The following is a 115,343-nucleotide window of genomic DNA, read 5'->3' on the forward strand; positions in this document are numbered from 1 at the left end:
TATTTTTCGGAAAAAAACAAACGGAGTTCAAGGTATCTTCGAACGGTCTTCTCTATTTGGGAGCCGGAATGGCAAACGATTATTCTTGCTTGATGTATAAGAATGGAAATGGCGATTATTATAACAGAGCCTTTTCCGACCTTGCCGACGTCTCGGACTTCGCCAACCCGAACATTGTCGCTCCCTTTTGGGACGACTTGGAATTAACCGAATCCTCCTTTGTCTACTATCAGGTAGTCGGCGAGAAGCCGAACCGGAGATTGATCGTTCAATGGACAGATATCAAGCCGCTCGGGGCTGACGCCCTCTTGGGCACGTTCCAAGCGATTCTGCAGGAAGGCACGAATCAAATCCAGTTCCAGTACCCGAATCTTGCAGACGGCGAGCTTGCTTCCGGCAGCGAAGCGACGATCGGCATCATGAGCTCGAACATCGGCTTCACCCAGTATGGCTACAATGAGGTCAAATTAAGTGCCGGCAAAGCGATCCGCTTTACCCCGAAAGACGCAAATAACGACTATGCATTAGACGATACGGTTCCGTTGGACAACGTACTCGTGATCCCTTCGGAGGAGGGGCCCCAAAAACCCGGCGGACTTCTTGCGACACCGGATTCCTACAAGAGCCTAACCTTAAGTTGGGCTGCATCCCCCGATGCGAATTACTATAAGGTCATGCTAAAGCCCCGCAATGAAAACTCGGGCTGGGACAGCATTCGAATTACGAAAGGTGAAGAAGACGCAGACGTTCCGACTTCCATTCAGCTGACCATGGATGACCTGGATTACGGAGCGACCTATGATTGGAAGGTCGTAGCCTTCAATGAATTGGGATACACCTCTTCCGAAATCGGGCAGTTCACCACCGCCCCAGGGCCGGCTTGGCTAAGCCGACTGGACTTGACGGGAGCGCAGCTGCACCACGCGTTCGACCCGAAATTGACGGAATTGGAAGGCGTTTCCGACCTGAACGCTGACTCCTTTTCCATTTCCTTGACGCCCGCTTATCCGGATGCTCAGGTGTCTATCGAACGATGGAACGAAGAGGATGAAAACTTCGAGACAGTTCATACGGACAAACCGATTTCGCTGGTCGATGGCTTCAATGCTTTTAGGATTGTCGTCCAACTGGAATCCGATGACGAAGAATCTTACTACCAGGAATATAGACTTCGCATCTTGAAGCCCACATTGGATGAGGAGCCGCGGCTCGGGAACCTGCATGTCAGCCTGGGAACGCTGACGCCCGTCTTTCATCCAAATCAGGACACCTATTACGCCAACTTGGATTTCTCGGAGCACGATATCGAAATCAAGTCGGTCGCGGCGAATGTGTATCAGACAATCAGCGTGACAGGTGCAACGTATGACGAGCAAACGCAGTCGTATTGGGCGCGAGATCTGCCCGTCGGCCGTACGGAAGTCACGTTGAATGTCCGGTCCAAAGACCAAGATCACAATTCTTCCTACACGATCTACGTGAACCGCGGGCCCGTGAGCACCGATGCCGATCTGTCCGGCTTGACGCTGTCTCAAGGGTCCTTAAGCCCGTCCTTTGCCGTGGGAACTCATGACTACACCTCGACAGTGGACTACGACGTCGCTCGCTTGACCGTTACGCCGACGGCGGCGAACGGCTATGCAACCATCGCGGTCAACGGCCAGCGCGTGGGCAACAGTCAGGCCGGCCAGGAGATCGCTCTCCATGTAGGTACTAACGAGATTACGATCGTCGTGACGGCGCAGGATGGCCAGACGACGCAAACCTACAATGTGCTCGTCAATCGTAAAAATCAGGAGTCTCAGCCGGGTGGCGGCGATACCGGCGGCGGAGATAAACCAGGCGGTGGCGGTAACGGCGGCGGCTCGGATAAAACCTCGCCCAAGCCGGTCTCGACCACCGACGGCAAGCTGACCCTGGCAGCGGGTGCCGCAGGCGACACGCGCCTATCCGATGAGATCGTCGTCTCCATCCCGGAGGGCGCGACAGGACAAGAACTGAAGCTCACCGTCCAAAAGCTGCAGGACGCCTCGAATCTGCTGAATCACGGCGAGGTACTGGCAAGTCCGGTATTCGAGCTGCTCAAGAACTTTACGGAAAACTTCAAGAAGCCGGTAACGTTGACCTTCAAATTCGACGCTTCCAAAATTCAAAAGGGTCAACATGCGGCGATCTTCTACTACGACGAATCGAAACAAGTGTGGGTCGAAGTCGGCGGTCAAGTTAGCGGCAGCACGATTACGGCGCAAGTCGACCATTTCACCAAGTTCGCCGTCCTGGCGACAGGACAAGCATCGGAAGCCGGCACGGACGAGCCTTCCTACGCCGACATTGCCGGACATTGGGCGCAGGAGCAGATTAAGCAAGCGGTGAAGAACGGGATCGTCAAAGGCTATACGGACGGAACGTTCAAACCGAATGCGACGATCACCCGCGCCGAATTCGCCGTCATGCTGGCGAATGCCTTGAAGCTGGACGGAGAAGACACCTCGCTGTCGAGCTTCAAGGATGAGTCGAAGATCGCCGCATGGGCGAAGACAGCCGTCGCCCGGTCCGTGAAAGCCGGGATCATCACCGGCTACGACGACAAGAGCTTCCGGCCGGCGGCGAACATCTCTCGTGCCGAACTGGCGGTCATGATCGCCAGAGCCAACGGATCGGCCGGCACGTCTGCAACCGAAACAAGCTTCGCGGACGACGCCAAGATTCCGGCATGGGCCAAGGGCGCGGTAGCCGCGGTTCATGCGGCCGGCATCGTGAAGGGTCGGGAAGGGAATAAGTTTGACCCGACTGCCACGGCGACAAGAGCGGAAGCGGTCGTGATGATCATGAACATGCTGCAATCGAAGAAATAAGCGATTAGGCGGCAGGCGGTCTTCGGTCCGCCAAACAAAGGGGCGGCGCCAGGGAGTTCATCCCTGCGCCGCCCTTTTTCATGCGCAAATAAAGAGGCCGTCTCGCCGATCCGTCGTGCAACCTTGGCGAGACAGCCCCTTCGTGGCGTGGAGTTGCGCCGGACCGTCGAGCTGCGCTGCCGCTTTATGTACGTTCTCGATAGATCCCCATGAGCAGCAGATCCGTCACGTTAAGTCTACAAACTCAAAAAATTTGGTGTCCTATTGCCATTAAAATAAACCTCTGCGAATCAAGTTCGCGGTGATGGGCGCCTTACCCAGTTCCCGTGACCAAACCGACAATTGGCCTTCATGGTGGATTTCATGGGCAATCAGATGGCGCATGATTTCACCGTATTTGAAGCTTTCCGGTTCTCCATCCGTGATCGTGGTCAAGACTCTCGACTCCAAATGGCTGTTCCATGAGGAGATGAAGGATTTCACTTCATCATGGAATCGGTCGGAGAGTGCCTGTACGTTTTGCAAAGCGGCGTATTCCTCAAAAGGATAGTGATACTCCGGTTTCTCTTCCATTTCGCATATCCAGTTGTACTCGACCGTAACCACATGAAAAAGGGTATACAAAATACCGCCGATCCCGCCCGTGTGTTTTTTCAACACTCTTCCTCGGGGACTGCTTGGCACCACGCGAACCAATCACTCCGAACTTGCCAGTTGTACTCGAACAACTTCAGCATCTTCTCCTGCCTCCTTTAACTTAACGAGCTCATCTCGCTACGCTTGACCTTAACATGATGTGATGGAGTAGAATTTTGTTACTAGACCATGAAGGGGCGGTTTTTTATTCATATCAGTGAATTGTCCCACAAGACGGGAGTAAGTCTTCGTTCCCTGCGATATTATGAAGAAAAAGAACTATTGAACCCTGCTCGTTTGGAAAACGGCTATCGGGAATATGGTGAATCCGATATTGAAAAAGTCAGAATCATCCAACTCTATTTTAGTCTTGGTCTCACGGTTAATGAAATAAACGATTTCTTTCACTGTACGTTTAGTCAGAAAATTCAACGTCAATGCTTGCCGATGGCTATAGATGTCGGCGAAAGGAAGCTTGACGAGATCAAAAAACAAATCGAGAGCTTAAGAAAAGCCGAATCTCTCTTGGAAGATAATCTATCAAGCTGGAGAGAGATCTTGCGCAAAGGAGACGGACAAAATGAACAATAAAACGAAACAAGTATCCTCCCGAATCGCTTTAGTCACAGGAGCCAACCGTGGTATTGGAAGGGAAATCGCCTATCAGTTGGCTTTGAAAGGGCTGCACGTATTAATCGGTTGCCGGGATGAAGATAAAGGGCGAAATACGGTTGAAGAATTGCGTCGAGAAGGCCTAGCAGTCGAGCTGCAAATCGTCGACGTGAATGATATTGAAAGTGTCAGAATGATGGCAGAGACATTAAATCGACAATACGGTCGTCTGGATGTATTGGTCAATAATGCCGGAATTCTGCGCGATCACGGAGTTTCTGTGTTGGATGTGGAAGAGTCTGTGATCAAAGAGACATTGGAGACGAATTATTTTGGGGCGTTAAGAATGATTCAAGCCGCCATTCCTTTGATGAAAGAACACAAATACGGGCGTATCGTCAATCTCTCATCCGGATTGGGTGCTTTTGAGGTTATGCAGCGACAGGGATTCTTAGGTCTTAACGGCTCAACCTCATCTTATCGCATCTCTAAAACCATGCTCAATGCCTTGACGTGTTTAGTCGCGCAAGATGTGGCTGAAATGGGCATCAAAGTGAACGCCGCTTGTCCTGGCAGAGTTCAAACGGAAATGGGAAGATCAACCGCGACTGCTTCCCAAACCATGGCGGAAGGCCTGCCTGCTCCGGTGACGGTTGCGGAAGGCGCAGATACGGCTGTCTGGTTGGCAACGCTGGATGATGAAGGTCCCAACGGCAGATTCTTTCGGGAACGCAGGCTTGCCGCATGGTAAAGACTACGCCTGTTCACAATCGCTTCCCAAGATGTCGTGCAACACCCATGAAATAGATGTAGGTGACTCAAAAGGAAGCATCTATCTTCGAACAGTAGGATAAGTTCGTTTTGGTTTTTAATTTCACAAATATTTATATATTTTAGAATTTTATTTTACAACCAATCACCTCCTCTCTTATAATGAAAGGACAAGAGAAAGCGGGTGGAATGCATGGCATACTATATCGGGATCGACGGCGGCGGCACGAAGACCGAGGCGGCAATCTACGGCGCGAACGCCGAATGGCTTCTGCCTCCGCTCGTTGGCGGCCCGACCAACCCTTATGCGAACGGACGCGAGAACGCGTTGAGCGAATTGATCGGCCTCTTGGATCGTATCCATGGACATCCCGGCCTTGCAGGAGCGGATTGCGCAGGCGTGTGTCTCGGCATCGCAGGCATCGCTACGCCCGAAGAGCGGTCTTGGCTGACCGCGAGCCTTCAGCAATATCAGCAGCAGCGCGGGCGGGCGTTCCCGGCGGCCATCCGCAGCGAGATGGAGATCTCGCTCATGGCGGCGCTGGATCGGCCCGTCGGGATCGTCGCGATCTCGGGCACAGGGTCGATCACGGCAGGCTATACCGAGGACGGCCGCACGTTCCGCGCCGGCGGATGGGGGCACCTGCTGGGAGACGAGGGCAGCGGCTACCGCATCGGCCTGCTGACGCTTCAGGCCGCCATGCGCAGCCATGACCGCGTCTATCCGCCGACCGCGATCACGGAGGCGGTGAAGCGGAAGCTGAGCCTGAGCGAGATCACCGGGCTCAAGTCCTACATCTATCAAGCCGATATCTCGAAGCGCGATATCGCCGCCTTCGCGGAGCTCTGCATCGAGGCCTGCGCGGCGGGGGACGCGATCGCCTCCGAGATCCTCCGCGGCCAAGCGACCGAGCTCGCCGATACGACGGCCGCCCTGATGCGGCAGGAGCCGGCGTTCGGCAGCGCGGACGTCGTCACCATCGGCTCCATCTTCCGGCACGGACGGCTGTTCAGAGCCCAATACCTCCGGAGACTGTCAGGCCTATTCCCCCATCTGCGGTTCCACGAGCCGACCCGCAGTCCGGCGGAAGGCGCGGCGCTGCTGGCGCGGGACATGTTTTCGCCGCACCCTCCGATCGTGTGAGGATCGGCTGGTGCGGCGAGCGTTCGCTTGCGCGCGTATAGATTGGAATGGCTGCAGAGCTGCGAATCGTACGAGCGCGCGTGCCGTAACGATAAAAAGTATCGTTACAGCTGCCCCGAGGGCGCCATCCTGTGCTGTAACGATAAAAAGTATCGTTACAGCTGCCCCCAGGGCGCCATCCTGTGCTGTAACGATAAAAAGTATCGTTACAGCTGGCCCGAGGGCGCCATCCTGTGCTGTAACGATAAAAAGTATCGTTACAGCTGCCCCGAGGGCGCCATCCTGTGCCGTAACGATAAAAAGTATCGTTACGGCTGCCCCGAGGGCGCCTTCCTGTGCCGTAACGATAAAAAGTATCGTTACGGTAGCCCCCGGTTCCACCTCGATCCTCCGTTATCGTGACGCGATCAGCTTTTCCCCTTCAACACTTGAACCGCCTCGCGGCTCATCTCCAGATACTTGACGGACTGCTCGTAATCCTTGCTGGCCATGCCCAGATAAAGAATATCGATCACGTTCAGCTGCGTGATCCGGGAAGACGTGGCGCCGACGCGGATCTCGTTCTCCGTGGACGTCATATACAGCGGAATATCCGCCAGCGCGCTGACCGGGGTATGGCCGTACTTGGTGATGCTGATCGTCGCGGTCCCCTTCTCTCGGGCCAGCTTGAGGCTGGAGACGACGTTCTGCGTCTCGCCCGAATAAGAGATCCCGACCGCCACGTCGCGCGGGGTCAGCGTCGCAGCCGAGCTCATCTGGAGGTGGGTATCCGTGAAGGCGAAGCTCGTCTTGTTGATCCGCATGAACTTGTGCTGCGCGTCCTGCGCGACGAGGTTCGAAGCCCCTACGCCGTAGAAGAAGATCCGCTCCGCCCGATAGAGCGCATCGATCGCCTTCGTGATCATGGCTACGTCCAGAATCTTGAGCGTGTCCCGAATCGACTGAATATTGTTATTCGAGACGTGCTGCACGATCGAAGCGATCGAATCCTGCGGCTGAATCTCTTGATAGCCGTAGCCGACCCCTTCCTGCAGGTCGCCCGCCACCTTCAGCATCAGCTCCTGGTAACCCTTGAACCCCATCGACTTGCACAGCCGGATGACCGCAGCCTGGCTGCCGCCGCTCTGATCGGCCAATTGGGCGACGGACAGTCCGATCATGCTCTGCGGGTGTTCCAGAATGAATTTGGCCACCTTCCGTTCCGAAGGGGTTAATTGGTCCAGCACTTCTCTCAGCCTGACAAGGCCACCGTTCATCACTTCGAACCTCCACACCGATTCCGTATCCGTTATAAGTTCTATTCCGTTCCGTCTGTCACGATCTAAATGAATGTCAACCCTATTATACTTTAAATAGACAAATCTTCCAGACTCGCCGCTATCGCATTATGAAGGCAGGCCCGGAGCCGGACGACCGACTTGTCCCGCCCGAGATGCACGCGGTTCGTCAGCAGCACGACGGTGAGTCCCGCAGCCGGGTCGACGTACAGACTCGTGCCGGTAAAGCCGGTATGTCCATAGCTCCGTTCGGACAGCAGATCGCCGGACGCGTCCCATCGGTCCCCCTTGAGCACCCACCCGAGTCCCCGGTTCCCGCCCGCGGCGGGGGCCGTCTGATTCCGCACGGCCAGCCGGACGGACGAGCGCGACAGCAGCCGCTTCCCTTCCCATTCGCCCTCGTTCAGCCACATCGTCGCATACCGGGTCAGGTCCCGGGCCGTGGAGAACAAGCCCGCGTGTCCGCTGACGCCGCCCATCGCCCCCGCGTTCTCGTCATGCACGACGCCCCACCGCGGACCGGGCTCGTACGGATAATGTTCGGTAGGCGCGATCCGCGGACGGTCTTCCGGCGGCGGGCAGAACCGGGTGTCCGTCATCCCGAGCGGTTCGAAGATCCGCTTCGCGGCCGCCTCGTCGAGCGGCAGGCCGAGCACGTTGGAGATTAACCGGCCGAGCAGGATGAAGCCAAAGTCGCTATAAACCACCTGCGTGCCCGGTTCGTACGCCAGCGATTGGCCCGTGACGAAGTCCATGATCTCCTCGAGCGACCAGCCGTGGGAGTGCATATCGGCGAACGGCGCCAATCCCGCCGTATGCGTCAGCAGCTGCCGGACCGTGACGGAGGACTTGCCGTTCGCGGCAAATTCGGGAATGAATCGCTCGACCGGATCATCGAGGCGCATGCGTCCTTCGTCCAACAGCTGGAGCGCAAGCGGCAGCGTCACAACGATCTTCGTCAAGGAAGCGCAATCGTACAGCGTATCCGTCCGGACCGGGAAGCACGCCGCGCCGCCGCGGACGGCCGTGTCCCCTGCGGCATATTCCAGCCGCTGCCCGTTGCGGCCGATGGCGATGACGCCGCCCGGCGTCTCGCCGTCCGCGATCGCCTGATCCAGCGTCGCCAGCGCGTTTCCCGTGAGCCGGGCGCCCAAGCCCATCGGTCCGGCTTGCCGGGTCCATTCCTCTCGCACAGCATCGTTCCCCCTCTCTGAAAATGGGATGCCGAGCGGCGCATGCCGCCGCCCGGCCAAGATGGATAAAAAGACGGCCAGCCGAATCCGAACGGCCGGCGCCGCAATGCTCCCCAGAGGAACATCGCGGATCGGAACCGAATCGGGATCGGCTGCCGCGATGATCAGGCTGCTGAACCGATAAATCTGCTTACATGAAGGTCTGCAGGCGCTGATGCACGCCGCCGGGGCCGACCGCATAAGCCTGCGCGCGCTTGAAGCCGTTGACCGCGCCGCGTACGACCGTCAGCGCTTTGTAGTAATCGATGTACGGGAAGCCGTACGTCTCGCCCCGCGCGAACGCGTAGCAGTTCAGACCCTTGACCCACTTCTCGTACGCTTCTTCCGGGATGTCGAGGAACACTTCGGGGTTGTAGTCGTACATATCCTCCCAGTTCTCCGAGAAGTAGACCCGCTTCACGCCATGATACGGCAATTCGCGCTCAAAGCCCGGGATCGCGGCGTAGAATCGGGCGTCCTTCACGATGAAGTGCGTGTTCTCATGGTCTTTGTGCATGCTCTTCGACCAGTGGGTGATGAGGATGTCGGGCTTCAGCTCGCGGATCACGTCGGCGACCTGGAACTTGACCTCTTCGTTCAGCGGCAACTCGCCGTCCTTGTAGTCGAAGAAGCGAACGTCCGCTCCGATGATATGGGCGAATTGATGCGCTTCGTCGATCTTCTGCTTGGCGTATTCCGTCGGCGACAGGCGGGGATGGCCCTTCTCGCCCGGCGTCAGATGGAGCATCGTAACTTTGTGGCCTTCCATGACGTACTTGGCGAGCGTGGCGCCCGCCGTCAGGTCCTGATCTCCCGCATGCGCGCTGATGGCCAAGATGTGTTGTTTTTGATTGTCGCTCATTTGAATATCGCTCCCTTTATATGGATGTATGTGGTATTGCGCGAGTTACCGCAAGTTGCCTTACTTCAGTCCGGCGTTCATCATGCCGCGTACGTAGTACTTCTGCAAGAAAATGAAGAGCAGCAGGATCGGGATCGTCGCGATGACGAGCCCGGCCATGACCAGCGGCTGGGTCAGCGTCGGATCGAGCGCGGACTTCAGCATCTGGATGCCGACGGGCAGCGTCGCCAGCTCCGAATTGACTGAGTTCATGAGCAGCGCCCAGATGAATTCGTTCCAGGAGTTGATGAACTCGAAGATCGCGAGCGTCGCGAGCGCCGGCGCGGTCATCGGCAGCACGATCTGGAAGAAGATGCGCAGCTCCTTGGCGCCGTCGATCCGGGCCGCCTCCAGATAAGCGTCTTCGATCGAGATCATGAACTGGCGCATCAGGAAGATGCCGAAGCCGCTGACCGAGAACGGCACGATCAGCCCGAGCACGCTGGCCGCGAGCCCGCCCTCTCCGCCCTGGCCGAGAATGTCGTTGCCGCCGACGAGCGGAAAGTGGACGGTGATGAAGTAGTTCGGAATGAAGAACAGAAACGCCGGGAACATCATCGTCGACAGGATGAAGCGGAATACGACCTGCTTGCCCGGGAAGCGGAGCTTCGCCAGCACGTAGCCGGCCAGCGAGCTCGTGAACAGCACGAGCAGCGTGATGGAGATCGAGCGGATCAGGCTGTTCTTGAACAGGAGCAGCAGCTGCAGCTGCTCGACCGCCATCCGGTAGTTGTCGAAGATGAATTGCTTGGGCAGCAGCGTATAGTTCAACAGCGCGTACTCGGATGCGCTCTTGAAGGAGGAGAAGATCATGTCCAGGAATGGAAAGACCATCATGACGCTGCCGACGATAATGATAACGTAGAAGTACCAGGGAGCGCGATTGGATCTCATCAGTAGCTCTCCACCCCTCCCTTGCGGAAAATCAGCAGCTGAGCCATCGTGATGATGAAGATCACGACGAACAAGACGAAGGCCATGGCGCTCGCGACGCCCCAGTTGCCGAAGCTGAACGCCTGGTTGTACATCTCCAGCGCGCCGACGTTGGTCGAGTTGCCCGGCCCGCCGCTCTTGGCCATGACCATCGTCAGCGTGAACGACTGCAGGCCGCCGATGAAGGACGTGATCAGCACGAACAGGATCGTCGGCTTCAGCAGCGGGAACGTGATCCGCGTATACTGGCTGAAGTGACCGGCGCCTTCGAGCTCCGCCGCTTCGTAATAGTCGTGCGGGATGCCCTTCAGTCCCGCGCTCAGGAGCAGCACCGCGCTGCCGATGCCCATCCAGCCGCTGACCGCGGTGATGGACAGAAGCGCATGGTTCGGATCGTCCAGGAAATTCACGGACTTGAAGCCCAGGGACGTGATGATGCCGTTGATCAACCCGTTGGTCGGGTTGTACATGTAGTACCAGACATTCCCGATCGCGACGACGGTCGTGACGGCCGGCATGAAGAACAGCGTCCGCCACAGGCCCTCATACCGCATCCGCGAGATGAGGTACGAGATAATCAGCGCCGCGATGAACGAGATCGCCACCCCGCCGAACGCGAAGACGAACGTATTCGTCAGGATCGGGTGCAGGAAGCTCGACTGCGGCGAGAAGATGGCGCGGTAGTTCTTCAATCCGACCCACTTCATCGAAGCAAAGTCGAAGCCGCCCCAGTCGGTAAAGCTGATCGCCACGGAGAAGACGACCGGAATCATCAGAAAGATCATGTAGAACAGCAGTACCGGCGACAGAAAAGAGTAGGCTAGCAGCGTCTCCCTCTTGAATTTGAATCGTCTCATGGCCCACCTCCTTGCAACTTCGAATCAGGGGAGCAGCCGGGGCAGCCTGAAGGCCGCCCGGCCGCCTCATCCCTTATTTCTCGCCCAGCTTGGCGTTAATCTGGGTATGCGCATTGTTCAGCGCGGCGTCCGCTTGGATCTGATCGGTCCACATGCTCTCGATCTGCTTGTACAGAATGTCCTGCACTTCCGTACCCGCTGCCGGGCTCTGCTCGTCCAGCGCGTTGTTCAGCGCGTCGGCGAACAGCTTCGCGCTCGGATTCGATTGCAGCTTCTCCTGAACCTTGGCGGACGAGAGGTCCGTCTTGCGGGACGGGATGACGTTGAACGTATCCAGCAGGAACTGCCCTTCCGGCGTCATGCCGCTGTCGTCGGCTTGGGCGTTCATCCATTGCAGGAACTTCCAAGCTTCTTCCTGGTGCTTGGACTTGCTGTTGACGCCATAAGCCCACGTGTAAGCCATCGTGCCGCCCGCGCCGCCGTCCGGCGTCGGCATCGGCGCCTCGCCCACATCGGCGTAAGCATCCTTCATCAGCGTCTTCAGCGAGCCGTCCCACCAGCCGGCGCCGATCGTCATGCCGACTTGGCCCGCGCCGAAGCCTTTGGTCGTGTTGAAGGCGATATCCGTGATGCCGTTCTTGCCGTACACTTTGCTGTAGAAGTCCATCGTCTTGCGGCCCGCGTCGCTGTCCAGGTTGGACTTGGACAGGTCATCGCTGAGCAATCCGCTGCCCGCGGCGGCCATCATCGCCATGAACGGCTGATCGACGAGACCCGCGTAGCCGCGCTGGAAGCCGAAGCCTTGGACGAGCACCTTGCCGCTGGAATCCTTCTTCTCGATCTTCTTGCTCATCTCGAGCAGCTCGTCCCACGTCTTCGGCGGCGCGTCGTAGCCGGCTTCCTTCAGCAGCTTCTTGTTGTAGAACAGGCCGTAGGCTTGCACCTCGGTCGGATAGCCGAACACTTTGCCGTTCAGGGACGCGCCCTTGACCGCCGCTTCGGGATAGTTCTGCGCGACGTCGTCCGCGACGCTCTGCGGCGCTTCGGCGAGCACGTTGTTCTTGGCCAGCTGGCCGCCCCACAGCGTGTAGACGTGCATGATGTCCGCGACTTGACCCGCCGACTGCTTGGTCATGATCGTCTTCAGCAGCTCGCCGAAGTCGACCGGCGTCATCTTGACCTGGATGTTGGGGTTCTCGCTGTTCCACTTGTCGATATAAGGCTTCAGCGCGGCTTCGTTGGTGCCGTTGTAGTGCGACAGGAGCGTCAGCGTCACCTTCTTGCCCGACGATCCTCCATCCTTGCTCCCGCTGCATGCGGCCGTAGCGGTCGCGGCCAGCGCCACCATCAGCGATCCGCTCAGTACCTTTTGCCATCTCTTCATCTTTCGAGCCCTCCCCAAACGCATGGTTTATATGGATCTGCACACGATGTCGAAGCTTCGTGTGATCGTGAAGCCTGTCTTCAGATACAGCTGACCTGCCGGACTCTGTTCTCCGGTCCATAGAAACCATGCGCCATGCATGCCCTGCGCGCGCATGAGCTGGAGGCATTCGTACAAAAGGATCTTCCCGATTCCCTTGCCCCGCTGATTCGGATCGACGCCGAACGGGCCGAACCGCTCCCGCACGCCCTCATATCCGCCATGAAGGCAGAAGCCGACGAGCGTCCCCTGGTGCCTCGCGACCAGAATCTGCGACAGCTTGAGCTGCTGCGTCAATCCTTCCCGGATGGCGCGGCCCCAATCGGGGTTGAACGCATCCGTCGCGAACCGGATCACCTCGTACAGATCGCTGTCCGTCGCTTGCCTGAACGTGTAGCCTTCGCCGATCCGCTGCGCGGTCAGCTGGCGGACCGCCTCCGGAATCTCGAAGTCGACCAGCGAATAATCCATCGCCACGGACGTATATTGGCGGGCGAAGCCGGCTTTGTCGAGCCAGGCGGCCGCTTCCGGATAAGCCTGCTTGTCGATGCCGGGGACGACGTAGTTCGGGGCGTAAGCGGAGAAGAACATCTTCTCCCGCTTATTCGCCCGCAAAAAAGCGGTCGCATCCTCCAGCAATCGCGTGGCGACGCCTTGTCTCCGGAAGCCCGGATCGACGAAGAAGAACGGCACCCAGCCCCGATCCGATTCCAGCTCCGTGCCGTGCATCGGCAGCAGACGCCGGATCGCGTAGAAGCAGCCGATCACCGCCCCGTCCGCGCAGGCGATGCGCATCCCTTGCGGATCGAAGTTCGCGTCGAGCAGCACGAGGTTGCGGAAGCGCAGCTCGGTGATCGGGTCCTTGGTCAAGCAGCGGTTCCAGAGCTTCACGATGGCCGCCTCGTCGCCCGGCAGGTAGTGACGGTATTGAACGGTTGTCATGGGATCACCTCATGATTGGCATTTTTAATCGTAGAGCAGGCTTGATTGTCGGATCGTCTCCCAATCCCGGCTGTCGGCTTGCCAATCGGCCAGGATCGCTTCGAGCGCGCCTTCCAGATGCAGCGTCTTGCGCACCCGGTCGCTGCCGCTCAACACGTCGATGAACCAGCCGGACTCGGCATCGTCGGGCTTCACCCATCGGAAGTCCTCCGGGTGCAGCGTCATGATGCGGTGGATCAGGCGGAGGCCGGTCGCGGCCGCTTCATACGCGCGTTTATCCGTCACGAACGTCATGACGCCGTTGCACAGCTCGCCCCGATGCTTGGAGATGACCGGGGTGAAAGTGATCGGATGGAATACGACGCCGGGGAGCTTCAGGGCGTTCATCTCGGCGCACAATTCGCGGTGCCGCAGCCAGGGCGCCCCGAACATCTCGAACGGCTTCGTCGTACCGCGTCCTTCGGATAGATTCGTTCCTTCGAATAGACAATTGCCCGTGTAGATTCTGACGGTATCGATCGTCGGCATGTTGGGCGAAGGCAGAATCCAAGGGAGGCCCGTATCGGGATACTCCATATCCCGTCTCCAGCCTTCGAGCCGGACGACTTGGAGCTCGCACGGCTTCTCCATCCGACGCTGGACGAATGTCGCGAATTCGCCGATCGTCAGCCCCGTACTGAAGGGAATGCGCCAGGCTCCGACCATGGAGTAGAAGCCTTCCTGCAGATAGCCGCCTTCCGCGCCATGGCCGCCCAGCGGGTTGGGCCGGTCGAGCACGATCACCTCGACGCCGTGCTCCGCGCAAGCTTGCATGACGTAGACCAGCGTGGAGAGGTACGTATAGAAGCGGACGCCCAGATCTTGAATGTCGAATACGATCGCATCCAGCCCTTCGAGCATCTCGGCCGTCGGCGCCCGATGCTTGCCGTACAGGCTGTGCACCGTAAGACCGGTCTCGGGGTCCGTCTCCTCTTCGAACTTGACGCCCGCCTGACGGTCGCCTCGGATGCCGTGCTCGCATCCGAACAGCGCCTTGAGCTCGGCCTGCTCCAGCGATGCGCAGATCTCGATCGTGGACCGATAGCGGGAATCGATGCCCGTAGGATTCGTTAACAGCCCAAACGTTTTGCCTTTTAAGTACTGATCCGCCACCTCTGTCAGCTTATCTGCCCCAGAACGAACATTTATCGACATTTGAATCTCCCTCCCTCGTATCAAGGTGACTTCCGCGTTACATTTTCTCTTATATTATGTCAGAAATTTTATTTCATCAACCTATTTTTTTATGAAATATAGATTCATCCCCTCGGAAAGCTAACAACCTTAACGGCCTACTTGATCCCCTCCATCCGCCTTGCCGCCCATTGAAAGCGCTGCCTTAACCCCATTATAGAGACTTAAAATAATTTTTCAACACATAATCAAAAATATAATATTTTATTTTACAAACAGACATTTCCTGTATATACTTGCTCTGAAAGATCACATCCGCCGCCTATCGGAGCGGAAGTCGACTGCCAAGTAAAAACGGCTTCGTCCTCTTTGGAAGAAGACGATACGTTTTTAGCGAAGGTCATACCGGCATGAATAGGCATGACACGGATTCATGAAGGGCGATCGGCGAATACACCTAGCAACGGAGGCTTCCTATGAACGAAAACATGAGCGCCCTTACGACGGAACAGCAAAATGCCAGGACGCGGCATATCGAGCGCCATTCCGTCGAGGAGCTGCTGCGCTTGATCAACGAAGAAGACCGCAGCGTCGCCGATACCGTCGGAGCCGCCATCCCGGCGATCTCCGAAGCCGTCGCCTTGATCGTCGAGGCGTTCCGCAAGCAGGGCCGTCTCTTCTACTTCGGGGCCGGCACGAGCGGCAGGCTCGGGATTCTGGACGCCTCCGAATGCCCGCCCACCTACGGGACGGACCCTTCGATGGTACAAGGCATCATCGCCGGCGGCGACACGGCCATCCGCGAAGCGGTGGAGGGCGCGGAAGACAGCTACGAGCTGGGCGTCCATGACGTCACGACGAACGGCGTGCAGCCGAACGATATTGTCGTGGGCATCGCCGCGAGCGGCAGAACGCCCTATGTTCTCGGCGCGATGGCGCGGGCGCGCGAGATCGGCGCGACGGTCATCGGGATCAGCAACAACGAAAGCAGCCCGATGAGCGACGTCGCCCACTTGATGATCGAGGCGGTAGTCGGCCCCGAAGTCATCATGGGCTCGACCCGCATGAAGGCCGGAACGGCGCAGAAGCTGATCCTGAACATGCTGACGACCGCCTCGATGATCAAGGTCGGCAAGGTATACGACAACCTAATGGTCGATCTGCAGCCTTCGAACGACAAGCTGGTCGACCGGGCCAAGCGGATCATTCAATTGGCGACGCAGGCGCCCGATTCCGAAGTAGAGGCCGCGTACGCCGCGGCCGACGGCCATGTGAAGACGGCCATCGTCATGATCCGCGCGAGCGTGGGCAGGCAAGAAGCCCGCCAATTGCTGGAGCGGGCGGACGACTTCGTGAGCAGCGCGATCGACATCGCGAAGTCAAGCGGCGGTTCGGCCGTCTAAAGGGGGCGCAATCGCGTGAACGTGCACGAGAAGTACGGCCTGCGGCCCGTCATTAACGCGGCGGGCACCATGACGTATCTAGGCTCGTCCCGCGTCAGCGCGCGGGTGACGGAAGCGATGAACGCCGTGCTGCCCGCGTTCGTCGAGATGCGGGAGCTGCAGCGCGCCGCCAGCCGCGCCATCTCCGCAGCGACCGGCGCGGAGGCGGGATGCGTGACCGCCAGCGCGGCCGCCGGCATCGCAGTCGCCGTCGCGGCCTGCATGACGGGGACGGACCTGAACCGGCTCGAGCGTCTGCCCGATACCTCCGGCCTGCGGAATGAGGTCGTCATCCAGAAGGGACACAGCGTCTCCTTCGGCGCCGGCTTGGCGCAGACGATCCGCCTCACGGGCGCTGCGTGCATCGAAGCCGGCGCCGCGACCGCCTGCGCCGGCTATCAGCTGCGGGGCGCGATCGGGCCGAACACCGCCGCGCTGGTCTACGTCGTCTCGCACCATGCCGTGCAGACCGGGATGGTCGGTCTCCGCGAATGCTGCGAGATCGCCGCCGAGTACGGCGTCCCGGTCATCGTGGACGCGGCTTCGGAATACGATCTGACCGGCTTTCTGGCGGCGGGCGCGCAGCTGGCCGTCTACAGCGGACACAAGTTCCTCGGCGGGCCCACCTCCGGCATCATCGCGGGCGACCTCCCGCTCGTCCGGGCCTGCTATATGCAGGAGAAAGGTATCGGCCGCTGCATGAAGGTCGGTAAGGAGAGCGTCGTCGGCGTCATCGAAGCGCTGGCGCAGTGGCGCGACCGCGATGCCGCCGGCATCAAGGCCGACGAGGACGCGCGGATCGACTTTGCGCTGGCGGCGTTGAACCGGTTGGACGGCCTCGCCGCCGATCGGGTCGCCGATCCGACCGGCAACCCGATCACCCGCCTCGGCGTGACGGTGGACGAGGACCGGTGCGGCCTGTCCGCCTTCGATCTCTGTCACGCCCTGGCGGCGGGGACGCCGTCGATACAGCTGCGCACGCACGAGACCGGGCACGGCCGCTTTCAATTGGATCCTTGCCAGCTCCGCGACGGAGAGATCGAACGCGTGTGCGAACGGATCGCCGATCTGCTGCGACATCCGGTCCGGCCGGAGCTGGCGACGAGGAACGGCGGCGATCTGAGCTATCTCTCGCTGCTCCGTTGGCCCGACTGACAAGCTCCGTCATCGCGCAGTCCAGACTACACCATCCAGAAAGGAGGCGATTCGATGTCCGGATTGCTCCTTCGAAACGCGACCTTCATCGGATTCGGCCCCGACTACGACAAGGCCATGTTGGACGTTCTGATCGATGAGCAAGGATTCGTCGCCGCCGTCGGCCGCGCCTTAGAGGCGCCCGACGCCGAAGCGATCGATCTGCGGGGCCAGTTGCTATCTCCGGGATGGATCGATCTGCACACCCACGTCTATTACGGGGTGTCGAATATCGGACTGCCCCCCGACGCCATCGGCCCCCGGGCCGGCGTCACCGCGCTCGTGGACGCGGGCAGCGCGGGCGAGGCCAACTTCGTCGGCTTCCGCGAGTACATCGTGAAGAGCCGTCCCTACCCGATCTATTCTTTCTTAAACTTGGGCTCGATCGGTCTGACCTACGCCAGCCAATTGAGCGAACTGGATAGCTTGGAGAAGCTGAACGTGGACCGCATGATGGCCTGCATCGCGGACAATCGCGAGACGATCAAGGGCGTGAAGCTGCGGGCGAGCGGCGTTATTCTGCGGGGGCTCGGCATCGAGATCGTGAAGGTGGCTAAACGCGCGGCCGCCGAAGCGGAGCTCCCGCTCATGATCCACATCGGCGAGCCGCTGCCGCTGCTGGAGGACATCCTCCCCGTCCTGGACGAAGGGGATATCGTGACGCACTGCTACCACGGCAAAAGGTGGGGACTGTTCGACAACAAGGGGCTGATCCCCCAAGCGGCCGACGCTTGGGAGCGGGGCGTACGCTTCGACGTCGGCCACGGCGCGGCCAGCTTCGACTACGAGGTGGCAGAGCGCGCCATCGCGCTAGGGCGCAAGCCGTTCTCCATTAGCACCGACCTGCATGCCCGCAACGTCAGCGGACCGGTCCGCAGCCTCGCGCTGACGATGTCCAAGCTGCTGGCCGTCGGCTTAAGTCTGGACGAGGTCGTCCATAGCGTGACCTCCCGGCCGGCGCAAGTCGTGGAGCTCGATCCGCTGACCATCGTGGAGCTCGATCCGCTGACCGTCGGCCTGATCGGCAAGCAAGCGCGGTTCACGGCCTTCTCCGTCGCGTCGGAGCCGACGCCGGCGGTCGACTCCGCCGGTAGGACGCGCATGCTGGACGCGATCATCCGACCGGAACGGGTGGTGCTGGGGCGAACGGTCGTGCGGTGCGAGTGAGACGGGCGACGATGATTAAGCTCATGCAAAAGGACCGTATTCTCTCAGGCGAGAGATTACGGTCCTTTTTCGTTACGTGGCCCGAACAACGGGAATAAGATGCCTTATGGGATTAGATCCGTTTGACCCAGATCCATTTCAGGATACCGAACGACACCATGGATCCGATAAAAATCGCCAGAAACCAAAACAGAATAGCCAAATAGGGGGAATTCTCCAAAATGCCGCGATAAACAACGGTATACGTGTCACGATAGGAGAAGTCCTCTTCTTGCCGAATCCCCGCCATCTGGAGGAGAAGACGGTAATTCAACGCACCCAACGCCATCTCCGCAACCGCAGCGAATAACATGCCTTGCCAGATGGTCCTACGCATTAGACGGCCTTGCCTCATCGCGATTCCCCTCAACTCCAAAATCAGCCTGAAGCGTTCTATATTCTCCGCGGGAAGCAGTTTCTCCTTGCCGATGAAGCCTATTATCTTAGCGCTCCGAGAGGACGGAGGCCTCCCAAGCGAGCATTCCCCGTACCTTGTTCGCCCCTGAAACGCTACTTCCGCTGCAGCGACCGCCACACCGTCTTGTTGCTGTATGCCTTCTCCGCGCTGATGTCCCGCCCGAACCAGTCCGGCGCGACGAAGGCATGCGCCGCGTCTTCCGAATCGAATTCGACCTCGAGCACGGTCAGGTCCAATTGATCGTAGCGGTCGATCTCCACGACCAGCCCCTCCCACTCGGCCGTCGTACGGATCTTCGTCAGCGCCACGGCGCCGAACGCTTCGGCCACCTGCCCGTAGAGGCTCTCCGAGATGGCGTATTCGATCTCTTCGCGCGCCAGGCCTTTCCCGTTTTTGAACGTATGCGTATACGTGCGCGCCCCCGTCGCGAGGTCGGTAATCCGGCGGATCCGCAGCTCCTGCGTGTCGTCGATCGCCAGGTAAGTCTGCTCGATCCGTTGCTCCGACCGGACGACGAACCGTTCGCGGATCGCTTCGGGCAGCGCGGGCAGCAGGAATTTGCGTTCAATCTCCATGGACATCTCTTAGGGTCTCCTCTGACAAGCAGTCTCTGCAACGACCCTATTATACTACTTGCGTTGACCGGCGTGACAGCCGGCCCAGCCCTGCCGCGCCAACTTCAGCGCACATGCTTGCGAATGATGGAATCGTTCTCCTCCATGAACGGCCAGCCCGGGCACTCGAGCGGCAGTTGGCTTGCGGCGTACAGGCGGGCCAGTTCGTCTTCGCGCAAGACGACGCCGCTGGCCAGATTATCCTGCAGCTGATGAACGCGGGAAGGGAACGCGCATGTCATCGATAGGCGAGAGGATTCGCCGCCCACTGCCGCCGGTTGTCGCTATGGGTCGGCGAATCGTTCGGCGGCATCTCGGACGGCAAGAGCCACGGACACGATCTGACGGAGCGTTAGCGGAAGGTGATGGAAGCCCCGCTAGTAGCAAGTTCGTTAATCAAGTACGTATTCGGATCGAAAAGACTGCAGCGCCAGCCTCAACCCCTGCGGATCGCCTAGCATTGGCAGATGGCCTGTGTCCAGGCTGCGGACGGCGTCCGGGGAGAGGTTCGCCCGCATGCGATCCTGCAGCGCGGAACCGAACTCCTTGTCCTTCGCCAACTTCACGTACAGCTTCGGCGCCTCAGGCATAGGCGCCTCCGTGCGATCGGTATAGACGCGGACGGATTCCGGCACGAAGTCCCGGACGATGATGTCCGCCTGCGCCGCCGGCAGATCGTTGCAGAGCCCGGCGCGGATCGCGGAGGCCGGAGGCCGGGTTCCCGCTCTCCGCAGGATGACGGAGAGCAGCAGCCGCTTCGGCCAGGGCAGCGCCGAGAGGAACGATCCGCCCCCTCGCGGGATTGCAGCGCCGACGGCCGCGAAGCCTGCGACGCGGTCCGGCATCTCCGCCGCGAGCCGCAGCGCCAGCGCGCCGCCCAGCGAATGCGCCACGAGGATGAAGCGCTCCACTTCCCACCTCTCCAACTGCCGCTTCAACTCGGCGACGTAGTCTTCCAGGGACAACGATCGTCTCTCCTCCGCCTCGGCGTCGCGGGCAGGATACTCGAGCGCCAGACAGGGCTCGTCGAACCCCTCTACGACCTCGTTCCAAATCCCGCCCCGCAGCCCCGCTCCGCTCACGAATGCGTATCCTACCTGTTCCTGCGCGCCGCTTGAGCCTGTCTTCTCTTGTCCGTTTGCCATCCTATCCGATTCCTCCTTCGATTCGATCGCTTCTCGATCAGCTCTAACCCGAGGATACGCTTTAAATAGGACAGATTTCGTCTTATTTGTATGATAAGCTAAGAAAAAATAGAGGAACGGAGCGAACCGCCATGCCGAAGTCCCAGCGGCTCATCCAATTAATCATGATAATTAACGCCAGGAAGACCTTCACCGTCCAGGAGCTTGCAGACGAGCTCGGCCTATCCACCCGCACGATCTCGCGGGATCTGCAGGAGCTGGGCGCGCTGGGCGTCCCGATCTATTCGGTCCAAGGGCGCGGCGGCGGCTACCGCCTCCTCCGGGAACGGCTGCTGCCGCCGATCGCCTTCTCGGAAGGCGAAGCCGTCGCGATCTTCTTCGCGTGCCAGTCGTTGGGCTTCTTCGGCTCGCTCCCCTTCGACGAAGGCGCCGCCACCGCGCTGCACAAGTTCTACCACTACCTCCCCGCCGACATGAAGGAACAGATCGACCGGCTCAAAGATCGGGTAGCGATCTGGAGTCCCGAACGGATCATGTCCCCGGCTCCTCTGCGCACGCTCCTGCAGGCGCTGATGAGCGGCAGCGTCGTGACGATCGCCTACAGCTCCGGCCAAGGCGAGACGCGTCGCGACATTCAGCCCATCGGCCTCTACGCCAGCTCCGGCTATTGGTATTGTCCGGCTTACTGCTACCTGCGCCAAGAAGTCCGGCAATTCCGCGCGGACCGCATCCGCTCGGCCGCGCTCAACCCCACGCATCCCGGCCTGCCGGAGGTCGGGGAGATGACGCTGTGGAATTCGCTCCCCGAGCTGGACGGCGCGGCGGAGACGGTCGAATTCACGATCGAATTGACGCCTCGCGGGGTCTGGACGCTGGCGTCCAATAATCGGTTCGGGCCGGCGATCGTACGCGGAGCGGATGGCGGCGGCACGGCAACCGTCCGGATCGGGGCGAAGGACCTGACGTTCTACGCGGACTTGGCGTGGCGGATGGGCGAGGACGCCAGAATCACGGCGCCGGCGGAGGCGGTCGCCTACGTGCGCGGTAAGATCGAAGCGATGCGGGCGAGATATACGTAAGGCATGCGTTATGCGTATAGCTGGAGGTATAAGTATGGCCGGAGGTATAAGTATGGCTGGAGGTATAAGTATGGCTGGAGGTATAAGTATGGCTGGAGGTATAAGTATGGCTGGAGGTATAAGTATGGCTGGGGGTGTAAGGGGGTGTAAGTATGGCTGGAGGCGCGCGAGCCGAAGGATTCGATATCGGATCGCGGCAGAGGAATGCTCCCCCTCCGCATCGAATACATTGCCTATCGAAAAAAACGGAGGGACACGGTTATGGGGACGGCGTTTTCCTTTTTACAAGCTGCGGCATACGTCAGCGCGATTCTATTGGTCGGAATCGCTGGATTTCAGGTGATGCTGCTTCTGGGCCTGCCGCTCGGGGCGTACAGCTGGGGAGGCAAGCATCCGGGCGTATTGCCGAAGCGGCTGCGTCTATTAAGCTTGCCGGCCGCCTGCGTGCTTCTGTTGATCGGCTTTATTTTTCTCGTTCATACGGATGCGGTCGCGATCGACATGCCTTCGGCGTTCACGCGAATCCTGGTCTGGATCTTCACGATCTTTCTCGGTCTGAACACGCTGGGGAATCTGGCTTCGAAGAGCAGGCAAGAAAAGCGGGCGATGGCGCCTCTGTCGGGGATATTATTCGTATGCGGACTGTACATCGCCCTCTACGGCGGATAGGCGACCAAGGCGAACGCAAAAAACACGCATGACCTTACCAGGTCACAGGCTATTATGAAAATTGCGACAGGCTAAAAGGATCGCACAGCGGCGAATCCGGCCTTTACGAGCTGCAACGATAAAATGTATATGGCCTATCTGATACTTATTTGGCGGTTAGCGGAAATTCGGAAATTCTAAGCACCTATTGTTCCGTCATCATAGATTTGTCAGACCTCCGGAACTCCGACCTCCTGATCTCCAAACCTTCGCACCTCCAAACCTCCGGACCGCCAGACCTCCGGACCGCCAGACCTCCAGACCTCCNNTACAATTTATTGGGGAGCAGGCACCACGAGAAAGCGCCACGAGAAAGCGCCACGAGAAAGTACCACCATCAAGGCACCACCATCAAGGCACCACCATCAAGGCACCACCATCAAGGCACCACCATCAAGCACCATCAGCGAGCACCACGGCGCACCACGGCGAGCACCACCGACAAGCACCACCATCAAGCACCACCATCAAGCACCACCGAACATGTCCCAGCCCATGAGGCCCGGGCGACCTTTGCCCAACCGAAGACGAATATTCCGTACGATTATGAGGTGTGTAACCCTGAAAGCGATAATGGCAAATAGCTTCGTTGTTTTCAGATTGTCTCGGCTCCCCAACTCTACAAAAAGCAGGGCTGCACGCCCTGCTCCTGCATCTCTCACGGGTCTCCGAACCGCGGTTCAGTCCGACCCGATTTCCTTTTCCATGATCCAATCGTCCATCACGAATCCATTCCCTATATCCGCTACTTGCGTCCGTACCTTCCTAAATCCTTTTTTCTCATAAATGGCAATGGTGTCGTGATTGTACCGATTTACCGTGAGCCATATGCTGCCCAATCCCCGGTTTTTGCAGAGATCCGCCAGGAACGCCACAGCCTGGCTGGCATAACCCTTTCCTCTGTTCTCTTGTTGTATATAGAATTTGCTCAGAAACAGCTTGCCCTCTTCTTGTCTAACGCCGAGATAGCCGATGTTTTTGCCGTCCGCGTTCATCAAGTAATATTCGTAGCCCTGCCCGTTCACTTGGTCGGTAATCGCCTGAACGGACTGAAATTTCTCGATCATATAGTCGATTTGTTCATGGGATATGATGCTCACAAAATACTCATGCCAAATCGCCGACGCCAATTGCGCGACGATCGCGATTTCTTCCTTCGTCTCTACTTTCGGAAAACGCATTTCCATGAAATTCACCGCTCCTTCTACATAGCCCGGTCGATAGTGCCGAACCCTCTTGCCTCGTCGAACGTTGACGCTGGACGAGAAACCCGTTTAGAAACCTAAAAAGACAGCCCTTCGCAGCTGCGCTCACAGCGATGGCGCGAATCTGTGCCGCGTCGCCTGCTCGTAACCGTATGCAAGCTTGATCAGCGTCGGCTCGCTGTACGCAGCGCCCACGAAGGTGATACCCTGCGGCCCGCGCGTCTCGTAGCCTCCGGGTGCGACCACGCCGTTCTCCGTGTATCCGCCGGGTACCGTCAGGCTCGGATAGCCCGCCCGCGCGGCCAGATCCGAACCGTCCTCCGCGCCCAGGAACAGCAGCGCGTCCAGGCGATGCTCCGCCAGCGCATGATCGATGCCCCGTTCCCGCGACATCTCGCGGCTGCGCTTCAAGCTGTCCAGATACTCCTGCTCGGCAAGCGTGCCGCTTGTCGTCTCTTCCGCGTGTCGCATCGTATCTTGACCGTACTTCAGCGCCCGGTCCGCATTCGCTTCGTTGAAGGCGATCACGTCCCGCAGCGTGCGGACGGCGGTACCTGAGCCAAGCCGCGACAGATAGTCGTTGATGCCCCACTTGAACTCGTAGCGGAGGACATGCCAATCCCACTGCGTCTCTTCGCACGGCAGCGCGACCGGATCGATCACCGTTGCCCCCTGACGGCGCAGCGCGGCGATAGCCGCTTCGAGGATGGCCAACCGGGGTTCGTCCAATTCCTTGTAATAGAACCGGGGAATCCCGATCCTCGCCTGCCGCAATCCGTCCGCGTCCAGGAACGGCGTATAGTCGCGCAGAGCGCGGTCCGGGTGCGCGAGCGTCGCGGGGTCCCGCGCGTCCGCGCCCGTCAGCGCGCCGAGCAGGATCGCGGCGTCCGTCACCGTCCGGGCGATCGGGCCGGCGGTGTCCTGGCTGTGCGCGATCGGGATGATGCCGGACCGGCTGACCAGGCCGAGCGTCGGCTTGATCCCGACGAGGTTGTTCTGGCTGGCCGGGCTGATGATGGAGCCCGACGTCTCGGTGCCGATAGAGGCGGCGCACAGATTGGCGGCGACCGCGGCCGCCGAGCCCGAGCTCGAACCGCCCACGAACAGCTCGCCCGGTCCGTAGGGATTCAAGGTCTGCCCTCCGCGGGCGCTGTAGCCCGACCACATCGTCGACGACATGTAGTTGGCCATCTCCGTCATATTGGCCTTCCCGATCAGCACCGCTCCGGCGGCTCGCAGCCTGGAGGCCACGAAGGCATCCTCTGGGGCGATGGAGTCCGCGAGCGCCAACGATCCGGCGCTCGTATGCATGCGGTCGTGCGTGTCGATGTTGTCCTTCAGGAGGATCGGGATGCCGTGCAGCATCCCCCGGCTCCCCCGTTCGTTGCGCTCTAGGTCCAGTGCGGCGGCGATCTCCAATGCATCCGGATTCAGCTCCAGAATCGACCGGAGGAGCGGATCGTACTTGCGGATGCGCGCCAGATAGCCGCCGACGATAGCGACCGAAGTCGTTGTCCCTTGCTCCATCGCGGCCTGCAGCCGCGGGATGTCCATTTCGATCAGCCATTCCGATTGCTGTATGTCTATCACGAGTTTAACTCCTTTGCTTCAGATATCTCCTTGGCTGGCGAACGGGATTCGCCGCTCTCGTATTCCTGCTCCAGAATCGAATATAAGAACGAGTCGTGCCAGCTTCCCTTGTGCCGCATATGCTCGCGCAGCCGCCCTTCGTATTGCATCCCGACATGCTGCATCACCTTGGCGGAGCCGATGTTGCCCGGACGGCACGTCGCGTAGATGCGATGCAGGCCCAGCGTGCCGAAGCCGAATCGCAGCAGCGCTTCCGCCGCTTCGGACGCGTAGCCTTGGCGCCAATAGGCGGGATTCAGGCAATAGCCGATCTCGCCCTGGGCCGGCTCCGAGACATGGAGGCCGCAGCCGCCGATGAGCGCGCCGCCGTCCCGCAGCGTCATCGCCCACTCGTAACCCCGGCGCGGCTGCTGCTCCCGCATCTCCATCATCAGCTTCATGTATGCGCGGGTCTCCTCTTCGGTATTCGGTCCCCAGATCGTGTACTGCGTCACGATCGGGTCGGACGCGTAGCGGTGGACGGCTTCCGCGTCGTCCATCGTGAACTCTCGAATCAGCAGCCGTTCGGTCTCCAACACGCTGTGCCGCACCTCCGCGCCTGCGAAGCCGGAGCCTCGCGGCAATTTACCAGATTATAGGGCAAGGCGGCCCAGGCTGGCAATCCTTTTCTGAACTTCGGCTTCACTCCGCAGGCGATGCATAGGCCAGACAGGCGACCGCTGGCCGGAAATTCCGGCGCGATCGCCTGCTGCATGCCATGCTATATCGTTACGAAGATCGCTCGGTCAACCCGTTCGCGCGCGCTGCGCTTCCGTCACCGGCCCTGTTCCTGCGTCATAAACGCGCAAAGAACGAATGACCGGCTCCCCTTCGCTGGCGAGCACGCGCAGGCGGACGGCGTCCGCCTTCACCGGCGGGAAGGCGTCGATCTTCTTGCGGCCGATCGCGCTCCCCCGCGCCAGCTCCATCCATGCGCCGCCCTGCCGCGCTTCGGCGACGTACGAGCGGATCCGCTCGCCCAGCCGGATATCCTCCATGAGCACGAGATGATCGATCGTCGTCGCCGTACCCAGTTCCAGCGTGAGCTCGCTGCCAGCCCCCCGGGTCTGCCCCGCCGGATCGCCGAAGCGGCGCCGCACTTCTGCGCCCAGTTCGAGCACGCGACGCACGTCGGCCTCCGGCAGCAAGCCCCGGTCGTCGGGCGCGACGTTGAGCAGCAGATTGCAGCCGTGGCCGACCGACCGATAGTAGACGTCGACGAGATGCGCCAGCGTATGCAGGCGGTCTTCGGCGTCCGGGTGCCAGAACCATTGGTGCGCGCGGATCGGCACGTCGCATTCCGCCGGCACCCACTTGGGCGTGCCGTCCAGCCACCCGGCGCTCGCGTCGGTGAACATGCTGAGGCGTGCCGCTTCGGCCGTATTCCAGCATGGATAGGGCGCGACGCCGTCCTCGTTGCCCACCCATCGGATCGTCGGAGCGCCCATGTTGAACACCATCGCCTCCGGCTGATAGGCCCGGACGATCGCCATGATGCGCTCCCAGTCGTACTCGCGCCCTTCGGATCCGGCTCCGTCGAACCAGACCTCCATGAGCGGACCGTAGCCGGTCAGCAGCTCCGTGAGCTGTTCGGCATAGAAGTCGTCATACGCGGCCTTGTCCGCATACTTCGGCTCATGCCGGTCCCACGGGGACAGGTAGAGGCCGAACCCGAGCCCTTCCTCCCGGCAGGCGTCCGCGCACTCCCGCACGACGTCGCCTTGGCCGTCCTTCCAGGGACTCGAAGCGACGGAGTAATCCGTCGTCGCCGTCGGCCACAGACAGAAGCCGTCATGATGCTTCGCCGTGAGGATAAAGTACTTCATCCCGGCCTGCTTGGCCGCGCGTACCCATTGGCGCGCATCGAGCGAGGCCGGATGGAACCGTTCCGGCGCGTCCTGCCCCTCCCCCCATTCCTGGTCGCAGAACGTATTCATGCCGAAGTGGCAGAACATCCCCATCTCCAGCTCCTGCCATCTCAGCTGCGCTGCGGAAGGGAGCGCTCCCCGATATTCGTTCATCCGTCCATTCCTCCTACGATGTTCGATCGCCTGTCTCGCGTCGCGAAATGTAAACGGTTGGATAAAAAGAAAATTGTTGTTGACTTTCCGTGAACGGAAATGGTATTTTTTTGGTGAAGTTACAGTTCCGTACACGGAAGTATTTCACAGTAAGAAGGTGGGCGACTTGGAACCGTTCAAGCACATCTACAGCACCAAGAAGATCGCGGCCATCCTCAACAAGACGGATCGTCAGATCCGCAATATGTGCCGCGCCGGCTCCTTGAACGCCCGTCAGTTAGACCCGGATGATCCCAAATCACCCTGGATGGTATATTATCCTCCGACAGCGTACAAAAAAGGGGAACATCAAGATGAATAACATTCTTTTTGTCGTATTCTCCACCCTTGAAGCCGTATCGATGTTCACCATCATGCTTCATCTGTTTCGCTTCAACGTCCTCCACTACTACAAGCAATTGCTCGCCATGTCAGTCCTCATGTCCCTGTTCAGCCTGTCCGTCTGGAACGAACTTCACTTATCCGAATACGCGCCGGTTATCTTAATCGCAGTCTTTATTCTCTTTCTATTCTTCACCCTTCGAATCTCGATCATAGGCTCGACCTTAGTCGTCCTTTTTGGCTACAGCGCCTATGCGCTGATACAGACGCTGGTCCTCTTGGCGATGGAGTCGTTCGAACCCTATTCGACCTTCAATCCCGCGGAAGACGAAGCGGAGGGCTACGTGCTTCAGGCGGTATCCTCCATCATTACGCTGTTGCTCAGTCATGCCTTATATAAGAGGGGTTACGGCTTCACCTTTTCGCTCGATCGCTTCAAATGGAAAGGCGAGTGGGAGAACCGAATCATGTTCGTGCTCCTGTGTCTCGGCATCTTGTTCGTCGCAATGATTCCGATGTTCAAGAATTCGCTGCTTTGGGTCGTGCTAGTCTTCATTTTCATTCTTGCTTTCCAAATCTATCTTTATATCAAGAAGGAGCAACGATGATCGAGAACCTTTCCGAGAAGCTTGCCGTATCCCTGAAGAACGCCGTTCCGGATTATCCCGGCTCCGTCGCCAGACTGAAATTCGGCATTCATATCATTCTGAATACGATCCTGACCATCGCCGTCGCCGTCATTCTCGGGATCGTCATCCATGACTTGGCGAGCGTCATGGTCATTCTGTTCTCCTTCGCTCTGCTTCGCGCCTTCTCGGGCGGCATTCACGTCAAGATCGCCCTGCTGTGCATCCTCGTGTCGGCTGTGGCCGCCGCCTTGCTCGCCATGACGAAGGAATTGGCCATGCCCGGAGAGGTATTCACCGCGCTCAACGTCATCAGCATGCTGCTGGTGCTCGTCTATGCGCCATCCAGAATCGCGGGTCAGACGAGAATCCCTAGACGCTTCTATCCGCTCCTAAAGGTGATCTCGCTGCTCATCGTCGGCTCGAACTTCCTTCTTCATTCCGATCTCCTGGCCGTCACGTGGTTCGTGCAATCGCTGACGCTCATTCGACGTTTGAAAGGAGGTGAATCGAGATGAGCAAAAGACTGCTTAAGGTAGCGGCAACACTGATCGGTGCCGTGGCGTTCCTGGCTGTAGCGCCTGCTAGCTTCGTATGGGTCAACCAACCGGAAGTGCCGGCTGAATTGCTCGAATAGGCGGCGATATCCATGGCCTGGTGTTGGGCTGTTACCAGGGATGGAGAGGGCGGACTCCTCAATCTCGACGGTATGGACATTCTCAAATTCAGCTGCGAGGGCACTACATACAAGATCCATACCCGGGATGAGGAGTTCCACCTCCTCGTCTCCTTGGACAAAATCGAATCGGCGCTCAAGGCGGCGGGCCTGCCGTTCGAGCGATCCGATAGAGGCAATCTGATCCAACTGACCGAAGTCGTCGCGTTGGACGAGAAGTACGCGAAGGCGCTATTCAAAGGCGGCAAGTCGGCCACGATCTCCAGCTCCAAATTCAAGCAAATCAAAGCGCAGGTCGCTAGAAACGCATTCGGCAGCAAGGATCGCTGCGCCACCCCTCTGATGTGGCCGGTCTCCAGGAGAGAGCGCGGGGACTCCGGCGTCATTTTCCTAGAAGTGCGCCAGATCATCAAGTTCAGCGCATTCGGCAACGCCATCCAAGTGCATACGCAGGACGAGGTTTTTCATCTGTTGGCGACGCTCGATAGGATCGAATCGGCTCTTCAGGCGGTCGGACTGCCGTTCGAAAGGGCGGATCGAGGCAACCTGATCCATATGACGAAAATGGTAGAACTCGACGAGAAGTTTTCGAAGGCGATCTTCGCCGGCGGGAAAACGGCCACCATCTCCAGTTCGAAATACAAAAAGATTAAAGCGCTATTCATCGCCATGGTAAGAATCATGCGCATGGATTAAGGGCCTGGAGCGCCAACGGCTCCCGGCCCTATCGGCGTCTTCCCGCGGGCTTTCCCGTCTCGGCCCCCCGTTCCGACGCTCCGCCGGACGCCGGTCTATCCGCCCGAGATGCCCGACAGCTTTCGAAGCTGCTGGGGGTTGGCTTGGTGAACCTTCCGGAACATCTTGGAGAAGTAGGAGAAGTTGCTGTAGCCGAGCGTGCGCGCGATCTCTGAGATCGGGATCGTAGAGTGGGCGATCAGCTCCTTGGCGATCCGCATCCGCTCGTTCAGCAGGTAATCGGTGATGCTCATGCCTACTTCCTTCTTGAACAGGCGCGACAGATAGGCGGGATTCAAGTAGGCATATTCGGCCAGCATCTCGCGCGTAATGTTCTCTCCGAGGCGATCGGCGATGTAGGCGCGCAGACGGCGAATGACCGATTCGTCCTGGTCCAGATAGCGATGCACGGCGCGGATGAGCCTCACGCCCCGCTCTTCCATCTGCTCGACCGTGCGCGGAGGCGCCTTGACTTGGGGGACGCCTGCGTCGTGAAGCAATTGATGCGCCGAGAGCCCCTTCTTCTGCAGAAGGTAGTGAATCATCTGCAGGAACCCCAGGTAATAAGCATCCAGGACGCTCGCGCCGAAACGCCGGTCCGCCGCGAGCTCCCGCAGACTGCTCCGGAGCTGCCGAACCAGCTCCTCTTCCTTGCCGTGCTCCAGCAGCAGCGCCCAAGCCGCATAGTCGGGCAGGCGCGGGTCCGGCACAGGGTCCCCGGTCTGGTTGCGCAGCCAGCTCAGCCTGTTCGACTCGCTGAGATTGTTGTACTCCATAGCCAGCAGCGCTTTGTACATCGCGGTCAGCTCGGGCAGCGCCACGGGCTCGCCGATGTAGCAGGATACGGTGCAGTTCAAATACCGCGTGCAGGCGTCGATATACCGGTCGCAACGGCCGCCGATGCGATTCCGCAGCGCGGCTGCTTCCTCCGGCGACGCGAAGAGGAGCGCCATCGCGACGCCGTGCTTCGTATGGATGACCTCCCCGCGCGAATCCGCGATGACGAGCTCGGACGCCGACTGGCGGATCGCGTACTCCATCACCTCTTCGTCCCGGGTGCTGAGCTCCCGCTTCCAATCCTCCACGCTGATCAGCACCGGCAGCAGCCGGTCCTCCGGCTGGAGGGCGATGCCGTATTCGGCGGGGAGACGGACGCCGGCCTCCTCGCTTGCGACGATCCGCTCCGCCAGCAGGTCGTACCAGAAGCGCTCGCTGAGGAGCGTCTTCTTCTTGGTCCACAGCTCGTAGTACGGCTTGTACCGCTCGGTCTGCGCCCGCTCGCTGCGCTTGTCCGCCACGGTGCGGATCGCCCGGCGGAGCGTCTCCTCCATGACGTCGAACTCGACCGGCTTCATGATGTAGTCGAAGCTGCTGAGCTGGATCGCCCGCTGCATGAAGCGGAAGTCGCCGTGGGCCGTCAGGAAGATCGTCTCCGTGTGCGGCGAGTGTCCGTTGACCCACTCCAGCAGCTCGATCCCCGTGCCCTTCGGCATCTCGATATCGCAGATCATGACGTCGATCTCCTGCCGCTCGTAGATCCTCACCGCTTCTCTCATATTGTAGGCTTCATAGACGGCCGTGACGCCGAGGCCCTCCCAATCGATCGCATCCTTCATCCCCATGACGGCGTACATCTCATCGTCGACAATCAAGACCTGCAAGCGGCCCACCTCCGGCAAGTAAGGATCTTAACCCATCTTCTCCTGCGGCATCTCCGACTGCGGAAGCGCCTGCAAAGGAATCTCCAGCTCGACCAGCGCGCCGCCCTCCGCGTCGTTGCCGAACGTCAGGCGCGCCTCGCGTCCGTACAGGAATTGCAAGCGGTGATAGCTGTTCCAGATACCCAGATGCCGGTCGTCGGTGCGCCGGAAGTAGCTGCCGTCCCGAAGCGCTCCCAAGACGTCCGGCGGGAATCCGCTGCCGTTGTCGGCGATCCGGATGCGGCAGCTCCCCCGGTCCGGGTCCCGCACCGCTTGAATCTCGATATGGAACGGTTCCTCCATGAAGTCGAAGCCGTATTTGACGGCGTTCTCGATAAAGGGCTGCACGAGCAGCGGAGGCACCGGGACCTGCCGGACGTCCTCCTCGACCGCGATCCGGAACGTGATCCGTTCGGGGAAGCGAACCTGCTGAATGCGCAGGTAGCTGTCCATATGCTCCATCTCTTCGGCGAGCATCACGAAGGATTGGCTCGTCTTGGTCGTGAAGCGGAAGTACTTCACCAGGTTCAGGCACATCGCCTGAATGACCGAGAAGTTCTTGATCTGCGCCAGGTTGTATACGACATTAATGCTGTTCAGCAGAAAGTGCGGGTTGATCTGCAGCTGCAGATGCTTCAACTCCGCCTGCTGAGCGCGGATTTGCTCCTCGTAGACGTTGATCTTCAGCTTCTGGATCTGATGCGCCATGTCGTTGAACGTCTCGTTGACCGAGAAAAATTCGCGCGACGGCGAGCGGCTCAGCCTGAACTTCCAGTCGCCCCGCTTCAGCGTGCGCATGGCCTTCACCAGCTCGTTCATCGGCCGGATGATGACGCCGTTGAGATAGATCAGGTACAGCAAGAGCAGCGCGAAGGCGAAGAGCGGCACCCAGACGAGGAACGCGCGGAAGCGGGACAGGTTCTGCAGCATGCCCTGCTCGGGAATGAAGGCGGCCAGCGTGACGTCCGTCGAGGCGATCGGATTGCTGACGACGACGTACGTGTCCTTCTCGCCCTTCAGCCGCTCGTAATTCGCCCGCAGATCGATGACGGGCGGCTCCTTGAAGCTGCCCGTGTCGATGCTGCCCGAGATCACCTTCCCGCTCCAATCCGCGAAGGCGGCGAAGCCCGCCCTGCCGAGCTGAATGAGCTCCAGCGGCACCATCAAGTGATCGAGCCGCACCCAGGCGCCCAGGTAGTCGCCGAAGCCCGATTTGACGATGCGGATCAGCCCCGGCTTGCCGGCGCACTTCGCGATCTTCCACTCCGTGAACAGAGGACTGTCCGGCTGCACCTCGTCCAGCAGGTCCGTGAGGCATTGCTGAATGCCCATCGTCTCGTCGTAGGTGTCGGCCTGGATCTGGGTATGGATCAGATCCCGGTGCGCCGTGACGTAGACGAACTGAATATCGGAGCTGCTATTGAACCGGTGATTGCGGGTCAGGCCGTTCAGGATGCGCAGCTTGGTCAGCGCGTACTCGGTAGAGTCGTAGTCCATCTTGTTGAGAGAGAGAATATCCGCGTCGTCGGAGGCGAGCGTGTACAGGAAGTTGCTCTCCCGCCCGAGCGCGGTCTGGATCTGATTCGAGTAGAGCGTGATCATGCTCTTGTTCGACTCCGCCGCCTGTTCGCGGACGGAGTTGGACGCCGTATAATTGCTATAGAGCAGGAGGCAGACGAGCGGCAGCGCGATCGTAACGAAGCCTACGATTAATTTGAATCGGAGCGAGCGTTTCGGATTCATCGTCGTTGTCCCCGCCTATTCATCCCGATCGGTAGATTGACAGCCTTCTACTCGACATTATGGCATATCCCCTCGCGCCAAGTAAGCGCTGAACGACTCACAAATCTTGGATGAAGGCCGACAGAAGGCGGAGGCTGGACACCCTGCCCCCAGCCTCCGCCTCCGTTCTACTTCTTGCTATTCTTCGCCCACTCGTCCAGTTGGCGCTGCGTCTCTTCCAGAATCTTCTGATAGCCCGCGGCGTCGCGCTTGGCCTTGTACTTGGCGATCGTGGAGTCTACGTCGACCGCGCCGGCGTTCAGGACCGCCTGGAACTCCTTGTCGACGTTGCCCACCGCGGCGAGCTCCGCCTTGACCGGCGTCTCGTCGAAGGTGAAGCCGAGCGCGATGGAGCGCTCCGCGCTCGCGTTGAACTTCTCGAATTGCTGCCACTTGTCCGGATCTTCGTTCGCCCACAGATAGGAGTTGAACTGGTTGCCGAACATCCATCCGCCCGGGCTCGGGTAGCCTTGGGTCTCGGCCGTGACGCCTTCCGGGTAGTCGATGACGTTGTCCGACTTCTTCACGTAGTGTTTGCCCTCGATGCCCCAATCCAGCATGTTGAGCAGCTTCGGATCGGTGTAGAGCAGATTCAGGAACATCATCGCGCGCTCCGGGTCCTTCGAGGTTCGCGAGATGGCGAGCATCGCCCCTTGGGCTTCGCCCGTCGTCGTGTACGGCTTGGCCGTCTCGACCTGCACGAGCGGAACGCCGGTCGTGACGGACATCTCCTTGTCCTTGCCGGGCTTCAGCGATTGGCCGATGGCGAACGCTTTGCGGGCCTTGATCATGTTCATCGCCTGGTCGCTGTCGTCCGACGTCACGACGTCCTTGTCGAACCAGCCGTTCAGATTCCACTGGCGCATGCGCTTGCGGAATTCGATGAACTTCGGATCCGTCAGGTCGTCGATGACCTTGAGCTCCTTGCTGTCGCGGGAGATCTTGCCGTCGTAGTTGGCGGCGCCCCACGTGTTCGCGAAGCGGTTGCTGACGACCGGCACGACGCCCGGCTCTTTTTCCTTGATCGTCTTGAACATGGCTTCCATGTCTTCGAGCGACTTGATGCCCGTGATATCGAATTTATATTTGTCGACGAGGTCTTTGTTCAACAGGAAGCCGAAGCCCTGCGCGAATTCCTTCTTGGTCGGCACGGCATACAGCTTGCCGTTGATCTTCGCGCCGGCGAGGAAGTCGTCGCCCAGTATCCCGGGAATATCCTGCCCGTACTTGGACATGAGATCCGACAGCTCCAGGAACTGTCCCTTGGACACGTCCTGGCCGTAGGAGAACCAGCCGGCGGTGAAGATGAGGTCGAACGCCTCGCCGGAGATCTTCATCAGGTTCGTCTTGTCGGTCCAGGAGCCCCAGTCGATCGGCTTCAGCTCGATCGTCGCGTTGATCTTCTCCGTCAGATACTTGCTCATCTCGTCCTGAACCAGCGCCATATCCTTCGGAATGGAGCCCGGATAGATCAACGTGAGCTTGTAAGGCTTGAGGTTCGCGGCTCCTCCCGCTTGGCTCGCGGATGCGCTTGGCGAAGCGCCTGCCGAAGCGGACGGACTGCCGGATGCGTTCTTGTTCCCGCCGTCGTTGCTTCCGCAGGCGGATAGGACCATTGCGGTTCCCATCAGGAGGGCCGTCATTTTTTGGGCCTTCTTTTGCATGTGTGCCATTCCCTTCTTCTCCATGTTATTAGCTTGTATGATATCGAGCAGCGACGCAAGCTTAACCTTTGACCGCGCCGCTGGTAATGCCGCTAATGTAGTACTTCTGGAAGAACGGATACGCGACGAGGAGCGGCGCGATCCCGATGATGGCGAGCGCCATGCGGACGGTCTCGGTCGGCATCTGGGCGATCAATTCTCCGGCCTGGCTGGACGTATCCGCCTTCATGATCAGGAACTGCACGTTGTTCAGCGTCTTGGTCATCAGGTACTGGATGTTCATCAGTCCCGGCGTATCGACGAAAAGCATGCAATTGTACCAGTCGTTCCAGTAGGCGAGGAGATTGAACAGCCCGATCGTGGCCATGATGGGCGCCGACAGCGGAATGACGAGCCGCAGGAATACCGTCAACTCGCTCGCGCCGTCGATGGTGCCGGACTCGATGACCGATTCCGGGATCGTGTTGGCGAAGAAACTCCGCATCAAGAGGACGTTGAACGCGCTCAGCAGCAGGTTCGGAATGACCATGGCGAGCAGCGTGTTCTTGAGGCCGATCATCGTCACGTAGGTGATGTACCAAGGGACCATGCCTCCGCTGAACAGCATCGTGAAGAACAGCAGGAACGACAGCGTGCGTCGCATCGGCAGATCCCGGCGCGACAGCGGGTAAGCGAACAGCGCCGTGATAAGCACGCTGACGACCGTCCCGATGGAGGTGACGAGGATCGTCACGCCGTACGAGCGGGCGATCTGCCCGAAGTCGTTGAACAGGAACTGATACGCGGCGAAGTTGAGCTTGCTCGGTATCAGGGCGTAGCCGTGCTGGAGGATCGAGCTCTCGTCCGTGATGGAGACCATGAAGACGAGCAGGAACGGGAGCAAGGAAGCGACGGTGAACAGCCAGAAGAACAGATGGATGAGCGGCGTTCGTATACGGGTGGCGAGCGGCATCGTCGGAGCCTCCTTCTGTTAGAATAGCGCGTCTTCCTTGCTGATCCGGCGAACGGCGAAGTTGGCCCCCAGGATCAGGAAGAAGCAGACGGCGGATTGGTAGAAGCCGGCGGCGGCGGACATGCCGATGTCTCCCCGCATGATCATCGCCCGATAGACGTAAGTATCGATCGTATTGGTCGTCGACAGCAGCGGGCCGGAGTTCATCGGCACCTGATAGAACAAGCCGAAGTCCGAGCGCATGATCGAGCTGATCGCGAGCAGCGTCATGACGGTAATGACCGGCGCGATGAGCGGCAGCGTGATGCGCGTCATCTGCCGCCACTTGCTGGCGCCGTCGATCGTGGCCGCCTCGTAGTATTCCTTGTCGATGCCGATGATCGCCGCGAAGTAGATGATGGCGAGATAGCCGACGTTTTTCCAAGCGTTCACGACGACGAGGATATACGGCCAGTAGGCCGATTCGTTGTACCAGGAGATGGCGTCCGCGCCGAACCACTTCACGATCTGCCGGTTGACGAGACCGCTCTCGACGTTCAGGAAGCTGTAGACGAGATAGGCGACGACGACCATCGAGATGATATGGGGCAGCAGGAAGGTGCTCTGGTAGAACCGGGTGATGACTTTATCCTTAATCTCGTTCACGAGCAGCGCGGTCAGCAGCGCCAACGCCAAGTTCACGACGATGAAGGCGGCGTTGTACAGAATCGTATTGCGCGTGATCAGATAGGCGTCGGGCGAGTTGAACAGGAATTTGAAGTTGCCCGTCCCTGCCCAGGGACTGCCCCAGATGCCTTGTACGTAGTTCAGATCCTTGAAGGCCAGAATGACGCCGTACATCGGAATGTAGTTGTTCACGATCAAGTACGCCAGTCCGGGGATGGTCATCAGCAGCAGGGCCTTGTACTTTTTGACTTTTCTCCAAAAAGTCCGGGATCGGCTCGGAGCGGCTGTGGCGGTCGGGGCCTGAGAAAGCGCTGCCATCGGGTTCATCCTTTCTTGTGCTGTCCTCTTGCGATCATTATAGTAAAGCGCTAAACCCCGGCACTACTAGGATGATGACCTATCGATAGAACGCTGGTGACTACTTGGCGCGGAGGGGGGATCGGCGTATTGACGGGTTCGGAGGGCGTTCGTATGCTAAGGGCGAGACCAAGCTCGCCGGGGCGACGGATGCCGGAATGGCGGATGCTGCAGAGGCGACCGATCGCACGGCGAGTCATAGAATTTCCAAAGAGGAGCGATACATGATGAAGCAAAGCCAGACGATCCGGCGCGTATTCATCCTCGGCATGGACGGCGCGGGGAACTTCGTACGGGAGGCGGCTACGCCGGACCTGGACGCGTGGCTCGGCCGAGGCGCCTACACTTACTTCGCGCAGGCGGAGCTCCCGACGATCAGCGCCGAATGCTGGGGCTCGGTGCTCCACGGCGTGAAGCCCGAACGGCACGGGTTGAACAATGAGAAGGCGGCCGAATCCGCCTATCCTTCCGACTCCCCCTACCCTTCGCTCTTCCGGCTCGTCCGGGAACGGGAGCCGGACGCCAAGCTGGCTTCCTTCACGGGATGGAGCCCCATCAATTCCGGCATTATTGAAGAGACCCTGGACGTTCACAAAGTGTCGCTGCCGGATGCGGAGCTCGTCCCGGCGCTGCTGGACTATATCGACGGCAATCCCGACGTGCGTCTGTTGTTCCTGCAGCTCGACGAGCCGGACGGCTCCGGCCACGGCCACGGCTACGGCGCGGACTCTCCCGAGTATCTGGCCGCGATCGCGAAGAGCAGCGAGCGGATCGGCCGCGTGCTGGCGCGGATCGAGGCGCGGGGTCTTGCCGAGGACAGCCTGATCGTCCTGCTGACCGACCACGGCGGCGGCGGCGCGGACAAGTACAACCACGGCAGCGACCATCCGATGGACCGCGACGTCTTCTGGGGCGTCATCGGCCCCGGCGTGAAGCGGGGCGCGCTCGCCGGCCCCGTATCCATCACCGATACGGCGGCGGTAGCCGCGCTCGCGCTAGGGCTGCCGGTGCCGGAGGATTGGGACGCCGGGCTGCCGGACGGACTGCTGGACGATGGCGCTTGGGGTGGTGCGGGCGGTGGTGTAGCGGGCGATGGTGTGCGGGCGGTGGCGTAGCGGGCGGTGGCGTAGTGGGTGATGGCGTAGCGGGCGATGGTGTAGCGGGCGATGGTGTAGCGGGCGGTGGCGTAGTGGGTGATGGTGTAGCGGGCGGTGGCGTAGTGGGTGAATTTGCTGAGGGCGGTGGTGCTGGGGGTGAAGGTGCTGCGGGTAAAGGCGTAGCGGGTGGTGGCGCTGCGGGTGTCGATAGCGATGGCCCTAGCGCCGGCCTAGACGACATCTTACCTGCGGAGGTCCGCCGTGGCTAAGGATCTGCGCTTCCGGGCGGACGGGACGCTCAAGATCGTACAGTTCACCGACCCCGAGTTCGCGGCGGAGGATGAAGCGGAAGCGCAGATGGTCGAGATGATGCAGCGCATCCTCGCAGCAGAGCAGCCGGACCTCGTCGTCTACACCGGCGACGTCATCTGCTCGGCCGGCCATCCGGACCCGGCGGGCGCGTTCCGCCGCGCCTGCGACGTGCCGGAGCGGGCGCAGATCCCGTGGGCGGCCGTCTTCGGCAACCACGACGCCGAAGGGACGATCACGCGGGAGCAGCTGCATACGCTGCAGTTGACGTATCCGTACAATTATGCGATGCAGGACCCGCCGGGCGTTCGCGGCTCGGGCAATTACTTGCGGACCGTGACGGGGAGGGACGGGCACGCTGCGGCTGCGCTCTATTTCCTGGACTCCGGAAGCTACTCGCCGCTAGAGTACGGACGAATGGGCTTCTATGATTGGATCCGGCGCGATCAGATCGATTGGTACGCCCGCGAATCCTATCGGCTGACGGCCGCGAATCACGGTACGCCGCTGCCCGCTCTCGCCTTCTTCCACATCCCGCTCCCGGAGTATAACGACGTCTGGGACTTCAACGTCTGCTATGGCGAGCGCAGCGGCCCCTTCAGCTGCGCGCCCTGGGTGAATTCGGGGATGTTCGCGGCGATGGTCGAGCAGGGCGACGTCATGGGCACCTTCGCGGGCCACGACCACGGACACGACTACTGGGGAGACTGGTACGGCATTCGGCTCTGCTTCGGGCGGACGACGCGCAACGCCTACCTGGACCGCCCCTTCCTCCCCGGCGCGCGAGTTATCGTCCTGCATGAAGGAGAGCGGTGCTTCGATACGTGGGTGCATCTGGCGGACGGCACCGTGCAGCGCGAGCAGGCGCGGCACGAGCCGGAGGGTCGAACACCCGAGATTGGCGCCTGGGGCATCCACGACCAAGCGCGGAAGAACCTCACGAAAGGTTAACGGTTAACGCCGTTAGCGAATAGTAGCCCTTGGCGTACCCTTTGGAGGGAGTGCCGAGGGTTACTTTTTAGGAGGCGGTTAGCCGTTGCGCATATCCGCCTTAGGGCGAATCCGCGTTAGCCGTTTTGGGCGGTCATCGCACTGCCAACTGGCCACTATCAGGCCGCGTTAACCGTTTTGGGCGGTTATCGCACCGTCAGCTGGCCGTTATCAGGCCGCGTTAGCCGTTTTGGGCGGTCATCGCACTGCCAACTGGCCGTTATCAGGCTGCGTTAACCGTTTTGGGCGGTTATCGCACCGCCAACCGGCCGTTATCAGGCTGCGTTAACCGTTATAGGCGGTTATCGCACCGCCAACTGGCCGCTAACCAGCCGCGTTAACCGTTTTGCCCGGCTATCGTTCAGTCATGCGGCCGTCATCAAGGCGCGTAAACTGCATTGTACGGTTATCCCCCGCCTACTTGCCGCTATCCAGCAGCCGCAATGGGGTAAAGATAGAATAATACGTCTAGCCGATAAGGCTCCCCTGATGGAATCGAAAGGAGATTGATCTCGATGCCCGTTATCCGCTGCGAAGAAAATCCCGTCGTCCGCACGCAGGACGTTCCGCCCTCCCGTCCCGGCTTCCGCGTCCTCGGCGCCTTCAACGCGGGCGTCGCCGTCTGCGGCGACGAGACGATCCTCTTGCTCCGCGTCGCCGAAGCGCCGGTCCCCGATCGGGAGGAAGACGTCCTGATCCCCCTGCTGAGCGAGTCGGGGGGCGACGTCTCCGTCATCCGCCTCATGGCCGCCGATGCCCGCTATGACTTCTCCGATGCGCGGGTCGTCTCGGAGAACGGACGGATCGCGATGCTGACCTCGCTCTCCCATCTGCGGGTCGCCCGCAGCCGGGACGGCGTCCGCTTCGCCGTCGACCGCGAGCCCGCGCTGTTCCCGCAGCTTCCCTCGGAAGCCTGGGGGATCGAAGATCCCCGCATTACGCAGATTGGCGATCGGTATTACGTCACGTATAGCTCGGTCTCTCCGCGCGGCGTGGCGGTCGGTTTGGCCGAGACGACGGACTTTCGGACGTTCACGCGCCTCGGCCTCATGCTTCCGCCGGAGAACAAAGACGTCATGCTGTTCCCCGAGCGGATCGATGGCAAGTACTACGCGCTGCACCGCCCGGTGCCGAAGTCGTTCGGCGCTCCCGAGATGTGGATCGCGGAGTCGCCCGATCTGGCGCATTGGGGCAACCACCGCTTCTTGATGGGGCTCAGCGAGCAGGCTTGGGACTCCGCCCGGATGGGCGGCGGCGCCGTTCCGATCCGCACGGAGCGCGGCTGGCTCGTGCTGTATCACGGCGCGGACGCGAGCCATCGGTACTGCATGGGCGCCGCCCTGCTGGACCTGGCGGAACCGAGCCGCGTGATTGCCCGCTCGGCGCGCCCTTTCCTTGAGCCCGAGGCCGACTACGAGCGCAACGGCTTCTTCGGCGGCGTCGTGTTCTCGTGCGGCGCCATCCGGATCGGGGACACGATCCGGATGTACTACGGCGCGGCCGACGAAGTCATGGCGATGGCCGACATCCCGCTTCAGGACATCTACGATACGTTGGCGGATGAGACTTAGACATAGGAATGGAGAATGCGCGAAGATGCCCTGGCCGCAGATGGCATATAAAGTGCCAAACGGACTCGCAAGTGAGGTAAATGCTTCCTCACATTCTCGAGTCCGAGGAGTTTGGGTCGCAAGTGAGGTAAATACTTCCTCACATTCTCGAATCCGAGGAGCATGGGTCGCAAGTGAGGAAATTTCTACCTCACTTTCTCGAGTCCGAGGAACCTGAGTCGCAAGTGAGGTAAATACTTCCTCACATTCTCGAGTCCGAGGAACTTGGGTCGCAAGTGAGGAAATTTCTACTTCACTTTCTCGAGTCCGAGGAACTCTGGCTGCAAGAGGAATTAATCTTCGTCGCTTCCTCTTCGTCGCTTCCCTAGTACCACGAAATTACGCCCCCCAAGTCAGCCGCACGCACGTCCCGCGCCCGACGGCGGTCTCCACTTCGATCGAACCGCCCAGCGCCTCGACCAGCGCTTGGGTCACCGCAAGCCCGAGCCCCGTCCCCTCGGACGAGCTCTCCGTATTCGTCCCCCGGTAGTACCGGTCGAACAGCCGCGCGGCGGTCTGTTCGTCCATTCCGCTGCCGTCATCGCGGAACGTCAGCGTGAAGCCGGCCGGATCGCCGGCAGCGAGCGTCACGGCGAGCGTCGTGCCCTTGGGGTTGTGAAGCAGCGCGTTGGCGACGAGATTGTCTACGATCCGCTGGAACCAGGGCGCGTAGATCTCGGCCTCGACCGGTTCGGCGGAAGGAACGAACTTCACGCGGCTAGGATCGTCCCCCGGATGGCTGACCGCCTCCAGCAAGCCTTCCTTCAAGTAAGCGTTCATGTCGGTTCGCTCCGTGAGGGGGGGCTGGCTGCCGGCCCGCAGCCGGTACGCGAGCGTCAGGTCGTTGATTAGATTGTCCATGTACGAGGACTTGTCGAGCATCACCTTGGCGAAGGAACGCACCTCCTCCTGCGACCACTCGTACGCCGGCGACTCCAGCATATGGGCGTATCCCTTGATGGAGGAGAGCGGCGTCTTCAGGTCGTGCGACACGCCCGCGATCCACTCGTCCCGCAGCTGCTCCGTCTCCTGGCGCAATCTGTCGTTGCGATGCAGAGTCGCCGACAGGGCGTCCAGCGATTGCATGACATCTCCGTAGACGCGGTAATTGCGCTTCCGGCGTCCCCTGCCGTTCCGGCTGATCGGACGTCCCTTGCGGTCGACGGGCTCCGCATACCGGCCCTGGCCGAGCTCCCGAAGCCATTGCAGGAGATGCAGCAGCGGCGAACCGAAGCGGTGGCCGAACCAGAAGGCGACGATCGCGAACACGATCAAGGCCGCCACGAGCAGCGACCCGATGCTGACGATCAGCACCCGCTGCTCCGGCTCGATGGCCGGCGACTTCCCCGGCTCCACCCCGGGCAGCGGGGTGCTCACCATCCAGGTGAGACGGCTCGCCGGATCGTACTTCGATGCGATTTTCCAGCCATAACGGTCCGAGTAGATGGAACGAAGCGCCAGCTCCTGAAGGGGGAACCGGTCGATGACGCCCGCCGGCTTGTTGAAGGATGCCAGCTCCGCCCCTTCGGCATCCAGCACCTGGACCCACGAGCGGCCGTTCTTCAAGTCCTTTTGCAACGCTTCGGGGAGCGCGATCCCCTCTCCGACCCGCTTCCCCTCCCGCATCGCCCGCTGCAGCAGCAGGTTCTCCTGGCTCTTGAAGCCGTACAGCAGCGTATGGACGACGCCGTCTTTCTCCTGAATCCATAGATACAGCTGGTAAGGAAAAGGCACCTTGCCCAGCCAATAAGAGACCAACTCGCCGGGCCCATAGGAAGTCGGTACGTCGGGCGGCGTGAAGAAGGCGTTCGTGACCCGGCCGCTCTCGTCGATCCGCTGCAGCCACCCGCCCGCGCGGCGGACCTGCTCCAGCAGCGCTGCATCGAAACGAAGGTCGTCGCCGCCGGCCTCGACCGTCTGGACGAGCCTGTACAATCCCGCGTTCTCGAAGTCCCGCGCGGACTCGATGCGGGTCAGCTCGTTCAAGCTCCAATACAGCGTACGTCCGGCCAGCACCAGCAAGATGGCGAGAACGAGGACGAGCATGACGATCAGCCGCAGCGACAGCCGCCATTTAATATTCATGAGGGCTCTCTCTTCGGACCAGCTTGTAGCCGAGTCCCCGGACGTTCACCAGATATTCCGGCCGGCCCGGATCGGCCTCGATCCGCTCCCGGATCCGATGAATGTGCACCATAACCGTATTGTCGTCCCCGAAACTGCTGTCGCCCCACACCCGCTCGTACAGCTCGCTCTTCGTGAAGATCCGGTTCGGATGCTTGCACAGGAACAAGAGAAGTTGGAACACGAGCGAAGGGCAGGCCAGCAGCTTCCCCTCCACCCATAGCTCGCCTGCCTCCTCATGGACCTGGAACCGACCGAAGTCGTGAACCGTGCCGGCCGGAACCGCTTCGACGGCCGCCGTTCTGCGGCTGCGGCGTAGCAGCGCTTTGATCCGGGCGACCACCTCCAGCGGATTGAACGGCTTGGTGACGTAGTCGTCGCCGCCGACGGCGAAGCCGGTCAGCTTGTCGAAGTCGCTCGCCCTGGCGCTCAGGAACAGGATCGGCGCATCCGTCAGCCGCCGCAGGAACGGGCACGCCTCCACGCCGCTCATATTCGGCAGCGTCACGTCCAGCACGATCAGATCGTACGGCTGCCGTTCGCAGGCGGCCAGCGCCTCTTCCGCCGACAGCGCGCGTCCGATGGCGGAGAAGCCCTCCTTGCGCAGAATGGTATCGATCATATGCAGAATGGCCGGCTCGTCGTCGACCAGCAGGATCGCAGCATCTTTCATCAGGGTCCCTCCGCTCTCTTCACCTTTCTCCTATTTTACCATGGCTTGTTGAATCGGGCGGCAACGGCAGCTTAACGGAACCTTAATTCGCGGCCGTTCAGAATTAAGCTGGCGTTAAAGGTCCGTTTCGCGGGATATAAGAGAGCATCGTTATGATGAAGGCGTAGACAGACAAGAGAGAAGGAGTGGAGAAAGAATGAGAAGAACCGCCATGCTCGTTGCCCTCGTCATGCTGCTGTCCGGTTGCGCCGCCGGAGGCGGATCGAAGCCGTCGGCGTCGTCCGCGTCGGGGACGGCCCCTTCGGGGACGACCGCCCCGGAGACGGCCTCGCCGGAGACGTCCGCACCCCCGCAAACCTCGGATCGCATAGAAGGGTCCGCCATCGGACAGGCGCTGCTGGACGGCGAGACCGACCGACTCTACGATCAGATGAGCGGCGAGATGCAGAAGGCGATTACGCGCGAAGACTTCAAGAAGACCGTGCCGGACTTTGTACAAGGGATCAAGAAGCTGGAGCTTCAAACAAAGCTCCCTCTGAACGAATCGGAGTACTACGGTTGGGTAGAGGCAGGCGGCGAGAGAGCCGTCATCGCCATCCTCGACCGGGCTGGCACGATCACCTCGCTGCAGCTGACCGAGAGCAAACTCCATCCGGAGACGGATAACGTCTTCACCAAGCTGGCCTACCGCCTGCCGTTCGAAGGCGAATGGTACCCGTTCTGGGCGGGAGAGGATGTCTTGTCCAACTACCATTACGCGGTCGACTCCCAGCGCTACGCGAGCGATCTGATCGTCGTCAAGGACGGCTACTCCTATCGCGGAGATGCGAAGAAGAACGAGAGCTACTACGCGTACGGGCAGAAAATCAAAGCGGCCGCGGACGGCACCGTCGTTCACGTCGTGAACGACATCGTGGACAACGAACCCGTCGGCGCCGTGACCACGGATCAGCCGGCCGGCAACGTCGTCGTGATCGACCACGGGAACGGGGAATTCAGCTACCTCGCGCATTTGCGGAAAGGCTCCGTCCAAGTGAAAGTCGGCGATAAGGTGAAGGCGGGGGATTGGATCGGCCTCTGCGGCAACTCGGGCAACTCCAGCGAGCCGCACCTGCACTTCCAGGTATCGGACAAAGCCGACCTGTTCGAAGGCAAGTCGATCCGCGTCAAGTGGGAAGGCGATCTGAAGCTGCATCAGGGGACGCCGGTGAAGAGCGGTGGCTGATGCCCCTCCCTCCAATGCTTCCATCTTCAGCGGATCACAACTCTCCCGCCCGCTCGTTGAGAAAACAAAAACGGCTGCTGAAGCAGCCGTTTTTACACTATCGTTTCCCGTTAGGAGTTGAACGAGGCGCATTATTTTTTGTGCACTTTATAATAAACGCAGGAGGAATTAATGATGCCTTTTTATGCGTGTACCACACTGCAGGATCTCCCGATGTTATTTCCTCTTGGATGACAACATCTTCAACTACCTTTTCAATTTGAAAGCCCGCTTGAATTAGCTCATTAATATACGTGCTCAGTTTCAGTTGATTCATTATAGCCGGACTATCCCATGGTTCACACTGTTGAAGACCTTCCTCATGATAAGACTTACCGATCACCAGTTGTTCACCGTTCTGTCTAATTCGACTATGTAGCGGGTGCTCCCAGCTAAAGATAAATTTCCCATCGGGTTTCAAGTAACTGTACAGATTCTGTAGTGTCCTTTGCAAATCAACGGTCCAACCAATCGCATAGATCGAATAAACGATATCAAAATACTCGATTGGAATGCCAGGGTTATTTTCCATCGCTCCTTGAAAAAGGTTTAATTTTGTTTTGTAGTCCGAAAGCAGATTTCGCGCGGTCTCGATTTGAGTATCGGATAAATCGATTCCCCAAAGCTCTGAGGCTCCGTGCAAGGCCATATATTTAAGAGAGTGACCACTACCGCAACCAATTTCCAAGACTTTCTTATCCGATAAATCACCAAATAGGTTTAGTTCGTTTTCTGTGGGCAGAAATGGACCGTATATAGGAAGCGCAGTCCTTCCAAAAAAACGTGGAGCTGCTTCGTCCCAACTTTTTTTATTGGATAATAAATAATCTTCTTTTATGGATTCCAACATGTAATGCTTCCTCCCGGCTAAATGTAATCCAATCTATTCCACGTACTCATTGAGTTATCCTACCGTTCAACGAACACAGGAGCAGCTGCCGCGGCAAACTGCTCCTTTTTCGTTCAACTATTGTTCTCCGTTCCTTAGCATCTGGCTATGTATTGTGATGGTCTTTGTGAAGATGATCCATATATTCATCCTTGGTTAAACCGTACAAGATGGAATCATGATATCTTCCATTTGTATAAAACACTTGGCGTCGAACCCCTTCTTGAACACATCCTACCTTTCTGAGCATAGCTGCCGATGCCTCGTTCCCTTCAAGAACATTATCATTGAACTTATTAAGTCTACGCTCGAAGAAAGCATATTTTAAGAGCATGTGTACTGCCCTGGTACCATACCCCTTACCACGGTATGGATTATCAATCACTATGCCTATGCTAAATGTGCCGTTCCTCTCGTCAATGCTATTTAAATTAATACCGCCTACAATATCACCGCTCAAATTTTGAACAGTAAACATTATCCTTCTATTCGTTGAAGAAAAGTCTGCATTTTCCTCTGCAAATTTTTTCGCTCCTGAAATTGTTGGCGGTAATTCTATAGCACACTCTAAAAAACGACGTGCAGGAGTGTCATATGCGCTTACGTAACAACTTTCCCAATCTTCCGGTGCAATCGCGCGCAATCTTATAGCTTCATCTTGCCAAAAGTAAGTGCTGTAATCTATCTCCAGCATAATATCCCTCCAACACACGAATAATAACTATTTTAACCTAGAACATTAGGATGTAGATGGTAGTCTTTTGTTATAAGTAACCTGCCCGTTAATTCAATGCCTTGCATCGTTCATCTTGTGAGAAACTAGAATGAAAAAAAATGACTGCCGATCATTCCCTGGCAGTCATCTTTGTTTCGATTAGCAGTCAAACCAATGCTACCCTAAACCGCCCTCCCGCGAAGCTCCGCCGCCTCCGCCGCCTCCTGCCTGCGAATGCCGGGCAGGATCGAAGCGAGGATGGCCCATCCGATCATCCCCGTCGCCAGGATGAACGCCGCCATGGCGCCTGCCGAGAGAAAGCCGCCGATCACCACGTTCAAGCCGCTCACCAACTGGGAGATTCGGTTGGTCATGCTGTTCACGGCCATGTAGGAACTGCGCGCGTGGTCGGGGACCAGTTGAACCATCAACGCCTGCCGCAGCGGCACATAGACGAGCTCCCCTATCGTAGCGATCATCATAGCGACGACCAGCAGGGAAGGCAGATTGCCGACGACAATATAGACGTAGCCGACGATATTGAACGCCATCGCCGCCATCATCGTCCGATGATCGGACTTGCCCCTCAGCCAGCGGCCGACGAACAGAGACAGGACGACGACCGCGATCGTGTTCTCCGTGCGGAGCAGCCCCAGCATCGACAAGCCGTCGATCGTCCATGGCTGGCCGGGCAGCCATAGCGCGTGATGCATCTCCTGCTCCAGCCGGATGCCGATGTAGCCGGTCAGGTTCATCTCCACCGAGACCGTGAGTATGCCGGCCAGGACGAACAACATGAACCTGCGATCGCCGAATACCTCTTTGTACCGTTGGAAGAAGGACACCCGCGGCGCCTGATCCGTCGGCCGCGCAACACGTTCCCTGGCGACCGGCCGGGCCCCCTCAACGACAGGTTGGACTGCCGCGCTTGATCCTTCCGCAGCCGCGGGCATCGTCTCGGTGAGGAACAACCCGATGATCCCGAAGGCGATCAGCGAGATCAGCCCCGCCCCCAGCAGCAGTTCGAACAGGTACGCGCTGAACAGGTACGCGCCAATTATGCCCGCGATCGAGATGGCCAGGTTGTTCGACCAGTAATTGATGCGGTAAATCGCCTTGCGCGTCTCCGTCGTGGACACGTCGATCAGCATCGCCTCGACCGCCGGCTTGCCGATCCAGGAGGCGCTGATCAGCATCGTCATGATCATCGTAACTACGCCGGAGTGCAGCCATGGCGAGTTGAACAGCGCCATCACCCCGAAGGCGGCCACATTCATCGCCTCGGACAGCAGGATCAACCGTTTGCGGCCGATGCGATCCGCCAAGTACCCGCCATAGGCAGCGCAGACGACCCCGATGACGATGCTCGCCATCGCCGCCACGCCCGCCATCGTCGTGCCTACCGATTTAGCCAGATAGACCGCCATGAACGGCGTCACCATGTTCCCGAGCACGTTGATGAAGAAGCTGAGTACGATCCGCAGCTTCACGTTCGGATGAAACGACATGAACCCCATATCCGCACCTTCTCTCTCTTCTGTATGCTTCATCCTATCAGATCGCGCGGGATTAAAAAGTGCTGGCGTCCGGGTGCTTATTTCACCTTTTATGCGGTATACTGATCAGCGAATGAGAGCGGTGCGGCCCGAGCGGGACGCATCGGCGTGAAAAAACGCAGGCATCTGCCAAAGGGAAGGACGGAGCAGTCGTGCTACTATCGCAGCAATACGCGCGTCTGAGAATTTCGCTGCTCCGGGATCGTCAATCCGAAGAAGCGCTGCCGGTCACGGTCGACGAGATCGCCGGCTTGCTGCACTGTACGGAGCGCAATGCCAAGCTCGTGCTGCACCGCATGTCGGAGCTGGGCTGGATCGTCTGGCTGCCGGGACGCGGCCGCGGCCATCGCTCGCAGATTCGGTTCGAGGCGTCGGCTGAAGAGCTTCTGATGCAGGATGCGCGCGCCGCTGTGGAGCAAGGCAACTTGAACGGCGCGATGAGCGTCTTTCGGATGGAGGGGATCGACCCATGGATCGCGGAGCGCTTCCTCGCTTGGCTCGGCGGCTTCTTCGGGTACAAGGAAGCGGGGGACCGGGGCGAGGATACGCTGCGGCTGCCGATGCGGGTGCCGGTCCATACGCTGGACCCGGCGCGGCTCTTGTATTCGCGGGATTTGCACTTCGCCAAGCAGGTGTTCGATACACTCGTCCGCTTCGATCCCGAGCAGCGGCGCATCCTGCCCCAACTGGCCCATAGCTGGGAATGCGACGATCAGGCCAAAGTATGGACATTTTATCTCCGCAAAGGGGTCAGGTTCCATCACGGACGCGAGCTGGCCGCGTCGGACGTCGTCTACTCGCTGTTGCGGCTGCGCGCGTACGTCCACGCCCCCGCGTCCGACGGATGGCTGGCCGAATGCATCGCGGACGTGCGCGCGACAGGCCGCCGGACCGTGGAGGTGGAGCTCTCCGCTCCCAACTACATGTTCCTGCACTACGTGAGCGCCTATCCGACCGCGATCGTCCCCGAGGAGATCTATCGGAACGGGGGCGCCGGCGGGATGGATCTGGATCGCCTGCCGGTCGGGACGGGACCGTTCCGCGTGGCGAGGCATGAGGCAGGCGTCCTGACGCTGGCGGCCTTCCCGGAGTATTGGCGGGAGCGGGCCCTTCTCGACCGGATCGAGATGCTGGTCGTGCCGAAGGAGCTGCAGCAGCGGCCGGACCCCCTGTTCCATATGGGCAAATTGCATCACGTCGAGCATATCCGCTTCGAGGTGCCCGCCAACTGGGAGAAGATGCAGGTCCTCACGCTCGGCTGCAGCCTGCTCACGATCAACCTTCGCAAGCTTGGACCGCTGCAAGACGCACGGCTGCGCGAAGCGATCGACGTGGCGCTGGACCGCACAGGACTTGCGCGCGAGCTCGGCAAGGACGGGCCTGCGCGGGGATTCCTCCCGCCGACGGACGGCGGTTCGGTCGCGGCGCCGCCGGAAGACTGCCAGTACGCTTACGCGAGACGGCTCATCGCCGACGCCGGATACGCGGGCGAGGTCGTCCGGTTCTTCTCCTTGCCCTACCATCTGGCGCAGACCGAATGGGTGCGGCGCCAGTGCGAAGCCGTCGGCATCCGGATGGAGATCGTCCAGATCAGCTACGAAGAGGCGTCCGATCCGGCGCGGATGGCGGAAGCGGATCTGGCCATCGGGGGCGTGGTGGCCGACGACGACGAGGACCGCTGCCTGCTGGAGATGTACAAGATGGACGGGATGCCCGTCCGCGCCTACGCCACCGACGCGCAGCGCGAGGCGTTCGACGCGGAGATCGAATCGATCGTCGCGGAGCCGGACGAGGAGACGCGGCGCCGCCGTATTCGCGGCTTGGAGCGCCTGCTCACGGACGCGCGGTCCGTCCTGTTCCTGCTGCATACGACGCAGGAGACTGTGTTCAACCCCGACGTACGGGGGATCGCGCTCAACACGCTGGGCTAGGTGGACTTCAAAGATTTGTGGTTTAAGGGGACGGGCGGCGCCTAGGCGTCGGGCCACCGCGTTAATCCGATTCTGCGGTAATTTTGGCCTGTTGGCGGTCTGCGGGCAGCGCGTTAACCCGATTCTACGGTTATCTCGGGCCGTTGGAGGCCTGCGGGCAGCGTGTTAACCCGATTCTGCGGTTATCTCGGCCTGTTGGCGGTCCGAGGGTGCCGCGTTAACCCGATTCTGCGGTTATCTCGGGCCGTTGGAGGCCTGCGGGCAGCGTGTTAACCCGATTCTGCGGTTATCTCGGGCCGTTGGAGGCCTGCGGGCAGCGCGTTAACCCGATTCTGCGGTTATCTCGGGCCGTTGGAGGCCCGCAGGCGCCGAGTTAACCCGATTCTGCGGCTATCTCGGGCCGTTGGTGGTCTGCGGGCACCGCGTTAACCCGATTCTGCGGTTATCTCGGCCTGTTGGTGGTCTGCGGGCAGCGCAGCCATAGACGGAAAATCAAACAACCTTGCTCCGATGACGGTTCGTCGGGACAAGGTTGTTTTCGTCATGCCTATTCTAAATAATCTATGATGCGTTAGCTGGAGCCCCGTGGACAACAGCTAAAGCCAACGCGCATGCCGCTTCCCGCTAGACGGTCGAGGTCAAACGGAACCGCGCTTCGGCCGTATCGCGGCTGTTCGGACCGACGTAGACGATGAACTCGCCCGGATCGCTGGCGAACGTCAAGTCCGCGTGATAGTAGCGAAGCTGCGGCTCGGTGATCGTGAAGGACACCTCGGCGGACTCGCCCGGCGCCAAGACGAGCTTGCGGTAATCCTTCAGCTCCTTGACCGGCCGGACGACGTCTCCGGCGACGTCGCGCACGTAGAGCTGGACGGTCTCCTCGCCGGTCCGCCGCCCCGCGTTCGTCACCCGGACGGAGACGGTCAGCTCGCCGTCCGCGCGCAGCTCGGCGGCCGACAGCCGCGGCGCCTCGTAGGCGAACGTGGTATAGCCGAGCCCGTACCCGAACGGATAGCGCGGCTCGTTCGGGATATCCAGATACTTCGAGACGTAGTGGTCCGGCGCGGTCGGGACGTTCGGGCGGCCGGTATTGTAGGCGTTGTAGTACACCGGCACCTGTCCGACCGCGTGCGGGAAGGACATCGCCAGCCGGCCGGAAGGCGACGCCTTCCCGAGCAGCAGGTCCGCGACGGCCGCACCGCCCGCGCTGCCCGGGAACCAGGCTTCCAAGACGGCGTCAACCTGATCCGCGACGCCGTGCAGGTCGAGCGGCCGGCCGTTGAACAGGACGGCGACCGTCGGCTTGCCGAGCGGCTTCAGCGCCGCGATGAGCGCGAGCTGCGCTTCGGGGAGCCGGATGTCGGCGCGGCAGCTCGCCTCTCCGCTCATCCAGGCATGCTCGCCCAATGCCAGCACGACCGCGTCGGCTTCGCCGGCCGCCTCTATCGCAGCCGCAAGCTGCGCCTCCGTCGCGGGCGCATCGACGCCGCAGCCCTCCGCCACGATCAAGCGGGACGCGTCCAGACCGGCGGCCGCCAGTCCGTCGCGCAACGTGACGGCATCCTCCTTCGCCCCTTGCCAGGACCAAGCGCCGAGAATGTCGCCGCTCTGCGCGAACGGGCCGATCAGCGCGATCTTGCCCGTACCGGCGAGCGGCAGCACTTCGTTGTCGTTCTGGAGCAGCACGCACGACTTGACGGCCAGCTCGCGAGCGGACGAGCGATGCGCCTCGCAAAACACGATCTCCCGCTCCCGTTCGGGATCCGCCCCGCGCAGCGGGCGCTCGAACAAGCCGAGCTTGCTCTTGAGCTGCAGGATGCGCAGCACGGCTTCGTCTACGAGCCGTTCGTCCACCCTGCCGCTTCGGACGAGCTCCGCCAGATGGTGTACGTAGCACGGCGTCATCATCTCGATGTCCACGCCGGCACGGATCGCTTTGTACGCGGCTTCCGCTTCGTCCTCCGCGACGCCGTGCGGGATGAGCTCTTTCACCGCGCCCCAGTCGGAGATCAGGATGCCGTCAAAGCCCCACTCCTCGCGCAGCAGCTTCCGCATCAGCCAGGCGTTGCCGCTCGCGGGGATGCCGTCGATCGTATTGAACGAAGTCATCACCATCTCGCAGCCTTCGTCGAGCGCGGCCTTGTACGCCGGCAGGTAGAACTCCCGCAGCAGGCGCTCGGACAGGTCCACCGTGTTGTAGTCCCGGCCGGCTTCGGCCGCGCCGTACGCGGCGAAGTGTTTGACGCAGGCGGCGACGCGGTCCGTGTCGCCCGCGAGATCCTGGCCTTGGAAGCCGCGGACGAACGCGCGGGCGAATAGGTTGTTCAGATACGGATCTTCGCCCGTCGACTCCATGACCCGGCCCCAGCGCGGATCCCGGACGAGGTCGACCATCGGCGCGTAGGTCACGTGAACGCCGGAGACGGCGGCCTCCCGGGCCGCGATCTCCGCGCTCCGCTCCGCGAGCGCCATGTCCCAAGAGCATCCGATCGCGAGCGGGATCGGGAAGATCGTCTTGAAGCCGTGCACGATGTCGGACATCACGAGCAGCGGGATGCCAAGCCTGTTGTGCTTCAAATGATTCGTCTGAATGTCGATAACCTGCTGCGCGCCGGACAATCCCAGCACGGAGCCCGCGTTGCGCACTTCCCGCTCCGTCACGCCCAGCGACGCCATCGGTCCGGTGATCATGCCCGCGTCGTCCGCGCCTTTGAAGAACGGAGTGGCCAACTGCAGCAGCTGCGCGACTTTCTCATCCAAGGTCATCTGCCGAAGCAGGGATAACAGTTGTTGATGGTCCATGTTCCGCTCCTCTTTCTCTTTCTCTTTCTCTTTCTCTTTCTCTATATCATCTCTATCCCATCTCTATCTATTTCGCGATCTGCATCTCGATCCGTTTCAAAGTCTATTTCGCGATCTATTCCTCTATGCAATCTCCCTATCTATTGCCCGCTGTCTGCCGCCGGCCGCCGATCCCGTTCTTCCTGCCCGCCCAAGCACAAGGCCATGCCTTCCCGCGCGGGAGCCGTGTTCATCATGTGGCGCCAGACGAATCCGGTGCGGTAGTTCTCGATCATGAGCAGCGTGATGCCCTTGTCGATGCCGATGACGTCCTCCGCGTACCATTCCGGGAACGCGTCGAGATTGTAGGCATCCTGGAAGCCATAGGGTCCCCACAGCTTCGGATAGTTCTCGTAGTAGTGGCGAAGCGCCGCGATCGACAGCTCCGGCGTGAAGACGATGGAGCCTGCAGCCCCGCAAGGCGGGATCGTCCCGTCCACGTAGTCCCGCTTGGTCGTATTCGGGTCTGCCCCATACCCGCCGTGATATCCGCGCGGCCCGTCGCAAGCGGTCAACCCCCAGGACGACGGCCCGAACGTCTTCGACCGGTCGGCATGGTCGATGCAGAACTGGCGGTTCGCCAGCGTCGCCTGGACGGAATTCTCGAACCAGTCCACCCCGCGCCGGTCTTGCCGGCCGCGAAAGTCGAACCAGGCATGCGAGAACTGGTAGACGAACAGCGCGCCCCCCGTGCTGTGAATGACCGGTCCATACTCGCCGTAGTATCCGACGTACCGGACAAAATCGTCGAACATATCCGCCGGCACCGGATGCGTCGGGGAGGCCGCGCCGAGGAAATACATCATGAATTGCTCGGCATAGTGGTCCCAAGTACCGAAGTGCTTGCCGCTGGCGTCGTCGTACCCCATGTAGAACTGGTTCGTCTCCGGATTCCGGTACCAGTCCCATTCCACGCGCTCGTAGATCGCCTTCGCGAGCTCCCGCGCCTCCCCGCCGAAATATTCGCCCGCCGTCAGCACGCCGCAGATGCAGATCGCCGTGTCGATGACGGACACCTCGCACCCGCCGTAAGGCTCAGCCGTATCGATATCGAGAAAGTGGAAAAAGAAACCGTGACGCTGCGCCGCATGATGCAGGCAAGTATGCAGCGTGCCGCGGGCGCGCTCGTAAGCCTCCTCGCGCGTCACCCACCCCCGCTCGGCCCCGATCGCCAGCGCCGTCAATCCGTAGCCGACTGAGGCGATGCTCGCCATGCTCGGCAGGCCGGGCGCCCGGTCGCGGATAAGCCCGTAGCCGGGACTGGACGGATCGGCATTCGCTTCCTTCCAGAAAAACCGGAAGCTCCTCCTGCTCTCCAGATCCAGCAATTGTTCGTCGGTCAATCTCTCCATCTCGTTCCCCCTAGTTGCGTCGTAGTACCGATGTCCTTACTCCCGTGCCTCCCTCGGCTTAGGACGCACCGGTCTTGGCTAACCCTCGAACCGCACCGTCAACCGATCGTCGACCTTGGCATGCTTGTTGGACCAGACGCGGTAGAACGCATCCGCCCGTTCCACCCGGTAATCGTCGCTCTCCGCGATGACGCGGGCGGTCTCGAGCTCGATCCAGTCGCGCGCCTGCGTCAGGCGGAAGGCGATCGCGTTCGGCTCGACGCTCGTGATCTCGGCGGACGAGCAGCGAATGTTCACGCCGTTAAAAGTCACATTCACAGGCAGCATGACGCCGTCCCGGCTGCCGAGCGTCAGCTCGCGGCCGCCGAACAGCGGCGTTCCGTCCTCGTAGAGGCGGAACGTCTTGTCCAAGCCGTCGAGGTTGAGCAGATGGATGAACCGCTCTCCCATCGGCGAACGCATAGACGTCATGAAGATGCCGTGATGCGCGCAGTCGTGCGTTAGCCCCGGCTTCGCTCCAAGCCGTTCGAGCGCGGTGCGGTACAGGGCGATGTCCGTCCGATAGCGGGCGGTCAGGACGATCGCGCGGCCGCGGCCGACCGCGAGGTCGAAGCCGCAAGCCTCCCCGCTCCCGTACAGGCGGAAGACGGTCTCCGTTCCCGCTGCCGCCTCGAACGTCTGCGCGAATAACGTCCGCACTTCCGGCCGCGGCGCGGCCCATCCTTCGGTGAGCACCGACGGGTAGTAATGCGGCGATTCGCGATGCTCCCGGAGGAAGCGAAGGCCCAGCGCATCCGCCAACACGCGGCAAGGACGGCCCTCCATGTCATAGAGCGGCACTTCCCCGTACAAGAGAACCTTCCCGCCTTCTCTCAAGTATTCCGCCAGTTTGCGCTGCACCTCGCCGTCCATGTATTTCGCGGACAGGAGGGCGAGCGCGGGTACGGCATCCGCGCGCAGCGGCTTGTTCTGAATATCCACGGCTCCGAAGCGATAGCCGGCCAGCAGCATCGCCCGAGCCAGCGTCTCCCAGCTCCAATGGGCGCGGTTCGCCTCGAGATCGTCGTAGATCTCCTTCATGATCGCGCTGCCCGGATAGCGCGATTCCGTCATGTAGTAGTCGGGGATGAAGGCGAACGAGACCGCGTCCCGTTCCTCGTCCATGACCGCGAGCTTCTCCGAGACGGCCATGACCGCCCCGATGCCGCGGGCCATCCGGGGAAACGTATAGTTCAGGTCGCCGTCCGGCCCGACGGGAGCCGCGAAGCCGTGCCGTTCGCCGGTGAACGCGACCCTGTCGTTGCCGTCGCCGGGCCGCTGGTCCAGCACGCCGTTGCGCCCGCCCGCGAACAAATAGTAATTTACGAGCCGATTGCCTTGGGCGACGCACATCCGCATCTTGAGATCGGCCGCCGACGGATCGTAGCGCGAGCCGTACGTCTCGCCGAAGTTGCCGTCGCCGCAGTTGAACTCGACGGACGTGAGCGGCTGGTCGGCGTCGTGGACGGCGTCCATAAAGCCGTTGATCAGATACAGGTCCTGGAACGTGTCCATGTTCAGATCGCCGAAGTAGATGTCGGAGCCGGAGATGACGCCCGGCTTGCCCTCGTACGACTCGTACAGCTGGCTGATGCCGATCGGGTAGGTGAAGCCGCGGCCGCCGCCCGTCCCGTGGATATTGACTACGAACGGCACGCCTGCCGCGCCGTAAGCTTCGGCGTAATCCCGCAGGATGTCCACGTACCGGGAGAACCGGTGCCGCATATAGCGTCCCAGGTCCAGATGCAGCGCGGGCGCGTACGCTTCTTCGGGCGAGCGGATGGCCGTCCGGCGCGCGTCCCGGTCCTTCGGGTCGAACGGATACCGCTGCGCCAATGCTTCGGCGGGGTAGCGGTCCCCGAGCCAACTCGCGAAGTCCTCCATGACGCGCTCCGTCAGATCGGGACCGTTGCTCACCCAGGACAGCATGCCGATCTCGTTGTCCAGCTGGATCGCGATGATGTTGCCCCCGTTCGGCTGCAGCCGGGGCGCGGCGACCGCCATTACCGCTTCATACCAGCGGCGCGTCTCGATCAGGAACCCGTAGGCCAGATAGTCGGCCGTCTTCGTCGTCGCCGGACGGCCGTCCCACCCGAGCGGGATGATCTCGGGATGCTTGCGATAGATCCAATAGGGGAGCCCTTCGTTCTTCATCTCCGCCATGATGAACGGGCCCGGCCGTAGGAAAAAGTAGAGTCCGTTGTCCCGGCACAGATCGATGAAGCCGGCCAAGTCGAGCTCGGGCCGCGTCTTGCCTTCGAGATCGATCTCGCCCTCCGTCTCCTCGTGGCACAGCCATGGCACGTAGCTGGCGACGGCGTTGCAGCCGGACAAAATCAGCTTGTCGATGCGGTCCTGCCACTCCTCCCGGCGCAGCCGGTAGTAGTGAATCTCGCCGCAGAGGATCAGGACCGGGCGGCCGTCGATTCGAATCTGCTTGCGGGTGATCTCAATCATGGGAATCTCTCCTTGTGGCGGCTAGACCGATCGCTTTCGCGCCGGCTTGCACGTATTCGCTCTTCATATACCAGTCCCAAACCCTGCCGCTCCGGTAATTCTCGATCATGAGCAGCGTGATGCCCTTGTCGATGCCGATGACGTCGGGATCGACCCACGCGGGATCCGTCTCTTCGTTATAGGCGTCGGCCAAGCCGTATTTCCCCCATAGCGCGGGCTTGCCCATATAATGCGACGCGAGGGACGCTTCCGGCGTGAACGGCAGGGAGCCGAGCGCGCCGGCGGGCGCCAACGTCCCGTCGGTCCGGTGCTGCGCGTCGTCGAGACTGGAGGGCGGCGAGCCGAACAGGCCGTTGTAGCCGTCCGGGCTGTCGCTCGCCGTCAGTCCCCACGCGTTCGGACCCAGCGTCCGGTACGCCTTCGACTGGTCGATCGCGAACTGCCGGCTCGCCGCCGACGCGGCGACGGAGTTCGTCCACCAGTCGACCCCTTCCCGGTCCTCGTAGCCGCGGAAGTCGAACCAGGCGTGCGAGAATTGATGCGTGAACAGCGAGCCGAACCACGAATGGATGAACGGTTCGCCGTCCCCGTAAGCCCGCGTGTCCCGCTGGAACGCGTAGAACATCTCGCCGTCTGCGGGATGCGTCGGCGACCCCGCCGCCAGGATGTACATCATGAGCTGCTCCGCATAGAAGTCCCAGTGCCCGGAGAAGCCCGCTTCGGGCGAGTAGCCCATATAGAACTGATTGTTGGCCGGATCGCGGAACCAAGGCCACTCCACCTGCTCGGCAAACTGCTTGGCCTTGGCCTCCACCTCGCCGCCGAAGTAGACGCCCGCGACGAGGGCGCCGTTCACGGCGATAGCCGTATCGATGACCGACACCTCGCTGCCGCTCGCCCGCGTCCCGTCCGCCTGATTCAGGAAGTGGTACAGGAAGCCGTGCTCCTTGGCCGCGCGGGACAGCAGCGTCTCGATCGTGCCGAGCGCCCGGTCCTGGGCCTCGTCATGGCCGATCCAACGGCGCTCCGCGCCGATCGGCAAGGCGGTCAGCCCGAAGCCGGTCGAGGCGACGCTGGCGAGGCCCGGATTGCCGGGCGCCCGATCCGCGACGAGGCCGTAGCCGGCGCTCCCGGCGTCGGTATTGGCCTCCTGCCAGAAGAAGTCGAAGCTCGCGCGGCTCTCCCGCTCCAGCATCTCGTCCGCTTGGGCGTCCGGCTTGCCAGTCGCGACCGCCCGGCTCGGCTCGCCGCTCTTCGCGCACCCGGCGAGGACCGCGGCGGCACAGAGCAGCAGCAGCGCCCGCTTGATTCGCAGCATTCGCAGCATGGGCATCGTTCGCAACATTCGCATCATTCGCAGCCCCCCGTCATTCCCCCGTCAGCCCGGTCTTGTCGACGACCTGCGTGAAGTATTTCTGCGCGAACAGGTACAAGGCCAAGAGCGGCAGAACGATGAGCAGCGTGCCCGCCATCCGGATCGCCTCGTTGACGTCCGTGATCTTGGCGCCGCCCGTGTACATGGCTTTGAACGAATCGTTGAACGTCTTGAGCTCCTGCGGCAGCGTCGTCATGGCGTTGCCCAGGTACAGCGAAGCCAGGTACGTCTCGTTCCAGTGCCATACCATCGAGAATAGAAACACGACGACGATGGCCGGCACGGAGATCGGCAGGATGATCCGGTAGAACGTCTTCAGCGCCCCCGCGCCGTCGATGGAGGCCGCCTCCTCCAGCGCGACCGGGATCGTGCGGAAGAACTGGACGAAGATGAGCACGAACAGCGCGCCCCGCAGCCCCTGGGCGAACAGCCCGGGCACGATGAACGGCAGCGGGGTCTCCAGCATGTGATATTCCTTGAACATCAGGAACATCGGAATCATGACGACCTGCTTCGGCACGACGAACGTGATCATCATGAGCGCGAACAGCACCGGCTTGCCGGGGAATTTGTACTTCGCGAAGCCGTAGCCGACGACGGCGCAGGAGACCGTCTGCGCCACGGCCGGCAGGACGGAGTTCAAGAGCGAGGTGCCGAGCGCCTGCATATAGTGGAGCACGTGCCAAGCCTGGGTGTAGTTGCTCCACTCGAGCTGCCGGGGGATCCAGCCGATCGTCGGATCGAGCAGATCCTTCAGGCTCTTGAAGCTCTGCGACGTCATGAACAGCAACGGATAGACGTATACGAATCCGACGATGACGAGCAGCGCGTACACGACGGTCTTGAGCATCAGTCCGTCGTTGCCCTGCCGTCCCCACAGCAGATGCTTGGCCTTGTCCGTCCAGCGGCGCGCCTGCTTCCGCCAGTCGGCCGTCGTCCCGATCCGGGTCTCCGTCGCTGTCGTCTTCAAGTCTTCCAAAGTCGGTCCCTCCCTATCTTCCATTTCCGGCATAGGCCGCGTTCTCCCGGTTCCGGAACAGCCAGGCGACGAGCAGCAGCACGACCAGGACGACCGCGAAGAAGATCCACGCCAGCGCGCTCGAATAGCCGAAGCCCGTGCCCACCTGGAACATGTTGTCCTGGATCAGCTTGATGACGTCGCTGAACGTGTTCGTGAACAGATCGACCGTCGTATAGATGAGATTGACGAGAATGAACGGCTTGACCTCCGGCAGCGTGATTTTCCAGAAGATGACCCACGGCGACGCCCCGTCGATGGCGGCCGCTTCGTAGACCTGGGTGTTCACCTTCTGCAGCGCTGCCAAGAAGATGAGGATCTGCACGCCGGAGTACCACAGGATCAGGATAAAGCGCTTGATCACGTCGATCAGCGGGCTCGACCATGCCTGCGACAGATTGTCCTCGAGATAGGCGATCACGCCGGACTGGTCCATCAGCGGGATCGTCGCGGCGCCTTGCGCGAACAGCTCCTGCACGACTTCGCCGCTCGTGATGACGACGGGCAGGAAGAAGATCGCCCGGAAGAACTGCCGTCCCCGGATCGGCTGGTTGATCAGCAGCGCGACGAACAGGGAGAAGACGATGACGATCGGAATCATGACGACCGTCGACTTCACGAAAGCCAGCAGCTTCTGGATGAACGCCGGGTCGGTCAGGAAGGCGTCCTTGTAGTTGTCCCAGCCCAGGTAGGTCGTCTGGATGCCGTACGGCGTGATCGCGACCTTGTGGAAGCTCATGAACAGCGAGAAGTACAGCGGGTATGCCATGAACAGCAGGAACCCGACAATCCACGGCAGCACGAGCATGTAGCCGATGAACGCTTCGCGCCGCGGCTTGTTCAGCCTCAGCTTCGGCTTCAGCTTCATGAACGATCGCCTCCCGTCACGGCAAAGTCGCGGGCGGGAACGCGGACCGTTCCGTCGCTGTATTCCTGCCCGGTATAGTTGATCCAGATGTCGACGCCGTTGTCGTAGCGGACTTGGACGATGCCGTAGTCCGGCACCGCGCGCGCGATCATGTAGGCGTTCCGCACCGGCTTCAAGGCTTCGTTGGCCTTGTCGTACAGCCGCTTGATCTCCGGCGCCCAATCTTCGTACGCGGTCGAGAACAGCTCGCTCGACGGCGTGTTCTGCAGCTTCCAGGACGGCTCCTTCGTGAGGATGAACGAAGGATAGGCGCCGTATTCGATCATGCGCAGCATACTCTCCGACGGATCGGCCTGGTGGTTGGCGTAACCCTCGTAGTAGTCGACGACGCCGTGCAGCGCCATCTGGACGAACGGCACCGTATCCGTCGTGTACATGAACTGAGACGACTCCATCGGCACGTTCAGGATCGATTCGGCATGCTTCAGCATGTAATCGTTCGGCTCGTTGATCGCGAGACCCAGCGATCGCTTGGCCGCTTCGTCCGCCAATCGCCCGTACGCCCCCACCGCTTCGGTCCGGTTGACCGGCTGCTTGCCGCCATAGTCGGAGAACAGTATGAAGCCGGTACCGTCCAGCGTCAGATGCGTCAGCCCGTCCTCCCGCAACGACGCGAAGTCGTCCGTCGCGAGACGCAGCGCGGTCGCCGGTCGCAGCAGATAGCCCTTCATGTCCTTGTACAAGGCATTCACGAACTTGCTCACGTACGAATACTCGGCCAGCCGGTCGGTCACCATCCGCGCGGCGTCCGACCGCACGCTCGTCCGCGGGCTGCCGCCGAGCAGGTCCGTATAGTTGGTGTACAGATGCAGCGCGATTTGGCGCTGCTGCGCGTAGTTCCGCAGCGCTTCGAATCCGGAGCGGCCTCCCAACTCCCCGGCGTATGCCGGCTTGGCCGGACGGACGCCGTTCAGGCCGCCGGCGTTCCAGCCTTTGAGCACCGCCGTGACGCGGCGGACGCCCTGCCGCTGCAGGTCCTCCAAGATCGCTTGGGCGTCCGCGAATGAGGTGAGCTTCACGACGTGCTTGCTCAGAATGCCGGGCTCGATATCGCCGCCCAGGAAGTCGATCTGCACCGGCACGTCGCCGGCGTCGGCGCCATCGCCCGCGGCTCCGCTCGCTTCCGGCAGCATGCCCCGCGCCTGCAGAGACGCGCGGTAGGCTGCCGCCATGCCGGCGTAGTCGGCCTTTTTCCCGCTCAGGAAGGCGTAGCGAACCTGCTTGTCGCCCTCCGTACGCTGCTTCGTGAACGCGTTGATGCCGCCCATCGACTGGCTGGTCGGCTGGAAGTAGGCGTAGCGGATCTCGAATCGGGGCGATATCCAGTAGAAGTTCGTGTTCACCCCGCTCGGATAGGCGACGATCTCCGCGTTCGTCTGTCCCTGCTCGACCGTGCCCATCAGGGCGTTGCGCTCCGCGCCGTGCACGATGCCGAATACCGGGTAGGACACCCGGTTCGACCATCCGAAGCCCGTCGTGGTCATGTCATGGCCGTAGATCTGCCCGACATAGGGCTCGTCGAACCGCGTCTGATGGTCGGTGAAGCGGATGAGCGCGCCGCTGCCGTCCGGGATGAACAGATAGCCCGGCACGTCCGCCCGTCGAACGGCGCCGAGGAAGGGATACAGTTGGATGGACGCGAGGCGGCCATTCCCCTGCTCCTCGATCCCGTCGCCGGGCAGCGTCACGGACAACCCTTGGTCGTCCAGCGCCGTCCGCACGGTCAGCCGGATCCCGAGATCCGCGAGCGCGTACGTCACTTCCATGCCGTTCGGGATCGGCTTGGCGGCGACCGCCTTGCCTTGGAGCGAACGATAGTTGCTCGTTGCGAGCGCTTCGTCCTCGGCGTCGAAGTATTCCAGGATGAACGGCGACAGCATGACGTTCTTCCAGTCGTCGTTCAGCTCCTCCTTCGCCATCGCCCGCTCGTCCGGCACGGAGGACCAGACGTAACCGGTCGCCTTGTTCTTGATCTGAATCGCGTACGTCTCCATGTTCATATAGAGCGCGAGACTGCCGTTATCGCCGACAAGCTTGAAGTCCTTGCCGACGGGAATGACCGGCACGTATTGGGCGGGCGGCTCGGGCGACGTATAGCGGTTGGACTGGAAGAACGCCAGCTCCTCCTGCGCGTTCGGGACGCCCGGCTGCGGCGCGGTCTGGCCCGTCTCGCCGAAGGCATGGGCGATCGACCCGGCCAAGAGCGCGGCCCCGAGCACGAGGCCGAAGCGGACGATAGCGTTACGTTTAGGCACGATACTTCACCTCTTCCGCGATGCTGCGCACGAAATCCCACACCTGACTGGACAAGCCGAAGAAGATAAAGGCGATAAGCGCCATGACGGCCATGCCGGACAAGGTAATCGCGACGTTTTTGAACGTTTCCTTGAATTCGTAGCCGTGGATCTCCTTCACCATGAGGAGGAACAGCACGATGCACCAGAGGATCATGAACAACCGGCTGTAGTCGTATACGACCGACTCCATCAAGGTGAGGCCTTTGGACAGGAAGGCCAGCGGCACGCCCAGCACCAGGTAGGGACTCAGCGCATAGATCGAGCCCTTGTAGACGTCCTTGAACTTCCCTTCGCCGTCGTTAATGACGCTAACCATGTAGTTGCATACGATCCAGGCGAAGAGCGGCACGAACAGCTTCAGCAGCTCCGAGACGAGGCTGACCTGCAACGGATCGGTACCGCTGAAGAGGAAGCTCGTCTGATACACCTCGTACAGCCGGACCGCCGCGAGCGCGATCAGGAGGAGCGTCGCCGACAAGACGGACGCGCGGCCGCCGGTCAGCTCCTCGTAGCCGTCGATCGGATGGCGCAGCATCCGAAACGCATGAAACAGCTGGCTGACGAGCCGGATTCGGCGGAACCGCCTTAGCGCGTCTACGACCGGCGCGCCGAACCGGTACTTGCGATACAGCCGCTTGACGACGGTCCAGACGACGAGGATGCCCGCCAGGACGAGGATCGCCGTCGAGACGTGCTTCATCAGCCACGACCGGCGCAGCTCCCAGTACGTGTTCGAGTACTCGCCTGCGTTCTTCGCGAACTTGAGCTCCTCGAACGCCAGATCGAACTTGCCCTGCTTGTAGTAGGCGAGGCCGATGCCCACGTGGGCCAGATCGAACAGGCTATCCAGCCGCAGCACCTGGCGCCATGGCTCGAGGCTCTCCACGTACTTGCCGTCCAGGTACAGGGAGGTCGCCTTGAACACGAGCAGCGCGAACGGCGTCGGCTTGAACAGCTGGATGTTGCCGCGTTCCTTGTCGAGCACGTACAAGAGGCCGTTCCCGTTCACCGCGATGCCCGACGGCGACGTGAAGTAGCCCAGGCTCTGATAGCCGGAGTCGATCCCGCCGAAGGCGAACAGCAGGCTGCCGTCCTTGTCGTAGACGAAGATCATGCCTTCGGTCGAATCGGTCGCGTAGATGTTGCCCGCGCGGTCGACCGTGATGTCCGCGAAGGTCGGACTCATATAGGAAGACGAGCGCAGCAGGTTGTCGCCCGCCACGTTGAGCTTCTTGACGCTGCCGCTCCCCAGGCCCACCGTCGCGGTGAAGATGAGGCCGTCGTCGCCCACGGCCACGTTGGTCGGGGACGGCGGCAGCTTCTGCGACAGCTGGCTCATCTGCTTTTTCGTGAAAAAGAGCTTCTGCATCGCCCGCTCCAGATTGAACCCGACGCGGTTGCCGCCGAAGTAGCCGAGGAAGTCGCCGTCCGGACTCAGCTCCACGAGCCCCTGGATGAGGCCTTCGCCGACGATGTACAGATTGCCGCGCTTGTCGACCGTGATCTTCTTCGGCTTGAACGCGTTGTTCTTGCCGAACAGCAGCGACTCCGGCTTGCCGATCGTCTTGATCCGCTTGCCGTCGCGGTCGTAGATCGCGATCTGCTCGGCGCCGTAATCCGCCACGTACAGCTGACCGGATTCGTCGACGTAGAGACCCGTCGGCTCCTCCAGCTCGCCTTCGCCGATGGCCCGGATCAGGCGGCCCTTGTCGTCCAGCTCCAGGACGCGGCCGTTGCCGGTATCCGCGACGTAGAGACGGTTGCGCCCGTCGATGAACAGATCCTGCGGCTGGTCCAGCGCGGCCGTGATCTCGCCCTTCTCCTCCCGCGCGGCCGAGCCGGCACCGAACATGCCGTAGCCGTCCAGCGCGCCCATCGGCACGTAGGCCGTCTGCGTCAGCCGGGGATAGCCGTCCTGCTTGAAGGTGAAAGCGGCGTATTCCGCGCTAGCGGGAGACGGGAGGGCGACCGTCAGCAGGGAGAGGATCGCGGCCGCCAACAACGCGGATTTCCATTTGATCAGATGCTTCATGTGCGTCTCCCCTCCTCTACTTCAGCCCCGAATGCGCCATCGTGTCCATCACTTTGCTCTGCATGAAGATGAAGATGATCAGATTGGGGATGAACATGATCAGCGCCGCCGCGGCCGCCACGCCTTGGCCCGCCACGTTGTTGCCGATCGTCGTGCTCAGCGTCGTCATGTAGAACGCGAACGTCTTGAGCGTCTCCTTGCTCATGTACAAGCTGGACGTCTCCGCGTTGTTCCACACGGTCTGGAAAGCGAGGATGGCGACCGTAGCCATCGCCGGCTTGATGAGCGGCATCACGATCCGCAGGAACACCGCGGTGTCCTTGGCCCCGTCGATCGCGGCCGCCTCGATCAGCTCGTTCGGGATCTGGTCCACGAACTGCTTGACCAGGAACACCCCGACCGGGAGCGCCAGCAGCGGCAGGACATGGCCCCAGTACGTGTTGATCAGCCCCAGCTTCTCCACGACCAGGTAGCGCGGAATCGTCACCGCGGCCGGCACGAACATGAGGGCGATCGTGTTGATCTCGAACAGCGTCTTGCGCAGCTTGAACTTCTTCTTCGACAGCGCGTACCCGGTCATCGCGCTCGTCAGCAGCGCGAGCGCCACGACGGCGGCCGAGACGACGACGCTGTTGAACAGGTACTTCGTCACCGGGATGACGGTCATGTCCTTCAGGCTGAGCAGCGTGACGAGGTTCTCGATCGTCGGCTTCTGCACGATGAAGGTCGGCGGGAACATGAACAGCTCGTCGAGCGGCTTCAGCGCCTGCGAGAACATGAACACGATCGGCAGAATCATGACGAGGCCGAGCGGGATCAGGAAGACGTAGAATTTCACTTGGCCGAAGCCGAAGCGGTTCGGATTGATTTTGTTGCCGTGGAAGGAAGCCACCGAATCACCTTCTTACGCGATATAGATCGATATGGATCGAACGCTTGTCCAGCCACGACGGGACGGCACACCTGGCACTCCCATAGGACCGCTCTGATTGGACGCGCTCCACAGGTCGCCCCGGCTGACGCTCTCTACAGCGTCCCGGCGCGGCACTTTCGTCGCTGTAACGATACTTTTTATCGTTACAGCGCCCCGGGTGCGGCACTTTCGTCGCTGTAACGATACTTTTTATCGTTGCAGCGTCCCGGCGCGGCACTTTCGGCGCTGTAACGATACTTTTTATCGTTACAGCGTCCCGGCGCGGCACTTTCGCCGCTGTAACGATACTTTTTATCGTTACAGCGCTCCGGCGCGACATTTTCGTCGCTGCAACGATACTTTTTATCGTTGCAGCGCCCCGACGCGGCACATTCGGCGCTGTAACGATACTTTTTATCGTTACAGCGCCCCGGGCGCGGCACTTTCGGCGCTGTAACGATACTTTTTATTGTTACAGTGCTCCGGGTCGGCTTACCCTCTTGTAACGTCTTCAGCCCGCCCAATCAATCCTTGTCGCCGAACAGCCGCCAGGCCACTTTGGAAAATCCGTAGATGATGAGCAGCAGGACCACCGAGATGGCCGAAGCGTAGCCCATGTCATAGCGGATAAAGCCGTAGTCCGCGATATGGTTGATGAGCAGTTGGCCCGAATATTGCGGCGTCGGGTTCGTGCCGGACAGTTGCACGCCGATCTCGCCCGCCTGGAAGGTGCCCACCACCGCCATGACCGCACCGAACAGCATCTGCGGCTTCATGGAAGGGATGGTGATATACCACACCTCCTGGAGCCGGTTCTTGATCCCGTCCATATAGCCGGCTTCGTACATCTCCTTGTTGATGTTCAGGATGCCGGCCATCATGGCGAGGAAGCCGACGCCCATGCTGTTCCACAGCGTGACGACGATCATGATCGGCATCAGGTAGTGCGGCGACTGCGTCCACTGGATCGGCTCGTCGATCAGCCCCACCTTCAGCATGAAGGCGTTCATGTATCCCGCGCTGTCGCCGCTGAACAGCGTCAGCCAGATGACCGCCATCGCCACGGCCGCCGTCATCGAGGGCGAGTAGAGGGCGAGCGCCAGCACCGTCCGCGACTTGCGCGGGATCTGGGCCAGCAGCCAGGCCAGCCAGAAGGACAGAATGTACCCGCCCGGGCCGACAAGGAGCGCGAACTTGATCGTATTGGGCAGCACGTACATCATGAATTCGCTGTCTTGGGTGAGCAGGTTCACGTAATTCTGCAGGCCGATGAAGACCGGCCGCTCCACCGTGTTGAAATAGGTGAACGAGAGAGCGATGGCCGCCCCGACCGGGATGACGATGAACAAGCTGAACAAGATGAGGTAAGGCGCGAGAAAAGCGTACGCCGACAGCTCTTCCCGCATCCCATGCTTCATCCGCTTCCCGAGGAAGAAGGAGCGCTCCGGGCTGGACGCCTTCATCGCCGAGTGTGCCGGATGCGCGGCATGTGCCGGATGCGCGGCATGCGCCGGATGCACCGGATGCGCCGGGTGCTCGGTATGCGCGGCATGCGCGCCTGGGGTTCCTTGCGCCGATTCATTCATGGTTGACTCCCCTGCCTTTCCCCTCCGGACAAGGTCGGCATCTGCAGCGGTTTGATCCACGCGCCGTCCTTCATGAACCCGAATTCCTGAAGCTTCTTGGCCAGCTCGCGATTGGTCAGGATCGTCGCATCCTCGATCGCCCGCCGCGGATTAACGCCGTTAAACACGATCTTGTTCCACGCGTCGCTCAGCTGCCGCTCCAGCATGTAGTCGCCGGGCACATGCGGCACATCCTTGAGCCATCGCCACTGCTGCTGCACGACCTTGATGTGCTCCGCCGGCCAAGCCATCTGCTCGAACGCCTCCAGATTGGCCGTGTTCCACATGAAGGTCGGACCGTAGATCGTCTGCATCCGGTTGCCGAATTGAATCTGCGTCTCCGCGGACGTCCACCACTTCAGCAGCTCCCACGCATCCTGCTGCCGCTTGCTGTTCTTGAAGATGATCGACGTCTGCGCGGTGCCGGCCGCCCAGCGCTCCACGGTGCCCGCCTCGTTCTTCACGCCGGGCATCGGCGCGATCTTCCACAACCCGCTGATCTCCGGCGCCGCCGACATCAGCTGGATATAGGTGGTGAAGTTCGAGATGCCGATCGGCAGGCTGCCGTCGCGGAAATGGTTGTAGAAGACGGGTACGTTCAGCGGCAGATTGTACACGGTGAACAGGTCCGTCATCTCCTTGATCCCGGCGATGGCGCTCTCGCTGTCGATCGCGGTCTTGCCGCCGTCCGGCGTGAACAGCTCGCCGCCGTGCTGATAGATGAACGGCGAAGTCAGCCAGATCTGCTTGTTCCCGCCGGTCAGGGCGAGCGGATCGAAGAAGTTCAAGCCGTACCGCTGCAGATCCGGCAAGATCCGCTTCACGTCTTCCATCGTATCGGGCACCGGGAGGTTCAACGCGTCCAGAATATCCTTCCGGTAGAACAGCACCCAGAAGTCCTGCGTCTCCGGCAGCGCGTAGGAGCCCCCGTTGAATTGGTAAGGCAGCATCGTGCCGGGGGCGAACCGCTTCGCGATCTCGGCGTAATCCGGGAATCGGCTGAGGTCGGTCAGCGTGTTGCGGGACGCCAGATTGAACGGCGTCGTCGTGTTGATCGACAGCGCGGCATCCGGCGAGTTGCCCGCGGCGTTGGCCAGGATCAGCTTGGTCTCGTCGGGCATGAGCGAGAACGACACTTTGATGCCCGTCTGCTTGGTGAATTCCTCGTTCGCGAGCTGCTGCATCGCCATGACGTACTGGCGGGGACGGTTCACCCAGATCTGCAGCGCGTCGCCGCCGTTGTCGTTGATCTTGGCGTAGTCCTTGGTGAAGGAGCCGAAGAACACCGACGCGTTTGCCTTCATCCGGCTGAAGAAGCCCGCATGGGCGGAAGGCAGCTTCTTGTCCGCGTAGACGTACAGCCGGTCCAGCGTGAGCGGCTGGTTCGGCAGCTTCGCGAGCGTCTTCCCGAGCAGCTGCATCACCGAGCCGGATCCGCCGTTCAGCCGGGACGACTTGTACGGGATGGCGTTCGGGTCCTTGGCCAGCTCCCGCAGAATCTGCGCCGAGATCTTCATCGACTTCGACGCGTCGGTCGTGGTGCCGATTCGCTGCGTCAATCGCTCCGTCTGCGCTTCGAGCTTGCCGGCGTACTGCTCGAGCCGCGCCGCCGCGTCCGGGATCTGGTCCGTTAGGTCCCAATCCCGGTTGGCGTCCTGAGTGTTGCCCGTGGCCATCTTGAGCTGGATGATGAATTCGTTGACGCCCTTCATGACGTCCTTGACCGCCAGGATCGTCTCCCGGTAGGGGACATCGTTGGCCATCAGCGTCAAGGTGTGCTCGCCCGCGGTCAGACGATAGAGGTAGGGCTCCCCCTTCTCGTCCGCGAGGACGCGGTTCGTCCAGCTCTTCTCGTAAGGGAACGAGACCTGCCGCATCTCCTCGAACGGCAGCGCGCCGTCGAGCCGCAGCGACCGGTACACCGGCATATCCGTGCCCGTATCGCTCTTGATCTCGATCTGCTTGTATTTAAGCGCGATCCGGTAGTTGCCGTCCTTCGGCACTTGGAACTTCCAGGTCACGTCCTGGCCGCTGACCTGCCAGGAGTCCCCGCCCAGCGCGTTCAGCCGCATGCTGCCGCTGCTGAAAGGGACCGCGGAGGGGTCGCCGTCCGCCTGGGCGCGGATGAACGGCTCGTTCTTCATCTCGATGTTCTCGGCTTCGATCGTCTCGATCGCGCTTGGCGCCGGATCCGATCCGATCATCCGGCTATATTCGGCATAAGTCGGCACCGTCTCCGGGCTCGCGATCACGATCCGGCCCAGCAGGATCGGTTCGCTGACGTAGGGCAGCGTGATCTCGTTGTCGCCCGCGCGGAGGCGGAACAGCAGCGCGCGGTCGTCCGCGGACGCCGGGTCCGACACCTCCTGGGTGCGCCAGCCGGGGATCATCTCCTGGTCGGGCAGCACGTCGTTGCCTAGCAGGTCCTTCGCGAACGGGTAGACGCCGTTCTTCCAATACTTCGCGAGCTTGAACTGCCGGGCTTGGAAGTAAGGGTACTGCCCGCCGATCTGCAGTCCCCGCTCGATGGAGATAACCTTGCTCGTAAGCGGATAATAGTCGATCTTCATCCGATACAGTCCGTCTTGAGGAACATGGACATGAAAAGAAACCGACGGCGTTTGCTCGTCCCACCGGAAAGCCGGCATGTCATAGCCTTCGCTGCCGGACGCGGCCTCGAGCGGTGCCGGACGGCCCTGAACGGCGAACGACGAAGGCAGCACCTCCTGCTCGAAGCCCGCCGCCGGCCGAACGCCTTCCTGCTCCCATTGGCGCAGGACGTCGAAGTAATCCGCTTCGACCACCTGCCTGACGACTTCCTCCCGCCCCGGCTTGCCGTCCGCCTGCCGCCCGCTCTGCGCGTCCCCTTTCGGGTCGTCCTTCTTGCCGCCGAACAGCGCGTCGAGCACGTCCTCCTTGTCGGTGCCCGAATTCGCTTCCGCGTTCTGCGCATCGCCCACGGCATGCGCTTGGGGCACGGGCACCGGCATGCCGGACATCGTGACGGTTCCGAACAGCAGCATGTGGGCCAGGACGACGGCCATCATCTTTCTCTTCATGTCCTCACTCCCCCTACGGCGGAAGGATCCCTCCCTATTAGCCGAAGGGAGGGATCGCGTCGTCTGCTATTTCGTCGCCGCGTCGATTTGCGTTTGATTCTTGGTGAAGATATCCATCGCTTTTTTCTGAATGTCCTTCGCTACATCCTCCGGCTTCACTTTGAGAGAGACGAGCTCTTTCTTCGTGTCGTACGGATTCAGCACTTTGTCGATGATCTCGGCGTCGCCCGGCAGCCACTTGTACCCGTCGACGAAGCCGTCGGGGATCATCGCGATGGCGTCCTTCAGGCCGGGCGCCGTATAGGACGTGCTCATGTAGGCGTCCCATACGTCGCGGTCGTTCAGCAGCGGCAGCGAGGTGATCGGCTTCTCGATCTCGTTGATGCGCTGCGTCCAGCCTTCTTTGGAGTAGGTCAGCCACTTGATGAATTCGAACGCTTCCTTCGGATGCTGGGTGTTCGCGGCCATGCCGATGTAGTCGGTGATCAGCGGCACGCGCTGACCCTTGCTGCCCGGGAGCGGCAGGAAGTCCCACTTGAACTTGCCGTTCTTGGTGACGTCCGCGAACGCCCAGTTGGCGTCGATCTTCATGCCGACCTTGCCTGCGACGAAGGCGCTCTTGTCTTTGCCGTACCATTTGTCCTGCTCTTTGCGGTCATACAGGTCCACGGACGTCTTGTCGTTGTATACGACGTTGTTGATCCAGTGGATCGCTTCCGAGAAGGCCGGCTTGTCGAAGTTGAACTGCTTGCCGTCGTACGTCAGCCAGCCCAGCGAAAGGTCGAACTGCGGCACGAACAGCTCGCGCGCGCCCAGCAGATTCTCGACGCCGAACTGGTGGTCGCTGACTTTGGTGAGCTTCTTGGCGATCTTCTCGAAGTCCTTGATCGTCCAGTCCTTCTTCGGCAGCGGGATGTTCTCTTTGTTGAACAGGTCGACGTTGATCATGACGCCTTGCATGAACAGCTGGTGCGGCAGCATGTACTGCTTGCCGTTGTAAGCGCCGGTAGCGCTCAGATTGCCGAAGATGTTCTCGGGCTTGTAGTCCGCGTCCCCGTCCAGGTACGGCTTCATGTCCGCCAGCCAACCGTTCGCGACGTTGGACGGTCCGTTGAAGACGAAGAAGACGTCCGGCATCTTGCCGGCTGCGGCCGCGGCGCCCAGCTTCTCGTCCCACGGCCAGGTGACCGACTTGTCGATCTCGATCTTGATGTTCGGATGCGTCTTCATAAAGGCGTCCAGCTTCTTCTGTTCGACGACCGGGTCGTTCCAGGTCGCGTACTTCAGCGTCACGACTTCGCCCGAGGGCGATTCGCTAGGCGACGCGCTCGTGGTCTCGGAAGCCGAGGCGGAGGGCGATGCCGATGCCGACGGACTGGCGCTATCGCTCGAATTGACAGCGCTTGCAGAAGGGCTCGCATTGCCGCCCGACTTGCCGCCGCAGCCGGCGAGCAGCCCGATCAGCATTACGGAAGACAGAATCAAACCGACCGATTTTTTCATAGTGACGTTCCCCCAGCTTGATAATGTGATGATCATGCAATCCCTGCTAGCTTGCTTAAGCTCACGCGTGGTGTCCGTTCCTTAGGCCTGGAGCGCCATCACCTCCAAACAAAGTCTACATGCGGATGCGGTACATGGATCGATCGGATTCGGACACGCCCGTCGGCCGGCGCGGAGCGTCGCGAGAGACATTCAGCCGGCAAGTCGGCTTAGAAAAGCCGGCATCCGCTCAGAGCGCGGGTCCGCGGACCAACTGCGCGCCGCAGGAGTCCCGAACGACGAGCTCGGTATCCAGCAGGATCGAACGCGGCTCGTCCATCGTCTCCTGGAGCGCCTGGAAGACGACATGCGTGACGAGCGTGCCCCATTCGTGCTTCGGATGGCTGATCGTCGTGAGCGCCGGACGGACGAAGGCGGCGAGCCGGATGTCGTCGAAGCCGACGATCGCCACGTCCTCCGGGATCCGGTAGCCCGCTTCCGTCAGCGCCTGGATCGCGCCGATCGCCATCTCGTCGTTCGCGGAGAAGATCGCCTCCGGTACGTTGCCGCTCATGATGAGCGACTTCATCGCCTGATAGCCGCCGCTCTCGGTGAAGTGACCTTGCGCCGTATAGGAGGCTTGATAGGGGAGATCCGACTCGGCGAGCGCGCTCTTGAAGCCTTCGAGCCGCTTCTGGTTGTTGTAGGAGCCGACGCCTCCGCTCAAGTAGCCGATCTTGCGGTAGCCCAGGCTGATTAGATGCTTGGCTGCCGTGCTCGCTCCCTGGACGTTGTTCACCAGGACGTGGTGCACATGGTCGGCCTTCAGCTCCCGGTCCATCACGACGATCGGGAAATCCTTCCTTGCAACCTGCAGGATCAGCTCGTCGGGAATGGTCGGGCCGAAGACGATGGCGGCGTCGAACTGCTTTTCCCGCAGGAAGCGGTTGGCCGAGCCTTGATGGTTCCCCGGCGTGCTGCAGGCCACGAGATCGTAGCCGTTCGCGATGACGACCTCCTCCAGCCCTTGGATGATCGAGCTGAAGAACGGCCCGCCGAAGCCGGTGAGGAACAGCCCGATCGTCTCCGTCTTCCGCCGCTTCAGGTTCCGGGCGACGGCGTTGGGCCGGTAGTCCAGCTCCTCGATCGCGGCCCATACCTTCCGCTTCGTCTCATCGCTGATTCTGGGGTCGTTGTTGATCACGTACGAAGCCGTGGAGACGGCAACGCCCGCTTGTTTGGCGACATCTTTGATCGTGGCCATAGCGTCCTCCCGAGGGTGAATCCGGTTTATATTGCGGATTTGTTGAATCGTTTCAATAAGATATTTCTACTATAAGCCATATTGTTAACGCTTGCAAGATGATTTTTAAACAAAATTTGTGAGAAATATTAAAGAATAATGATTGAAGAGGATAGTCGATTTATTTTTGTTGAAACGATTCTACAGATTCGCACAGAAAAGCATTGTCTCTTTCGTGCGGATACGATAGGCTGGGCAACTTTCTCAAAGCACGTAAAAAAGCCCTCTCTCGCAAGCGAGGGAGGGCTTGGTAAACAGTAGCATCAACCGATCTTGATCATGGTTAGGGCAAGAAGGAGCGGGGGGCGAAGCGAAGCAATTTGCCCACAACAAAGCGCCCGGCTGATGAGAGCCCGGGCGCTTTACTATGGTTTCGTCGCTCAAGCCAGAATCCGAAGAGGCGCGAACCCCAAACTCGGCAGCAGCTTCTTCTCATACAAGGTCATCGCCTTGGCATCTCCGACTCAGTCCGTTACTTTCTCCATGATGCCGGCCGCTACCTCTTCCCAGCGCCGCTTCATCGCCTCCCTCGCGTGCGCATCCCTTAGCTTTTCCTGATGAAAACTAATCGTGGTCTTCTCAGGGTCGGACGAACTCGGGATGAGGCGAATCTGCAGCGTCGAATGCTGCTCCCACCCCTTCGGCTGCCAAGTCATACGGAGCTGGCGAACAGGATTCACCACCCGCAGTTCGCCCGTAGTCCCTTCCTCGGTCGTATAGCGATGCCCCGCTTGCAGTTCTAATTGGGACAGCTCCCCCAACCACAACTTGAGCCCTTCCGGTGAGAGCAAGAATGCCCATGCTCGCTCTGGCGAGATCGGATAAGTCCGTCGAACGCCGATTTGGAATCCTGCCGAAGCCGTCTGTCCTCTCATCACGCATCTACCCTCTCATTCAAGTGTGCTCTTGCTAACCTCTACCCGTCGAAGAAGTCAGGGCGTCAGCGCCCTAACGAACAGCTCGATGCTCGACTCCATAAATTCTAGCATCGTAAGACTGGTGATGAGCGACGCATTTCCGTGCAACGAAGTCATGAAGGCCCCGTAGTTCATCCACAAGAAAGTCATCGCCTGCGCCTCTGTGCTGGTCTCGATCAGCTTGCCTCTCTCCTGCATGGCAGCGAAATAATTCTTCAGCATCTCCTTCAATAGCTGCGGATGCCGCTGCGCCTTCTCCCGCAAATCGATCAACTCATCGTCCTTGAGGACGATCATGAACATCCTGCGGTTGCGGTTCATGATCTCATGATAACTACGGCTGATCAGACGCAGATCCGTCCGTAAGTCCCACACCAACTGCTCCCGGAAGATCGACTCCATCGTTCCCGTGTAGTAGAACCGGTCGACGGCCGCGCCGAGCAAGTTCATCTTGCTCCCGAAATTCCGGAATAGCGTCACCTCGTTTACGCCGGCAGCCGCCGCAATCTCCTTGGTAGTTACGCCCTTGTACCCTTTCTCGGACATCAGCTCGATCGCGGCTAAGAGGATCTTGTCTTTGTTGTTCAACGTGTCCATCGTCTCCATGTCTTCCTGCTGAATGCAAGTACTTACTTGCATCGTATGCCTTCAATATATCCAGGTTCACCGGGATTGTCAAATGAAATGCCTTCATCTATGCCGTAAATGGCTAAGTACTCAAAACAAAGAGCTGCCCGTTAGACAGCTCCACATCACTCTAAACGATATTAAATTCCATGGATTAGATTCCACATCCGTCTACGATGGTAAGGATTTTCAGGATCTATGCAGCAATTCATCAGCCACTGGGCCGCGTTCTCTCTTTGTTCGGGTGTGACCGGCACTCCCAAACAATCGGATAGCCGATCAATCATCTGGCAGCACTTGCCGTGGTCTTTTAAATCTTCAAATCGATGGGACCTAAGAATGCCGCAAACGCGGTTGAAATGCAGAGGGTTCATGAATTTACACCGGAACGTCCTCATTAATTGCGGGTCAAGGTATGGCATAATTCCTCCAATTCCTCCTTTCGTATTGATCGTTTTCTCGCCATTAAAGCTTTCTCCGGCTTTGTGGCGGTTAGTTTAGCATATGTGATCGTTCAGAAAGCGGACAGGGCTGCTTTCTCGTAGAAGTGAAATTGATTATTAGCAGCAGCCTTTGTATTTCTTCAAATAATGACTCAAGGTGAGCAAGGGCCAAATATGGGGATAACTGTGATAATGAATATAGAAATGCCCGGGCAGGCCTGCGCCGATTGGGTACGATGATCGTTTGCTGTCCTGCCTGTTCCACTCTATTAAATTGGCCAGTCCTTTATTGATCTCTTCAGTTGGCTGATCATGGACGACAATGAGGGTATCGAGTGCCAAGGCCGTGTGAACCACCGTAGAGTAGGGAGCAGAAACATACTCTTTGCGTACATCGCTCTTGCAAGACTCGCCCCACCCACCGTCCAATTGCCTGATCTTTAACAGCCAGTCAATCGCTCGATGAACATTCAGATGATCGGCAGACATCCCGACTGCTCTCATCCCGGTGACAGCGGCCCATGTACCATAGATGAAAGAAATTCCCCACCGACCATACCATGATCCATCTTTTTTTTGATTTTTGATAAGCCAATGTACACTGTCTTGAACTCGGGGATGAGTCATAGTCAATTTGAATTGACTGCCCAAAAATTCAAGGGTACGACCTGTTATATCCGCTGCAGACGGATCTACAGCCGTATCGGCAAAGTTCTGTATATTGAATAGGCGAGCTATCGATGGGATGCTGTTCTTTTCAAAGGCTGCCCAGCCCCCATCATCGTTTTGCATTCCTAACAACCAGTTAACTCCTGTTCTCCACGCCTCCCGATAGTCTGATTGATGGTCGGCAAACCGCGTAAGCGCCCGCAAGACGACCTGCGTATCATCCACGTCCGGATTTGCGGTGCTGCTTTCAGAAAATCCCCATCCTCCTGCGGGGCGAACAAGAGCGTTCCCTCCCTTCTCCCTTAGATCTCTTTGTTGAAGAGCAAGTAAATATCGAGCAGCATTCTGAATCGCCGAATCTTCTGTCGTTAGCCCCGCTTCCTGTAAAGAATGGCAGATCAGCGCCGTGTCCCATACCGTAGAAGGAGAGTTCTGAATATGGGCCTCATCGTTTAGTCGGTACCCAAAAGAGGTTAACCCCTGAATGGCATGCTGAATAACAGGAGAATCATGCTCGTAGCCGAGAGACAGAAGAGCGTAAATCATGAAGAAGGTGGCGCTCGCATAACTGCCGAGAGTACCGTCCTGTACTATATTTTGCAGCATATGATGCTCCGCTTTCTTAATAGCCGCCTTAGAGATAGGATTAGTTGGCCGGCGTTTCGAAAATACATGTAACCAACGACCCTTTCTATCCAGTCTCCTGTGTTTACGAGTTACGAATAAGTGAGTGATGTCCGGCGCGGATGGCTTCCTAAGCGAGTATTTCCCGTGGCAAAGAATCAATACGGGGGCAAAATGAATGCGAACATAGGAACTCCATCTGTAAAAACTAAAGGGGATAAACTTAGGCATATGCAATAAGAATAGCGGGATCGGATAAAAGGCAGGCCAGGGGTAGAGATGATTTAAAGCCAGCATGAACTTGGTGGAAATATGAGCATTCTCGACTCCGCCGTTACGAAGGATAAAGGCTTCCGCCAATTGCATATGGCGGTCATGTCGATCTGAATACCCAGAAAGCAGCAGCCCGGCATAAGCCTCGATCGTAGAAGAGAGATGACCTTCATCATCGTCGTACTGCTTCCATGCTCCATTCGCTGCCTGTTTGTTCAGCAAGCGCTGACCCAGCAAGGGAATAAGCTCCTTGTGTTGGCTGTTAAGGGTGCTTAAGAGAATCATCATATAGGCGTCATTCACAGGTCCTGTTTCAAAACAATACCTCCAAGACCCGTCCACCTGTTGTTCCGTCTTCAGGCGGCTGATGTATCGTTCAATTTCTAATTGTACTTTCTCCAGCAACTCCATATTTACACCCCGAAACGGGAGGTTCACACCTCATTTGGCTCATACTATGTACGGTGTGAAACTTTGGTGGAGGTTTTCACCCTAGCAGGCTGAATTTCAATCATTTGCCTAGATGAGCATTTGCTATGGAGGAGAGTCTCTATACAACTACTTTGCAGGGTATCTAACAGCTGCGCCGTGATTGCGCCAAAGCCAAAAAAGCGCCCTGAGAGGCGCTTGAAAGTCGTCGATTGCGGCCATATGAACGCTAACCGCAGCCACCGTCAACCTGCTATAGCTGCTGCGCTTGCTCTTTGCCTATGCCTGCGCCTGCGCTTGCTCCCGCTCTTGCGCCTGCTCCTGTTCCTGCCGTTGCTGCTTGTGCTTCAGCTCGACGAGGAGCGCATGAAGCTGCTCGGTCGCGAGCCCGTGCAGCACGAGGCGGAATCCGGCCTTCAGCGTGGTGAGCGGCACCATCGGATGCTTGTTGTTGATGAGGGCCAGCCGGTCGTTGTTGCCGATGATCTTGGAGGCGAGGATGCCGACGGTCTCGTCCAGCTGCAGCGAGTTGGTCGCGCGCCAGAAGTCGTTGTCCGTCAGGAATAGCTGATAGACGGGCGTGAAGCACTCGATCGCCGTCGTCAGATCCAAGAAGTTCGTCCATCGCTTCGGCATAGGCTCGATCGGCAGCGGCGCCGTCGTGATGGCGTCGAAGTGGAGCCGCTCCTGCTTCGTCACTTCCAGCCCCTTGTCCTTCAGCTCCCGGTTGAGATTGATCACGAAGTTGTAGAGATTAAGGTCGTGAATCAAGAACAGGTCGTCCTTGACCGGCTCCAGATTCGTCGGCTTCAGCGGATTCATCTGGATCTGAACCCCGGGCACGTTGTCGCGGATGAACTGCAGCACCTCGGAGCCGAGATAGAAATGCCGCAGGATCATATAGTTGGCGCTCGGACTGACGAACGTCTTCATTCCCCCGTACAGCACGCGGTGCAGCAGTCTGGATGACGTAAGGGCTTTGGGGACGACGATCTTGTAGATCTGCAGCAGGATGATGAGCAGCCGCGCGAACGGTCTGAGCACGGGCAGCAGGAACTGCCGCGACTTGCTCGAGCAATCCCGGAGGTAGGCCGCTTTGGCCTCCTCGTTGAACGGGATGCTCTGGTCGAGGTAGATCGCGAGGAACGGATTGGGGTCGTTCCGGTTATGCGGCATATTTTTGAAATATTCGGCTTCGCTCATACGTTGCCCAGCTCCTCTAACTGTAGAAGATACAAGCGCGCGGTCGTCTTGGCCGTCTTCACGATCGCGCCGGCGATGTCCGCCGTCAGCATCGGATGCTGAACGACCGTCTCCAGCCGTTCGAAGTGCTTCTCGTCCGAGTCGCCGTGATACAGCAGGAACGACACTTGCTCGTCGCTGAGCGACAGCTGATCGCGGATCATCTCTCCCCAATATCGCGCCATCCTGCAGCCTAGCCCCTCGATGATCCACATCGCGCCGATCAGATCATAGGGATGCTCGCGGCTCGCCCGCTGGAACAGGTAGGCGGACAGCGCTTCGCTGCCGATATTTTTCTCCCCGGATTGGATCTTGGCCAGATCGCCGCCGACGGCGACGTAGTTCCGCTCCAGAATCTGAAAGTCCCGATGCTCGTCGCGCGCATGCGCGATGAAGGTGGAGCGCAGGTCGATATGCGCGATCGGAATGTAGGAAGCCGCGCGGGCGATCCACTGCGAGCCGTCGATCACCTGCTGGCGGACGTTCTCCATCAGCGCCTTGTAGTCGTCTAGCGTGAACTTGCGGCGATACAGCTTGTGGATGATCGGGACCTGCGCGAGCTTCCGTTCGAAGTCGATCCAGACTTGGACGAGCTGCCGCACCAGCTGTTCCTGAACGGCATCCGACGAATCGTATTCCAGCTCCGGCGCTGCCGGCTGGCGCGCTTCGAAGGGCTGATCGCGAACCGCGCTTCGGTCTCCGGCCGCCGATCCGACGACGGTCAGCAGCATGAACGAAGTCTGGAACCTGCCGCTCTCCGGCACCATGCACAGCACTTGCTCGCCTGGCGAGAGCGTCCCCTCGTTCAACAGCTCCTCGAGCATAATATAGATCGAAGCCGCCCCCGTGTTGCCCTTCGTGTACAGATTCGTGAACCACTTCTCCTCCGGGATCGTGAGCCCGCCCAACCGCAGCAGCCGGAAGATCTCGTCGCGGAAAAAGTGGGACGAGTAGTGGCACACCATCCAATCGATCGCGGACGGATCCGCCCGCCCTTCCTCCACGAGCTCGAAGAAGCGCTGTACGCCGACCTTCGGCATCTCGTTGACCAGCCTTATATCCTGCTTCAGGTTTACCGCCCCGTCGTCCGCCGCTTCGTGGACGGACCGGTAATCGAGCCACGAAGCCGGCTGCTCCTGTTCCTTCATGCCCGCGTACATGCAGACCTCGTAGTTGGGCGCGTAGGACCGGTTGTCGATCCATTCGATGCGCAGCGACAGCCCGGTGGGCGCAGGCTTGCTCTGCAGCACGGCCGCGCCGGCTCCGTCCGACAGCATAAAGCGGAGGAAGTCGGTATCGAACGGCACCGGACAGTCCGCGTTCGCCGTCTGCGCTTCGTAGCGGGTATGCTTGAAGGCGCGGCTCGGGAACTCGCTCGCGCAAGAGAGCGCAGTCGCGTGCTCGCCTGACTGTATGTGCAGGTAGGCATTCTTGAGCGCGTGCATGCCGCTGGCGCAGACGCCGTGATGCGTGGCGATCTCCATGACGGGCAATCCGCTCTCGGCATGAACCATGCTGGCGAATCCGGGGACGAGCAGATCTCCTTGCGTCGTAGCCGCAGCCAGGAATCTGATCTTCTCCTCCAGCGATTCGGCATGGCGATCTATAGCGTCCCGAATCGCCAGTGACGCCATCTCCGCATTGGAATACCGGCTCTTCTGCTCCTTGTCGATGGCATAGTGCCGATAGCGGATCCGATTCTGCTCGAGGATACGGCGTTTGGACTTGGAGCCTCTGCCGCCTACCCGTCCGAGATAATCCTCCATCTCGTCGTTGCCGATCGGCGGGCCGGGGAGGAACTTTCCGATGCTCGTAATATAGACGGGGTTCATCGCACACCTCCGGTAATGGGTCGTATCCCCATCATCGGTCATGTCCCCCGTATCGGCTAGTTCTAACTTTATGTAGTACCAGGGCGCAAGCTGGTAAGCAAAAACGTTCATGACGCCGTCTTCCCGGAAGAGGGCGACACGCATTTATCGGAGATCATATAGAAATGGATAGGCGTGAAACTTAGAAATGATGTATGACTAAAAAGCCTCCCTCACGGCAGCAACTTGCTGCAGAGGAAGGCTTCATGGCGTTAATCATTCGCTCGCTAAACCAAGCTGCATCCGGCGGTGGCGGCGGATGCGGCAGACGATGTCGGGTCCGGTTGTGACGCCCCCTTTACGGCGGGTGCCGCCCGTCCCTCCGTCCGGATCTTCACATAGTGCGTGCAATAGCGACGTTCAACTGGGGATCGCCCGATTTGGAGAATCGGAGCGGGCGTTTCGCGCCTTTTCCCCAGGACATATAGGCGGTCCAGGATTCTCTCAGGTTCAGATCCTTCGCCGTCTTCCGGAATTCCTACATGATGAAGCTGAATTGCGCCAAATTCCCGTGCAGGACGCGCTCCAGATAAGGAACCCTGCCGAAGCGCCATTCTTCAACGAGCTTCGGCGTGATTTTCTCCAGCTTCAAGAACAAATCCAGCAGGCTCGCATACCCCTTTTCGTTGATCAGGCGATGCACGGTTTGACGAACTTTGCTCTGCAATTCCTGCCTATTCAAGTTTATCGATCCCTTCATGGGATAAATTACGAGATAAAGCCGATTGCCAATCCTCCGCGAGCGTATCGACCCATAGTTCCTGATGAAGCTTCATGCCGGAAGCCGCCGCCGTCCCGGGCAGCAAGCCGTCCCATAGCGTTGTCAGTCTAGCCATCCGTTCGCGTTCGGCCGCCGTCATCGGGAATCCGCGGGATGCATGCCGGGAGAACCACTCAGCGTCCATTCGCCAGGCCCGAAAGCTGTTCGGGAACCGCTGCTGCAAGCTCCGCGCAATCTCCAAGCCCGCCACGTCCAGGTCGCCAGAGTAATAGAGAGGCGGTGGCGGCGCGGTGGCCGGCTCAAGGAACAGCTTGAGCAGTTGGACCACCGCGACGCTGGGCTGCCCATTGCCGCAAACGAGCATGGGGAGGTCTCGCCCCCCGCCGGGAGAAAACCGGGGCCTCCGGCTGCCATAACGCCTCACGGCTTCATCGACCAGCACCGCGAATACGGAAGGATTCTCCACCGCATAGACGGCCGAGGGACGAATCCGCTCCACCTCGTCGGGCTTCAGCTTCTCCACCTGGCGAAGCGTCAGCACGCGCTCCTCCCATGCGTCGTACCACCCGGGCGAGAAGAACATCACTTGCGAGGACAAGTCGTCGTCCGCGATGCCGCCCATGCGGTAACCTTCGCGAATGAGCAGAGCGCGCGACAGGTTCCGCATGTCCTCTTCTAGTCCGGCTGTCGCTGTCGACTCTGCTGCATATCCCGGCTCGTCGGCTGCCCATTCCTGTCCGGCTGCCGTCTCCATAGCTCCCGCCCCCGTAGATTCGCCTGCCAACCCGTCCGCTGCCCCCCGGGCTTGCTCGTCCAGCTCTCTCGCCGCCAGAGAAGTCAGTTCCTCCTCCCGCTCGTGAAAGACCGCAACCAGCCCCCACCAGAACAGCCTGCCGAGCGGCTGCTTCCAATCGAGCGCATGCGCGTCACCCGTGATCCGGGCGGCCAGTACCGGCAGCCGAAGCGGGAGCGGCGTGCGATCCGTCGTGTGATCGGGGGCGCCTGCCGGCGCGTGCCCCTCCGCGCCGGACGGCGCATCGCAAGCATCCTGGCGCCGGTGCTTAGCAGCTGCTAGGAGCGCCCTCACACAATCGCGCAGACAGTCGGCCGCCGCGGCACGCTGCATCGCGAACGCCAGACGCAGCGTGCGGGAGCCGGGAGACGTTCCCGTGCCCAGTCCGCTCACCCACTCTGCGATGCGGTGGCCGTACCGATGGCCGCTCAATCCGAGTCCAGCCTCCAGCGCCGCCCGCTCTTGTTGAATGAGCGCCTGCCATGCCGCCTCCTCCTCCGCCTGCATTTCTGCTCGGGTGTACAGACTCGCCCCGTCCAGCGCCTCGAACAGCTCCGGCACCGCCATCGCGAACCTGCTGGCGAGCAGCAGCTTCTCAAATCGCGCGATCGAATACTTCAAAGCAGCATCCGTACCTGCGCCGGATGCAGACGGACGCACCGGCGTATAGGTCCCGTAGAAGCCGTCCAGCGCCTCCCGTTCCGTCTCCGTTAAGCCTGTCAGCGCGATGGTGCCGCGCGCCCCCGCCCGCGAAGCTTCGTACTTCGCGCGCAGCAGGGCAAGGAAACGGGCAAAGCCCGGCTGACCGAAATATTCGCGCGCCGCGCGTCGAAGCCCCTCCGCCCGCTCATTCGGACCGCTCACTTCAAGCACTCCCGCCGGCAGCATCGGGGATATATTCCCGCGTCTTGCCGTTCCAACGGTAGCGGAACAGCGTCACGAAGCTGGCGTCTTTGGGCCGGAAGATCTCGCAAATGGAGAGATTCGGCACCGTATCGTAGCAGCCCCACAGTACCTGGGAGGTCATCATATAGTCAAAGTCCATCTGGGTCAGCAACCCGAACAGGTCGCGGATGTTCTCGTCGTCCACCCCGGCGAACGCTTCGTCCAGCGAGATGATCTTCGGCGCTTCCGGTCCTGCATCGGCATAACGCGAGTACGTCGCCGCGAACAGCGGGATATACATGGACATGGCCTTCTCCCCGCCGCTTAGCACGTTGAACCTCGAGTCGGTAAGCTCGCGGTACGACGTCTCGCCGCCCTTCTTGTAGCGCAGCGAAAATTCGAACCACGAGCGGTAATCGAGCATGTCGTAGAGATGCTTGCGCAGCGTCTCCCGTTCCTCAGCCGCTCCCTGCTTGGCCCATTGGATCCGGGAGCGGAAATGGGCGACCAGCCGCTCGACTTCGTCATCGTGCAGCAGATGCGCGTCGCGACGCAGCAGATCGACCAGCTCGTCGCTGTTCATCTCCTGCTCCGTCTTGGCCGCCTTCGGCACCCACTGCAGCTGAAGCTTAAGTCCGCTGGACGTGTCGCGCTCAGACATCAGCCGGTTCATCGTCTTCATCCATAGCTCCGCCCGCTGGATTCGCTGGCGGATCGCCTTGCCGACGCTGCGCAGGATGATCTCCTCGAACAGCTCCCGATCCTTCTCGCTGAGCAGCGCCTGCTGTTCGACCAGCAGATCGTTCATCTCCGCGAGCAGAGCGGCCGGACGCTGCGGCCGGGTCCGATCCCGCATGGACAGCAGCGTGATGCGACCCTGATCGCTGATAGCGGTCTCGATTACGTACTCCGAGAGCAAATGCTTAGCGGCGTTATAGTGATCCTGCAGCATGCTGCCGAGCCGCTCCTTGTTGGAACGGGCAACGGCAGGTTCCAGCAGCGCCGTCAGCTCCTTGCAGATACGCAGCAACGCGTCCCGTCCGTCCTCCAGCGCTTCCGCGACGCGTACCGCTCTCGGCTTGCCGTCCATGAGGGAAGGTTCGGGAGATGTCGGCTGCTGCAGTTCCGGAATCAACAGCTGGCCGAGTTCGGCACGGTACGCACGTTCGCTGTGCGACAGCCGCTCCAGCCGCGCGGTCTCCTGCTCCGCCAGGGCCCCCTGTCGCTCTCGCAAGCCGCCGACCCGTCCGGCCAGCGCCGCTCGCGCCTCCGTCAGCCGCTGCTGATCTTTGGCCGCATCCGTCCGCTGCGCGCGCAAGGCGCTGATGCGGACATGCAGATCGCCGATGCCGAGCTCGTCCATTAATTGGCGAAGCTGATCGGCTTTAACGCGATAGCCATACAGCTTCTCGCGGAGCTCTTCCCGCTGTTCTTCTTCGTATTCCGCCTGGGCCGCGTACTCCGCCGCTTCCTCGGCATAGCGCGCGTGCAAGGTGGCCGCCTGTACGTAAGCGCGCCAATCGGACAGCAGTTGTCCCACCTGCTCGCGGTAGCTCCCCGCCGTTTGCGACGCTTCCCTGAGCGCAGCCATCGTCTTCAGCCGGCTCCAACCCGCGGTCGCCGCGATCAGCTCCCGCTTCAACTGCGCCCATTGCTCCTGCTTCGCGCGCAGCACGTCCGCCATACGCGTCTCCTGCTCCAAATACAGCCCGAAGCGGACGGCAGCGTCGTGCTGGCTTCTCCAAGCTTCGAGCAGCGCAGCGTGACTCTCCTCTCGCAGCGGAAACCGCGCGAGCTCCTCCGCGACGGATGCTTCCGATACGTCCAGATCCGCCGAGGCTTGCCCTAGCGCCTCTAGCTCGCGGTCGCATGCCGCGACGGCCTGACCGAGCCGCTCAATCTCCGCCAGCTTGAACTGCTTGCGCGCTTCCTTGCCGATATATTGGGCTTGACGCTCGAAGGCGTTGACTTTGCCCGTAACCGGTCCGAACTGATAGTAATCGCGTCCGATCGTGACGGTCTGAACGGATGACTCAAGCGCAGACGCGTCGAACGCTTCGCCCCAGGCGAACGAGCGAAGGACCTCTTCTACGATTCGCTCCGGCACGCCGGATTCCGCGCCTGGCAGCGGCTTCAGCATGTCGGCCAGCGTATAGCCGAAGTCCAGCGGTACGGGTTGGACCCATACGTCTTCGTCCCGCTCCGTGACGCTGCCGACCGTCCCGTCCGGACGCACCCAAGCATCCAACAACCCGCTCGCGAGCAGCGCCTGCTCGATGCCTGCCTGCTCCAGCGGACTTAATCCCCCGCGGAACTCGCAAAGTTCATAGAGCGGTGCGCCTTGTCGGGCGCCATACCCGGCTCGCGTAGCGATCCGCTCCGCGCTGCGTGGCGGCTCCGGCTCGCGAGATTGCTGCCACTCCCGTCTCTCCTCCGCCAACCGATCACGCTCGGCGCGAACGGACTTCGCCTGCTGCTCGATCTCCAGCCGCTGCCGCACGAGGCTCTGGATTTGTCGTTCCGCCTCCGCCTTGGCCGGCAGCAGCACCTCTTCCGTACGCTGCCGCTCATAGGACAGATCGGCGCTCGCCTCGAACAGATGCCGTACAGCCTCTTCGCCGAGCGCCAGCACCCGAAGTCCTTCCTTCCATGCCAGCACTTGCTCCTTCCAACGATGCAGCGCATCCGTAGCGACGGCCTCCGCCGCGCGCTTCGTCCGTTCAGCCTCGTCGCGCAAGGCGCGCATCTCGCCCAGTTCCTTGTCATACTCGGTGACCCGACGGCCGGCCTCCTGCTCCTGCTCGGCCAGCCGGAGCGCCTCGCGGATCTCCGCGCGGTGTTCCTCGAGATCACGAAGCCAGCTCGCAGAGAACGCCGTCTCTTCGGGCGGTTCCGGCATCCAATAGCGATGATACACGCCATGGTGCGCGAACTCGATATCGCCCGCTAGTCCATCCAGCTCTTCCAACACCTGACGCTGGTTGTCCAGCATTTCGGCCATCTCGGTCTGCGCCTTGCCGCGCGCATGCTCGGCCGCCTCCCGGCCCCCGATTGCCGCCTTCAGCCGCTTGTCCGTCTGATCGGCATACTGCTGCGTCTCCTTCAGCGCTTCCTCGGCCTGTTCCATCTCCCGCTGCTTCTCCATCGCTTCGCTGCGCGACAGCAGCTCCAGCTCAGAGTCGATCGCCACAGCCTGCTCTCGATTCGCTTGCAAGGCCTGCACCACGCCCGTCTCCTCGGCAAGCGCCTCCTGCAGCTGCTTCAGCAACGCGCCGGATTGGCGGCTCACCTCGTCGCTCGCCGCCTTGGCTTCGAGCAGCCGGCTGCCGCTCTCGTACAGCAAGGACCTATTGTATTGATCGTAGCTGCGGCTCAGCTTCTCCAGCTCGGCCTGATGAAGCGCAAGCTCCTCCAGCCGGTCGGCCAACTGATCCATGTCCTCCATGACCTCCGACAGCGGACGCAGCTCCTCCTCATGCAGCGGCGGCAGAGACTGATTCAAGATCTCGTAAATGGCCGTCGGCCGCACGTTGTTGGACAGCTTCGGGCTGCGCAGTTGGACCAGCAGTTGCAGCAAGTCCGCATAGGCATCTCGGTCGTAGAACCCGAACAACGTCCGGTTGACGAGATCGCGATAGGCGCCCTGTTCCTGAACGACCTGTCCGCCCGCGCCGATGCGCTCCTCCAGCGACTTGCGGTCAAGCGGGAACCGTCCGGCGCCCTCCAGCTCCAGCACGCGGTCGTACAGCCAGAAATCCCGGTTCACGCGGCGCCCATCCTCCAGCGCGAACCCCCAGAAGCCCACTTGCGATGCGCCCTTGCGGGCGCGCAGCCCGATGCCTACCGTCTTGTAGATGTCCTTGGCCGTATGCCGGAATTCCAGCCACAGGTAGCCGGTCCGGTCGCTATGCTCGTCGTTCTCGCCGAGCAGATAATACTCGATTCGACGGTCCTTCGAACCGAATGGATCGAGCCGGTGCGGTCGCTTGTCCCCGTCCAGCACGAGCGGCACGAAGCTCTGCATCGTGACCGATTTGCCCGACCCGTTCGCGCCGCGAAGCACCAGTCGCCCATCCTCGAGCCCAAATTCCTCATCTTCGTAGAACCAGAAGTTGAGGATGCCGGCACGCGACATCTGCCAGCGCCCGCGTTTCGACGCCTGGTCGGCCTCCGGCTCCCCTTCCTTTCGCAGATCCTGCTCGATCACGTCCTTCTCCTCCCTCATCCTGTCTCTGTCTCCTCATCATCCAACGAATAATCCGCGTTCCATCGCGACAGCACGGCAGAGACCACGAATCGCTCGCCGCCGCCAGCCTCCGATGACCGTGTCCAGGCGCCGAGCCCCCAATCTGCCATGTGCACCGTCAGCGCCTCCGCCAGCTCCCCAAGCCCGAGCGTGCGGTGCTCTTTGCTCCAATAATCGCCGTATTGATTTTTTAATAGATATATGATGCTTTCCACGTCCGTCCGCGTCAGCTCGATCGTCCCCTGGTCCGTAACGTACCAGTCGCGCTCCCCGAGTCTTCGACGCAATTGCCCCGCGAACAGCAGGGCCAGATCCGACAGCGCGGCAGCCGTAGGGAACAAGTCGCATTCCCCGCTCAGCTCCGGATGGAAGAAGAAGAGTCCCTCCCGGTAACGGCTGCCCTCCAGTCCGAACATGAATTGCAAGTTATCCATGATCGCCCGGCGCTGGGTAATGACATAGTAGAGATCGTCGGGATGCCAATCCCGGTCGGATACCGCAGGCTCCAGCAATAGACGCCGAAACACCCGGTGCCGCCGCTTGCGCAGCTCGCCCTCCGCCGTATCGGGATACACGATCAACTCCTGATATTCGTCCAACTCCTCGTACTGCCCCATTGCCCGCGGGAAATGCCGCAGCACGTACCGCGCAGTAGGATCGCATTCATAGAGCACGTTCTGCTGGCCCGAGTGCGCCCAATCCGTCTCGTCTCCGTCGATATGCACGAGCACGCCGAGCTTGCGCAGCTGCTTCAGCGCTCGGACCATCGAGAGGCGATGCTGGTAATTCTCCCAGTCTACGGTCATCCCCGCCGAAGCCATCTGCTCGCTTACTTGCTCTACGATATCGGTCAGCACGAATTGGTCCAGCTCCGTCTTCCCTTCCAGGAACCAGAGCGCATAGGTGAAGAACGTATAATCGCGAACTTCCCGGAACGCCTCAAAGCCCATCCACGGCTGCGCGACGAGCGGCGCCTTGTCCAGTTTCGCCATCGTACGCGTCAGATGTAGCGGAAATCCGGTGTACTCGGAGAACCAATCCCTTAATTCGGTATATTGATCTTTGATCCAGTAAAACAATTCGGGGTCGCCGTTCTTGGTGATCCAGGGGCGATTCAGCAGCGCATGCGCGCATACCCTCCGCCGCTCGTTCCACTGCTCCGCGTCCGCACGCTTGCTTGCGCGCATGCGGCGAATCGCGTAGGACGTCGTTCCGCCTTTAGCCACCGGCGAGCACTCCTCTCGTCACTTCGATCCGATAATCCGGCATGACCAGTTCTCCGTCATTGCAGCGCAGGACGCCTGTCTCGCCGGCAGCCGGCGAGCGGACGGCGACGATACAGCCGTCAGCGGTCACGAACGTGCGCGAAGCGGCCGCCGTACAGCGACCAATCCATTGCAAAAGCCGCATCCGCTCTTTGCCATTCATAGGCGCGAGCTCCGAGATGCTGACACTGCCATACGCGAGCATCCTGTCCACGAACGCCTGCTCTTCCGCGAGCATCTCTTGCACTTGCTCGCGGTACGCCTCCCGCTTCGCGCTCTGATTGCGCATCGGCTCGGACGCGCCTCGCACGGCGCGGCGCCGGCTGCGGGAACGAATGAGTCGAATGTTCGGCGGCTCGTCCCACGTAGAGGCGTCCGATCGCTCCGTCTCCCTGCGGTCCTCCCCTTGCAGATGCCGGGAGGGGAACAGCCCGAACACATAGGCCCCCAGTCGGTGGGCTTCCTCCAAGCTATCCAGTTCCGCAAACCGACGAGCCACCGTCTCCAAGTCGAGACGCCGACTCGCGCCGCCGCGCCGTCTCTCCTGCAGCCGCACCGCGCTCCGCACCACTTTGGCAATGGTCTCTTTCGCCGCTTTTTCGAGCAGCGTCAATTCGCTTTGACCTGCCTCATCCCCGACGAACCAGCGCATGAGGTTCCGCCAACCTTGCCGGAGCTCCAGCAGCGTCTCCTCGCCGGATTTTGCCTCCTCCAGCCGCGGCTTGCTCAGTTCATCCTCCGTCACGTGAGTCAGGTACAGTTCGATGTGGGGATTCGTTATCTTGAGGAGCTGGCCTTCGATCCGATAGGCGTTGCGTTGTAGGCTCTTAACGAAATGCTGTAAGTAGTTGACGAGATTCTCCTTCATCGCCAGGAAACCGTCAGTCGCCATCATCTCTTCCGCCTGCATCGAGTTCAGACTGGCAATAAAGTCCGCCGCGTTCTCGTGCATCGTCTTGAACGCCCCGTAGAGCAATTCCCAGTTGCGCAACGATTCGCCTTCGTCCATCCTACCGGTATTTTCGCGAACCTGACGCACGCAAGCGGCAATCGTATCGAAATAGCTCGTCTCCAGGGAACCGCCGTAGCCTTTGACCTTCTCCAGCGACTCCAGCATCCGTTCGATCTCGATGGCGTAAGGCGTAAGCAGGTACTGACTCTTCTTGCGCATATACTCTTCCAGCGACAGTGCGCGGCCCCCGTCATGCCGGGATGCGAGATTGCCCCAGCTCTTCAGCTGTTCGAGGTCCGACAGACATAAATCGAGCGTGTAGCCGTCGAGGATCCCCCACGTCTGCACGCCCTCGTAGATCTCCTCCGGCTTTAGCCAATATTTGAGCCGTTGGTATTCCAAGTACATGTATCGCATGATCGCCCGGTATCGGGCCACATTAATCGCATTCAGGTAGTTCAGCTCCGGTACCGCCCGCAGGGCCGATGGCGATATTCGTTCGTTCAAAGAGACAGACCGCCTTTCTGTTAAGCTTGCAGATATTTTAACATATCGAAAAATGTCATTCTATATGGAAAGAAGTCCAATGCTAGTATCCTTGAGATATATTCTTATTCTAATATGAAGTCTAATAAACGCACCGGAGAGACTCTTTTCACCGGCATAAACTTCATTGCTCCACAAAATTTCTACAAAATAAGCGATCGCTCTTCAGTTTGAGTACCTGAAAGCGATCGCCCATAATTGTTACAACTGTGTATTTGATTGGCTCTGGCCAAAGTATTACCCTATTATAAGGATATATGCCACAATATCGCGCAAGCCTCTCAATCCTTCATCGCCGCTCTCCGCCCGGCCTCCGTAAGCTCAAAGACCGGATCTCTGAGCCAGGCAAGCTGGACGGCCTTGGACAGATAGAGCCGGAACTGGTCCGGATCCTCAGAGAGAATCTCCCGAATGAGGGTGATCACATGCCAGCCCTCTCTCATCAGATCGCGCTCGCGATCTTCGAACCTGCGATATTGCGCATAGTTGCACCGTTTCTCCACGATCTCGTCTCCAACGAATTGCATGGCGATCAACGTCGGGAATGCCGCCGGATACAGATACAGACAGTAGGGCACGCTGCGCCCGCGCTTCGGATAACCCACCTTCAGATCCTCGAAGTCGAAGTTCACCATCGGGCCCCAATACTCCTGAAGGAAAATGCAGACCTCTTCGCCGTAGATCCGTTCCTGCTCCGAGCTGAGACGCTGCGTCATCCACCTCGTCACGTTGGGATGGATGAACCGCTCCGCTCTTGGCGGCCGCTGCACAGTGACGACCGCGTGACGCTCGAATTCATATTGCAGCGCGTCCGCATCGCAGGAGATCAGTTCGCCTGATTGGTCGAGGAAGATCGAGCCCTTGGTTCGGCTATTGCGATAGTGGAAGCGTTGATCCGCATTCCGCAGGAACGTCATGTAGACCATCATCTTGGGCGCTTCCTCCGGATACTCCCGGTCCAGATAGTCGGTCAGCGGGGCAAACGCCCGGTTCAACCACTTCTCCGTTACCTTCTTCGGCGTCTTGACTTGGGGATACATGCGATCTCTCCTCTCATTTAGCCCGGCTCGGAGGCAATTCAGCGAAAAGGTGCGGGAAGCATCCGCGCCAAAACGCAAAAAAAGCACGCGTGCGTGCAGAAGAAATAATCTCTTCTGCAGGCACGGTGCTTCCGTGTCCGGGCTTATTCGTTGATAAGATTGTATCATAGCTTTATCGCGAGCGCCATTCTTACATTAAGCCGGCAAGTTGCCTTGGTCACGCCTGACGAGCGCGTAGCGGAATGATGATTAACGAAGTTGCGGGTGGGCGACCGGATCAACGTCATCCCCTCAAATCAAGGCCCCTTTCAAAGCGTCATTACGATCGATATCGCAATACCAGCCAGGGAGATCCAAATGAAGAGGGTTTTGAACAAACGCTTCATTAGCGAATCCTGTTGCCGCAAGACCTCTGCATGATTGTGTTGGATTTGCAGATCCGTTGCCGGACCCGAGCTTTCATTGGACTGATAACCAATCATATCTATATTCGTGCCGCTCTCCATAAGTCCTGCTATATTGGCGCCAAACGCAAAAACAAGCCGACCCCGATCCCGTACCGGAGCCAGCTTGTTAATTGCGCTTAGACGAATCATCCAATTCGTCAATTACGAGAAAATATGATGTCCGATCTTCTTTACGACCTTTACCTTTTTGGCTTTGCCCGGCTCCAGCTTCGGATTGAAGAAGGACACCGCGCCGGGAACGTTGTTGACGCCGGACAAGGCGGCTTTGGCCGCTTTGATGCTCTCCTTCGACGCCGTCTCCTTCGCGAGCTGTCCGTTTCTGGCCGGCGGGAACTGACCGGACGCGTAGATGACGCCCTTGATCGTATCGGCGTAGCCGCGGCTCACGCGGTTCAGGACGACGTTGGCCACGGCGAGCTTGCCTTCGTAAGGCTCGTTACCGGCCTCGACTTCGACGAGCTTGGCGAGCAGCGCGAGATCGGCCGCGTCGACCTCCTTCTCAGCCGCCACAGCGGCGATCTTGACAGCGGCCCCGGGCTCGAGGAACTCCGGCACGACGACCTTCAGGAGCTGGCCTACCGAGAGCGTGTCGTCGGTCAGCCCGTTCCGGGCCTTGAGCGCTTCGACCGACGTCTCGTTCGCCTCGGCGATGCTCGCGAGCGTATCTCCGCTCGCGACGGCATACTTCTCTTCCGTCTGCAGGACGGCGGCTTTCTCTTGTTCTTGCCAGCCCACGCTCGCATGCATCGCCTCCGCCATCAGACGAAGGGGAAAGTACGCGCTGCCATCTTTGACTTTAACCGTACCCGCGAACTTGTATGTACGGCCGTTGAACGACACTTCCGACGCGCCCGGTCGGAAAGAGAGCGTATCGTCGATGCCATTGCTCACGGTGATCCGGTCCGCGTCCCCGTCATAGGTCAACTGCCAGCCCATACGGTCCGCGATCTCCTTGACCGGCGCGTAGGTCCACTCGTCGATCGACCACAAATCCTGATTCAGTTCGACCTTCTGGCCTTGCATATATATCGTATTGTCCGCATTCGCGAATGCCGCACCCGTGCCCACCGTCAGAAGCAACCCGAGGGTCAAGGCGGTCAATCTCATCAACCACTTGATACTCGTCATCTCCTTTTTGGTTCGAATTTCCTATAAACTGCGCTGTTCGCTATTATACAATCAACATCAGGAAATATCAGAAAAATGAAAGATTTTTCATCGAAGACGACTTCGGCAGGAATGGCCGACGAGGGCGCTGCGGCAGGGCGACCGATCACGGCTCGACAGGCAAAAACCCAGTACCGGCGCGGTACTGGGTCATTTTGGAGCAGGCGATTCGTTCGATGCCGGAGGCTTCCTAAGCCGCCACTTTGATCACGCGATATCGCGCTTGATTTGGCTCCACAACGTGATCATGTCGATCCAGCCCCGATGTTCGGCGATCTTGCCGTCTTCGACGCGATATTGGCGATACAGCGTGACATCGATGGGGTTGCCCGTCGGCGCATGGCCGAAGAACACTCCTTGATGCGTCCCTTTGACCGTCATCCGCACCAGCACCTTCTCCTCCTGGGCGATGATCTCTTCCACGCTATAGCGCTTGTCGGGGAATGCCTCGAGAATCTTGCCGGCGAACTGCTTCAAGCCTTCTTTGGACTGATACGAGTGCTCTTGATAATCCGCCGACAAGAAATCATCGACGCAATCGAAGTCGCTCCGGTTCCAGAAGGCCTCGATGAACGCCGTTACCGTCTCGATATTTTGCTGCACCGTCGTCTTCATGATCGAACAACTCCTCTGGGTTTTGGTTTGGATTTGCAGCTATTTTCGGGCTTGAATCTGAGGCAGCAGCGTTCCCGTATCCACCCACGCGCGCTGCTCCGCGATCCGGCCGTCCGCCAGACGGAACTCGCGGAACTGCGTGATCTTCGCGGATTGGCCCGTAGGCGCGTGGCCTGCGAACATCCCCGTATGCGTACCCGTGATCAAGATACGGGCGATCACCTTATCCCCCTGCGCGAAGATCTCATCCACGGCGAACTGCCGGTCGCTGAATGCCTCTCCGATCTGAGGGGCGAAGAATTGATCGGTATGCTCCAATTCGCCCCGCTGCCGCAGCTCCTCTATAAACGCAATTACCGTCTCTGCATTTTTCTGTTCCGTATTCGTCATCTCGAATCTCTCCTTCGTTCATTTAAGTTACCATTTGGTAACCTATACGCGAAAAAAATAGGCACGCCTTCTTCCGCAATCAGTTGGCAGCCACGCCCCTTGCAGTAAGCATCCGAGTCAAATCTAAGAAATTCTCGACCGCTCCACCGACCCTCTCCTTCAACCCTGCGTCCAGAGGTGCGCCATCCGGACCGAATGCATTCGATCCATACCCGACGGAGATCCACTCCGAACAGTTAACGCCGTGAAGATTACGTACGATCGTCTGCAGATGCGAGAGCGAGCTTACGCCCACCGGACCGCCTGCGGCGCTCACGGACAGGACCGGCTTGCCCGAGACCCGTTCCGGGCTCAGGTAATCCAAGGCATTCTTCAGCACGCCCGAGATCGAGCCGTGGTATTCGGGGGTAGCCAGGATCAGCCCGTCGGCCTCCGCAACCTGCTGGATCATGCGCTGGGCGTTCGGGTGAAAGTCCCAGTTGTCGGGCGAGAAGAGCGGCAGCTGCTGCTCCCGCAGATCGACGAACGATACCGTGATCTGGCGTGCCTTCAGCAGGCTTTCGATATAGCGGAGGAGGATCGTGCTCGCGGCGTCCGCGCGGTTGCTGCCTGCGATCAAGGTCATTTTCATGTTCATCGTCACCTTTCGTTTATGGAAGAATGATATCGGATCGTTCGGATGGGGTGCCGCCGGCTGACAAACCCATCGGTTTGTGTTAACATGTGACTGTATTGTCACCCTTGCTTGAATTCATAATACGTTACTATTAGGTCACATGTCAAGAGGCATGGATTCGCTTTTTGTTGCGCTTGTCGTCGGAGGGAGGTGTTCCATATGGAAAATGAAGTGTTCAAAGCGCTCGCGGACCCGAGCCGCCGCACGCTCCTGGACTTGCTCCACCGATCGGACGGGCGGACGTTGAACGAGCTGTGCGCCCCGCTGGAGATGTCCCGATTCGGCGTCATGAAGCATCTGAATCTGCTGGAGCAAGCCGGTCTCATCACCACGCGCAAGGTCGGCAGAGAGAAGCTGCACTACCTGAACGCAGTGCCCATCCGCCAGATCTACGATCGCTGGGTGAGCAAGTATGCCGAGCCCTGGGCGATCGGACTCACATCTCTGCAAGATGAATTGGAGCGTGAAGCGAATATGGAGAATAAACCCCGCAACGTCAACCGCATCGCGATCAAGGCAAAGCCCGAGCAAGTGTGGCAAGCGCTCACGGACCCGGCCAAAACTTCGAAGTTCTGGTTCAACTGCGCCATCCGGTCCACCTGGGAGGCGAACGCCCCTTTCGAGCTGTGGAAGGGTGATTCGAAGCAGGCCGAGGGAGTCATTCTCGATATGGATCCTCCGAATAAGCTCGTGATGAGCTGGCGGCTCCTCGTGATCCCGAATGCGGCAGATGATGCGCCGTCCCGGATCACATGGGAGATCGAGGCGCATGCCGAGTATGCCGGCGTGACCCTCGTGACCGTCGTGCATGACGAGTTCGAACAGGCGCTCCCGACCGCCAAGGTATTGGAGAACGGCTTGCCGATCGTGCTCTCGGGCTTGAAGAGCTTGCTGGAGACGGGATCGGGGCTTGCCGGGAAGTAGAGGGAGAGAAACCATCCCGTGCAAGTCGAACAAGAAAAGAATTGCAGAGGATCTTAGCGGTAGAAGCTCTTCTCTCCATGCAGCAAAGCCAGCCTCCTGCGGCTGGCTTTGTTGTTGATTGGACTGAATCGCGTTAGCCGGCAGCCTTGATCAGCTTCAACTGCGCCTTATCGGCCAAAACGATCGCTTCCCCGGAAGCTCATATGCCGGGCCGCATCGAAATCGGGATACGGCAAGTACGGGTTCGGCACCTGGCCTTGATCGCCGCGCATGAGGAAAATTTTGTGGCCCGCAGTCTTCGGATTCTCGGTCATGACGCGGGTGCTGGTCGGGATATAGCGAATCGTCAAGCCGCAACGACGATGGGGAGAGCGATTCGCTTTGGAGCCGTGAATAATATTCGGATGGTGAATAGATACGCCGCCCGACTGGAGTACGAGGTCTACGGCTTGGGATTCGTTCACGAACTTCTTCTCGATCTCGGAGCCGAGCACGTTTTCGACGTCGAAACTCCCTTGCATCTCCTGCAGCTGCAGCTTGTGCGAGCCCGGTATGACGCGCAGACATCCGTTCTCTATCGTCGAGTCGTCCACGGCCAGCCATAACGTGATCACCTTCATCGGCTCCAACGGCCAATAGCTTCCGTCCTGGTGCCACAATACCGGTTGGCCTGTAAAGGCGGGTTTGCAAATGTAGTGCGAGGCAAACAGCGCGATATCCGGTCCGATGAACGTCTGCGCGATGTCGAGCAGCCGCTCGTCGCTGACGAGCCGCAGCCAGAAAGGGTCGTCGTGAATCAGATTCGTGTGGAGATTCTCCGGACGCAGATCGGGATTTTTGCGAATCAGCCAATCGACGTGCTCCTTCGCTTCTTGCATGAGGTCGGCATCCAGCACTTCCGGAAACGTAAGGTAGCCGTCTCTCTCGAATTGTTCGGCAATTTGGGACGAAATGGCGGTTGACACGGTCATCCTCTCCTTTGATCCATGGGTTCTGGAATGCGATGAAGAACTTAATGTAAGACTATCGCAACCGCGACGCACCGTCTTTGTACCGGAAAGACCTTGTTTTGTACGGATACGCCATTCTATAATTTACAGAGAACCTGGCGCGGGGGAGTATCCATGAACATCAACCACCTGAATACGATTCCGGACGATCTCGCTTGCGGAGAAGAAGCGGCTTTTCACGTCCATTATTGGGGAAGTATCGCCGATCATCATGCCCATTCGCTCCATAAGCATTCCTTCTTCGAATGCTGCTACGTGACGCACGGAGAAGGTTATTACCACGAGAATGGCGCGCATTATCCTTTGCACGAGGGAGACATCTTCTTGTCCAGACCGGACACCTGGCACCAAATCGAGAGCCCGTCCGGCATCGGACTTGCCTGGGTGGCCTTCTTGATGAAGGAAGAAGGCGCGTCGCCCGACATGCTCCGGAAATACCGGCAGCTGGCGGATACCGACCGGATCTTGGTATCCTCGGCCACCCCTTCGCTGACGGCATCGTTATGGCAGGCGCTGTGGAATGCCGAATCTGCCGAAGTCTACAATCGGCCGTTGCTTGTGCCGATCGCCTACAGTCTGATCCTGTCGTTCTTCCAGACTTTCCTGGAGGATACCGAGCGGAAGCCGGCCCTCTCCAAACCGCAGGAATCCATCTTGCTGCACAAGGCGAGACTGTTCATCCACGACAACCTGTCGCTGCGCATCAAATTCAAGGATTTGGCCGAGTATTCGCACATTTCCGAACGGCATCTCTCCCGGTTGTTCAAGGAGGAACTGGGAATCAGCTTCTCCGATTACTACCGGAAAGTCAAAATCCAGAAGGCTACCGCATTGCTGGAGTCGACGGACTACACCTTGGAGCAAATCTCGGCGGCCACGGGGTTCTACTCCGTTCATCACTTCGCGAAAACGTTCAAGCAAACCACCGGCACGTCTCCGGGCCAATGGCGCAAGACAAGCCTCATTCCGCCCAAGCGGCAAGGATAACCCGGGCTTCTGCGCGGTCCGCACTATTCCCATCCGCTAGACGATCTGCCTTCGCCCGACGATGACCGATGCTGACGTACTTTCCATGTTGGTCAAGCGCCGGGAACATAAAAACCGCAGATCCGGCCGAGCCGAAATCTGCGGTTTTCGCGGGTGTCCTCTGATTGATCGGTTACGGCGTCAGCGCCGCCGTATAGAATCTCACTTCGCTTAGGCCGAATAGGCTCTTGATGCCGAAGGCACCTTCAAAAACGCCGCCATAATTGCCGGGATTCGGGTTCGTCGCGCTATTAGGCGAAATTCTGACATATCGGGCATTCACGCCGCCAAAATCGACGACTCCGCCGTCTACAAGATTCGTCGGCGCAAGCGCTGTCGTTCCATTCGTCGCCTTCGCGAACTGGTAACGGTATCCTGCGCCTCCGAGCGTCGTCCAGCTCATGCCGTCCAGCGAATATTCTACTGCCGCATATCGGATGCCAATGCCATTTTTTAACCACCCGGTGCCGTCATCTTCATTGTAATTCCAGACAACCATCTCGCCAAGGCTGTAATTGCCGCCCAGATCGAACCTTATCCAGTCGTTGTCGTCGTTGTTATCTTCCGTTGTCCTCCACATCGCGGAATAACGATTGTCGTGCGTATCGTTCATCCGACCGAGTAATCCGGACATGCCGGAATGATTGACTGCTTGCTCAGCCGTCATTCCGAATGCGGACTCCTCGCTGCCCGCCGTCGCGGTTACGCCGGAGATAAAGCGTTCCACGATATGAATCGCATAGTCGGCCGACATGACGCCGTCCTCCGCCGTCACCCTGAGAAGTTGCCCTTCGGCCAGCCGCGCCGCGCCGGCTAATTCCGGACCGCCCGGCGATTCCAGCACCAAGTAGGATTGCGGGGAACCGTCTGCCGAACCGATGCCGAACCGCAATTCGTCCACCGTCGTGCCGTACGCGGCGTCGACGACGCTCATGCCGTCCGTGCCGATCCTGTATGCAAACTCGGGCTTCACGGCAATGTCCGTCCGATTGCTGCGAGACTCATCAACCTGAATGGCGTAATAGGCCGTTGCCGTGTTGTCGGCTGATGTAACCTTCAGTACATTTCCTGTTGCCAATACGGCCGTTCCGTCAGCGAGCTTGCTGCCATTTGCCGATGCGTACACTTCATAGGTTTGGATGGACCCGTCCGCGGAATTTATGGCCGCGATTGCGCCATCAGCCGTCGTACCGTCGACAACGCGGATCTCCCCCGCGCTTATAGCGGTTATTACGCGGCCCTGCCCGGACTTAACGGCGATCTCCGTATTCGTTCCGGAATAAATCTGACGCATGTTGATGAACCGGGGATGATACATTTCGCCGTTATTGTAATGCACGTTGCCGCCGTCTTGCGTTGAATTCACATTGTAAGTAATCAGCAGCTCTCCGGGTTTGGAGATATTCGGATGCGCTTTGGCGTTATAGATGTAAGTTTCGGCCGCGCTGGATTTGTCCTCCGGCGTATAATACAGCGTGTCCGCCGGTCCGAATGGCCCGAACGGCGTATCGCCGATACTTTGTTTAATTAAACCGTGATCTCCGCTGAATAGACCGGTCGAATAAACGAGTCGGTATTTGCCGTCGTTCGGTCCGCCGATGATCGGCGTAACGCTTAGCTCCGGCGATACATCAACGCTGCTGTGCGAGATTATTTTAGCTTTGCTAATATCGTTAACCCAGCCGCCGTCGGTATAGAACCTCCATTTGCTTTCCTCTTCGAAATCTTCCGGCAGAACCCGCGCGACGAGCAGACCCCTGACTCCGAAGACGGTTTGGTATCCGTAAATATAAATGTAGCCATCGGGAGCCGGCGCGCCGGCTTCTGCCGTATTCGCCATAAATCCTGCGCCGAATTGATTTTCCAGCGACAGCATGTTCGGACTGCCATCGGGCTTGGTTCCCCATTGGAACTCGGTATGATAGAGCAGCGAGGTGTCGACCTGCGAATGATTGGCTATATCGAGCCGCCCATGGTCGATCGGAATCTTGATCGTGGACACGCCCACGACTTTGAATTGCCACCCCGGCGGCTGCGACGGATCCGGCGCCACATTCATGGCGGAGATATAGATATTGTTGTTCAGATTGATTCCGTCCTGGAACCAGTACCAGCCATCCGAAGATGCGTCAGGCGTCTGGGGCACGAATAGCCCCGTCGAGGTTTGCCCGTTCCCATCCGTTCCCCATAGGTAATTCATAGCAGCCGGATCGGGACTTCCCCCCGTTAACACGCCCAGCGTATTGTTTGTAAAGTCGGCAACGTTCCTGTATTTCGTAACCGGATTTACATTTCCGACAAACGTATCGCTGAACAGGAACAAAGTTTGGGTTTCGTCCGCTTTGCCGGGAGCGTCATAGCCGTTATAGGCAATCGTGTAGATGCCGTCGGACCCCGTCCAGCCGGATGTCTTGGCGACAAGAGCCGTCCAGTCGCGTTCAGGCTCGATGATCGTTCCGGGCGCGCTATAAAATCTCACCTGACTGAGCCCAAATACGGCTTCACTGCCCCAGTTGCCGTCGCCCGCCGCCGTATTCGGCACAATCTTGACGTATCTGGCACTGGCCGCGTTAAATTGGACGGCTCCTCCTCCCGCTAGATCCGTCGGTCCTTGCGCCGCCGATCCGGAAGCCCGGGCGAATTGGTAACTACCCAAATTCGTCCACGCTCTGCCGTCTACGGAATATTGCACCTGCGCATTTTTGATGCCGTATTTTCCGGCTTGCGCGTTATAGTTCCATACGCGCATTTCGCTTAACGGATACGTACCGCCCAGATCGAACTGAATCCAGTTGTTCGCACCGGGATTAGGCGCGGTCAGCCACATTTCCGCGCTTCGATTGCCATGCGTGTCCGATTTCCCCGATGTGCCGGACATGCCGTAATTGTTCACCGTATGGATAGCCGGAGTATCCGTTGAATTTACGCTGCCGGCAGAGACGTCCAGCACGGTTATATTCTGGCCGCTTGCCGTGACGTGGCTGGCATATCGATAAATACGGAGCTGGCTCAATCCGAATCTCGTCGGTCCCGCGGCGCCCCAGTTGCCGTCGCCTGCAGCCGCATTCGGAACGATCTTCACATATCTGGCCGCAACCCCTCCGAAGTCAACCGCCGTCTCTGCCGTTTGGGACGCCGACCCGGCAGCCTGCGCGAATTGCCGCGTAGCGCCTGTGCCGCCAAGTACGGTCCATGAGCTGCCGTCGGCGGAGTAGAGCAGCTGCGCGTTTTTGATCCCGCTGTTCGTCGCGCCCGGCTGATTGTAATTCCATACCAGCATGTTCCCAAGCGGATAGACGGCGCCGAGATCGACTTGAATCCAGTTATCGGTTCCCGGATTGTCCTCCGTCAACCACATGGTCGCGCCGCTCGCATCCTGATCGTGGGAATCGCGAACCCCATAATATCCCGACATTCCGGCGTTATTCGTCGCATGGACGGCATTGCTGCCCGAAGCTTCACTGCCAGCCGTCGTCGCGATCGGCGTCAGCATGAATGCATCTCCAACGGGATTTACCGTAATTTCGTATTCGGCCGCGGTGCCGTCCGCTGCCGTTACTCTCAATATATTGGCGGTCATTAACACAGTCGAACTCGTACTTAGCTTGGTCCCGCCCTTCTCCCTGAATATCTCATAGGTTTGGGCAGAACTGTCCACGGACTGTACGGCTGCTAGGAGCTGACCGACATTCGTGCTATATGCCACCTGAAGGGTTTCCGGCCAGATCCCTGTTACGACGGCCTCCTGTCCCGGTTTGACGCGAATTCCCGTGTTGGCCGATGCAGGGTCGCTCGGCGTCGGATTGCCCGGCGTGGGATTACTCGGCGCGGGCTGGCTCGGCGTCGGGTTAGTTCCGGCCCCGACAGTTGTTCCGCTATCGCCTCCTTCAATCCGATTCCCGCCAACATGGGCCGTTATATGAGGAGCAACGATTGTCGTTCCCGGCTGCCGCTCGATCGTCACGTTGTTCGAATGAATGTTGGCCGTCCCGATCTCGCCCTTGCCCTTCACGGCTACCTCGGCATTGGCGGTCATATTCGTCACTCTGGCCTCGGGCGCCATCTGAATAACCGAACCTGGCTCATGGACGATCAATCTCGAGACGGTTCCCCTTATGATCTGTACGGTAATACCGGGAACCTCCATGTTCACTTCGGCATAATCTCCCTCAAGAATCGCTCCCGAGCGGAGATCGACGCGGGAAACTTCCGTTGCCCCTTGGGCGTATATCCGAACCTTGCCGTCCTTCTTCTCGACGACCAGATCGCCGTTCAGCACGGAATCGATCAAACGGACGCCGTGCTCCCCGCCTCCTCGGACGAAGGTTTGTCCTTGAACCTTCACGTGGTCGAGGGTTACGTCGCCGTCCCCGATCCCCTCCGCCAAGATGAGATTCCCTTTAATCGTCATGTCTTTCAAGACGACATCACGCGTATTGACCACAAGGTTCGTGTCGACCGAACCGGTATAGGTGCCTGCCGCGTTCTTCAAATCTCCCGTAATGCCGTCCAGCATCTTCACCGCTTCCGCACGGGTAACCGGGGCATTGGGAGCGAACGCGTTGCCCGGTCTGCCCGATATGTAGCCGTTCTCGACAAGAGCGGATACGGCGTCTCTGCCCCATGCCGCGATTTGGTCCGCATCCTTGAATGTGCCGGCGACGCTCTTGTCGCGGACTGTCGATTGAAACGCCCGGTACAGGACGGCTGCTGCCTCCAGTCGGCTGATCGGCGAGTCGGGACGGAGTTTCCCCCGGCCGTCTCCGGACAAGACGCCCGCTGCAACCGCTTTAGATAACGCGTCTGCGTACCATGATGCTTCGCGCACGTCCGGGAAGCTCTTCTCGGACTTATCCGTATATTGGAATACCCTGGATAAGACGCTGACGAATTCCGCCCGCGTCATCGAGCGGTTCGGTTCGAACTTCCCGTTCGTTCCCCCGCTGATCACCCCCTTGGATGTCCATCTGTCGATCTCTTTCGCTGCCCAATGCTTTTCCGAGTCCGCAAAACCGGCAGACACGGAAACGGCATTCGTGAACAATAAGGCTGTCGCTAGACAAAGTACGATCCCTTTCTTTCCAACCTTGTACATGTCTTCCCCCCCGTTTAGGCTCTATCAATGAATGATCAACCCTTGACTCCGCCCGAGGCGACGCCGTCCAAAATCTTTTCGGAGAAAATCATGAAGAGGATCAAAATCGGCACCGTGGCGATGACCGAAGCCACCATCGCTTTGTCCATCGACAGCATGAGATTGCTCGTATACTTCATGACGATCAGCGGCACGGTCTTGTGCGAGTCGTTCTGCAGGAAAATAAGCGGCATAAAAAACTGGTTCCAGATCTGTACGGACATGACGATGCAAATGCTGAAAATGACCGGGCTCGCCAGCGGGAACATGATCCGATAGAACGTTTTCCATTCGGACGCCCCGTCCAGAATGGCCGATTCGTAGATCTCGCCCGGCATCTTGGCGAAGAAATCCGTCAACAGCAGCACCGGCATGGATATGCCCGCGGATAAGACCAGAATGACGGATGCGTACGAATTCAGCAGATGCAGGTCTTTCATGAGCAAGAAGAGAGGGAGCACGCCCAGCGATGCGGGGAACATGAGTCCGAGCAGAAAATAAACCTGCAGCGCGTTCTTGAACTTGAATTTGTAACGTCCGAGCGCGTAGGAGACCATGGACGCAAAAATGACGATGAGCACCAGCGTCGCGCCAAGGATTAGCGTACTGTTGAGGAAGTAACGGTGAAACTTCTGCTCCGTGAACATCTTGATATACGTATCGAAACCAAGCGACTTCGGGATGCCGAACGTATTGGTCAGCAATTCGCTTTTGGGCCGCAAGGAATTATAAACCATATACCCGAGCACGAACACGGTAAAGCACGAGTAGATCCACAGCAGGATGGAAGCTGCGGTTGCCGACTTCTTCTTTTCGGAAACGCCGATCATGTCAGACCTCCTCCCTGCGGCGATACGTCAACCAGACCTGGAGCATGGACATGACGAAGATCAAGAGAAACAATACGCATGCGACCGTGGATCCGAGCCCCATTGAATTCTCGCTAATGTTGCCTCCGAGAGGATTCCTGGATTCGCCGAACGCGATCCGATAGAACAGCAGCGCCATCACGTCCACGTCATGGTCGACTCCGCCGGAGACGCCCCCCAGAATATAGTTGAAGTCGAATACGGTCATGGAGACGATGTACGTAATCAAAATCATATTCAGAATCGTTATTTTCATCTGGGGCAGGATGATGCTGAACAACCGCTTCCAGAATCCGGCTCCGTCCAGATACCCTGCCTCCAGAGACTCCTTCGAGATCATCTTCATGGCTCCGAGGAAGAAGATCATGCCGACGCCGAAGCCGGACCAGGACATCATTAGCCAAACGATATTCATGCCATATCCGGGCAAACCCAGCCATGGCCGGACGTATTCGCCCAGACCGATCCATTCCAGCAATTTGTTGAAGACGCCAACGTTGCCGTCCAGCAGCAGCATAAAAATAAAGACGATTACCGGCGTCGAGATGAACTGCGGCGAAAAAACGGCCACCCGGAAAAACTTGTACCCTTTCACCTGGTTATAAATCAGGTAGGCGGCGATGATTTGCACGGGAATGAGAATCAAGACCGTCAGGACGAAGATCTGAAGACTGTTCAGCAAAGCGTTCGAAAATTGCGACATCATCTCCGAGCTGGTGAACAATTCAATGTAGTTGTCCAGACCGACGAACGTCTTCGGGCCGATACCGTTCCAGCGGAAAAAGCTTATGCTTGCGGCTGCCACGATGGGGTAGACGACAAACAGCGAGTAGATGATAAATCCGGGCAATAGAAACAGTAAAAACGGTCTTTTTGCAAGAAAGGACATGCCTGACCCCACTTTCCTCGGGTAACAAGTAAAAAACGGCTTCGTCGTCCTCTCTAGAGGGCGATACGTTTTTATCGGAGACCATTTAGCAATGAATAAGCGTGAAACTTATCCATTCAAAATGGTTAACGAAAGACCGTCATGCCTTCAGCAAACCCTACGGACGGCATGACGGCCTCCTAGACATCTACTTTTTGGCTAGTTCTTGTTGCAGAATTTGCGTCGCTTCCGCGCCGGTTATCTTCTTCAGCATCAGCTTCGGCAATATTTCCGTCAGCAGCAGGTCCTGGGGCTTCGACTTCTCATTCGCGGCGGCCGAGAAGGCGTGATAGATGTTTTTGCCGACTTTGTCGAATGCGGAGAATTCGGCTACGATTTCGCCTTTAGGCTTGATGTCTTTCACGATCGGCACGTGTCCGTTCGCATCCTCGACAATTTGCGCCGCTTCGAGGCTGCTGAGGAATTTCACGTATTCCGCCGCTTCTTTCGGGTGTTTGCTGGTCGCGGCCACCGCATAAGTCGTGAGGTTGTTCATGCCCTCCTGGGCATACCGGACGCCGTCCTTGCCGGGCATCGCGAACCGTCCGATGTTCATCGACGCTTGCTCATAGATCGTGTTGTTCCAGGTTCCGTCGAAGATCATCGCCGTCTTGCCGTTCGTGAAGGCAAGCTGCGCCGCTTTGCCGTCCATCGCGACGAAATCTTTGCCGTAATAACCTTTATCTACGAACATACGGTAGGTGTCGAACAGCTCGGTCATGCGTGCTTCGTCGATCGGTTTCCCTTCGTACAGGTTGATCATGTCTTCGTTAATGAAGGCGGGGGCCATCTCCTGAATCGGCCAGTAACGGTCGAAGTCTCCGTTGCCGCCTACCGCGATCGGCGTTACCCCGTTCGCGACGAGGGTATCCAGCGCTTTGAGGAAATCATCCCAAGTCTTCGGCGCTTCCAAGCTGTATTTCGCAAAGATGTCTTTGTTGTAGTAGATCATGGCATAGTCGAAGAAGGACGGAAGAGAGCTGTACATCTTCCCGTCAACCAACGTGTAGTTGATCGCTTCTTCCGGGAATCTGCTGCTGTCGATTTTGTACTCGTCGAGCGGAATGATCTGCCCGGCTTTCGCCATTTCTTTCATTTTGGTCGATTTGTTGCCTTGAACGTAGAAGGCGTCCGGCAACGTATTGGCCTGCAGGGCGACGTTGAGCGAATCTTCGTTCTGTGCGAACTCGTAGTCGATCTTGATGTTCGGATGCTTGGCCATGAAGGCTTCGTTGATCTTCTTGAACGGCTCCTCCGCGATGGCTTGATTGACCAAGTCCCCCCATACTTTCAAGGTGACCTTCTCGGCGGAAGCCGTGGAGCTTACCGCCGGACTGGAAGCGCTGTCAGAGTTGGCCGGATTAACGCTCTCTTTTTCTTTGGAGCAACCTGCGGCAAATACGACAGTCACGAGTAATGCCAAGAGAACCCCTCTACGTTTGACCATTTCGTTCCATCCCCTCTGTTATGAAAGCGTTCTAATTATTTGTCATTATAGCCCAGCCGAATTGGAGCGGTCTTTGCAGAATGGCGACATGGATTGATAAATAGAAGACATTACTTCCTTCTCCCATATGGATCGTTTAAAGGCTATTCGCTTATACGGGTAGCATCCGCTCCGTGCAAAAAGCCAGCCTCATCGGGCTGGCTCTCTCATTATCCTTTCACCGCGCCGGCCATCATGCCTTCGACCAAATAGCGCTGCAGGAAGACGAAGATGCAGACGATCGGGAGCACGCTTAGAACCGAAGCCGCCATCATGCTGCCCCAGTCCGTCTGGTATAGCCCTTTGAACAGACTCACGCCCGGCGTTAAGGCTCTGTGGGCCGCGATGACGATGGGTACCACCCACGGGATGATAATCACTCCACGGAAGAAGGTTCTGCCCCGTACCTTTTGATTCAGCGCGAAGGAGTCCTGTCGAAAAGAATGGAATAAATACAAAGCCAGCTGTATACGGCTGGCTTTGTTGCTGGTAAGAGCAAGTCAGAAAGTATGGACCTCACGGTTCTCATACCAATCTCAAATAGAAATCGAACGTTCGATCCAGTATCTCGGCAACCATCGAGACAAACCTCGCGTTGTCCCTATTTGTATGCGCGTGATCATTTCCATCAATGAATGGATGGATTCCGACAAGATCAATATGAATGAGCGCCGCCCTATCTATTGCCCTGTGAAGAAAATTTAGCAATCGATTTCTGATAATTTTGAACACATTGGCGAAAATGTCCTCTGTTATAATGACAATAAATCCCACGCAGATAAAGGGTGACAGAATGAGCTACGTCGAGTCCGTACAAAGAGCGATCGATTATATCGAAGACCATTTGACGGAGGAGCTTGATCTCTCCTACATCGCAGGTGAAGCGTATATATCGGTCGCTCAGTTGTACCGGGTGTTTTACGCGCTCACCGGGCATCCAGTCAAAGACTATATACGGAAAAGACGGATGAGCGTAGCCGCCGGCCATCTGCGCAACTCCGGCCGATCGGTGGAGGATCTTGCCTGGGACAGTGGGTTCGAGTCCTATCAATCATTCGCCAAAGTGTTCAAAAAGATCGCAGGAATGACGCCTGCGGCTTACCGCAAAGCCGATATATTCTACAGCTTCGAGCCGATCCGCTTGCATGAGAAAGTCGTCTACCTGGAGGACAAAGAACAAACGGAAGCGTTTCCGGATGTTAAAGTCATTCGCTTTATGCCGGAGAGAGTGTACACGTTTTTGTATACTGCCAGCCAGGAACAAAACATAGAAAACGATGCGTTTCAGGCGGCTTACGACAAAATTGCAGAGTTAATGCAGAACAATCAGAATTCCAAAGTCAGGATTTTCGGTCACAATGTCGATCCCCCCGAATCAGGGACTCACCGATACGGTTACCGGATCCTGCTTATCGGGAGCGGGGAAAGGCTCAGTGCCGGGTTTGACGAGCAACCATTTGTTGGCGGGTTGTACGCGGTTCGGAAAATCGCCGCTTCCCCTCCGGAAACGGTGCAGGATGGATGGAACCGCTTATTGGCCGAATGGCTGCCGAAGAGCACGTTTGAAATCGGCCGACACCAATATATCGAAGAATTCATCGCCTATAACGGCAAATTGACGAGAATGAACCTGTATCTGCCTGTGCAGCGTAAGCTTCATCCGGAATCGATCGAAGTCGTTGAACTGACTGCCAGAAGAGCCGTTTTCTGCCGGGGGATCGGTACCGACGCTCAGCGGAAAGCCGAAGATCAATTGATCCGGTGCCATGAAAAACGGTTGAAGGACCGGAAAATGTCGGCAGGTCGCTACTATATGTCATTCAACTATGGCTTCCATGATTCGAACGACAATTGGTGGGAGAACGGGATTTTGGAAAATGATGCGGAGGCGCTGGATCCGGAATGTCAATTGGAAGAGAAAGTATTCGGCCCTGGACTATATGCTTGCTGCATATCCAAACCATACGGTTTATTGATTGGAGTTCTGGACAAAATGCACCGCTGGATCGCGGCGAACGATCAGTATCGGTTGGATGAGAAGAGGCAATGGTTCGCGGAGTATCACACGGTTGAGGGCACGGACATTGAGAAAGATACCGTAGTGAAAATATATATCCCAATTTTCCATGGAGAGTGAAAGTCATGGCAGAGTCCGCAAAGAAGAACAAAGAAGAAAACTACCAACCGCAACATGTGCCGCAATCTCTTAAAGTCATCATGGGACAGCCGGTGGAAGGAAAAACGGCGGACCCCGCCAGTGAAAGTTTTGCCGAAGCATTTGCCGGATTGGAATCTGCCGTTGATTGCATGACTCTCGTGCAGCTTCCGGCTACCCGCCTGAAATCGACCATATCCTTTTACGTCGACGTCTTGGGCATGGCCCTGGAATATCCAGATCGACCGCTGGAAATCAATACGTTCCTGCAAACCGTACCTCGAATCGGTCCCGGGCTGCATATCCTGGAAACTCCGGATGCGGAATACCCCCGATTGCAAGGAACGGTGAACGGCAAGTCCATGGAATACGTCGCTTTGTACGCCAGAAGCTTAGCTGAACTGTACGGCCGGTTGCTGCAGGCCGGAGCCAGGATCGAACGGGAGCCATCCGATGGTTACATCTCTTTTTGCGATCCGGAAGGGCAATTGATTGCCGTATATGAACGAGCCGATTCCGGAATCAGCAGCCGGTTTCAGACGAACATTAATGGCTTCCGTCATCTGAAGATGTACGTTTCGGATGTAGGACAAACGGTGTCGTTCTTTGTAAAAGCCCTGGGATTTCAACAGATCGTATCGAATGAGCTGTCGGACGCCGTCTATATGGCGGTTCCTGGCAGTGCCGAAAATCAGCCTATGATCCGGTTGGTGCAGTTGCAGCAAGAAAAAATGCAGCCGATGCACTGGATGTTGAACGGCCGTCCGAAACACGCATTGGAGCTGCATTCGAAAAATATCCGGGCTTTGCGGGAGCGAGTGCTGGCATTCGGCGGAACCGTGCCGGAAGACTTGGAATTCACCGGCTGCGGAGGTTACCTCAAGTTTTACACGCCAGACGGTCACTACATCTGGGTCAATCAGGATCGGAGATATTGCGATTATTAAGGAGTGAAGGCTTGGCCAACGCACGGGCGATATTTATACCGGTTCAGCGCAATTCTTACAATCGCAGCAACTGCAGAAAGCCATAACCGACAGGATGAGGTGAGCGCGATGAATAATATATTTTAGAAAACCGATGCCGCCGTCACGGGCTTCAGCGGATGAGGGGAAACGGTATCGCATGCAGCGTCATGGATACAGAAAAAGAGCACCTGTTAAGGCGCTCTTTAATGGATGGCTGCCGAACGAGCCGCAGCATGCTACTTTTTGAGTTGGTTAGGGCTCGTATTCACAACCGTCGCCAGCATTCTTTCGCTTTTCACCATCTCGGATTGGCATTGGGAGCATACGGGCGCGATGGAGAACGTGAAGTTATCCCTCATCCATCCGTTGCAGCTCGCTCCAGGACATGACCAGATGGCGGTGATCTCTTCCGGCAGATCTTCTAACGGTCTTTTTCGCGAATAATACACGTACATCCCTCTTTCCGATCGTGTCATGGATGTAGCGATAAAAAATGCCCCAAACGATAAGTTCGGGGCACGGATTCCGCTCTAGAGCTTGACGACATTCTCGGCTTGCGGGCCGCGATTGCCTTGAACGATATTGAATTCTACGCGTTGACCTTCGTCCAACGATTTGTAGCCTTCGCCGACGATCGCGCTGAAGTGCACGAATACGTCGTTGCCGCCCTCGACCTCGATAAAGCCGAAGCCCTTTTCTGCGTTAAACCATTTTACCGTTCCCGATTCCATTCGTTTACCACCTTTTTTAGAGTGTCCACGCTCAGTATACTTCATCCCGCCTAGAATAGCGAATGTTACCGCTTATTCGCTGCTTAACCGTAGATTGACAGCTCCGGCACATAATCCGTGAACCGGTACAGCTGCGCCGGACGCTGCGAATACCGGTTCGACATCATCGGCTGCCCGCTCCGGTCCCGGACTTCCTCCAGGATGCCTTTGCGGCTCTGCGTGGAAGTGATCTTGCGAATGAAGTTCCTCTCTTCGAAGGCCGGCACGACCGTCCGAATGACCTGGTACAGCTCGCTGATCGTGAAGCGTTCGGGCAGGAACTCCTTCGCGATCGTCGTCGTCAGCATCTTCAATCGAATCCGGTCCAGCGCGTCCTGCAGGATGGTCCGATGATCGAAGGCCAGCTCCATCGCCAGCGCCTCTTCGACCGGCAGCAGTCGCACGTCGGACGCTTCATCGGACGTGCGCCGGTTCGCCACGTACGTCTCCTGGACGAGCGCGAAGAACGCGTGCGAGATCATCCATCCGCGCGGGTCGCGGCCGCGGTCGCTGTAGACGTTGAAGTACTCGAGATGGACGTCGGAGACGCCCGTCTCCTCCAGCAGCTCCCGGCGAGCGCACGCCTGAACCGTTTCCGACTCGCGCGTGAACCCGCCCGGCAACGCCCACTTTCCTTCAAATGGCCACTTCTTGCGTTGAATCAACAGCACTTCGAGCTTGCGAACGGGAAGCGACTTCTTGGCGCTTAACTTCTCTGTGGCTGTAATGGTGAACACCACGATGTCCGACGGCGCGCCGTCGGGCGTGCGGTATTCGCTTGGGGTGTAGCTGCCGGCGTCTTGTTCGCTCATCTGCGCGTTCTCCTATCGTCATTCATATCCTACAGGGTTCCGAGCAACGCGGCGCGGATCTCGCTCAGCGTATGCTCGCGAACCAGCTTTCCGTCTACGAATACGTCTTCCAGCAGGTCGGTCTCGCCGAATCCATCGTATTGCGCTTGGCCGAGGTTGTCGACATACGCCATCGTGCCGTCTTGGGCCGTGACCCGGACCAGCCCCGTCTGCGACTTCTTGAACTGGTTGCTGTCCGTCTTCGGATCCTTGTAGATCTTGCGCTCTTCGCCGTTCACGATGGTGAAGGTCGATTTGAGCGCGAATCCGAACGTATCGCGGGTGTTGTACTGATACGTGAACGAGCCGATGCCGTACACCATGTTCGTCGAAGCGAACCCCTTGGTCGCGAGCTTCTCGCAGATCTCCCGGCAGCGGTCGATCGTGATGGCGTCGCCGTAGATGGCTCCGATGTGGCTGTCCAGCTGCTTGTAGCCGCGCTCGGTGACGGTCCCGCCGAAGATCTCCCACAGCAGCTCGATGACGCCTTTGCGCTCGAATGCGTTCGCCGAATCCGGATCTCCGCAGATGATCTTGACGGGGTCGCCGCTGTCCGGGCGGATGACCACCCGGCCGTCCCGGCTCAGGATATCTTCCTTCAGTCCCCGGATAACCACGTCGAGCACGCTCCATAGATCCCATGTATCCGATACGATCGACACGAAGCCGCTCGGATATACTTCCTTGATCAAGTACCGGTACGAGGCCATCTCGTCCCGCCCGTGCGCGCACATGACGCTGTGCTCGGTGGCCGGGATCGACGTGCCGACCAATTCCTTTTCCATATCGGCGTTGTAGTGATCTTCGAGGTAGAGGATCGCCGGGATCGTATCCGTCCCCGTGAACGAGAGCAGGTGACCGGCTCCGCTGCTCTTCGCCGCTTCGAGCGAGCTCATGCCCCGCATCGAGAAGTCATGTCCCTGGAAGGGAACGCCCGACAAGTCTCCGTTGGTCCGGCGAGCGTACGCTTCGAGGATCTTGCGATACTCGAACGCCAGCGTGGCGCTCGTGGCCGGCATCCAGAGCTGGCACGACATGAGCGTCTCCAAATAGTTCGTCAACCAGAAGAATTCCGGCTTCGTATTCTCGATCGTCAGCATCGGCACCTTGATCGGGACGAGGCTGCCTTCTTTGACGGCCTTGATGCGGATCGGCAGATAGCCCAGGTCGTGCAGCCGTTCGATATGGCCGGCATCCGGATCGGCGACGCCCAGCGCGTAATGGATGACCCGCTTGTACTCGTCCGCCACTTCCGCCCGGGTTCTCCCGAAGAAAAACTCGTCGAGGTAATCGATGAGATATTCCTTGATGAACGCCTGGAAGCCGAAGGCGACGACATGATCGAGATTCGCGATACGACTGGTCCGCGCCGTCCAGGTCGAGTAGACCAGCTCCGTGCCCTTCGGATATTGATTCTTGTGGCTGACCTTGTAGAAGTCGCAGAGCAGCGTAGCGGGATATACATATTTGTGCGTCATGATCACATACCTCCGATTTTGTAAATCCGAATGCGGTCCGTGTTCGATTCATCCAGCATCGTATCCGTCGTGAAGACCCGGTCCAGCAGATCGGACTGAGGGATCTTGCCTTGGAAAATGGACTTCTCGCAGTGGCTCACCAGCAGATAGATCTCCGAAGCGCCGATCTCCCGGAGCCGCTCCGCGCTCAAGAGGAACGTGCCGCCGTAGGAACATAGATCATCCACGATGATCGCCTTGAATCCGGTCTTGTCGACGCTGCCGACGACATCCAGCTTCCGGATCTGCCCCGTCTGGAAATCCCGTACCTTGTAGCCGACCAGCTGCTTGTAGCCCTTCACCTTGCTGTAGCGCTTCTGCGCCCCGGCATCCGGGAAGAACAGATAGTCCTCTGCCGGATCGAAGCCCGTCTCCCGCACCACCGTATCCAGCAGCTCGATCGAGACGTACTTCGCGCTGCTGCGATCGAGGAGCGCCAGAGAGACGTCCGAATGGGGCTCGATGACCGTGACCTGTTCGAAGTTCATGGCGTTAATGAAGTTCGCAACGTACTTCAGCGTGAACACGGACGTCCCCTCTACCCGATCCATTCGGCTGTACGGCATGTAATAGATGACGAGCGAAGCCTTGAGCCGATGATCTTCCAGGAAATTGTTCACGAACATCAGCTTGATCAAGTCGCCGTCGGATTCGTACTTGAAGGCGATGCGGTTGCGCTCGCCCGCCACGTTCAAGATCTGCTCCCCGTCCACCAACGTCTCGCCGTTCGGGAACGTTTTGAACGCCAGCAGCTCATCATTCAGATAGATCATATCGTTCACGCTCCTCGCTTCATCATGTCCAGCGCCGACTTCAAGCACCGGTAGGCCGAGCTAAGCCCCGCGCGATCGTCCAGCAGGATGTTGTAGTAGATCTTGTGCGGGCTTCCGACCGGAACGAACGGCGGATTCTCGTTAATGGCATCAAACGGGATGCGATTGGCGGTTAGATACGCCCGAATCTCGGGATATTGCGCTTCGCCGCACGCGGTGAAGATCACCAGATGAGCGCCCTGTTCCTTGCACGCTCTCAACAGCGCGATGACGTCGTCGAAGGCAAGCCCGGCATGATGGTAATCGTAGACCGTGTTATCGTAATCATAAGCGACGACGAGCCGGCCGTATTTCTTCCACTCCGCAACCAATCGGGCAACGACATTGTCATCCTCCAAGTAGAAGTCCATCGGCTCACCTCGTTCTTATTTATATTGTCATTTTTATATTATCATAATGACATTTATTATTTTCGTCAAGGGACTTTTGGCATTATTTTGGAATGAGGGCCAAAAAGAAGCGCCGCGGGCTCTGCCTAGCTCGGCAGTACGCGTGGCGCTTCTGGTTCACATTCCCATCTTGTCCATTTCGTGAGCCGATAGACCTACAGCCGAAGCTTCTTCCAGCGATCAACGAGCCCCGGGTATCCTCTCTGGGTATCCTGCGCTTCCCCCTCCTGCGCATAGCTTAACGCCTCATCTTAACGAGACTGCGCGATCGCATTCTTTATCGCCGCCTCGCGAATATCGGGCACGCCTATGTTCGCTTGAAGGAACGACTCTCCACGCTGATCGCCGGCTCCTTGCTCAGGGCCTTCAACTGATCCGCAAGCTTCTTCTTCGGTTGGGAGGCTTTTCCCTTGGGGGCGGAATCGGTCTTGGCTTTTAAGACATCCAGCATGGACCTGATCTCCAGCAGTACGGCTACTTGGTGTTTGCAGAACGCCTCCTGATCGTAAGGACAATCGCAAGCCATGGACTGGATATCGCCACGCGAGCCGATTCGCACCTCGACCTCGTAATTCTCGCTTCCTTCCACCTCGGCCTGATAGCATCCTTTATCGACTTCTTCTATATCAACGACATGACCTTCAACGTAGTATTCCTCGCCCCTCTTCAGGATGCCGGGCAAGACGAACTTCTCGAAATCTTTTAACTTCACGCAGATCGTCTCCTTCGCATGCGTATCCGTTAGTCCTTCCTATTCCGCCGATAGATATACCTGAACTTCTACTAGAATACTACTTCTCTGCAGTTTCACAACATAAGGTAGAGGTAAAACCTGACCGAGGGTGTGTATGCCATGAACGATACGCCGCGTCCGTCCCGCTTGCCCGCGAAGCCCAACTTTCTTGTACTGCTCGTAGACGAGGAGCGGTATCCGCCCATCTATGAGAACCCGGAGATTCGAGATTGGCGGAGACAGAACCTGATCGCTCAGGAACTGCTGCGGCCGCACAGCGCGGAATTCCACAGGCACTATATCGGAAGCACGGCGTGCTGCCCCAGCCGGGCTACCTTGTTCACCGGGCAGTATCCGTCGCTCCATGGGGTCAGCCAGACGGTCGGGATCGCCAAACAATCGTTCGACTCCGATATGTATTGGCTGAATCGCAACACGGTGCCGACGATGGGGGATTACTTTCGCGCCGCGGGATATCAGACTTACTATAAGGGAAAATGGCACATCTCCAACGCGGACATCGTCACTCCGGGCACCCACAATAGCGTCCCTAGCTACCATCCGTTGACGGGCGTTCCCGACCCGGAGCTGGAACGGCTCTATGCTCGCGCCAACCCCCTGAACGACTACGGCTTCGCCGACTGGATCGGTCCGGACCCGATCGGGGAGAGCCCTCGCAATTCCGCTTCCTCCGCGGCATTCGGATTAAGCGGCAGAGACGTCGTGTACGGCGCGGAGGTCGTCGAGCTCATCGAGACCCTCGACCGCCGGCAAAGCCAGGGCATGAATACCGAGCCTTGGCTCATCGTCTCCTCCTTCGTGAATCCGCACGATATTGTGTTGTACGGCGATCTGACCGCGCGGCTGCCGAATTTTTTTAAGTTCGAGGTGGAGCCGATGCCGGCGGTCGCCCCGCCGCCGACGCGGCACGAAGCCCTCCACACAAAGCCGCGCTGTCAGGCGAGCTATCGGGATCTCTACCCGGTCGCCTTGCAGCCCATTAGCGACGAGCCGTTCTACCGCCAGCTGTACTATCAGCTGCAGAAGAATGCCGATCAGCAGATGCGGCTGGCGCTGGAGGCCTTGATTCGATCTTCCTTCTATGACGATACGATCGTCATCTTCACGTCCGATCACGGGGACCTCCTCGGCGCGCACGGCAATCTGCACCAGAAGTGGTACTGCGCCTATGAGGAGTTCCTTCATGTCCCGCTGCTCATCCACAACCGGCATCTCTTCCCGCAGCATCGGGAGGTGCATAAGCTGACGAGCCACGTCGATCTTCTGCCCACGATGCTGGGGCTGGCGAATATCGATATGGCCGAGGTCCGGAGCAGCATGCAGAACCGATTCAGCGAAGCCCGCCCGCCGGTCGGCCGCAACCTGGCGCCTCTGATCCGGGAACCCGAACCTGCTATCGCGGAAGAGCCAATCTACTTCATGACCGACGACGACGTTACGCGCGGGCAGCGCCAGGTGAATCTATGGGGCCGACCCTATCCCTCCGTCGTTCAGCCGAACCACATCGAGACCGTCCTGGTCACGCTTCATCGGAACGACAAGGAGGAGCTGTGGAAGTTCTCCCGCTACTTCGACAACAGTCAATTCTGGACGGATCCCGGAGTCCGGGACGTCACGGCGCATCCGGCGGGAGGAGATCATGCCGACAAGTGTGTAACGTATACAAAGACTCAACCGGTACCGGACGAGTATGAGCTGTACAACTTGACCGACGACCCGATGGAGACGCGCAACCTGACTTATCACGCTTGGGCAACGGAGGAGACACGAGGCATTCAGACGTGGATGATGCGGCTGCTGGAGGAGCAGCGCAAGCGGAAGAGGCTGTATCCGAGTCGGGTTGGGATTTGAATGAGTGGTCCCCTTCAGGAAAGACACCCGCGAGATTTTGGCGGGTGTTTTTGATTTTGGTGTTTGGCGTGGTTAACGACTGAGCTTGCAGCACCCTATTGGACCGCATGGAGGCTTGCGGGTGGGCGCGAGAAATCTTCCTTGCAAGCGGAATTGTCCTTAACCTGTATAAAGGTACAAACAGG

Annotated in this window: 96 protein-coding genes (1 of these 96 only partly in view); 25 read left to right on the forward strand and 71 right to left on the reverse strand. The window is 59.2% G+C overall.

Translation table 11 applies throughout. The features are described 5' to 3' along the window. Positions 1-2,855, forward strand: partial view of an S-layer homology domain-containing protein gene (locus H7C19_RS15685; protein ID WP_512698976.1) — the 3' portion only. Its footprint begins 139 nt before the window's first position; only the last 2,855 of its 2,994 coding nucleotides appear in the window; the start codon falls outside the window, past its left edge; it ends in the stop codon at positions 2,853-2,855. 270 nt (positions 2,856-3,125) lie between these two features. On the opposite strand, the gene H7C19_RS15690 is transcribed toward H7C19_RS15685, so the two are convergent. Then, positions 3,126-3,512, reverse strand: coding sequence for a DinB family protein (locus H7C19_RS15690; RefSeq protein ID WP_313731689.1), 387 nt, complete (start codon positions 3,510-3,512; stop codon positions 3,126-3,128). 168 nt (positions 3,513-3,680) lie between these two features. Here H7C19_RS15690 and H7C19_RS15695 point away from each other — a divergent pair, with 168 nt between their 5' ends. From H7C19_RS15695 to H7C19_RS15705, 3 genes are all read left to right on the forward strand, one after another. Further along, the gene (locus H7C19_RS15695; protein WP_185143604.1) at positions 3,681-4,082 is read left to right on the forward strand and encodes a MerR family transcriptional regulator; all 402 of its coding nucleotides are present in this window, start codon (positions 3,681-3,683) and stop codon (positions 4,080-4,082) included. After that, positions 4,072-4,854, forward strand: a complete 783-nt coding sequence (locus H7C19_RS15700) for an SDR family NAD(P)-dependent oxidoreductase (protein WP_185143605.1) — start codon at positions 4,072-4,074, stop codon at positions 4,852-4,854. Before H7C19_RS15695 ends, H7C19_RS15700 begins: the two co-directional genes overlap by 11 nt. A gap of 213 nt (positions 4,855-5,067) precedes the next feature. Continuing rightward, on the forward strand, positions 5,068-6,018 hold the full coding sequence (locus tag H7C19_RS15705; RefSeq protein WP_185143606.1) for an N-acetylglucosamine kinase: 951 nt from the start codon (positions 5,068-5,070) through the stop codon (positions 6,016-6,018). Positions 6,019-6,425: 407 nt separating this feature from the next. On the opposite strand, the gene H7C19_RS15710 is transcribed toward H7C19_RS15705, so the two are convergent. Next, positions 6,426-7,274, reverse strand: coding sequence for a MurR/RpiR family transcriptional regulator (locus H7C19_RS15710; RefSeq protein WP_185143607.1), 849 nt, complete (start codon positions 7,272-7,274; stop codon positions 6,426-6,428). A gap of 92 nt (positions 7,275-7,366) precedes the next feature. Then, positions 7,367-8,488 (reverse strand): serine hydrolase domain-containing protein, encoded by a 1,122-nt coding sequence (locus tag H7C19_RS15715; RefSeq protein WP_313731690.1) that lies wholly within the window; start codon positions 8,486-8,488, stop codon positions 7,367-7,369. Between the two features lie 61 nt (positions 8,489-8,549). On the opposite strand from H7C19_RS15715, the gene H7C19_RS35260 reads away from it, so the two are divergent. Then, on the forward strand, positions 8,550-8,672 hold the full coding sequence (locus tag H7C19_RS35260) for a hypothetical protein (protein WP_281384880.1): 123 nt from the start codon (positions 8,550-8,552) through the stop codon (positions 8,670-8,672). A gap of 6 nt (positions 8,673-8,678) precedes the next feature. Here the strand turns inward: H7C19_RS35260 and H7C19_RS15720 are convergent, their stop codons facing one another. The 6 genes from H7C19_RS15720 to H7C19_RS15745 all read right to left on the reverse strand — a co-directional run bounded on the left by H7C19_RS15720 (position 8,679) and on the right by H7C19_RS15745 (position 14,777). After that, a complete protein-coding gene (locus H7C19_RS15720) occupies positions 8,679-9,389 on the reverse strand; it encodes a PIG-L deacetylase family protein (protein WP_185143608.1) in 711 nt (236 codons plus the stop codon). A 60-nt stretch (positions 9,390-9,449) separates the two neighbouring features. Continuing rightward, entirely contained in the window at positions 9,450-10,322 is an 873-nt protein-coding gene (locus H7C19_RS15725; RefSeq protein WP_185143609.1) for a carbohydrate ABC transporter permease, read from the reverse strand. Further along, complete coding sequence (locus tag H7C19_RS15730) at positions 10,322-11,218, reverse strand: carbohydrate ABC transporter permease (protein WP_185143610.1); 897 nt, start codon at positions 11,216-11,218, stop codon at positions 10,322-10,324. Before H7C19_RS15730 ends, H7C19_RS15725 begins: the two co-directional genes overlap by 1 nt. A gap of 73 nt (positions 11,219-11,291) precedes the next feature. Continuing rightward, the gene (locus H7C19_RS15735; protein WP_185143611.1) at positions 11,292-12,602 is read right to left on the reverse strand and encodes an ABC transporter substrate-binding protein; all 1,311 of its coding nucleotides are present in this window, start codon (positions 12,600-12,602) and stop codon (positions 11,292-11,294) included. A gap of 27 nt (positions 12,603-12,629) precedes the next feature. Further along, positions 12,630-13,583 carry a GNAT family N-acetyltransferase gene (locus H7C19_RS15740; protein WP_185143612.1) on the reverse strand — a complete coding sequence of 318 codons (954 nt, stop codon included), beginning with the start codon at positions 13,581-13,583 and terminating at the stop codon, positions 12,630-12,632. Positions 13,584-13,607: 24 nt separating this feature from the next. Next, on the reverse strand, positions 13,608-14,777 hold the full coding sequence (locus H7C19_RS15745) for an exo-beta-N-acetylmuramidase NamZ family protein (RefSeq protein ID WP_185143613.1): 1,170 nt from the start codon (positions 14,775-14,777) through the stop codon (positions 13,608-13,610). A 455-nt stretch (positions 14,778-15,232) separates the two neighbouring features. Between H7C19_RS15745 and murQ the strand changes: the two genes are divergently transcribed. The 3 genes from murQ to H7C19_RS15760 are packed head-to-tail and all read left to right on the forward strand — an operon-like array spanning position 15,233 to position 18,559. Beyond that, a complete protein-coding gene (gene murQ, locus H7C19_RS15750) occupies positions 15,233-16,159 on the forward strand; it encodes an N-acetylmuramic acid 6-phosphate etherase (RefSeq protein ID WP_185143614.1) in 927 nt (308 codons plus the stop codon). A 15-nt stretch (positions 16,160-16,174) separates the two neighbouring features. Beyond that, positions 16,175-17,353, forward strand: coding sequence for a PLP-dependent aminotransferase family protein (locus H7C19_RS15755; RefSeq protein WP_185143615.1), 1,179 nt, complete (start codon positions 16,175-16,177; stop codon positions 17,351-17,353). Positions 17,354-17,407: 54 nt separating this feature from the next. Continuing rightward, positions 17,408-18,559: an amidohydrolase/deacetylase family metallohydrolase gene (locus H7C19_RS15760; RefSeq protein ID WP_185143616.1), complete on the forward strand. Its 1,152-nt coding sequence runs from the start codon at positions 17,408-17,410 to the stop codon at positions 18,557-18,559. A gap of 112 nt (positions 18,560-18,671) precedes the next feature. On the opposite strand, the gene H7C19_RS15765 is transcribed toward H7C19_RS15760, so the two are convergent. The 4 genes from H7C19_RS15765 to H7C19_RS15780 form a co-directional block, all read right to left on the reverse strand. Then, positions 18,672-18,935 carry a hypothetical protein gene (locus H7C19_RS15765; protein WP_221469274.1) on the reverse strand — a complete coding sequence of 88 codons (264 nt, stop codon included), beginning with the start codon at positions 18,933-18,935 and terminating at the stop codon, positions 18,672-18,674. Positions 18,936-19,108: 173 nt separating this feature from the next. Then, entirely contained in the window at positions 19,109-19,597 is a 489-nt protein-coding gene (locus tag H7C19_RS15770) for a CYTH domain-containing protein (RefSeq protein ID WP_185143618.1), read from the reverse strand. A gap of 98 nt (positions 19,598-19,695) precedes the next feature. Next, positions 19,696-19,872, reverse strand: coding sequence for a hypothetical protein (locus tag H7C19_RS15775; RefSeq protein ID WP_185143619.1), 177 nt, complete (start codon positions 19,870-19,872; stop codon positions 19,696-19,698). A gap of 150 nt (positions 19,873-20,022) precedes the next feature. Further along, the gene (locus H7C19_RS15780; RefSeq protein ID WP_185143620.1) at positions 20,023-20,775 is read right to left on the reverse strand and encodes an alpha/beta fold hydrolase; all 753 of its coding nucleotides are present in this window, start codon (positions 20,773-20,775) and stop codon (positions 20,023-20,025) included. 131 nt (positions 20,776-20,906) lie between these two features. Here H7C19_RS15780 and H7C19_RS15785 point away from each other — a divergent pair, with 131 nt between their 5' ends. Together H7C19_RS15785 and H7C19_RS15790 are read left to right on the forward strand one after the other, a co-directional pair. Further along, on the forward strand, positions 20,907-21,854 hold the full coding sequence (locus H7C19_RS15785) for a helix-turn-helix transcriptional regulator (protein ID WP_185143621.1): 948 nt from the start codon (positions 20,907-20,909) through the stop codon (positions 21,852-21,854). Positions 21,855-22,115: 261 nt separating this feature from the next. Beyond that, a complete protein-coding gene (locus H7C19_RS15790) occupies positions 22,116-22,523 on the forward strand; it encodes a hypothetical protein (protein WP_185143622.1) in 408 nt (135 codons plus the stop codon). 719 nt (positions 22,524-23,242) lie between these two features. On the opposite strand, the gene H7C19_RS15795 is transcribed toward H7C19_RS15790, so the two are convergent. The 4 genes from H7C19_RS15795 to H7C19_RS15810 form a co-directional block, all read right to left on the reverse strand. Next, positions 23,243-23,749, reverse strand: a complete 507-nt coding sequence (locus H7C19_RS15795) for a GNAT family N-acetyltransferase (protein WP_185143623.1) — start codon at positions 23,747-23,749, stop codon at positions 23,243-23,245. Positions 23,750-23,872: 123 nt separating this feature from the next. Continuing rightward, entirely contained in the window at positions 23,873-25,321 is a 1,449-nt protein-coding gene (locus H7C19_RS15800; protein ID WP_185143749.1) for an amidase family protein, read from the reverse strand. A 32-nt stretch (positions 25,322-25,353) separates the two neighbouring features. Then, a complete protein-coding gene (locus tag H7C19_RS15805; protein WP_185143624.1) occupies positions 25,354-25,935 on the reverse strand; it encodes a GNAT family N-acetyltransferase in 582 nt (193 codons plus the stop codon). A 207-nt stretch (positions 25,936-26,142) separates the two neighbouring features. Next, on the reverse strand, positions 26,143-27,417 hold the full coding sequence (locus H7C19_RS15810; RefSeq protein WP_185143625.1) for an alpha-L-fucosidase: 1,275 nt from the start codon (positions 27,415-27,417) through the stop codon (positions 26,143-26,145). Between the two features lie 166 nt (positions 27,418-27,583). Between H7C19_RS15810 and H7C19_RS15815 the strand changes: the two genes are divergently transcribed. The 5 genes from H7C19_RS15815 (at position 27,584) to H7C19_RS15835 (ending at position 29,796) form a co-directional block, all read left to right on the forward strand. After that, positions 27,584-27,778, forward strand: a complete 195-nt coding sequence (locus tag H7C19_RS15815; RefSeq protein WP_185143626.1) for a hypothetical protein — start codon at positions 27,584-27,586, stop codon at positions 27,776-27,778. Continuing rightward, positions 27,771-28,406: a hypothetical protein gene (locus H7C19_RS15820; RefSeq protein ID WP_185143627.1), complete on the forward strand. Its 636-nt coding sequence runs from the start codon at positions 27,771-27,773 to the stop codon at positions 28,404-28,406. Before H7C19_RS15815 ends, H7C19_RS15820 begins: the two co-directional genes overlap by 8 nt. Further along, positions 28,403-28,942 carry an accessory gene regulator B family protein gene (locus H7C19_RS15825; protein ID WP_185143628.1) on the forward strand — a complete coding sequence of 180 codons (540 nt, stop codon included), beginning with the start codon at positions 28,403-28,405 and terminating at the stop codon, positions 28,940-28,942. Before H7C19_RS15820 ends, H7C19_RS15825 begins: the two co-directional genes overlap by 4 nt. Then, the gene (locus tag H7C19_RS15830) at positions 28,939-29,061 is read left to right on the forward strand and encodes a cyclic lactone autoinducer peptide (protein WP_185143629.1); all 123 of its coding nucleotides are present in this window, start codon (positions 28,939-28,941) and stop codon (positions 29,059-29,061) included. The genes H7C19_RS15825 and H7C19_RS15830 overlap by 4 nt, the downstream gene beginning before the upstream one ends. Positions 29,062-29,133: 72 nt before the next feature. Beyond that, positions 29,134-29,796: a LytTR family transcriptional regulator DNA-binding domain-containing protein gene (locus tag H7C19_RS15835; protein WP_221469275.1), complete on the forward strand. Its 663-nt coding sequence runs from the start codon at positions 29,134-29,136 to the stop codon at positions 29,794-29,796. A gap of 95 nt (positions 29,797-29,891) precedes the next feature. On the opposite strand, the gene H7C19_RS15840 is transcribed toward H7C19_RS15835, so the two are convergent. The 5 genes from H7C19_RS15840 to H7C19_RS15860 all read right to left on the reverse strand — a co-directional run bounded on the left by H7C19_RS15840 (position 29,892) and on the right by H7C19_RS15860 (position 36,917). Beyond that, on the reverse strand, positions 29,892-31,496 hold the full coding sequence (locus H7C19_RS15840) for a response regulator (RefSeq protein ID WP_246469539.1): 1,605 nt from the start codon (positions 31,494-31,496) through the stop codon (positions 29,892-29,894). A 27-nt stretch (positions 31,497-31,523) separates the two neighbouring features. After that, complete coding sequence (locus H7C19_RS15845; RefSeq protein WP_185143631.1) at positions 31,524-33,278, reverse strand: cache domain-containing sensor histidine kinase; 1,755 nt, start codon at positions 33,276-33,278, stop codon at positions 31,524-31,526. Between the two features lie 167 nt (positions 33,279-33,445). Further along, entirely contained in the window at positions 33,446-34,990 is a 1,545-nt protein-coding gene (locus tag H7C19_RS15850) for an ABC transporter substrate-binding protein (protein ID WP_246469540.1), read from the reverse strand. A gap of 52 nt (positions 34,991-35,042) precedes the next feature. Next, entirely contained in the window at positions 35,043-35,933 is an 891-nt protein-coding gene (locus tag H7C19_RS15855; protein WP_185143632.1) for a carbohydrate ABC transporter permease, read from the reverse strand. An 18-nt stretch (positions 35,934-35,951) separates the two neighbouring features. After that, complete coding sequence (locus H7C19_RS15860) at positions 35,952-36,917, reverse strand: ABC transporter permease (RefSeq protein ID WP_185143633.1); 966 nt, start codon at positions 36,915-36,917, stop codon at positions 35,952-35,954. Between the two features lie 263 nt (positions 36,918-37,180). On the opposite strand from H7C19_RS15860, the gene H7C19_RS15865 reads away from it, so the two are divergent. The 3 genes from H7C19_RS15865 to H7C19_RS15875 all read left to right on the forward strand — a co-directional run bounded on the left by H7C19_RS15865 (position 37,181) and on the right by H7C19_RS15875 (position 40,923). Next, positions 37,181-38,071, forward strand: a complete 891-nt coding sequence (locus H7C19_RS15865) for an alkaline phosphatase family protein (RefSeq protein ID WP_246469541.1) — start codon at positions 37,181-37,183, stop codon at positions 38,069-38,071. 243 nt (positions 38,072-38,314) lie between these two features. After that, positions 38,315-39,313, forward strand: a complete 999-nt coding sequence (locus H7C19_RS15870; RefSeq protein ID WP_185143634.1) for a metallophosphoesterase family protein — start codon at positions 38,315-38,317, stop codon at positions 39,311-39,313. A 554-nt stretch (positions 39,314-39,867) separates the two neighbouring features. Continuing rightward, positions 39,868-40,923 (forward strand): glycoside hydrolase family 130 protein, encoded by a 1,056-nt coding sequence (locus H7C19_RS15875; RefSeq protein WP_185143635.1) that lies wholly within the window; start codon positions 39,868-39,870, stop codon positions 40,921-40,923. A 378-nt stretch (positions 40,924-41,301) separates the two neighbouring features. On the opposite strand, the gene H7C19_RS15880 is transcribed toward H7C19_RS15875, so the two are convergent. Next, positions 41,302-43,047, reverse strand: coding sequence for a sensor histidine kinase (locus H7C19_RS15880; protein ID WP_185143636.1), 1,746 nt, complete (start codon positions 43,045-43,047; stop codon positions 41,302-41,304). Beyond that, the gene (locus H7C19_RS15885) at positions 43,037-43,759 is read right to left on the reverse strand and encodes a response regulator transcription factor (RefSeq protein WP_185143637.1); all 723 of its coding nucleotides are present in this window, start codon (positions 43,757-43,759) and stop codon (positions 43,037-43,039) included. The genes H7C19_RS15880 and H7C19_RS15885 overlap by 11 nt, the downstream gene beginning before the upstream one ends. A gap of 196 nt (positions 43,760-43,955) precedes the next feature. Here H7C19_RS15885 and H7C19_RS15890 point away from each other — a divergent pair, with 196 nt between their 5' ends. Next, positions 43,956-44,984, forward strand: a complete 1,029-nt coding sequence (locus H7C19_RS15890; protein WP_185143638.1) for a M23 family metallopeptidase — start codon at positions 43,956-43,958, stop codon at positions 44,982-44,984. 97 nt (positions 44,985-45,081) lie between these two features. Here the strand turns inward: H7C19_RS15890 and H7C19_RS15895 are convergent, their stop codons facing one another. The 3 genes from H7C19_RS15895 to H7C19_RS15905 form a co-directional block, all read right to left on the reverse strand. Next, entirely contained in the window at positions 45,082-45,873 is a 792-nt protein-coding gene (locus H7C19_RS15895; protein ID WP_185143639.1) for a class I SAM-dependent methyltransferase, read from the reverse strand. Positions 45,874-46,018: 145 nt separating this feature from the next. After that, a complete protein-coding gene (locus H7C19_RS15900; protein ID WP_185143640.1) occupies positions 46,019-46,606 on the reverse strand; it encodes a GNAT family N-acetyltransferase in 588 nt (195 codons plus the stop codon). A 203-nt stretch (positions 46,607-46,809) separates the two neighbouring features. Beyond that, complete coding sequence (locus H7C19_RS15905; protein WP_246469542.1) at positions 46,810-48,177, reverse strand: MFS transporter; 1,368 nt, start codon at positions 48,175-48,177, stop codon at positions 46,810-46,812. A gap of 158 nt (positions 48,178-48,335) precedes the next feature. Between H7C19_RS15905 and H7C19_RS15910 the strand changes: the two genes are divergently transcribed. Continuing rightward, positions 48,336-50,114: an ABC transporter substrate-binding protein gene (locus tag H7C19_RS15910; RefSeq protein WP_185143642.1), complete on the forward strand. Its 1,779-nt coding sequence runs from the start codon at positions 48,336-48,338 to the stop codon at positions 50,112-50,114. Between the two features lie 624 nt (positions 50,115-50,738). Here H7C19_RS15910 and bglX read toward each other — a convergent pair. The 30 genes from bglX to H7C19_RS16055 form a co-directional block, all read right to left on the reverse strand. Next, entirely contained in the window at positions 50,739-52,961 is a 2,223-nt protein-coding gene (bglX, locus tag H7C19_RS15915) for a beta-glucosidase BglX (RefSeq protein WP_313731711.1), read from the reverse strand. 95 nt (positions 52,962-53,056) lie between these two features. Beyond that, complete coding sequence (locus H7C19_RS15920) at positions 53,057-54,307, reverse strand: glucoamylase family protein (RefSeq protein ID WP_185143644.1); 1,251 nt, start codon at positions 54,305-54,307, stop codon at positions 53,057-53,059. Between the two features lie 78 nt (positions 54,308-54,385). Continuing rightward, on the reverse strand, positions 54,386-56,803 hold the full coding sequence (locus H7C19_RS15925; protein WP_185143645.1) for a beta-galactosidase: 2,418 nt from the start codon (positions 56,801-56,803) through the stop codon (positions 54,386-54,388). After that, positions 56,796-58,154, reverse strand: a complete 1,359-nt coding sequence (locus H7C19_RS15930) for a glucoamylase family protein (RefSeq protein ID WP_246469543.1) — start codon at positions 58,152-58,154, stop codon at positions 56,796-56,798. The genes H7C19_RS15925 and H7C19_RS15930 overlap by 8 nt, the downstream gene beginning before the upstream one ends. A 16-nt stretch (positions 58,155-58,170) precedes the next feature. Beyond that, on the reverse strand, positions 58,171-59,157 hold the full coding sequence (locus H7C19_RS15935; protein WP_246469544.1) for a carbohydrate ABC transporter permease: 987 nt from the start codon (positions 59,155-59,157) through the stop codon (positions 58,171-58,173). Positions 59,158-59,170: 13 nt separating this feature from the next. Next, a complete protein-coding gene (locus tag H7C19_RS15940) occupies positions 59,171-60,064 on the reverse strand; it encodes a carbohydrate ABC transporter permease (protein ID WP_185143646.1) in 894 nt (297 codons plus the stop codon). Then, positions 60,061-62,379 (reverse strand): DUF5696 domain-containing protein, encoded by a 2,319-nt coding sequence (locus H7C19_RS15945; RefSeq protein ID WP_185143647.1) that lies wholly within the window; start codon positions 62,377-62,379, stop codon positions 60,061-60,063. Before H7C19_RS15945 ends, H7C19_RS15940 begins: the two co-directional genes overlap by 4 nt. After that, positions 62,372-64,453 carry a YIP1 family protein gene (locus H7C19_RS15950; protein WP_185143648.1) on the reverse strand — a complete coding sequence of 694 codons (2,082 nt, stop codon included), beginning with the start codon at positions 64,451-64,453 and terminating at the stop codon, positions 62,372-62,374. The genes H7C19_RS15945 and H7C19_RS15950 overlap by 8 nt, the downstream gene beginning before the upstream one ends. Before the next feature lie 16 nt (positions 64,454-64,469). Beyond that, on the reverse strand, positions 64,470-65,345 hold the full coding sequence (locus H7C19_RS35490; RefSeq protein WP_185143649.1) for a carbohydrate ABC transporter permease: 876 nt from the start codon (positions 65,343-65,345) through the stop codon (positions 64,470-64,472). A gap of 185 nt (positions 65,346-65,530) precedes the next feature. Further along, positions 65,531-65,890: a hypothetical protein gene (locus H7C19_RS15960; protein WP_185143650.1), complete on the reverse strand. Its 360-nt coding sequence runs from the start codon at positions 65,888-65,890 to the stop codon at positions 65,531-65,533. Further along, entirely contained in the window at positions 65,891-66,784 is an 894-nt protein-coding gene (locus H7C19_RS15965; protein WP_185143755.1) for a carbohydrate ABC transporter permease, read from the reverse strand. Positions 66,785-66,948: 164 nt separating this feature from the next. Continuing rightward, positions 66,949-70,050 (reverse strand): extracellular solute-binding protein, encoded by a 3,102-nt coding sequence (locus H7C19_RS15970; protein WP_185143651.1) that lies wholly within the window; start codon positions 70,048-70,050, stop codon positions 66,949-66,951. 66 nt (positions 70,051-70,116) lie between these two features. Further along, positions 70,117-71,553: an extracellular solute-binding protein gene (locus tag H7C19_RS15975; RefSeq protein ID WP_185143652.1), complete on the reverse strand. Its 1,437-nt coding sequence runs from the start codon at positions 71,551-71,553 to the stop codon at positions 70,117-70,119. A 229-nt stretch (positions 71,554-71,782) separates the two neighbouring features. Beyond that, a complete protein-coding gene (locus tag H7C19_RS15980; protein ID WP_185143653.1) occupies positions 71,783-72,796 on the reverse strand; it encodes a LacI family DNA-binding transcriptional regulator in 1,014 nt (337 codons plus the stop codon). 503 nt (positions 72,797-73,299) lie between these two features. Then, entirely contained in the window at positions 73,300-73,710 is a 411-nt protein-coding gene (locus H7C19_RS15985) for an SRPBCC family protein (protein ID WP_185143756.1), read from the reverse strand. Between the two features lie 57 nt (positions 73,711-73,767). Next, positions 73,768-74,358: a TetR/AcrR family transcriptional regulator gene (locus tag H7C19_RS15990; protein ID WP_185143757.1), complete on the reverse strand. Its 591-nt coding sequence runs from the start codon at positions 74,356-74,358 to the stop codon at positions 73,768-73,770. Between the two features lie 581 nt (positions 74,359-74,939). Continuing rightward, complete coding sequence (locus tag H7C19_RS15995; RefSeq protein WP_185143654.1) at positions 74,940-76,799, reverse strand: terpene cyclase/mutase family protein; 1,860 nt, start codon at positions 76,797-76,799, stop codon at positions 74,940-74,942. A 297-nt stretch (positions 76,800-77,096) separates the two neighbouring features. Further along, positions 77,097-78,020 carry a DUF6999 family protein gene (locus tag H7C19_RS16000; RefSeq protein ID WP_185143655.1) on the reverse strand — a complete coding sequence of 308 codons (924 nt, stop codon included), beginning with the start codon at positions 78,018-78,020 and terminating at the stop codon, positions 77,097-77,099. Continuing rightward, complete coding sequence (locus H7C19_RS16005; protein WP_246469547.1) at positions 78,017-80,002, reverse strand: beta-ketoacyl-ACP synthase III; 1,986 nt, start codon at positions 80,000-80,002, stop codon at positions 78,017-78,019. Before H7C19_RS16005 ends, H7C19_RS16000 begins: the two co-directional genes overlap by 4 nt. Before the next feature lie 406 nt (positions 80,003-80,408). Beyond that, positions 80,409-80,597 carry a hypothetical protein gene (locus tag H7C19_RS16010; protein WP_221469276.1) on the reverse strand — a complete coding sequence of 63 codons (189 nt, stop codon included), beginning with the start codon at positions 80,595-80,597 and terminating at the stop codon, positions 80,409-80,411. Positions 80,598-80,604: 7 nt separating this feature from the next. Next, positions 80,605-82,308, reverse strand: coding sequence for a TIGR02679 domain-containing protein (locus H7C19_RS16015; protein WP_185143657.1), 1,704 nt, complete (start codon positions 82,306-82,308; stop codon positions 80,605-80,607). 1 nt (position 82,309) lies between these two features. Continuing rightward, the gene (locus H7C19_RS16020) at positions 82,310-86,464 is read right to left on the reverse strand and encodes a TIGR02680 family protein (protein WP_446681759.1); all 4,155 of its coding nucleotides are present in this window, start codon (positions 86,462-86,464) and stop codon (positions 82,310-82,312) included. 86 nt (positions 86,465-86,550) lie between these two features. Further along, complete coding sequence (locus tag H7C19_RS16025; RefSeq protein WP_313731696.1) at positions 86,551-87,801, reverse strand: TIGR02678 family protein; 1,251 nt, start codon at positions 87,799-87,801, stop codon at positions 86,551-86,553. Beyond that, positions 87,794-89,299, reverse strand: coding sequence for a TIGR02677 family protein (locus H7C19_RS16030; protein WP_185143659.1), 1,506 nt, complete (start codon positions 89,297-89,299; stop codon positions 87,794-87,796). The genes H7C19_RS16025 and H7C19_RS16030 overlap by 8 nt, the downstream gene beginning before the upstream one ends. A 320-nt stretch (positions 89,300-89,619) precedes the next feature. Continuing rightward, positions 89,620-90,378, reverse strand: coding sequence for a hypothetical protein (locus H7C19_RS16035; protein ID WP_185143660.1), 759 nt, complete (start codon positions 90,376-90,378; stop codon positions 89,620-89,622). Between the two features lie 308 nt (positions 90,379-90,686). Then, positions 90,687-90,986, reverse strand: a complete 300-nt coding sequence (locus tag H7C19_RS34330; RefSeq protein ID WP_221469277.1) for a hypothetical protein — start codon at positions 90,984-90,986, stop codon at positions 90,687-90,689. Next, a complete protein-coding gene (locus H7C19_RS16040; protein ID WP_221469278.1) occupies positions 90,987-91,952 on the reverse strand; it encodes a cell wall hydrolase in 966 nt (321 codons plus the stop codon). It abuts the gene before it with no gap. A 267-nt stretch (positions 91,953-92,219) separates the two neighbouring features. Then, the gene (locus tag H7C19_RS16045; protein ID WP_185143662.1) at positions 92,220-92,627 is read right to left on the reverse strand and encodes an ester cyclase; all 408 of its coding nucleotides are present in this window, start codon (positions 92,625-92,627) and stop codon (positions 92,220-92,222) included. A gap of 39 nt (positions 92,628-92,666) precedes the next feature. Continuing rightward, entirely contained in the window at positions 92,667-93,017 is a 351-nt protein-coding gene (locus H7C19_RS16050) for an ester cyclase (RefSeq protein ID WP_185143663.1), read from the reverse strand. Between the two features lie 79 nt (positions 93,018-93,096). Continuing rightward, positions 93,097-93,648, reverse strand: coding sequence for an NADPH-dependent FMN reductase (locus H7C19_RS16055; protein ID WP_185143664.1), 552 nt, complete (start codon positions 93,646-93,648; stop codon positions 93,097-93,099). 204 nt (positions 93,649-93,852) lie between these two features. On the opposite strand from H7C19_RS16055, the gene H7C19_RS16060 reads away from it, so the two are divergent. Continuing rightward, the gene (locus H7C19_RS16060; protein WP_185143665.1) at positions 93,853-94,617 is read left to right on the forward strand and encodes an ArsR/SmtB family transcription factor; all 765 of its coding nucleotides are present in this window, start codon (positions 93,853-93,855) and stop codon (positions 94,615-94,617) included. Between the two features lie 167 nt (positions 94,618-94,784). Here the strand turns inward: H7C19_RS16060 and H7C19_RS16065 are convergent, their stop codons facing one another. Continuing rightward, on the reverse strand, positions 94,785-95,582 hold the full coding sequence (locus H7C19_RS16065) for a phytanoyl-CoA dioxygenase family protein (RefSeq protein ID WP_221469279.1): 798 nt from the start codon (positions 95,580-95,582) through the stop codon (positions 94,785-94,787). A 159-nt stretch (positions 95,583-95,741) separates the two neighbouring features. Here H7C19_RS16065 and H7C19_RS16070 point away from each other — a divergent pair, with 159 nt between their 5' ends. Continuing rightward, on the forward strand, positions 95,742-96,614 hold the full coding sequence (locus H7C19_RS16070) for an AraC family transcriptional regulator (protein ID WP_185143667.1): 873 nt from the start codon (positions 95,742-95,744) through the stop codon (positions 96,612-96,614). 172 nt (positions 96,615-96,786) lie between these two features. On the opposite strand, the gene H7C19_RS16075 is transcribed toward H7C19_RS16070, so the two are convergent. From H7C19_RS16075 to H7C19_RS16100, 6 genes are all read right to left on the reverse strand, one after another. After that, complete coding sequence (locus H7C19_RS16075; RefSeq protein ID WP_185143668.1) at positions 96,787-101,748, reverse strand: DUF5005 domain-containing protein; 4,962 nt, start codon at positions 101,746-101,748, stop codon at positions 96,787-96,789. Between the two features lie 35 nt (positions 101,749-101,783). Then, on the reverse strand, positions 101,784-102,617 hold the full coding sequence (locus H7C19_RS16080) for a carbohydrate ABC transporter permease (RefSeq protein ID WP_185143669.1): 834 nt from the start codon (positions 102,615-102,617) through the stop codon (positions 101,784-101,786). A gap of 1 nt (position 102,618) precedes the next feature. Continuing rightward, entirely contained in the window at positions 102,619-103,506 is an 888-nt protein-coding gene (locus tag H7C19_RS16085) for a carbohydrate ABC transporter permease (protein ID WP_221469280.1), read from the reverse strand. A 226-nt stretch (positions 103,507-103,732) separates the two neighbouring features. Beyond that, a complete protein-coding gene (locus tag H7C19_RS16090; protein ID WP_185143671.1) occupies positions 103,733-105,007 on the reverse strand; it encodes an ABC transporter substrate-binding protein in 1,275 nt (424 codons plus the stop codon). 233 nt (positions 105,008-105,240) lie between these two features. After that, positions 105,241-105,450: a hypothetical protein gene (locus H7C19_RS16095; RefSeq protein WP_221469281.1), complete on the reverse strand. Its 210-nt coding sequence runs from the start codon at positions 105,448-105,450 to the stop codon at positions 105,241-105,243. A gap of 145 nt (positions 105,451-105,595) precedes the next feature. Continuing rightward, positions 105,596-105,844: a Fic family protein gene (locus tag H7C19_RS16100; RefSeq protein ID WP_313731699.1), complete on the reverse strand. Its 249-nt coding sequence runs from the start codon at positions 105,842-105,844 to the stop codon at positions 105,596-105,598. A 19-nt stretch (positions 105,845-105,863) separates the two neighbouring features. Between H7C19_RS16100 and H7C19_RS16105 the strand changes: the two genes are divergently transcribed. Further along, a complete protein-coding gene (locus H7C19_RS16105; protein ID WP_185143673.1) occupies positions 105,864-107,207 on the forward strand; it encodes an AraC family transcriptional regulator in 1,344 nt (447 codons plus the stop codon). 5 nt (positions 107,208-107,212) lie between these two features. Next, a complete protein-coding gene (locus tag H7C19_RS16110) occupies positions 107,213-108,172 on the forward strand; it encodes a VOC family protein (protein WP_185143674.1) in 960 nt (319 codons plus the stop codon). Positions 108,173-108,429: 257 nt separating this feature from the next. On the opposite strand, the gene H7C19_RS16115 is transcribed toward H7C19_RS16110, so the two are convergent. The 7 genes from H7C19_RS16115 to H7C19_RS16145 form a co-directional block, all read right to left on the reverse strand. Then, the gene (locus H7C19_RS16115; protein WP_185143675.1) at positions 108,430-108,642 is read right to left on the reverse strand and encodes a cold-shock protein; all 213 of its coding nucleotides are present in this window, start codon (positions 108,640-108,642) and stop codon (positions 108,430-108,432) included. 81 nt (positions 108,643-108,723) lie between these two features. Continuing rightward, on the reverse strand, positions 108,724-108,924 hold the full coding sequence (locus tag H7C19_RS16120; protein ID WP_185143676.1) for a cold-shock protein: 201 nt from the start codon (positions 108,922-108,924) through the stop codon (positions 108,724-108,726). Between the two features lie 83 nt (positions 108,925-109,007). Next, entirely contained in the window at positions 109,008-109,775 is a 768-nt protein-coding gene (locus H7C19_RS16125; protein WP_185143677.1) for an NUDIX hydrolase, read from the reverse strand. 29 nt (positions 109,776-109,804) lie between these two features. Beyond that, positions 109,805-111,292, reverse strand: coding sequence for a nicotinate phosphoribosyltransferase (locus tag H7C19_RS16130; RefSeq protein WP_185143678.1), 1,488 nt, complete (start codon positions 111,290-111,292; stop codon positions 109,805-109,807). Between the two features lie 2 nt (positions 111,293-111,294). Next, positions 111,295-112,104, reverse strand: coding sequence for a phosphoribosyltransferase family protein (locus H7C19_RS16135; RefSeq protein WP_185143679.1), 810 nt, complete (start codon positions 112,102-112,104; stop codon positions 111,295-111,297). Between the two features lie 5 nt (positions 112,105-112,109). Beyond that, entirely contained in the window at positions 112,110-112,514 is a 405-nt protein-coding gene (locus tag H7C19_RS16140; protein WP_185143680.1) for a hypothetical protein, read from the reverse strand. Between the two features lie 346 nt (positions 112,515-112,860). Then, positions 112,861-113,265, reverse strand: coding sequence for an SWIM zinc finger family protein (locus H7C19_RS16145; protein ID WP_185143681.1), 405 nt, complete (start codon positions 113,263-113,265; stop codon positions 112,861-112,863). Positions 113,266-113,406: 141 nt separating this feature from the next. On the opposite strand from H7C19_RS16145, the gene H7C19_RS16150 reads away from it, so the two are divergent. Further along, on the forward strand, positions 113,407-115,158 hold the full coding sequence (locus H7C19_RS16150) for a sulfatase-like hydrolase/transferase (RefSeq protein WP_185143682.1): 1,752 nt from the start codon (positions 113,407-113,409) through the stop codon (positions 115,156-115,158). The last annotated feature ends 185 nt before the right edge of the window (positions 115,159-115,343 follow it).

The sequence above is a fragment of the Cohnella nanjingensis genome, assembly GCF_014212125.1.
Taxonomy (GTDB): Bacteria; Bacillota; Bacilli; order Paenibacillales; family Paenibacillaceae; genus Cohnella; species Cohnella nanjingensis.

Excerpts from the sequence above, each read along its gene's own strand:
- H7C19_RS16045 (WP_185143662.1), bottom strand. The coding sequence starts at position 92,627 with ATGAAGACGACGGTGCAGCAAAATATCGAGACGGTAACGGCGTTCATC.
- H7C19_RS16135 (WP_185143679.1), bottom strand. The coding sequence starts at position 112,104 with ATGATCTATCTGAATGATGAGCTGCTGGCGTTCAAAACGTTCCCGAAC.
- H7C19_RS16040 (WP_221469278.1), bottom strand. The coding sequence starts at position 91,952 with ATGAGATTGACCGCCTTGACCCTCGGGTTGCTTCTGACGGTGGGCACG.
- H7C19_RS16140 (WP_185143680.1), bottom strand. The coding sequence starts at position 112,514 with ATGGACTTCTACTTGGAGGATGACAATGTCGTTGCCCGATTGGTTGCG.
- H7C19_RS15785 (WP_185143621.1), top strand. The coding sequence starts at position 20,907 with ATGCCGAAGTCCCAGCGGCTCATCCAATTAATCATGATAATTAACGCC.
- H7C19_RS15725 (WP_185143609.1), bottom strand. The coding sequence starts at position 10,322 with ATGAGATCCAATCGCGCTCCCTGGTACTTCTACGTTATCATTATCGTC.
- H7C19_RS15800 (WP_185143749.1), bottom strand. The coding sequence starts at position 25,321 with ATGGACATCCCGCGGCTGCAGGCCGCGATGGAGCAAGGGACAACGACT.
- H7C19_RS15810 (WP_185143625.1), bottom strand. The coding sequence starts at position 27,417 with ATGAACGAATATCGGGGAGCGCTCCCTTCCGCAGCGCAGCTGAGATGG.
- H7C19_RS15775 (WP_185143619.1), bottom strand. The coding sequence starts at position 19,872 with ATGACATGCGCGTTCCCTTCCCGCGTTCATCAGCTGCAGGATAATCTG.
- H7C19_RS15700 (WP_185143605.1), top strand. The coding sequence starts at position 4,072 with ATGAACAATAAAACGAAACAAGTATCCTCCCGAATCGCTTTAGTCACA.
- H7C19_RS16150 (WP_185143682.1), top strand. The coding sequence starts at position 113,407 with ATGAACGATACGCCGCGTCCGTCCCGCTTGCCCGCGAAGCCCAACTTT.
- H7C19_RS15825 (WP_185143628.1), top strand. The coding sequence starts at position 28,403 with ATGATCGAGAACCTTTCCGAGAAGCTTGCCGTATCCCTGAAGAACGCC.
- H7C19_RS15850 (WP_246469540.1), bottom strand. The coding sequence starts at position 34,990 with ATGGCACACATGCAAAAGAAGGCCCAAAAAATGACGGCCCTCCTGATG.
- H7C19_RS15995 (WP_185143654.1), bottom strand. The coding sequence starts at position 76,799 with ATGGAGTTGCTGGAGAAAGTACAATTAGAAATTGAACGATACATCAGC.
- H7C19_RS15965 (WP_185143755.1), bottom strand. The coding sequence starts at position 66,784 with ATGAAGCATGGGATGCGGGAAGAGCTGTCGGCGTACGCTTTTCTCGCG.
- H7C19_RS16080 (WP_185143669.1), bottom strand. The coding sequence starts at position 102,617 with ATGATCGGCGTTTCCGAAAAGAAGAAGTCGGCAACCGCAGCTTCCATC.
- H7C19_RS16105 (WP_185143673.1), top strand. The coding sequence starts at position 105,864 with ATGAGCTACGTCGAGTCCGTACAAAGAGCGATCGATTATATCGAAGAC.
- H7C19_RS15830 (WP_185143629.1), top strand. The coding sequence starts at position 28,939 with ATGAGCAAAAGACTGCTTAAGGTAGCGGCAACACTGATCGGTGCCGTG.
- H7C19_RS15930 (WP_246469543.1), bottom strand. The coding sequence starts at position 58,154 with ATGCGAATGTTGCGAACGATGCCCATGCTGCGAATGCTGCGAATCAAG.
- H7C19_RS15695 (WP_185143604.1), top strand. The coding sequence starts at position 3,681 with ATGAAGGGGCGGTTTTTTATTCATATCAGTGAATTGTCCCACAAGACG.
- H7C19_RS16055 (WP_185143664.1), bottom strand. The coding sequence starts at position 93,648 with ATGAAAATGACCTTGATCGCAGGCAGCAACCGCGCGGACGCCGCGAGC.
- H7C19_RS15760 (WP_185143616.1), top strand. The coding sequence starts at position 17,408 with ATGTCCGGATTGCTCCTTCGAAACGCGACCTTCATCGGATTCGGCCCC.
- murQ (WP_185143614.1), top strand. The coding sequence starts at position 15,233 with ATGAACGAAAACATGAGCGCCCTTACGACGGAACAGCAAAATGCCAGG.
- H7C19_RS15745 (WP_185143613.1), bottom strand. The coding sequence starts at position 14,777 with ATGTCGATAAATGTTCGTTCTGGGGCAGATAAGCTGACAGAGGTGGCG.
- H7C19_RS16060 (WP_185143665.1), top strand. The coding sequence starts at position 93,853 with ATGGAAAATGAAGTGTTCAAAGCGCTCGCGGACCCGAGCCGCCGCACG.
- H7C19_RS15790 (WP_185143622.1), top strand. The coding sequence starts at position 22,116 with ATGGGGACGGCGTTTTCCTTTTTACAAGCTGCGGCATACGTCAGCGCG.
- H7C19_RS15765 (WP_221469274.1), bottom strand. The coding sequence starts at position 18,935 with ATGCGTAGGACCATCTGGCAAGGCATGTTATTCGCTGCGGTTGCGGAG.
- H7C19_RS15740 (WP_185143612.1), bottom strand. The coding sequence starts at position 13,583 with ATGACAACCGTTCAATACCGTCACTACCTGCCGGGCGACGAGGCGGCC.
- H7C19_RS15860 (WP_185143633.1), bottom strand. The coding sequence starts at position 36,917 with ATGGCAGCGCTTTCTCAGGCCCCGACCGCCACAGCCGCTCCGAGCCGA.
- H7C19_RS15920 (WP_185143644.1), bottom strand. The coding sequence starts at position 54,307 with ATGGAGAGATTGACCGACGAACAATTGCTGGATCTGGAGAGCAGGAGG.
- H7C19_RS35260 (WP_281384880.1), top strand. The coding sequence starts at position 8,550 with ATGGATAAAAAGACGGCCAGCCGAATCCGAACGGCCGGCGCCGCAATG.
- H7C19_RS15925 (WP_185143645.1), bottom strand. The coding sequence starts at position 56,803 with ATGATTGAGATCACCCGCAAGCAGATTCGAATCGACGGCCGCCCGGTC.
- H7C19_RS16050 (WP_185143663.1), bottom strand. The coding sequence starts at position 93,017 with ATGACGAATACGGAACAGAAAAATGCAGAGACGGTAATTGCGTTTATA.
- H7C19_RS15940 (WP_185143646.1), bottom strand. The coding sequence starts at position 60,064 with ATGAAGCTGAAGCCGAAGCTGAGGCTGAACAAGCCGCGGCGCGAAGCG.
- H7C19_RS16000 (WP_185143655.1), bottom strand. The coding sequence starts at position 78,020 with ATGAGCGAAGCCGAATATTTCAAAAATATGCCGCATAACCGGAACGAC.
- H7C19_RS16125 (WP_185143677.1), bottom strand. The coding sequence starts at position 109,775 with ATGAGCGAACAAGACGCCGGCAGCTACACCCCAAGCGAATACCGCACG.
- H7C19_RS15780 (WP_185143620.1), bottom strand. The coding sequence starts at position 20,775 with ATGGCAAACGGACAAGAGAAGACAGGCTCAAGCGGCGCGCAGGAACAG.
- H7C19_RS15735 (WP_185143611.1), bottom strand. The coding sequence starts at position 12,602 with ATGAAGAGATGGCAAAAGGTACTGAGCGGATCGCTGATGGTGGCGCTG.
- H7C19_RS16005 (WP_246469547.1), bottom strand. The coding sequence starts at position 80,002 with ATGAACGTTTTTGCTTACCAGCTTGCGCCCTGGTACTACATAAAGTTA.
- H7C19_RS15855 (WP_185143632.1), bottom strand. The coding sequence starts at position 35,933 with ATGCCGCTCGCCACCCGTATACGAACGCCGCTCATCCATCTGTTCTTC.
- H7C19_RS15820 (WP_185143627.1), top strand. The coding sequence starts at position 27,771 with ATGAATAACATTCTTTTTGTCGTATTCTCCACCCTTGAAGCCGTATCG.
- H7C19_RS16020 (WP_446681759.1), bottom strand. The coding sequence starts at position 86,464 with ATGTCGCGTGCCGGCATCCTCAACTTCTGGTTCTACGAAGATGAGGAA.
- H7C19_RS15795 (WP_185143623.1), bottom strand. The coding sequence starts at position 23,749 with ATGGAAATGCGTTTTCCGAAAGTAGAGACGAAGGAAGAAATCGCGATC.
- H7C19_RS15710 (WP_185143607.1), bottom strand. The coding sequence starts at position 7,274 with ATGAACGGTGGCCTTGTCAGGCTGAGAGAAGTGCTGGACCAATTAACC.
- H7C19_RS16120 (WP_185143676.1), bottom strand. The coding sequence starts at position 108,924 with ATGGAATCGGGAACGGTAAAATGGTTTAACGCAGAAAAGGGCTTCGGC.
- H7C19_RS15970 (WP_185143651.1), bottom strand. The coding sequence starts at position 70,050 with ATGAAGAGAAAGATGATGGCCGTCGTCCTGGCCCACATGCTGCTGTTC.
- H7C19_RS15885 (WP_185143637.1), bottom strand. The coding sequence starts at position 43,759 with ATGAAAGATGCTGCGATCCTGCTGGTCGACGACGAGCCGGCCATTCTG.
- H7C19_RS15770 (WP_185143618.1), bottom strand. The coding sequence starts at position 19,597 with ATGTCCATGGAGATTGAACGCAAATTCCTGCTGCCCGCGCTGCCCGAA.
- H7C19_RS15895 (WP_185143639.1), bottom strand. The coding sequence starts at position 45,873 with ATGTTGGAATCCATAAAAGAAGATTATTTATTATCCAATAAAAAAAGT.
- H7C19_RS16070 (WP_185143667.1), top strand. The coding sequence starts at position 95,742 with ATGAACATCAACCACCTGAATACGATTCCGGACGATCTCGCTTGCGGA.
- H7C19_RS16130 (WP_185143678.1), bottom strand. The coding sequence starts at position 111,292 with ATGACGCACAAATATGTATATCCCGCTACGCTGCTCTGCGACTTCTAC.
- H7C19_RS15875 (WP_185143635.1), top strand. The coding sequence starts at position 39,868 with ATGCCCGTTATCCGCTGCGAAGAAAATCCCGTCGTCCGCACGCAGGAC.
- H7C19_RS15890 (WP_185143638.1), top strand. The coding sequence starts at position 43,956 with ATGAGAAGAACCGCCATGCTCGTTGCCCTCGTCATGCTGCTGTCCGGT.
- H7C19_RS15720 (WP_185143608.1), bottom strand. The coding sequence starts at position 9,389 with ATGAGCGACAATCAAAAACAACACATCTTGGCCATCAGCGCGCATGCG.
- H7C19_RS16035 (WP_185143660.1), bottom strand. The coding sequence starts at position 90,378 with ATGTATCCCCAAGTCAAGACGCCGAAGAAGGTAACGGAGAAGTGGTTG.
- H7C19_RS15905 (WP_246469542.1), bottom strand. The coding sequence starts at position 48,177 with ATGAAGCATACAGAAGAGAGAGAAGGTGCGGATATGGGGTTCATGTCG.
- H7C19_RS16110 (WP_185143674.1), top strand. The coding sequence starts at position 107,213 with ATGGCAGAGTCCGCAAAGAAGAACAAAGAAGAAAACTACCAACCGCAA.
- H7C19_RS15880 (WP_185143636.1), bottom strand. The coding sequence starts at position 43,047 with ATGAATATTAAATGGCGGCTGTCGCTGCGGCTGATCGTCATGCTCGTC.
- H7C19_RS15705 (WP_185143606.1), top strand. The coding sequence starts at position 5,068 with ATGGCATACTATATCGGGATCGACGGCGGCGGCACGAAGACCGAGGCG.
- H7C19_RS15980 (WP_185143653.1), bottom strand. The coding sequence starts at position 72,796 with ATGGCCACGATCAAAGATGTCGCCAAACAAGCGGGCGTTGCCGTCTCC.
- H7C19_RS16075 (WP_185143668.1), bottom strand. The coding sequence starts at position 101,748 with ATGTACAAGGTTGGAAAGAAAGGGATCGTACTTTGTCTAGCGACAGCC.
- H7C19_RS15865 (WP_246469541.1), top strand. The coding sequence starts at position 37,181 with ATGATGAAGCAAAGCCAGACGATCCGGCGCGTATTCATCCTCGGCATG.
- H7C19_RS15975 (WP_185143652.1), bottom strand. The coding sequence starts at position 71,553 with ATGAAAAAATCGGTCGGTTTGATTCTGTCTTCCGTAATGCTGATCGGG.
- H7C19_RS15990 (WP_185143757.1), bottom strand. The coding sequence starts at position 74,358 with ATGGAGACGATGGACACGTTGAACAACAAAGACAAGATCCTCTTAGCC.
- H7C19_RS15950 (WP_185143648.1), bottom strand. The coding sequence starts at position 64,453 with ATGAAGCATCTGATCAAATGGAAATCCGCGTTGTTGGCGGCCGCGATC.
- H7C19_RS15985 (WP_185143756.1), bottom strand. The coding sequence starts at position 73,710 with ATGAGAGGACAGACGGCTTCGGCAGGATTCCAAATCGGCGTTCGACGG.
- H7C19_RS15845 (WP_185143631.1), bottom strand. The coding sequence starts at position 33,278 with ATGAATCCGAAACGCTCGCTCCGATTCAAATTAATCGTAGGCTTCGTT.
- H7C19_RS15835 (WP_221469275.1), top strand. The coding sequence starts at position 29,134 with ATGGACATTCTCAAATTCAGCTGCGAGGGCACTACATACAAGATCCAT.
- H7C19_RS15730 (WP_185143610.1), bottom strand. The coding sequence starts at position 11,218 with ATGAGACGATTCAAATTCAAGAGGGAGACGCTGCTAGCCTACTCTTTT.
- H7C19_RS15900 (WP_185143640.1), bottom strand. The coding sequence starts at position 46,606 with ATGCTGGAGATAGATTACAGCACTTACTTTTGGCAAGATGAAGCTATA.